Source organism: Acinetobacter colistiniresistens, from assembly GCF_000413935.1.
GTDB classification, from domain to species: Bacteria; Pseudomonadota; Gammaproteobacteria; order Pseudomonadales; family Moraxellaceae; genus Acinetobacter; species Acinetobacter colistiniresistens.
This window is the reverse complement of the sequence record NZ_KE340379.1, coordinates 264,158-379,500: the sequence shown is the minus strand read 5'-3', so window position 1 is coordinate 379,500 and position 115,343 is coordinate 264,158. Positions and strand designations below refer to the sequence as shown.

At 40.4% G+C, this 115,343-nt stretch carries 109 protein-coding genes, 3 tRNA genes, 3 other RNA genes and 3 pseudogenes (1 of these 118 cut by a window edge); 56 read left to right on the top strand and 62 right to left on the bottom strand.

The window, feature by feature from the left end; genetic code table 11:
• Positions 1–950: the 5' portion of a trypsin-like peptidase domain-containing protein gene (locus F907_RS11665; RefSeq protein ID WP_016651805.1), read on the bottom strand. It extends 232 nt beyond the left edge of the window; only the first 950 of its 1,182 coding nucleotides appear in the window; its start codon is at positions 948–950; the stop codon falls past the left edge of the window.
• Between the two features lie 187 nt (positions 951–1,137).
• Between F907_RS11665 and F907_RS11670 the strand changes: the two genes are divergently transcribed.
• The 3 genes from F907_RS11670 to F907_RS11680 all read left to right on the top strand — a co-directional run bounded on the left by F907_RS11670 (position 1,138) and on the right by F907_RS11680 (position 3,677).
• Positions 1,138–1,896, top strand: coding sequence for a Nif3-like dinuclear metal center hexameric protein (locus tag F907_RS11670; RefSeq protein WP_016651804.1), 759 nt, complete (start codon positions 1,138–1,140; stop codon positions 1,894–1,896).
• Between the two features lie 303 nt (positions 1,897–2,199).
• Entirely contained in the window at positions 2,200–2,823 is a 624-nt protein-coding gene (locus tag F907_RS11675) for a superoxide dismutase (RefSeq protein WP_016651803.1), read from the top strand.
• A gap of 227 nt (positions 2,824–3,050) precedes the next feature.
• Complete coding sequence (locus F907_RS11680; protein WP_005202479.1) at positions 3,051–3,677, top strand: superoxide dismutase; 627 nt, start codon at positions 3,051–3,053, stop codon at positions 3,675–3,677.
• Between the two features lie 289 nt (positions 3,678–3,966).
• Here the strand turns inward: F907_RS11680 and F907_RS11685 are convergent, their stop codons facing one another.
• Positions 3,967–5,571, bottom strand: coding sequence for an isocitrate lyase (locus F907_RS11685; RefSeq protein ID WP_016651802.1), 1,605 nt, complete (start codon positions 5,569–5,571; stop codon positions 3,967–3,969).
• A gap of 529 nt (positions 5,572–6,100) precedes the next feature.
• Between F907_RS11685 and F907_RS11690 the strand changes: the two genes are divergently transcribed.
• Both F907_RS11690 and F907_RS11695 read left to right on the top strand, forming a co-directional pair.
• On the top strand, positions 6,101–7,102 hold the full coding sequence (locus F907_RS11690; RefSeq protein ID WP_004652708.1) for a LysR family transcriptional regulator: 1,002 nt from the start codon (positions 6,101–6,103) through the stop codon (positions 7,100–7,102).
• A gap of 200 nt (positions 7,103–7,302) precedes the next feature.
• A complete protein-coding gene (locus tag F907_RS11695; RefSeq protein WP_016651801.1) occupies positions 7,303–8,631 on the top strand; it encodes a polyamine export protein PaeA in 1,329 nt (442 codons plus the stop codon).
• A gap of 40 nt (positions 8,632–8,671) precedes the next feature.
• Here F907_RS11695 and F907_RS11700 read toward each other — a convergent pair whose 3' ends face one another.
• Positions 8,672–8,935, bottom strand: coding sequence for a hypothetical protein (locus F907_RS11700; RefSeq protein ID WP_016651800.1), 264 nt, complete (start codon positions 8,933–8,935; stop codon positions 8,672–8,674).
• A 63-nt stretch (positions 8,936–8,998) separates the two neighbouring features.
• Positions 8,999–9,514, bottom strand: a complete 516-nt coding sequence (locus tag F907_RS11705) for a hypothetical protein (protein ID WP_005243200.1) — start codon at positions 9,512–9,514, stop codon at positions 8,999–9,001.
• 213 nt (positions 9,515–9,727) lie between these two features.
• Between F907_RS11705 and F907_RS11710 the strand changes: the two genes are divergently transcribed.
• Together F907_RS11710 and F907_RS11715 are read left to right on the top strand one after the other, a co-directional pair.
• Complete coding sequence (locus F907_RS11710) at positions 9,728–10,285, top strand: DUF2239 family protein (protein ID WP_162616962.1); 558 nt, start codon at positions 9,728–9,730, stop codon at positions 10,283–10,285.
• Positions 10,286–10,438: 153 nt separating this feature from the next.
• Complete coding sequence (locus F907_RS11715; protein ID WP_016651798.1) at positions 10,439–11,338, top strand: DMT family transporter; 900 nt, start codon at positions 10,439–10,441, stop codon at positions 11,336–11,338.
• A 71-nt stretch (positions 11,339–11,409) separates the two neighbouring features.
• Here F907_RS11715 and F907_RS11720 read toward each other — a convergent pair whose 3' ends face one another.
• The 6 genes from F907_RS11720 to F907_RS11745 form a co-directional block, all read right to left on the bottom strand.
• Positions 11,410–11,757 (bottom strand): hypothetical protein, encoded by a 348-nt coding sequence (locus F907_RS11720; protein WP_016651797.1) that lies wholly within the window; start codon positions 11,755–11,757, stop codon positions 11,410–11,412.
• 91 nt (positions 11,758–11,848) lie between these two features.
• Complete coding sequence (gene cysN, locus F907_RS11725) at positions 11,849–13,462, bottom strand: sulfate adenylyltransferase subunit CysN (protein WP_016651796.1); 1,614 nt, start codon at positions 13,460–13,462, stop codon at positions 11,849–11,851.
• An 83-nt stretch (positions 13,463–13,545) separates the two neighbouring features.
• Positions 13,546–14,454 (bottom strand): sulfate adenylyltransferase subunit CysD, encoded by a 909-nt coding sequence (cysD, locus tag F907_RS11730; RefSeq protein WP_005243206.1) that lies wholly within the window; start codon positions 14,452–14,454, stop codon positions 13,546–13,548.
• 325 nt (positions 14,455–14,779) lie between these two features.
• On the bottom strand, positions 14,780–16,237 hold the full coding sequence (locus F907_RS11735; protein ID WP_016651795.1) for a capsule assembly Wzi family protein: 1,458 nt from the start codon (positions 16,235–16,237) through the stop codon (positions 14,780–14,782).
• 144 nt (positions 16,238–16,381) lie between these two features.
• Positions 16,382–17,908, bottom strand: a complete 1,527-nt coding sequence (gene lysS, locus F907_RS11740; RefSeq protein ID WP_016651794.1) for a lysine--tRNA ligase — start codon at positions 17,906–17,908, stop codon at positions 16,382–16,384.
• Between the two features lie 159 nt (positions 17,909–18,067).
• Positions 18,068–18,505, bottom strand: coding sequence for an SRPBCC family protein (locus tag F907_RS11745; protein WP_016651793.1), 438 nt, complete (start codon positions 18,503–18,505; stop codon positions 18,068–18,070).
• Positions 18,506–18,853: 348 nt separating this feature from the next.
• Between F907_RS11745 and rubA the strand changes: the two genes are divergently transcribed.
• The 4 genes from rubA (at position 18,854) to oxyR (ending at position 22,218) form a co-directional block, all read left to right on the top strand.
• Positions 18,854–19,018: a rubredoxin RubA gene (gene rubA, locus F907_RS11750; RefSeq protein WP_004678010.1), complete on the top strand. Its 165-nt coding sequence runs from the start codon at positions 18,854–18,856 to the stop codon at positions 19,016–19,018.
• A gap of 83 nt (positions 19,019–19,101) precedes the next feature.
• The gene (gene rubB, locus F907_RS11755; RefSeq protein WP_016651792.1) at positions 19,102–20,283 is read left to right on the top strand and encodes a rubredoxin reductase RubB; all 1,182 of its coding nucleotides are present in this window, start codon (positions 19,102–19,104) and stop codon (positions 20,281–20,283) included.
• A 78-nt stretch (positions 20,284–20,361) separates the two neighbouring features.
• The gene (estB, locus tag F907_RS11760; RefSeq protein WP_016651791.1) at positions 20,362–21,306 is read left to right on the top strand and encodes an esterase EstB; all 945 of its coding nucleotides are present in this window, start codon (positions 20,362–20,364) and stop codon (positions 21,304–21,306) included.
• A gap of 6 nt (positions 21,307–21,312) precedes the next feature.
• Positions 21,313–22,218: a LysR family transcriptional regulator OxyR gene (gene oxyR, locus F907_RS11765; RefSeq protein ID WP_005272178.1), complete on the top strand. Its 906-nt coding sequence runs from the start codon at positions 21,313–21,315 to the stop codon at positions 22,216–22,218.
• A gap of 54 nt (positions 22,219–22,272) precedes the next feature.
• On the opposite strand, the gene dusB is transcribed toward oxyR, so the two are convergent.
• Positions 22,273–23,298, bottom strand: a complete 1,026-nt coding sequence (dusB, locus tag F907_RS11770; protein WP_016651790.1) for a tRNA dihydrouridine synthase DusB — start codon at positions 23,296–23,298, stop codon at positions 22,273–22,275.
• Between the two features lie 81 nt (positions 23,299–23,379).
• Between dusB and F907_RS11775 the strand changes: the two genes are divergently transcribed.
• On the top strand, positions 23,380–24,588 hold the full coding sequence (locus tag F907_RS11775; protein WP_005272187.1) for a DUF1615 family protein: 1,209 nt from the start codon (positions 23,380–23,382) through the stop codon (positions 24,586–24,588).
• Complete coding sequence (locus F907_RS11780) at positions 24,555–25,229, top strand: HAD-IB family hydrolase (protein ID WP_005272190.1); 675 nt, start codon at positions 24,555–24,557, stop codon at positions 25,227–25,229. Before F907_RS11775 ends, F907_RS11780 begins: the two co-directional genes overlap by 34 nt.
• 25 nt (positions 25,230–25,254) lie before the next feature.
• On the opposite strand, the gene proB is transcribed toward F907_RS11780, so the two are convergent.
• Together proB and cgtA are read right to left on the bottom strand one after the other, a co-directional pair.
• Positions 25,255–26,388, bottom strand: coding sequence for a glutamate 5-kinase (proB, locus tag F907_RS11785; RefSeq protein ID WP_016651788.1), 1,134 nt, complete (start codon positions 26,386–26,388; stop codon positions 25,255–25,257).
• A gap of 15 nt (positions 26,389–26,403) precedes the next feature.
• Positions 26,404–27,621, bottom strand: coding sequence for an Obg family GTPase CgtA (gene cgtA, locus F907_RS11790; protein ID WP_005272192.1), 1,218 nt, complete (start codon positions 27,619–27,621; stop codon positions 26,404–26,406).
• Positions 27,622–27,804: 183 nt separating this feature from the next.
• Between cgtA and F907_RS11795 the strand changes: the two genes are divergently transcribed.
• Positions 27,805–28,896: a hypothetical protein gene (locus F907_RS11795; RefSeq protein WP_016651787.1), complete on the top strand. Its 1,092-nt coding sequence runs from the start codon at positions 27,805–27,807 to the stop codon at positions 28,894–28,896.
• Between the two features lie 42 nt (positions 28,897–28,938).
• Here the strand turns inward: F907_RS11795 and F907_RS11800 are convergent, their stop codons facing one another.
• From F907_RS11800 to F907_RS11810, 3 genes are all read right to left on the bottom strand, one after another.
• The gene (locus F907_RS11800; protein WP_016651786.1) at positions 28,939–29,619 is read right to left on the bottom strand and encodes a hypothetical protein; all 681 of its coding nucleotides are present in this window, start codon (positions 29,617–29,619) and stop codon (positions 28,939–28,941) included.
• Positions 29,619–30,362 carry a hypothetical protein gene (locus tag F907_RS11805; protein WP_016651785.1) on the bottom strand — a complete coding sequence of 248 codons (744 nt, stop codon included), beginning with the start codon at positions 30,360–30,362 and terminating at the stop codon, positions 29,619–29,621. The genes F907_RS11800 and F907_RS11805 overlap by 1 nt, the downstream gene beginning before the upstream one ends.
• A gap of 138 nt (positions 30,363–30,500) precedes the next feature.
• A complete protein-coding gene (locus F907_RS11810) occupies positions 30,501–31,958 on the bottom strand; it encodes a glyceraldehyde-3-phosphate dehydrogenase (protein WP_005272197.1) in 1,458 nt (485 codons plus the stop codon).
• 388 nt (positions 31,959–32,346) lie between these two features.
• On the opposite strand from F907_RS11810, the gene F907_RS0117955 reads away from it, so the two are divergent.
• Complete coding sequence (locus tag F907_RS0117955; protein ID WP_010590098.1) at positions 32,347–32,592, top strand: hypothetical protein; 246 nt, start codon at positions 32,347–32,349, stop codon at positions 32,590–32,592.
• A 24-nt stretch (positions 32,593–32,616) separates the two neighbouring features.
• On the opposite strand, the gene rarD is transcribed toward F907_RS0117955, so the two are convergent.
• From rarD to uvrB, 3 genes are all read right to left on the bottom strand, one after another.
• Entirely contained in the window at positions 32,617–33,555 is a 939-nt protein-coding gene (gene rarD / locus F907_RS11815) for an EamA family transporter RarD (protein ID WP_016651784.1), read from the bottom strand.
• 103 nt (positions 33,556–33,658) lie between these two features.
• Positions 33,659–34,243, bottom strand: coding sequence for a lipocalin family protein (locus F907_RS11820; RefSeq protein WP_005243233.1), 585 nt, complete (start codon positions 34,241–34,243; stop codon positions 33,659–33,661).
• 120 nt (positions 34,244–34,363) lie between these two features.
• Positions 34,364–36,388, bottom strand: coding sequence for an excinuclease ABC subunit UvrB (uvrB, locus tag F907_RS11825; protein ID WP_016651783.1), 2,025 nt, complete (start codon positions 36,386–36,388; stop codon positions 34,364–34,366).
• Between the two features lie 524 nt (positions 36,389–36,912).
• Here uvrB and F907_RS11830 point away from each other — a divergent pair.
• On the top strand, positions 36,913–38,094 hold the full coding sequence (locus tag F907_RS11830) for an acyltransferase family protein (protein ID WP_265596785.1): 1,182 nt from the start codon (positions 36,913–36,915) through the stop codon (positions 38,092–38,094).
• Between the two features lie 72 nt (positions 38,095–38,166).
• Complete coding sequence (locus F907_RS11835; RefSeq protein WP_016651781.1) at positions 38,167–38,964, top strand: A1S_2505 family phage non-structural protein; 798 nt, start codon at positions 38,167–38,169, stop codon at positions 38,962–38,964.
• Between the two features lie 34 nt (positions 38,965–38,998).
• On the opposite strand, the gene F907_RS11840 is transcribed toward F907_RS11835, so the two are convergent.
• Positions 38,999–39,178 carry a hypothetical protein gene (locus F907_RS11840; protein WP_005272213.1) on the bottom strand — a complete coding sequence of 60 codons (180 nt, stop codon included), beginning with the start codon at positions 39,176–39,178 and terminating at the stop codon, positions 38,999–39,001.
• Between the two features lie 214 nt (positions 39,179–39,392).
• On the opposite strand from F907_RS11840, the gene F907_RS11845 reads away from it, so the two are divergent.
• Positions 39,393–40,628 (top strand): pyridoxal phosphate-dependent aminotransferase, encoded by a 1,236-nt coding sequence (locus F907_RS11845; protein WP_016651780.1) that lies wholly within the window; start codon positions 39,393–39,395, stop codon positions 40,626–40,628.
• A 70-nt stretch (positions 40,629–40,698) separates the two neighbouring features.
• Here the strand turns inward: F907_RS11845 and F907_RS11850 are convergent, their stop codons facing one another.
• Complete coding sequence (locus tag F907_RS11850) at positions 40,699–41,118, bottom strand: GFA family protein (RefSeq protein WP_016651779.1); 420 nt, start codon at positions 41,116–41,118, stop codon at positions 40,699–40,701.
• Positions 41,119–41,300: 182 nt separating this feature from the next.
• On the opposite strand from F907_RS11850, the gene F907_RS11855 reads away from it, so the two are divergent.
• Positions 41,301–41,738 (top strand): PaaI family thioesterase, encoded by a 438-nt coding sequence (locus tag F907_RS11855; RefSeq protein WP_016651778.1) that lies wholly within the window; start codon positions 41,301–41,303, stop codon positions 41,736–41,738.
• 40 nt (positions 41,739–41,778) lie between these two features.
• Here F907_RS11855 and F907_RS11860 read toward each other — a convergent pair whose 3' ends face one another.
• The gene (locus F907_RS11860; RefSeq protein WP_016651777.1) at positions 41,779–42,210 is read right to left on the bottom strand and encodes a hypothetical protein; all 432 of its coding nucleotides are present in this window, start codon (positions 42,208–42,210) and stop codon (positions 41,779–41,781) included.
• A 236-nt stretch (positions 42,211–42,446) separates the two neighbouring features.
• Between F907_RS11860 and F907_RS11865 the strand changes: the two genes are divergently transcribed.
• From F907_RS11865 to F907_RS0117950, 4 genes are all read left to right on the top strand, one after another.
• Positions 42,447–42,522 (top strand) — tRNA-Asn (locus F907_RS11865).
• Between the two features lie 180 nt (positions 42,523–42,702).
• Positions 42,703–43,011 carry a DUF8200 family protein gene (locus F907_RS11870; RefSeq protein WP_016651776.1) on the top strand — a complete coding sequence of 103 codons (309 nt, stop codon included), beginning with the start codon at positions 42,703–42,705 and terminating at the stop codon, positions 43,009–43,011.
• A gap of 85 nt (positions 43,012–43,096) precedes the next feature.
• Positions 43,097–43,172, top strand: a tRNA-Asn gene (locus tag F907_RS11875).
• Between the two features lie 58 nt (positions 43,173–43,230).
• Entirely contained in the window at positions 43,231–43,671 is a 441-nt protein-coding gene (locus F907_RS0117950) for a DUF2726 domain-containing protein (RefSeq protein ID WP_032861994.1), read from the top strand.
• Between the two features lie 19 nt (positions 43,672–43,690).
• Here F907_RS0117950 and F907_RS11880 read toward each other — a convergent pair whose 3' ends face one another.
• The 5 genes from F907_RS11880 to glnA form a co-directional block, all read right to left on the bottom strand.
• Positions 43,691–43,897, bottom strand: a complete 207-nt coding sequence (locus F907_RS11880) for a hypothetical protein (protein WP_016651774.1) — start codon at positions 43,895–43,897, stop codon at positions 43,691–43,693.
• 104 nt (positions 43,898–44,001) lie between these two features.
• Entirely contained in the window at positions 44,002–45,309 is a 1,308-nt protein-coding gene (locus F907_RS11885; protein ID WP_016651773.1) for an alpha/beta hydrolase, read from the bottom strand.
• Positions 45,310–45,418: 109 nt separating this feature from the next.
• Entirely contained in the window at positions 45,419–46,300 is an 882-nt protein-coding gene (ubiA, locus tag F907_RS11890; RefSeq protein ID WP_016651772.1) for a 4-hydroxybenzoate octaprenyltransferase, read from the bottom strand.
• Between the two features lie 15 nt (positions 46,301–46,315).
• Positions 46,316–46,807: a chorismate--pyruvate lyase family protein gene (locus F907_RS11895; RefSeq protein ID WP_032861993.1), complete on the bottom strand. Its 492-nt coding sequence runs from the start codon at positions 46,805–46,807 to the stop codon at positions 46,316–46,318.
• Positions 46,808–47,212: 405 nt separating this feature from the next.
• Positions 47,213–48,628, bottom strand: coding sequence for a type I glutamate--ammonia ligase (gene glnA, locus F907_RS11900; RefSeq protein WP_171068369.1), 1,416 nt, complete (start codon positions 48,626–48,628; stop codon positions 47,213–47,215).
• Between the two features lie 622 nt (positions 48,629–49,250).
• Here glnA and F907_RS11905 point away from each other — a divergent pair.
• Together F907_RS11905 and F907_RS11910 are read left to right on the top strand one after the other, a co-directional pair.
• Positions 49,251–49,835, top strand: a complete 585-nt coding sequence (locus F907_RS11905) for an anthranilate synthase component II (RefSeq protein WP_005272379.1) — start codon at positions 49,251–49,253, stop codon at positions 49,833–49,835.
• A 355-nt stretch (positions 49,836–50,190) separates the two neighbouring features.
• Positions 50,191–51,555, top strand: coding sequence for an L-cystine transporter (locus tag F907_RS11910; protein WP_005272381.1), 1,365 nt, complete (start codon positions 50,191–50,193; stop codon positions 51,553–51,555).
• Between the two features lie 59 nt (positions 51,556–51,614).
• Here the strand turns inward: F907_RS11910 and F907_RS11915 are convergent, their stop codons facing one another.
• Both F907_RS11915 and F907_RS0117945 read right to left on the bottom strand, forming a co-directional pair.
• On the bottom strand, positions 51,615–54,386 hold the full coding sequence (locus F907_RS11915; protein ID WP_111804947.1) for a M1 family metallopeptidase: 2,772 nt from the start codon (positions 54,384–54,386) through the stop codon (positions 51,615–51,617).
• 7 nt (positions 54,387–54,393) lie between these two features.
• Positions 54,394–57,120: pseudogene (locus F907_RS0117945) on the bottom strand (TonB-dependent receptor plug domain-containing protein).
• A 366-nt stretch (positions 57,121–57,486) separates the two neighbouring features.
• Here F907_RS0117945 and trpD point away from each other — a divergent pair.
• From trpD to F907_RS11945, 6 genes are all read left to right on the top strand, one after another.
• Complete coding sequence (gene trpD / locus F907_RS11920) at positions 57,487–58,536, top strand: anthranilate phosphoribosyltransferase (protein ID WP_032861992.1); 1,050 nt, start codon at positions 57,487–57,489, stop codon at positions 58,534–58,536.
• Between the two features lie 9 nt (positions 58,537–58,545).
• Positions 58,546–59,352, top strand: coding sequence for an indole-3-glycerol phosphate synthase TrpC (gene trpC / locus F907_RS11925; protein WP_016651765.1), 807 nt, complete (start codon positions 58,546–58,548; stop codon positions 59,350–59,352).
• Between the two features lie 132 nt (positions 59,353–59,484).
• On the top strand, positions 59,485–59,913 hold the full coding sequence (locus tag F907_RS11930; RefSeq protein WP_016651764.1) for a hypothetical protein: 429 nt from the start codon (positions 59,485–59,487) through the stop codon (positions 59,911–59,913).
• 176 nt (positions 59,914–60,089) lie between these two features.
• Positions 60,090–60,779 carry a Smr/MutS family protein gene (locus tag F907_RS11935; protein ID WP_032861917.1) on the top strand — a complete coding sequence of 230 codons (690 nt, stop codon included), beginning with the start codon at positions 60,090–60,092 and terminating at the stop codon, positions 60,777–60,779.
• 91 nt (positions 60,780–60,870) lie between these two features.
• Positions 60,871–61,419 carry a GTP cyclohydrolase I FolE gene (gene folE, locus F907_RS11940; RefSeq protein WP_171057872.1) on the top strand — a complete coding sequence of 183 codons (549 nt, stop codon included), beginning with the start codon at positions 60,871–60,873 and terminating at the stop codon, positions 61,417–61,419.
• A gap of 14 nt (positions 61,420–61,433) precedes the next feature.
• Complete coding sequence (locus F907_RS11945; RefSeq protein ID WP_016651762.1) at positions 61,434–61,796, top strand: cupin domain-containing protein; 363 nt, start codon at positions 61,434–61,436, stop codon at positions 61,794–61,796.
• 36 nt (positions 61,797–61,832) lie between these two features.
• Here F907_RS11945 and F907_RS11950 read toward each other — a convergent pair whose 3' ends face one another.
• The 5 genes from F907_RS11950 to hemE form a co-directional block, all read right to left on the bottom strand.
• Complete coding sequence (locus F907_RS11950; protein WP_016651761.1) at positions 61,833–63,713, bottom strand: Lnb N-terminal periplasmic domain-containing protein; 1,881 nt, start codon at positions 63,711–63,713, stop codon at positions 61,833–61,835.
• A gap of 77 nt (positions 63,714–63,790) precedes the next feature.
• Positions 63,791–64,261, bottom strand: coding sequence for a DUF3015 family protein (locus tag F907_RS11955; RefSeq protein ID WP_004808553.1), 471 nt, complete (start codon positions 64,259–64,261; stop codon positions 63,791–63,793).
• 295 nt (positions 64,262–64,556) lie between these two features.
• A complete protein-coding gene (locus tag F907_RS11960) occupies positions 64,557–65,039 on the bottom strand; it encodes a hypothetical protein (RefSeq protein WP_032861914.1) in 483 nt (160 codons plus the stop codon).
• A 247-nt stretch (positions 65,040–65,286) separates the two neighbouring features.
• Complete coding sequence (locus tag F907_RS11965) at positions 65,287–66,081, bottom strand: DUF817 family protein (protein WP_016651759.1); 795 nt, start codon at positions 66,079–66,081, stop codon at positions 65,287–65,289.
• A 43-nt stretch (positions 66,082–66,124) separates the two neighbouring features.
• On the bottom strand, positions 66,125–67,198 hold the full coding sequence (gene hemE / locus F907_RS11970) for a uroporphyrinogen decarboxylase (protein WP_016651758.1): 1,074 nt from the start codon (positions 67,196–67,198) through the stop codon (positions 66,125–66,127).
• Positions 67,199–67,396: 198 nt separating this feature from the next.
• Between hemE and F907_RS11975 the strand changes: the two genes are divergently transcribed.
• Positions 67,397–68,593 carry a L,D-transpeptidase family protein gene (locus tag F907_RS11975; protein ID WP_016651757.1) on the top strand — a complete coding sequence of 399 codons (1,197 nt, stop codon included), beginning with the start codon at positions 67,397–67,399 and terminating at the stop codon, positions 68,591–68,593.
• A 66-nt stretch (positions 68,594–68,659) separates the two neighbouring features.
• On the opposite strand, the gene F907_RS11980 is transcribed toward F907_RS11975, so the two are convergent.
• Positions 68,660–69,922 carry a GGDEF domain-containing protein gene (locus tag F907_RS11980; RefSeq protein ID WP_016651756.1) on the bottom strand — a complete coding sequence of 421 codons (1,263 nt, stop codon included), beginning with the start codon at positions 69,920–69,922 and terminating at the stop codon, positions 68,660–68,662.
• A gap of 163 nt (positions 69,923–70,085) precedes the next feature.
• Here F907_RS11980 and pyrC point away from each other — a divergent pair, with 163 nt between their 5' ends.
• From pyrC to F907_RS11995, 3 genes are all read left to right on the top strand, one after another.
• The gene (gene pyrC, locus F907_RS11985; RefSeq protein WP_005272410.1) at positions 70,086–71,120 is read left to right on the top strand and encodes a dihydroorotase; all 1,035 of its coding nucleotides are present in this window, start codon (positions 70,086–70,088) and stop codon (positions 71,118–71,120) included.
• The gene (gene rnt / locus F907_RS11990; protein WP_005243269.1) at positions 71,105–71,770 is read left to right on the top strand and encodes a ribonuclease T; all 666 of its coding nucleotides are present in this window, start codon (positions 71,105–71,107) and stop codon (positions 71,768–71,770) included. The genes pyrC and rnt overlap by 16 nt, the downstream gene beginning before the upstream one ends.
• Positions 71,771–71,789: 19 nt before the next feature.
• Positions 71,790–71,865, top strand: a tRNA-Glu gene (locus F907_RS11995).
• 81 nt (positions 71,866–71,946) lie between these two features.
• Here F907_RS11995 and F907_RS12000 read toward each other — a convergent pair.
• From F907_RS12000 to F907_RS12025, 6 genes are all read right to left on the bottom strand, one after another.
• On the bottom strand, positions 71,947–73,191 hold the full coding sequence (locus tag F907_RS12000) for an NADH:flavin oxidoreductase/NADH oxidase family protein (protein WP_016651755.1): 1,245 nt from the start codon (positions 73,189–73,191) through the stop codon (positions 71,947–71,949).
• Positions 73,192–73,290: 99 nt separating this feature from the next.
• Positions 73,291–74,895, bottom strand: a complete 1,605-nt coding sequence (locus F907_RS12005) for an ABC transporter ATP-binding protein (RefSeq protein WP_016651754.1) — start codon at positions 74,893–74,895, stop codon at positions 73,291–73,293.
• Positions 74,873–75,883, bottom strand: a complete 1,011-nt coding sequence (locus F907_RS12010) for an ABC transporter permease (RefSeq protein ID WP_032861991.1) — start codon at positions 75,881–75,883, stop codon at positions 74,873–74,875. The genes F907_RS12005 and F907_RS12010 overlap by 23 nt, the downstream gene beginning before the upstream one ends.
• Positions 75,883–76,953 carry a microcin C ABC transporter permease YejB gene (locus F907_RS12015; protein WP_016651752.1) on the bottom strand — a complete coding sequence of 357 codons (1,071 nt, stop codon included), beginning with the start codon at positions 76,951–76,953 and terminating at the stop codon, positions 75,883–75,885. The genes F907_RS12010 and F907_RS12015 overlap by 1 nt, the downstream gene beginning before the upstream one ends.
• A gap of 16 nt (positions 76,954–76,969) precedes the next feature.
• Positions 76,970–78,820 carry an extracellular solute-binding protein gene (locus F907_RS12020; protein WP_016651751.1) on the bottom strand — a complete coding sequence of 617 codons (1,851 nt, stop codon included), beginning with the start codon at positions 78,818–78,820 and terminating at the stop codon, positions 76,970–76,972.
• A 6-nt stretch (positions 78,821–78,826) separates the two neighbouring features.
• Positions 78,827–82,066 carry a LysM peptidoglycan-binding domain-containing protein gene (locus tag F907_RS12025; protein WP_016651750.1) on the bottom strand — a complete coding sequence of 1,080 codons (3,240 nt, stop codon included), beginning with the start codon at positions 82,064–82,066 and terminating at the stop codon, positions 78,827–78,829.
• A gap of 306 nt (positions 82,067–82,372) precedes the next feature.
• On the opposite strand from F907_RS12025, the gene dnaQ reads away from it, so the two are divergent.
• The 3 genes from dnaQ to nudC all read left to right on the top strand — a co-directional run bounded on the left by dnaQ (position 82,373) and on the right by nudC (position 86,258).
• Positions 82,373–83,731, top strand: coding sequence for a DNA polymerase III subunit epsilon (gene dnaQ / locus F907_RS12030; RefSeq protein WP_016651749.1), 1,359 nt, complete (start codon positions 82,373–82,375; stop codon positions 83,729–83,731).
• A 128-nt stretch (positions 83,732–83,859) separates the two neighbouring features.
• A complete protein-coding gene (locus F907_RS12035) occupies positions 83,860–85,506 on the top strand; it encodes a hypothetical protein (RefSeq protein WP_016651748.1) in 1,647 nt (548 codons plus the stop codon).
• Positions 85,506–86,258, top strand: coding sequence for an NAD(+) diphosphatase (nudC, locus tag F907_RS12040; RefSeq protein ID WP_005243281.1), 753 nt, complete (start codon positions 85,506–85,508; stop codon positions 86,256–86,258). Before F907_RS12035 ends, nudC begins: the two co-directional genes overlap by 1 nt.
• 18 nt (positions 86,259–86,276) lie before the next feature.
• Here nudC and F907_RS12045 read toward each other — a convergent pair whose 3' ends face one another.
• From F907_RS12045 to F907_RS12060, 4 genes are all read right to left on the bottom strand, one after another.
• Positions 86,277–87,149, bottom strand: a complete 873-nt coding sequence (locus tag F907_RS12045) for an alpha/beta hydrolase (protein WP_016651747.1) — start codon at positions 87,147–87,149, stop codon at positions 86,277–86,279.
• Between the two features lie 3 nt (positions 87,150–87,152).
• The gene (locus F907_RS12050; protein ID WP_016651746.1) at positions 87,153–87,863 is read right to left on the bottom strand and encodes a BON domain-containing protein; all 711 of its coding nucleotides are present in this window, start codon (positions 87,861–87,863) and stop codon (positions 87,153–87,155) included.
• 71 nt (positions 87,864–87,934) lie between these two features.
• Positions 87,935–88,339, bottom strand: a complete 405-nt coding sequence (locus tag F907_RS12055; RefSeq protein WP_005243285.1) for a YraN family protein — start codon at positions 88,337–88,339, stop codon at positions 87,935–87,937.
• A 12-nt stretch (positions 88,340–88,351) separates the two neighbouring features.
• Complete coding sequence (locus tag F907_RS12060) at positions 88,352–89,284, bottom strand: penicillin-binding protein activator (protein ID WP_016651745.1); 933 nt, start codon at positions 89,282–89,284, stop codon at positions 88,352–88,354.
• Between the two features lie 16 nt (positions 89,285–89,300).
• On the opposite strand from F907_RS12060, the gene rsmI reads away from it, so the two are divergent.
• The gene (gene rsmI / locus F907_RS12065; RefSeq protein WP_016651744.1) at positions 89,301–90,143 is read left to right on the top strand and encodes a 16S rRNA (cytidine(1402)-2'-O)-methyltransferase; all 843 of its coding nucleotides are present in this window, start codon (positions 89,301–89,303) and stop codon (positions 90,141–90,143) included.
• A gap of 66 nt (positions 90,144–90,209) precedes the next feature.
• Here rsmI and F907_RS12070 read toward each other — a convergent pair whose 3' ends face one another.
• On the bottom strand, positions 90,210–90,851 hold the full coding sequence (locus F907_RS12070; RefSeq protein WP_005243288.1) for a cation efflux transmembrane domain-containing protein: 642 nt from the start codon (positions 90,849–90,851) through the stop codon (positions 90,210–90,212).
• A 61-nt stretch (positions 90,852–90,912) separates the two neighbouring features.
• Here F907_RS12070 and F907_RS12075 point away from each other — a divergent pair, with 61 nt between their 5' ends.
• The gene (locus F907_RS12075) at positions 90,913–91,362 is read left to right on the top strand and encodes a MerR family transcriptional regulator (protein ID WP_016651743.1); all 450 of its coding nucleotides are present in this window, start codon (positions 90,913–90,915) and stop codon (positions 91,360–91,362) included.
• A 21-nt stretch (positions 91,363–91,383) separates the two neighbouring features.
• Here F907_RS12075 and F907_RS12080 read toward each other — a convergent pair whose 3' ends face one another.
• From F907_RS12080 to F907_RS12100, 5 genes are all read right to left on the bottom strand, one after another.
• Positions 91,384–91,632 carry a hypothetical protein gene (locus tag F907_RS12080; protein ID WP_005243290.1) on the bottom strand — a complete coding sequence of 83 codons (249 nt, stop codon included), beginning with the start codon at positions 91,630–91,632 and terminating at the stop codon, positions 91,384–91,386.
• Between the two features lie 173 nt (positions 91,633–91,805).
• Positions 91,806–93,038 carry an FAD-dependent monooxygenase gene (locus F907_RS12085; protein WP_016651742.1) on the bottom strand — a complete coding sequence of 411 codons (1,233 nt, stop codon included), beginning with the start codon at positions 93,036–93,038 and terminating at the stop codon, positions 91,806–91,808.
• Entirely contained in the window at positions 93,035–94,246 is a 1,212-nt protein-coding gene (gene ubiH / locus F907_RS12090; RefSeq protein ID WP_005243293.1) for a 2-octaprenyl-6-methoxyphenyl hydroxylase, read from the bottom strand. Before ubiH ends, F907_RS12085 begins: the two co-directional genes overlap by 4 nt.
• 184 nt (positions 94,247–94,430) lie before the next feature.
• Entirely contained in the window at positions 94,431–95,750 is a 1,320-nt protein-coding gene (pepP, locus tag F907_RS12095) for a Xaa-Pro aminopeptidase (RefSeq protein ID WP_016651741.1), read from the bottom strand.
• Positions 95,751–95,819: 69 nt separating this feature from the next.
• Positions 95,820–96,455: a UPF0149 family protein gene (locus tag F907_RS12100; protein ID WP_016651740.1), complete on the bottom strand. Its 636-nt coding sequence runs from the start codon at positions 96,453–96,455 to the stop codon at positions 95,820–95,822.
• A 66-nt stretch (positions 96,456–96,521) separates the two neighbouring features.
• Here F907_RS12100 and F907_RS12105 point away from each other — a divergent pair, with 66 nt between their 5' ends.
• The 6 genes from F907_RS12105 (at position 96,522) to F907_RS12115 (ending at position 100,015) form a co-directional block, all read left to right on the top strand.
• Positions 96,522–97,076: a hypothetical protein gene (locus F907_RS12105; protein WP_005243297.1), complete on the top strand. Its 555-nt coding sequence runs from the start codon at positions 96,522–96,524 to the stop codon at positions 97,074–97,076.
• 2 nt (positions 97,077–97,078) lie between these two features.
• Positions 97,079–97,363 carry a cell division protein ZapA gene (locus tag F907_RS12110; RefSeq protein ID WP_005243298.1) on the top strand — a complete coding sequence of 95 codons (285 nt, stop codon included), beginning with the start codon at positions 97,079–97,081 and terminating at the stop codon, positions 97,361–97,363.
• Positions 97,364–97,676: 313 nt separating this feature from the next.
• Positions 97,677–97,865: non-coding RNA, 6S RNA (gene ssrS / locus F907_RS18410), on the top strand.
• A gap of 139 nt (positions 97,866–98,004) precedes the next feature.
• Positions 98,005–98,193: non-coding RNA, 6S RNA (gene ssrS, locus F907_RS18405), on the top strand.
• 134 nt (positions 98,194–98,327) lie between these two features.
• Positions 98,328–98,509: non-coding RNA, 6S RNA (ssrS, locus tag F907_RS18400), on the top strand.
• A gap of 147 nt (positions 98,510–98,656) precedes the next feature.
• Positions 98,657–100,015, top strand: a complete 1,359-nt coding sequence (locus F907_RS12115) for a tyrosine-type recombinase/integrase (protein WP_016651739.1) — start codon at positions 98,657–98,659, stop codon at positions 100,013–100,015.
• 61 nt (positions 100,016–100,076) lie between these two features.
• On the opposite strand, the gene F907_RS12120 is transcribed toward F907_RS12115, so the two are convergent.
• Entirely contained in the window at positions 100,077–100,409 is a 333-nt protein-coding gene (locus F907_RS12120) for a hypothetical protein (RefSeq protein WP_016651738.1), read from the bottom strand.
• A gap of 221 nt (positions 100,410–100,630) precedes the next feature.
• Between F907_RS12120 and F907_RS12125 the strand changes: the two genes are divergently transcribed.
• The 5 genes from F907_RS12125 to F907_RS12145 all read left to right on the top strand — a co-directional run bounded on the left by F907_RS12125 (position 100,631) and on the right by F907_RS12145 (position 104,175).
• Positions 100,631–101,275 (top strand): SOS response-associated peptidase, encoded by a 645-nt coding sequence (locus tag F907_RS12125; protein WP_016651737.1) that lies wholly within the window; start codon positions 100,631–100,633, stop codon positions 101,273–101,275.
• A 122-nt stretch (positions 101,276–101,397) separates the two neighbouring features.
• The gene (locus F907_RS12130; protein WP_016651736.1) at positions 101,398–102,024 is read left to right on the top strand and encodes a LexA family protein; all 627 of its coding nucleotides are present in this window, start codon (positions 101,398–101,400) and stop codon (positions 102,022–102,024) included.
• 14 nt (positions 102,025–102,038) lie between these two features.
• Positions 102,039–103,334: a Y-family DNA polymerase gene (locus F907_RS12135; protein ID WP_032861908.1), complete on the top strand. Its 1,296-nt coding sequence runs from the start codon at positions 102,039–102,041 to the stop codon at positions 103,332–103,334.
• Positions 103,335–103,339: 5 nt separating this feature from the next.
• The gene (locus F907_RS12140; RefSeq protein ID WP_016651734.1) at positions 103,340–103,561 is read left to right on the top strand and encodes a hypothetical protein; all 222 of its coding nucleotides are present in this window, start codon (positions 103,340–103,342) and stop codon (positions 103,559–103,561) included.
• Positions 103,561–104,175 carry a hypothetical protein gene (locus tag F907_RS12145; RefSeq protein WP_016651733.1) on the top strand — a complete coding sequence of 205 codons (615 nt, stop codon included), beginning with the start codon at positions 103,561–103,563 and terminating at the stop codon, positions 104,173–104,175. The genes F907_RS12140 and F907_RS12145 overlap by 1 nt, the downstream gene beginning before the upstream one ends.
• Before the next feature lie 136 nt (positions 104,176–104,311).
• Here the strand turns inward: F907_RS12145 and F907_RS12150 are convergent, their stop codons facing one another.
• The 5 genes and pseudogenes from F907_RS12150 to F907_RS12170 form a co-directional block, all read right to left on the bottom strand.
• Positions 104,312–104,866, bottom strand: a complete 555-nt coding sequence (locus F907_RS12150; RefSeq protein WP_016651732.1) for a lysozyme — start codon at positions 104,864–104,866, stop codon at positions 104,312–104,314.
• 58 nt (positions 104,867–104,924) lie between these two features.
• Positions 104,925–105,308, bottom strand: coding sequence for a hypothetical protein (locus tag F907_RS12155; RefSeq protein ID WP_016651731.1), 384 nt, complete (start codon positions 105,306–105,308; stop codon positions 104,925–104,927).
• A 59-nt stretch (positions 105,309–105,367) separates the two neighbouring features.
• Entirely contained in the window at positions 105,368–105,598 is a 231-nt protein-coding gene (locus F907_RS12160; RefSeq protein ID WP_016651730.1) for a hypothetical protein, read from the bottom strand.
• Positions 105,591–106,172: pseudogene (locus F907_RS12165) on the bottom strand (hypothetical protein); the annotation flags it as partial. The gene F907_RS12160 and the pseudogene F907_RS12165, both read right to left, overlap by 8 nt.
• A gap of 79 nt (positions 106,173–106,251) precedes the next feature.
• Positions 106,252–106,872: pseudogene (locus tag F907_RS12170) on the bottom strand (tape measure protein); the annotation flags it as partial.
• 13 nt (positions 106,873–106,885) lie between these two features.
• On the opposite strand from F907_RS12170, the gene F907_RS0117935 reads away from it, so the two are divergent.
• From F907_RS0117935 to F907_RS12185, 5 genes are read left to right on the top strand one after another with little or no spacing between them, the layout of a single operon-like run.
• Positions 106,886–107,206, top strand: a complete 321-nt coding sequence (locus tag F907_RS0117935; RefSeq protein WP_032861904.1) for a hypothetical protein — start codon at positions 106,886–106,888, stop codon at positions 107,204–107,206.
• 9 nt (positions 107,207–107,215) lie between these two features.
• Positions 107,216–107,710 (top strand): DUF551 domain-containing protein, encoded by a 495-nt coding sequence (locus F907_RS18255; RefSeq protein WP_016651726.1) that lies wholly within the window; start codon positions 107,216–107,218, stop codon positions 107,708–107,710.
• Positions 107,711–107,986: a hypothetical protein gene (locus tag F907_RS12175; protein WP_016651725.1), complete on the top strand. Its 276-nt coding sequence runs from the start codon at positions 107,711–107,713 to the stop codon at positions 107,984–107,986.
• Complete coding sequence (locus F907_RS12180; protein ID WP_016651724.1) at positions 107,987–108,241, top strand: hypothetical protein; 255 nt, start codon at positions 107,987–107,989, stop codon at positions 108,239–108,241.
• On the top strand, positions 108,242–108,490 hold the full coding sequence (locus F907_RS12185) for a helix-turn-helix domain-containing protein (RefSeq protein ID WP_016651723.1): 249 nt from the start codon (positions 108,242–108,244) through the stop codon (positions 108,488–108,490). It abuts the gene before it with no gap.
• 365 nt (positions 108,491–108,855) lie between these two features.
• Here the strand turns inward: F907_RS12185 and F907_RS0117925 are convergent, their stop codons facing one another.
• From F907_RS0117925 to F907_RS12205, 5 genes are all read right to left on the bottom strand, one after another.
• On the bottom strand, positions 108,856–109,251 hold the full coding sequence (locus F907_RS0117925) for an SMI1/KNR4 family protein (RefSeq protein ID WP_228129553.1): 396 nt from the start codon (positions 109,249–109,251) through the stop codon (positions 108,856–108,858).
• Between the two features lie 218 nt (positions 109,252–109,469).
• Entirely contained in the window at positions 109,470–110,708 is a 1,239-nt protein-coding gene (locus F907_RS12190) for a putative solute-binding protein (protein WP_016651721.1), read from the bottom strand.
• Between the two features lie 238 nt (positions 110,709–110,946).
• A complete protein-coding gene (locus tag F907_RS12195) occupies positions 110,947–111,147 on the bottom strand; it encodes a hypothetical protein (RefSeq protein WP_016651720.1) in 201 nt (66 codons plus the stop codon).
• 450 nt (positions 111,148–111,597) lie between these two features.
• Positions 111,598–112,392: a trimeric autotransporter adhesin/peptidogylcan-associated protein TpgA gene (gene tpgA, locus F907_RS12200; protein ID WP_016651719.1), complete on the bottom strand. Its 795-nt coding sequence runs from the start codon at positions 112,390–112,392 to the stop codon at positions 111,598–111,600.
• 65 nt (positions 112,393–112,457) lie between these two features.
• Positions 112,458–115,343 carry a YadA-like family protein gene (locus F907_RS12205; RefSeq protein ID WP_016651718.1) on the bottom strand — a complete coding sequence of 962 codons (2,886 nt, stop codon included), beginning with the start codon at positions 115,341–115,343 and terminating at the stop codon, positions 112,458–112,460.

Here is a 115,343-nt window from a genome sequence, read left to right as displayed (position 1 = left end):
GGACCTTCGCGTAGTACATCCGCAACAGTAACGCCAACTGGTTTAGCAGCCAGTACATCTTCATCCAAGTTATTTGGAATCAAACTAATTCCTAACCAGCCACGCACGACACGACCATCTTTCAGAATAGAGTTCAGCACTTGCTGGCAGACTTTGGCAGGAATCGAAAAACCAATCCCTAATGAGCCACCAGATTGAGAGAAGATCGCGGTGTTAACACCAATCAAATTACCCGCAACATCAATCAATGCACCACCCGAGTTACCCGGATTAATTGCAGCATCGGTTTGAATAAAGTCTTCATAGGTATTAATCCCCAAATCAGAGCGTCCAGTTGCCGAGATAATTCCCTGAGTCACGGTTTGTCCCACACCAAATGGGTTACCAATTGCAAGTACAACATCACCCACTTCATTACCACTCAATTTGAATGGAAGAACAGGTAACTTGTCTAACTCAATCTTAATCACAGCCAAATCTGTATCAGGATCAGTACCAATCACTTTCGCTTCAGCACGACGACCGTCATAAAGTGCAACTACAATGTGCTCAGCTTGGGCAATCACATGATTATTGGTCAGAATATACCCATCTGCACGTACAATCACACCTGAACCTAAACTGTTTTCATTTTGAGGCTGTTGCGGTACCTGGTTGCCAAAAAACTCACGAAATACAGGATCATTCAATAATGGATGATTCATCTGCTTTACTTTCTGGGTCGTGAAAATATTGACCACGGCTGGTGCCGCCACTTTAACCGCAGCACTATAAGACACCACCCCACCCGTACGCGAGGTATCGATCAGCGGCTCAACCTTCTCGGCTGGCATTTTTACACCATCAGCAGCCACGGTTGGCTTCGGCTGATGCGATTTCTGCCAAGCCAGAAAACTAAATATAACAAGAATGAGTAATACCCAAGGTAACCATGTAAATGCACGGCGCACGTTTATTATCCTCTACGCGAAATTATGTTATGAACGTAATTTATTGAAGAACTGGAACTTTCCACTATTGTAAAGTAAATTGCTTAAAATCAATGCAAAAGTTAAAAAAGTTTTGTCTAGCTTTAGTTACATTTAAAAATATGTTCTTATTGATCTTTAGAAAAGATGTAAACAATTGAGGAATCGCATGGCAAATTTGCATGAAATTGTGCAATGGTGTAATCAGACCTTAAAAGCAAATGAGTTTAAAGACTACGCACCAAACGGCTTACAAATAGAAGGCAAGCTTGAAGTCAACAAAATTGTCTGTGCTGTAACCGCATCAGAAGATGCGATTGATGCCGCCATTGCCCAGCAAGCTGATGCGTTACTTGTTCATCATGGCTATTTCTGGAAAGGCGAACCCTACCCAATTACAGGAATGCGAGGCAATCGTATTAAGAAACTGATTCAAAATAATATTTCCCTGATTGCCTACCATTTACCTTTAGATGCCCACCCAAGCTTGGGCAATAATATTGCTATTGCCGATTTGATCGGTCTAAACAACCTTCAAGCTTTAGATCCAAGTGAAAGGCACCCGATCGGCAATGTTGCTTATTTAGACCATGCGCTTAGTCCTGAACAATTTAAAGCAAAGTTACAGGCTATTTTTGATTTTAATGTGATTCATTTACCAAGTAATAAAACTGCTATTAAAAAAGTAGGATTCTGTACAGGCGGTGCACAAGACTTCATTGCGAAAGCAGCTCAGGAAGATTGTGATGCTTATATTTCTGGTGAAGTGAGTGAACGCACCTTTTATGAAGCAAAAGAGCTTGGCGTACATTATTTCGCATGCGGCCATCATGCCACAGAACGTTACGGTGTGCAGCGCTTGGCACAAGCCATTGCCAATCAATTTTCAATCGAAACTGCGTATTTTGAACTCAATAACCCAATCTAAGCTGATTCAATGATGAACGGAGTGAAATCAGTTTCACTCCCCCTATCATGGAAATAATCAGATACTCCCAATCCCGATTACCTTCACCCATTTAAAATACCCGAACAGCCGAATTGCACGTTCGTGTTACTCACTCAATATGCTGCCAAATAAGATAAATGATAAATAAAATTTATTTTTTACCTCATTTTACATAGATAAAAGCAAATTAAAAGATATTGATTCTCATTTGCTTTTAAATGAATAATGAAGACGCTTTAATTTATGCCAATAAAATCATTTTGATTAAAAGGAATCAAACACATGGCTTATTCTTTACCAGCGCTTCCTTATGCTTACGATGCACTTGAACCCAATATTGATACCAAAACAATGGAAATTCACCACAGCAAACATCATCAGACCTACATCAATAATATTAATGGTGCAATTGAAGGTACAGAATGGGAAAAACTCCCCGTAGAAGAGTTGGTTGCCAAAGTGAATGATATCCCTACCAACCTTAAAAATATGGTCATTAACAATGCTGGAGGTCATGCCAATCACTCACTGTTTTGGACAGTCATGAGTCCACAAGGAGGAGGAAATCCAACGGGCTCTGTTGCAGAAGCCATTGATCAACAACTGGGTGGCTTTGATGCTTTTAAGGAGGCTTTCACCAAGGCTGCAATCAGTCGTTTTGGGAGTGGCTGGGCATGGCTAAGCGTCACGCCTGAACATAAACTCATTGTGGAAAGTAGTGCCAATCAAGACTCACCACTGATGCATGGCAATACACCTATTCTAGGTCTGGATGTATGGGAACATGCCTACTACTTAAAATATCAAAACCGTCGCCCTGAATATATTGCAGCGTTTTATAATGTCGTGGATTGGGATGAGGTGAATCGTCGTTACCATGCTGCATTACAAGCTAAAGCGCAGTAATTTTAGCAGTAGCCGAACTTAGATCGACATCTTTATATAAAACGGGTTAGAGTTTTTTATAACGTTCACTAAACGAGCTAAAAACTCTAATCATTGTTGTATGGTATATGTCTCATAAAGAAATTTTTTGCATATTTTGTGTATTAAAAGACTGCCCTATTGTCTATAGAATCATTTACAATAAAGGCACTTAATGTAAAACCCAGCAAATTTGCAAGGAATGAAACATGACAACCATTACTTTACCTGCACTGCCATATGGCTATGATGATTTAGCGCCACACATCACTCGCGAAACTTTAGAATACCATCACGACAAACACCACAATACTTATGTTGTTAACTTAAACAACTTAATCAAAGGTACTGACCTTGAAGGTAAGTCTTTAGAAGAAATCATCAAAGCATCTGCTGGTGATGCCTCTAAAGCAGGTATCTTTAACAATGCTGCACAAGTATGGAACCACACGTTCTACTGGAACAGCATGAAGCCAAATGGTGGCGGTAAACCGACTGGCGCGATTGCAGCTAAAATCGAAGAAGCTTTTGGTAGCTACGAAAAATTTGCTGAAGAATTCACTGCTGCTGCAACAACTCAATTCGGTTCAGGTTGGGCTTGGTTAGTGGCTGATGAAGTAAACGGTAAATTATCTATTACTAAAACTGCCAATGCAGATACGCCACTTGCACACGGCCAAGTTGCAGTATTAACAATCGATGTATGGGAACATGCTTACTACATCGACTTCCGTAACTTACGTCCAAAATACATCGCGACTTTCTTAGAAAGCCTAGTAAACTGGGACTATGCAAATGCAAAACTTGCAGGTCAACCAGCAGGTGTTGAGAAATAATTGATTATTTCTTGAATAAAAAACTGCTCTTGATGAGCAGTTTTTTTTGCGATGCGATTTATAGCATCCATCAGAGCAGCTCAAGACAATGAATGAAAGACTTAAGTTTAATTGATATTCACGCCATTCAATTGTTTTAAAAGCCACCCTCTCATCTCAGCTCGCAAAAGCCCCTCCCTATAAAACTTAAATTCAGCCCCATTAGCTCTAAATCACCACAACACATCAAAATTTTAAGCAATAAAAAAAACCCTGCTTTCGCAGGGTTTTTTTTGAATCAGTTCAGTGCTTAATGAGCAGCAAATTGGTTCATTGTGTTTTTAGCATCATCGTGTGCTTTAAGCGCATTGTCACCAGAGAAGATTTCTTTGTGATCATCACCGATGTCAGAACCCGCCATTGCTTGGTGTTTAACACAAGCGATACCACCACGGATTTCTTTACGTTGTACGCCAGCAACATAAGCCAACATGCCTTCAGAACCGAAGTAACCTTGTGCAAGTTCATGAGTAGAAAGCGCAGCAGTGTGGTAAGTCGGAAGTGTAATCAAGTGATGGAACACACCCGCTTCACGAGCAGCATCTGCCTGGAATGTACGGATCTTAGCGTCTGCATCAGCAGCTAATTCAGTCGCATCATACTCAGCGCTCATTAATTTAGCACGGTCGTAAGCAGAAACGTCTTTACCTTCAGCAACCCAACGGTCGTAAGCTTGTTGACGGAAGTTTAACGTCCAGTTGAATGATGGGCTGTTGTTATAAACAAGCTTCGCATTTGGAACTGTTTCACGTACACGGTTAACCATGTGAGCGATTTCTTCTACGTTTGGAGTCGCAGTTTCGATCCAAAGAAGGTCAGCACCATTTTGAAGGCTAGATACACAGTCAAGTACAACACGGTCAATTTGAGTGTCAGGACGGAACTGATATAAGCCAGAAGCTAAACGCTTAGGACGGTGTAATTTACCATCACGCTTGATCAGGATTTCATCTTCTTGAGCATCAGCGATGTCAATTTCAGTTGTGTCTAAGTAGCTGATGTATTGAGAAGCGATGTCGCCTGGCTCTTTAACCACTGGGATTTTTTGAGTCAAGTCAGCGCCTTCAGAGTCAGTACGCGCAACGATGATACCGTCATCAAGACCCATTTCTAAGAATGCATAACGTAATGCATGGATTTTAGCGATGAAGTCTTCGTGTGGAACAGTTACTTTACCAGCTTGGTGACCACATTGTTTTGCGTCAGATACTTGGTTTTCGATTTGAAGTGCACATGCACCAGCTTCGATCATTTTCTTAGCAAGTAAGTAAGTCGCTTCTTCGTTACCGAAACCAGCGTCGATGTCAGCAATAATTGGCACAACGTGAGTTTCAAAGTTGTCGATTTGAGCAGTGATTTCAGCTGCTTTAGCTGTATCACCCGCTTCGTTTGCTTTTTTAAGTGCGCGGAATAAATCGTTTAATTCTTTCGCATCAGCTTGACGTAAGAATGTGTAGATTTCTTCGATCAATGCTGGAACAGATGTTTTTTCGTGCATAGATTGGTCAGGAAGTGGACCAAATTCTGAACGAAGTGCAGCAACCATCCAACCAGAAAGGTAGATATAACGACGTTCAGTTGTACCAAAGTATTTTTTATTCGCGATCATTTTTTGTTGCGCGATAAAACCGTGCCAGCAACCCAATGATTGAGTATATTTGCTAGAATCAGCATCATAAGCAGCCATATCACGACGCATAATCGCAGCTGTATATTTAGCAATGTCTAAACCAGTTTTGAAACGGTTTTGCAATTGCATACGAGCAGCATCTTCAGGACTAATATCTGCCCAAGTGTTGCCAAATTTTGCTTTTAATTCGCGGATTGCATCAATCGCTGTTTGATATGTAGTCATGATCTATTCCTTTGAGGATTGGCATCGAATGTGGGCTAAAAATCCTGATTTTATTTAGTCTAGATTTCAAGCGCCTCATCAACATGTCTCAAAGCTTAGTCTTTGGCAAGCGATTTATCCAATATTCTGGCTTAATCTTCAGTATTTTCTAAAAAAATATATGTATAAGCATTTTTCAAAAATGCAAAAAATATACCACAAACACATGTTTTTATTTAATTTTTAAAATACACCACCAAACATAATTATTCATTTTTCGAATCATTTATTAGACTCATCAGTTCAGAAAAAGCTAAAATTTGATCCTTAAGAATACTCAAAATGACAATTTTCGGCTGTGTTTTTCCACAAATGACATCGAAGAAATAATCACCTAAAAACCTCCCAAATTAAATAAGTCAACAGAATGTGCCAAGTTGCATTACACATCTTGCTACTGTCGCTTTTATGTAGGATTAAGTTACACAAATTGCTTTAGATATGTCATAATTCAACACAATTTAAGGATTTTATTTTCGGTATTTTTTTTATGAATCTGGAGCGGGTCGATCTCAATTTATTAATTTATCTTGACGTACTTCTTCGTGAAAAAAATGTCACCCGTGCAGCGGAGCAACTGGGTGTTACCCAACCTGCAATGAGTAATATTTTACGTCGATTACGCAATCTGTTTAATGATCCCCTACTCATTCGCTCTTCTGAAGGCATGACCCCTACTGAACGTGCATTGGAATTACAACCACGTATTCGAGATGCATTGTCAGACCTTTCAATGATTCTTGAACCACGTACCGAATTCCGTCCTTATACCAGTAATCGTGTGTTCCGGATTATGACCTCCGATTATGCTGAAGCAACTTTAGTTCCTCGCCTAGTCAAAGCATTACGTTCAGAAGCACCCAATGTGGTTTTAGACTTCCTGACGCCTAGTGACGTGTCTTATCGTGATATGGAGCAGGGCAAAGTTGATCTAGCGATTAACCGCTTCAATGAGATCCCGCAAAGCTTCCATCAAGTCTTGGTTTGGCGTGATAGTTTTAGCTGTATTCTGAATGACAAACACCCTGCAGTAACCCACCTCAATTTAAAAAGCTATTTAGATGCACAACACATTTGGGTATCTAAAACAGGCATGGGCGTTGGTTTCGGTGTAAACCCGGAAAAACAGGCAGGCTTAGGCTGGATTGATCAAGCTTTGGAACGTATTGGCCAGCGTCGCAAGATTTCTGTCTTTACCCGTCACTATCAAATGCCCGCACTGTTGGCTCAAAATGTAGATTTGATTGCCACCTTACCCACCCGTATGGCACGTCTACAGACCCAGAATCCTAGACTGGTTATAAAGGATCCTCCGTTTTATATTCCGGAGTTTGAATTGAAAATGGCTTGGTGTCCGTTATTGCACCATCATCCTGCGCATCGCTGGCTCAGACAACTGATTTTGTTTGTGGCACGCCAAATGATCGAGGAAGAAAACCGTGAGTATTTATTAAATAATGGCAACTCACAATTACCACATAGCTTTTTTTAATTGGCCAAATTAACTAGATGAAATTTCAGCCATATCTCAAGTGTGGCTGATTGTTTTAATAAGAATATCAATAAAAACTTATTTCTTTTACTTATTGATACATTATATTCTATTACAGAATAAGCGAGTGAAATAATGCCTAACCAACCATTATTTGCATAAGCGAACTATAGGCTGCGGCCTACCAACATAGGTGATGTATGGATATTTTTCAAAGCATGATGATTCTAGTTATTCTAGTCGCATGTTCATTCTTTTTATCCTTATCTGAAATCGCGATTGCTGGATCACGAAAAATCAAACTAAAACTTCTGGCTGAAAGTGGCGAGGAACGCGCGAATAAAGTCATTGAGTTGCAAGAAAACTCAGCAGACTTTTTTGCATCAACTCAAGTCGGCGTTAATGCTGTCGCGATCTTAGGCGGTATTGTTGGTGAATCATCATTACGCCCCTATTTCTACAATTTAGCAACCGAACTTTATCCCGGCCCATGGGCAGAAACAATTGGTTTTAGTTTATCCTTTTTAACCGTCACATCTCTTTTTATCTTATTTGCCGACTTGATGCCAAAACGTTTGGCGATGATTTTTCCTGAGAAATTAGCCATCAAAGTCATCAATCCCATTACCATCTTTATCAAAATTTGTAGGCCTTTAGCTTGGGCAATTAACATCATTGCCAATTCAATTTTCAGAGTTTTTAAAATTGATACCAAGCGTGATGACAGCATGACCTTTGATGATATTTCTGCCATCATGAATGCAGGGGCGCAAGCCGGTGTCTTACAAAAACAAGAACATCATTTCATTGAAAATGTATTTGAACTTGAAGAGCGTACTGTTCCATCAAGTATGACTGCACGGGAAAACATCGTTTATTTCACCTTGAATGAAGCTGAACACAGCATTCGTCAAAAACTGGCTGACCACCCTTATTCAAAATTTTTAGTCTGTAATGAACATATCGATCAAGTGATAGGTTATGTAGATGCCAAAGATATTCTGGTTCGTATTTTAAATAATCAATCTTTCACGCAACTAAATGAATCGATTATCCGCAATGTGCTGATTATCCCAGACAGCCTCACGCTATCAGAACTTCTTGACCGCTTTCGCTCAACCAAAGAAAAGTTTGCAGTTGTGATCAATGAGTATGCTTTAGTGGTCGGTGTCATTACCTTGAGCGATATCATGATCACCGTCATGGGTGACTGGGTGACCCCGATGGATGAAGAGCAACAGATTATCAAACGAGATAATCATTCTTGGTTGATTGATGGCAGTACCCCGATTGAAGATGTAAAACATGCGCTGGCAATTGAAGAATTCCCAGAAAATGAAAACTACGAAACAATCGCTGGCTTTATCATGTATCGTCTACGCAAAATTCCACGTCCTGCGGATGCGGTCGAATATGCCGGTTTTAAATTTGAAGTAGTCGATATCGACCACTATAAAATTGACCAATTGCTGGTGACTCAAATTACACCAAACCTAGAAAATGATTCCCCTATCACCCAAGATGATTAAGCCGAGCCATCCATAAAAAAGCCCCTATACGGGGCTTTTTTTATTTCAGGACAAACCAGACTACGGCAGCCAAAATCAAGAAGATCAAAATCAAGACTTTCATTCCACCACGACTACGCTGTACCAATTGCTCTTGGATCTGTGCCTGTTCTTGTGGATGATCTTGCAGATACTGATCAATTAAGTCTTTAGATTCCTTGAGACCTAAACCTGTTTTTTCCCGTGTGATCTTAATGGCATCAATCAATTGCCCTGCCCTGAGCACATTAAGCGCTTCTGGCGGAATCTTCGGTGCTAAGGTCATAAAATTAACAATCCTTGTTATTTTCTATTGGAAACCGCATCAGAGCAGGATGTTTAGAATCCCTTAGTTTCCACCATATAATGAAATGAGCTCATCAAGTACGGCTTGATAATGAATGCTGATATCTTCTGCTAGGATTTTATAAGCATTGTCAAACTGAACCATCGGCCAACCTTCTTTCCAGAATGGGAAAATATTATGCAAATCGTGTGTGACTGTCGCATCTTCACGACCAATAGCTTGTGCAACCTGCGCCAACACTTGAGCTGTTTCCGCACCATCAATTGCCAGATAGTCAATACCACGCACTTTTAAAATACGAATACGGTCTTTTTTATAACGGATCTTTTTCGCCTGACCTGCATTCAAACCCAATGCCAGTGTCACTGCTTCGACAAACTTTTCTTCAAAGCTTGTACTCAGTGCAACTAGAGCCTGTTTATGTGCTTCTTGACGCCCAGCTTTCCCCCCATTACGAATCATCTCGTTTGCTTCCGTATCCAGCTTATCTTTTTTCATAGACTGTAAAATGTCTAAAATTTCGATATCGCTTAAAGATTCAGGAGATTGCTCAATCATGGGAGTCCTAATACACAAAAATAAAAAAGCATTGTCTCATAAAAGCAATATTAAAGCAGAATAAAAATTTAAAATGGTTAGCCATCTTTGCTATTGTTGTAATGCGTACTCTAAAGGTCCCGTTTGTAAAATCAGATCTTTTTCGATTTTTTGATTATTTATTTGCCAAATTAATTTTACCCTGATAATATTATTTTACCCAGATAAAAATATGTGATTAAAATGAATATTCAAACCACCTACACTGCATTCTCAGGCAGTACACTGATTGCAAGCGGCCAGCCGACTGATCTCGTGTTGAAGATTAAGCTTATTCCTGAAACAACCGAAAGCATTTTGATTTTTAATGATCAAACAGGGCAACAAATTGATCTCGATCTTTCCGGTTCTGAACAAGAGCTTCAACAACGCTATGCCGAACCAGAGGAAATTAAAAAAGTTGGACGACCTAAGCTCGGGGTTATCTCTCGTGAGATCACTTTACAGAAAAAACATTGGGATTGGTTAGATCAACAAAGTGCAAGCGCATCAGCAGTGATCCGCAAGTTGATTGATAAAGAGCTGAATGATCCTAATTCTGAAAGCAATATCATGCTTGCCAAACAAGCGACTGATCGTTTCATGTCTGCGATGTTAGGCAATATGCCAAATTATGAAGAAGCAACCCGTGCTTTATATCAAGGTGATCGAGAAGTCTTTTTAAAGATGATTCAAGATTATCCTAAAGATATAAAAGAATATTTAGTTTTCAAAACACGTCATATTTTCTAAATGCATTCTTTTTATCATCTGTTAAAATAACTTGCTCTACTCATTTCAAATGGTAGAGCATTTTACAACCATTTAATGACAATCATCATTTAGTCATCATATAAAAATGCTATTCAAAGATCTAAAAATAGAGATATAAAAAGGACAAGTTCAATGGCCAAACTTAAGAATGAAAATTTCCTTTATATTGGTCTATTTGTTTTGCTCTGGGGAAGTGCTGCTATTTTTACTAAATGGGGACTTCATCATGGTGCAGCAATCCCCTTCCTGTTTTTCCGCTTTTTAATTGCTACAGCGTTAATTTTATTCTTTTGTGCAATTTCAAAACAGCCTTTTTATCCACAAAATACCTCTTTTAAATATGTCATCCTTACCGGTTGCTTTTTAATTACAGGTTATACCCTGTTTTATTTTTTATCGCTTGAATTTGGAATTTCCCCAGGCCTCCTTTCAACCATCCTTGCATTACAGCCTATTTTGACCTTTTTTATAACTGAGAAAAGTTTTTCCAAAGTTAAGCTTACAGGGCTACTGCTTAGTTTTTTTGGAATCATTTGTTTAGTTTATAACAATATGTTTATCAATAAATTATCTTTATGGGCAACGCTTGCTTCAATTATGTGCCTGGCATGTATTACGACAGGTGTGATTCTACAAAGAAAAATTTCTGAAAAACCATGGCATGTTTTACCACTACAATATGCCATTTCTTTGATTTTCATTATTTTTATCATTCCTTTTCAATCATTTAATTTTGAGATGAATTGGGGCTTTTGGATTCCTGTTTTATATCAAGGCATCATTGTTTCTGTTATTGCTCAACTCATTTTTTATAAATTATTACAATCAGGCAATCTGGTGAATACAACCAGCTTATTCTATCTTGTACCGCTTGTGACCTTAGTACTCGACTTTATTATTTTTAGCACTCAACTCTCTAGGTTTGACTACATTGGAATTACAGCGATCTTGAGTGGGGTTTATTTAGTGTATAGAAAAGCCACAAAAATAAATCGCTCTCAGACCTTGGACCATACGAAAGATAGCTTATAGAGCTGATCGAGAAGAAATCATTTCTTACCTTTTACTAAAATGAAAAACAATAAAGCATGATCTACAAAATTCTATTCATCATTTATTGAAGATGTCATCTTCATATCAATATTTTTATAATCAATGACCTTCAAACATCTTAGACATTTCTCTTTCAATTCATTAATCATTTGCTGTTGCCTTACCTCTCCACCATCAAAGCTAGATAAAGCATCAATCTCATCAAAACATGCTATTACGTATTTCAGATCGTCAGAAATTATGGTGGATTTTAAGACTTCATTAGAAAAGCTCGGCCTTGCTAAAGACCATATTCCAGCTTCAGGAGAAATAACACCCTGCTGCATTCCCTCTAAAACTCCCAGAGCTAGTGAAGCGATATAGAATTCAGCATTTTTATTAAGGGTTTCAAGTTTCATTTATTAGAAATGTAGTTATATAAAAATATTGAGTATACACGATACAACAAAAAACCCGCTTACGCGGGTTTTTCAAAATCAATTCAGTCGATTAAAGACGAACCAATTCCACCACTTTTTCAGCGGCCTCTTCAACTGTTTCAGCAGCAATCTCGGTATCAGCACCTTCAACGGTCGTTGTGATAATGACAACACCAGTTTCACGTAACAAGGCAATCTGCTCAACCGTTAAATTTGCTTTTGCAATCGCAACTACACCTTGTTGAATCAATAAGCTTTCTAATGCTTGAGCTTTCTCGATCAACGATGCAGACACACCAATTACCGCAGGTTTTTGACCTAAACGTGCCGCACGATCTTCTGCAGTCACAGGATTGCTATGCGCCGTCCATTCAACTGCAGCTTCAACCATACCTGCACCAACAGTCACGTTGCTGAGACGGTCAATAAAGATAAATGAACCGGTGTAACGACTGTCTTGGTATTGGTCAAACACGACTGGTGCATCAAACTCAACCACTACATCCGCAATTGCATTCAACTCAAGTTCTTCAACTTGCGTATGTTCCAACGTATTCACATTAACACGGAAGTTAATTGCAGTGACTTTCGCTGGAACAGTTTGTGTGCCAATTTTGACGTTGTATAGCTTGCCTTTCACCAATGGATGTTCATTCATCCACACCACTGAAGCACGTACACTACGTGAAATCAAAGGTTGTTCGCCTGCACGGACCAAAACGTTACCACGAGAAATATCAATTTCATCGTTTAAAGTTAACGTCACGGCTTGACCAGCAACAGCTTGTTCAAGGTTACCATCAAAGGTGACGATTTCTTTCACCGTTGATTTTTTGCCAGATGGCAAAGCAACAATTTCGTCACCAACGTTGATTTCGCCCAAGGCAATGGTCCCCGCGAAACCGCGGAAATCGAGGTTTGGACGATTCACATATTGAACCGGGAAACGGAATTCATGTTTATTTGATTCGCGTTTAATTTCCACTGATTCAAGAATGCTCATCAAGGTTTGACCCTTGTACCACGGCGTACTTGCTGATGGATTCACCACGTTATCGCCATTCAGTGCCGAAATCGGTACGAACACAATATTTTCAGGACGACGATCACCAAGTTGACTGACGAAAGCATCATATTCAACTTGAATTTCATTGAAACGTGCTTCTGAGAATTCCACCAAGTCCATTTTGTTAATCGCAACCACGATATTTTTAATACCGAGCAAGCTTGCGATAAATGAGTGACGACGGGTTTGAGTTTGCACCCCATAACGCGCATCAATCAAGATAATCGCAAGATCAGCTGTTGATGCACCGGTTGCCATGTTACGTGTGTATTGTTCATGTCCTGGTGTATCTGCAATGATGAACTTACGCTTTTCTGTAGAGAAATAACGATAAGCGACATCAATGGTAATGCCCTGCTCACGCTCAGCCTGTAAACCATCAACCAATAAGGCAAGGTCAGGCGCATCACCTGTGGTACCCACTTTCTTACTGTCACGGGTCACCGCTTGTAATTGATCTTCATAAATCAATTTTGAATCGTAAAGTAAACGACCGATTAAGGTACTTTTACCATCATCGACGTTACCGCACGTCAAAAAGCGTAGTAAATCTTTTTGTTCATGCTGTTTTAAATATCCCAAGATGTCTTGGCTAATAAGATCTGATTGATGAGACATTGCTCAAAACTCCACATATTCTTTAGAAATCGCTTTTAATCTCCCTAAATCCCTCTTTAAAAAGAGGGGCTTGCTTAAGGAAATTAGAAATAACCTTCTTGCTTTTTCTTTTCCATTGAGCCCGCCTCATCATGGTCAATCATACGACCCTGACGCTCTGAGCTGGTCGCTAAAAGCATTTCTTGGATAATTTCAGGCAAGGTATCTGCTTCAGACTCAACTGCACCCGTGAGTGGATAACAGCCAAGCGTACGGAAACGTACCGATTTCATTTGTGGAACTTCTCCCTCTTTTAAACGCATACGCTCATCATCCACCATGATCAACGTACCGCTACGCTCGACCACTGGACGAACCGCAGAGAAATAAAGAGGAACGATTTGAATATTTTCCAGATAGATATACTGCCAAATGTCTAATTCAGTCCAGTTCGACAATGGGAAGACACGAATACTTTCGCCTTTGTTCACTTTACCGTTATACAGATTCCAAAGTTCTGGACGTTGGTTTTTAGGATCCCAACGATGTTTATTATCACGGAATGAATAAACACGTTCTTTGGCACGTGATTTTTCTTCATCACGGCGTGCGCCACCAAACGCAGCATCAAACTGATACTTATCCAAGGCTTGTTTTAAACCTTGCGTTTTCATGATGTCAGTATATTTTGAACTGCCGTGATCGAACGGGTTAATCCCAGCCTCACGACCTTCGACATTTTGATGCACGATCAAATCAAAACCATGCGTTTTCGCCATATTGTCACGGAAAGCGATCATGTCTTTAAACTTCCAACCGGTATCTACATGTAGTAGTGGAAATGGAAGTTTCGCTGGATAGAACGCTTTCAATGCGAGGTGCAACATCACCGCTGAATCTTTACCAATCGAGTAAAGCATCACAGGGTTTTCAAATTCAGCTGCTACTTCGCGAATAATATGAATACTTTCTGCCTCAAGTTGTTTGAGGTGCGTTAATCTATTTTCAGTCATGTACAATTTCCTCCTTATCCATGCTATCCATAAAATCTATAAGTGGAATTACACCACCACTTTGAAGACTGTGTGGAGGAACGAGTGCCATAACAACTCCAATTTTTCATGATATCGATATTCTTACTTGTAGTAGAATCTACTACTGAGTAAAGGTTATTCATTATAATAATTTAGATTCAGTTCTTTAGCTTGTTTTTTCATATCAATATGCAAAATTATGATATGAAAATAAGATTTGAGAATAACAATAGGCCCAATTTCACGTGAATTAATTAAAAAAAAGAAGCCCTTAACGGACTTCTCATTGATCGATTAATATCGGTTAGAAACGGAACATCTTAGTTTCCAATGGAATTTCAACGCCAACTGAAACACCACCATCACGACCATTTAAATCAGAGTCACTCACCCAACCATTAATTTTTAATGGAAGTGTTGGTTTGATATAGTGTGTCCAGGTTAAATCCACACCCTTCACTGTATCTTCTTTTGGAAATTCGGCATTAATTGCCAAACTTGATTGATTGACCTTTGCATAAAGCGCACGCGCACTGAGACGGTTCATCACATCAAAACGAATATCACCACCCAACGAATACATTTGACTATCACCGCCAATCGAATGACCTAACGGGAAACCATGTTGATAGTAACCATCTGTATATTGGTGATGGCTATAAGAAATTCCTCTCACCTCACCATTAGTTCGGGTATCCGCCCACTCAGCATAAAGCTGATAAGGCATATTTTTATAACTCGATGAGAAGTCAGCACCTGCTAAATAGAGGTATTTTGCCGGCAATCCACCCGCCTCATCTTCACCAACAAATTGAGTATATAAACTTACTGGCACATTGAGTAAAGGTTGAAGTAATAAACGTCCATCGAAACCAGCAATTTGGTTTGAAGCGTTGTTATCACCAACACATGTACTATCATCACAACCATTGTCATTACCAATCATTGCATTCCAATATGCTTTAAAGCTATTTGGTTGACCTTTACCACCAATTTGAATTGCTCGGGAAGCGCCTAATTCAAGATAAGGCAATGGTTGAGCGGTAAAACGCAAGCCTATCAGCTTGGTATTTGGCACAGCTTTATAATCATCCAACTGCCCTGCGAATGCTTGATATTGCCAAGGGCCAATCCAAGAAAGCCACTTAGTTTCAAAAGCATTTTGCACTGCACGTTGTACCGTCACCCCATAGACTGGGCGGCTTGCATCACCACGAATCAAACTACCGTCATGCCCTGGCCCCCAATACGTTGGGATTTGACCCGCAATCACCCATTGATTCCAAAGTTTCCCCGCAATATATGAGCCTTCAACATTCGCATCATGGCCATTATCAATCAAAGGGTCTTTTTCACCATTAACCCGCAACTTTGCATCCCAGTTCTCACCGCCCGCATTAAACTCGACAGCAGCTTGGTATTGAGATTTCTGGTTATCACCAAAGGTTTGTGGAATTTGCTTGAGATCAGTACCTGCATGTAAGCCAATTTTCACTGTTTCATTATCAGCTTGCAACGCACTCATGACAGAATTGACAACTTTCTGCTGTGCATTATTACTGACTTTTGCTTGGGATAAAGCACGCTTAACCTCATCGCCACTTAACGGCCAAGTCGATGTACTGATTTGAATCACCCCTTGTTGATTCAGCCAGTTTAGGTCCGTACGTAAATTGGCATCATTTAAGACGAGGCCCTGTGCAAAAGTAGTCGCAGAAAAAGACGTAAATAATGCGAGATAAAGCGATTTTTTTAGCAGCATGTCCGAACTGTTCTCAAATTTATTTATGTGCACATGATCGTTTTTTTACACTCGCATTTCAATCATCAAACGAAACAATTACATTTTTTAACGTTGAAATAAAAAGACCACCTTAAATCGGTGGCCTTTTTACAAGCAAAAAGATTAATCTTTACGGCGCATATGAGGGAATAAAAGTACATCACGGATACTTGGCGCATTCGCAAATAACATGACTAAGCGGTCAATCCCAATCCCCTGACCTGCTGTCGGTGGTAAACCGTATTCCAACGCCTCAATAAAGTCTGCATCGTAATGCATAGCTTCATCATCACCTGCATCTTTTTCAGCAACCTGTGCCTGAAAACGCTCGGCCTGATCAATCGGGTCATTTAACTCAGAGAAACCATTTGCCAATTCACGACCGCCAATAAAGAATTCAAAACGATCTGTAATATGTGGATTATCATCATTACGACGTGCAAGCGGTGAGGTTTCTGCCGGATATTCCGTAATGAATGTCGGCTGACGTAATTGAGTTTCTACTGTTTCTTCAAATACGATGGTTTGCAACTTACCTAAACCAAATCCTGGTTTTACTTTTTCTTTCAACACATCTTGGGTGAACTTCGCCAAGAACTCACGATCATTGACATTTTCAGGTGTAAACGTTGGATTATGCTCAAGAATCGCATCAAACATTGAGATTTTCTTGAATGGGCCTTTGAAGCTATAGACTTCTTCACCATAAGGCACATCAGTAGAACCCAAGATATCAACTGCCAGTTTTTCAAGCATGTTTTCAGTCAGTACCATCAAGTCTTTATAGTCAGCATACGCTTGATAGAACTCGATCATGGTGAATTCTGGGTTATGACGTGTTGAAACCCCTTCGTTACGGAAGTTACGGTTAATTTCAAATACACGTTCAAAACCACCGACCACCAGACGCTTTAAATATAACTCTGGTGCAATACGTAAATACAGCTCCATATCCAATGCATTGTGATGCGTTACAAATGGTTTTGCAGATGCGCCACCCGGAATCACATGCATCATCGGCGTTTCAACTTCCATGAAACGTTCATTGGTCAAAAAGGCGCGAATACCCGCAACGACTTTGGCACGAATTTCAAAGGTCTTACGTGTCTCTTCGTTGACGATCAAATCTAGATAGCGTTTACGATATTTCGCTTCAGTATCCGTTAGACCATGGAATTTGTCTGGAAGTGGACGCAGTGATTTGGTTAATAATTCAAAACCTTCAAGGTGAACATATAAGTCACCTTTACCCGAACGTCCAATATAACCTTCGGCAGCAATAATATCGCCGAGGTCCAAGCTTTTAATGGTTTCTAAAATGTCTGCTGGCAAACCTTTACGGTCTACATAAAGCTGGATACGACCTGTCATGTCTTGGATCACAATAAATGATCCACGGTTCAACATCACACGGCCTGCAACTTTGACATAAACTTTTTCAGCACCTTCAATTTGTGCTTTGTCTTGATCTTTAAATTGTTCTTGCAGATCGCCAGTATAGTGTTCACGCTTAAATGTGTTCGGCCACGGGCTCTTACCCGTTTGTTTTGCAGTCTCTTGGATTTGCTTTAATTTGGCATGACGCTGTGCGATTAAATCGTTTTCGGAAAGTGTTTGTTCAGAAGTCGATTGAGCGTTTTGTTGCGTCATCTCTGCCTCGATTAAGTAAAAAAAGAAGTGACATAGGATAGCAGATCACAATCCATTTTCGTATTGTTTCAACCAGACAATTCAAAAAAATCAAGATTTATCAACTTTTGAATCGAGATAACGCAGCAATTAGCCATCCGAAAAACACACATTGACCCCTTATTTCTCAGCTAGATGTTTGACTATAGCAAGCCCTTGATCAAAACCTTGATCAATGAATTCTACATGTTCAGGTTGAATATCGACTTCGACATGTAGTTGGGTCTCACCATTAAAATCAAACAGCATATACTTCTCTAAAGCGCCTGCCCAAGATTTCACCGCCTCACTATCCAGATCCTCCTTGCCATCTTGAATCATCCCAAGATGTTTAAAAACAACCTCTTTAGGTTCATCTATGCTTTCGATTGTTGATACCATGCCATTCCCTTTCCCGTCACCAAAAAAGGTCTTACCACCCACTTTCCAATCGGTTTTCATGGTTGAATCGCAAGCAAAGAATTTTGTCCATGCCTGATAACTTTCAGGTGCCCACAAAACCTCCCAAACTTTCTCTGGGGTTGCATAAATTTTTATATTATATGACAGCGTTTCCATGTACTTTTCTCCATTATCATTGTTGTGATTTATCATAACCTGTTCTCGAATGTTTATTTTTTATACACACTATATTCATACGATTATTCATTTTTAATTACATAAGCATTTATATTGCTGTAAAAAATTAGAGCAATTGCTCAAATAACAAGACTTTCAGATAGAATAGCCATATCGCTATTTGAATAAATGATTAAACTCTTGCATTTACTTTACTTAAATGGCGTTCTGCGTAAAAATCTAACTCCCGATCAACACAAGTTAGTTCTATTGCAGCGATCGTAGCGACATTATGGAATAGTTTTACTGAAAGGCAATTTGAGCATACCTATCAGTTTGGAGAGTCACATGAAAAAATATCAATGTATCGTTTGTGGTTGGATTTACGACGAAGCAGAAGGTTGGCCACAAGACGGCATTGCAGCAGGTACCAAATGGGAAGATATTCCTGATGATTGGACTTGCCCAGATTGCGGCGTTTCAAAAGCTGATTTTGAAATGGTTGAAATCTAAATAGATCGAGAAGGCCATGACAATGATCATGGTCTTTTTTTTGCTATCGTTTGTTTTTAAATAAAAAAATATTGGAGATTAGAATGCATCCTATCGTTATCATCGGATCAGGTATGGCGGGTTATACCGTTGCTCGAGAGTTTCGTAAACTGAGTCCTGAACAAGAGCTCGTTATGATCTGCGCAGATGATGCGGTAAATTATGCAAAACCAACATTATCCAATGCCTTTGCAGGCAATAAAGCACCTGAACAAATTGCTTTAGGCGATGCCAACAAAATGGCTACCCAACTGAATATGCGCATTGAAGCAGAAACCTGGGTGAAAGAAATCAATGCAGCCAACCATGAAATCACATTAGAAAAAAATGGTGAAACGCTGACTCAACCTTATTCAAAACTAGTACTTGCGGTCGGTGCAAATCCAATTCGCTTAGCAATCGCAGGCGATGGCAGTGAAGATATTCATGTGGTGAACTCACTCATCGACTATCGCAACTTCCGTGAAAATCTGGCTAAACGTAAAGATAAGCGTGTGGTGATTCTTGGTGCGGGCCTCATTGGCTGTGAATTTGCCAATGACTTGTTACATAGCAATTATGATGTGACCGTGATCGATCTTGCAGCACAACCTCTGGGTCGCCTACTGCCGAATCATGTCGCTGAAGCATTCCAGACCAATCTAGAACAAGCAGGCATTAAGTTTGCCCTTTCAACAACAGTTGAAAAAGTATCCAAAATTAATGACGGCGAAGACTATGCCGTCACTTTAGCCAATGGTCAGACTTTAGTTGCGGATATCGTACTGTCCGCTATTGGATTACAGCCAAATATTGCCTTAGCGAAAGCCGCAGACATCCAAACCAGTCGCGGCATCATTACCAATACTTTATTGGAAACCAATCAAACTGATGTTTATGCCGTAGGTGACTGTGCTGAGGTAAACGGTACATTGCTGCCATATGTCATGCCAATCATGCAACAAGCACGTGCTTTAGCAAAAACCCTGAGTGGTCAGAGTACTGCGGTACACTACCCTGCCATGCCAGTTGCAGTCAAAACGCCTGCTGCACCATTAACTGTTTTACCAGCTCCCCTAAACGTTGACGTGAACTGGGAAACAGAGGAGTTCGAGGATGGCATGTTGGCCAAAGCAGCTGATGGCGAAGGTACATTAAGAGGTTTTGTGCTTCTCGGTGCAACTGCAGCAAAACAACGTTTAAGCTTAACCAAGTTGGTTCCAGACTTGATTCCAGCACAAGTTTAAAGTTTAAATACGGGAGTTGCAGAGAAAAGTTCTGCACCTCCCAAACGCATAAGAAGAATTCAACTCGGAACGGATATCATGAACAGTGCTCTTCAATTTAATGTGTCACCCTATGCTTCATTTATGCAAGAGACCAAAGTCACTTTAGGTAATGGCATTGAATTGCATGTTGAAATTGGAGGAAATCCTGAACACCCAACCATCCTGTTAATTATGGGCTTGGGTGCACAAATGCTATTTTGGCCTGATTTCTTTTGTAAGGCTCTCATTGACCAAGGTTTCCGTGTCATTCGTTTCGATAATCGGGATATCGGTTTATCTTCTAAAATCCGCAATCAGGGAAAACGGCTCAACACCATGAAACTCATGAGTCGCTTCATGTTTGGCCTTGGCAATGAAGGTGCACCTTATACCCTGTATGATATGGCCGATGATGTTGCCATGTTAATTGATCAGCTAGGTCTTGAAAAAGTTTACCTGCTTGGTGCATCCATGGGCGGTATGATTTCACAGATTGTGGCCGCAAAATATCCAGAAAAAATAGAAAAAGTGGCTTTACTCTTCACCAGCAACAATCAACCTTTTTTACCACCGCCTTATCCCAAGCAATTGTTTAGCCTAATTGGCAAGCCAGCTGCACATGATGAAGAAACAATTATTAATCATAGTTTAAACGTGTTCCGAATTATTGGTTCACCCGGTTATGTCAATCCAGTCGAGTCAATTCAAACCATTCGCAAATTATATCGTCGTAGTTTTTACCCAGCGGGTGTACTTCAACAGTTTTTAGCAATATTATGTACGGGTTCTTTGTTATCATTGAACAAAACGATGACTCAGCCGACGCTGGTTGTACATGGATCAAAAGATCGACTGTTACCGCCAAGTCATGGGAAAGCTGTTGCAAAAGCAATTTCTGGTGCTAAGTTTGAATTAATCCAAGGAATGGGGCATGATATTCCTGCACATTTCATTCCACAACTTAGTGGTTTGTTTGCTCACCACTTTAGATCATCACACTAGGACACTATGGCTGCATTACCCTCATTAAGACAGCTATCATATTTAGTTACGTTGTCAGAAACTTTACATTTTACTGAAGCAGCGCGTCGTTCCTTTGTCACCCAGTCAACATTGTCGGGTGGCATCATGGAATTAGAGCGTTTATTAGGTGGCGTCTTAGTTGAGCGTGATCGTCAAAACGTCCGTCTAACGCCTTTAGGTGAACAAGTTGTGGCTCGAGCACGAGTATTGCTTGCAGATGCCCAGGACTTAATGCGCTTAAGCCGAGAAATGAGTGAGCCTTTAACAGGTGATTTACATCTTGGTATTATTCCAACTATTGCACCGTTTATTCTGACGCAACTGCTTGAAGAAGTGCATCAGCAATTGCCAAAAATTCAACTGCATCTACATGAAGCACAAAGCGAGAAAATTGTAGAAAAGTTAGAACATGGCAATCTGGACATGATTGTACTTGCGCTCCCTTTTGACACACGCAGTTTAAAAGTCGCTGAAATTGCCAAAGAGCATCTATTTCTTGTATATAACAAGAAAGATAGCAATGCCGCCAATGCAAATTCCTTAGATGACTTAGATCTCTCGCGTTTGATGTTACTTGAAGAAGGCCATTGTTTACGTGACCATGCGCTCAGTGCCTGTCCTGTGGGTGAGCGTAAAAATGATCACCGCTTAAAAGCAAGCTCATTACCAACGCTTGTTGAAATGGTTTCTTCAGATCTCGGCTTTACCTTATTGCCAGAGATTGCATTAAAAAACAGTATGATCCACTTCAATGAAGATATTGCAGTGAAATCAATTGAAGCTGCACCAAGCCGCACCTTGGCTTTAGTTACACGTAAAAGCACTCCATTACAAAGTGAGTTTGATGTGATCTTGCAAATTCTGCAAAAAATCACAGCGCATTTAGAGTAATGCAATAAAAAAGCCTGTAATGTCATTACAGGCTTTTTTGATCTATAACAATGATTACTTGATATCTAATAAATTAACCAGTTCGACTTGCACATCACTCATCCGCTGTCCTTGATCCAGTAGCTGATCAAAATAAGCCTCGACGACCTTGGCTTGGTCTGCCGTATTTTCAACTTTATACATGCTCTGACGAAACTCATTGCTTGAGCGTAAACCTTTGGTATACCAAGCAATATGTTTACGGGCAATACGACAACCTGAGTATTCACCATAGAACTGATACAGTTCCGCCAAATGCCCAAGTAATACTGTTTTAACTTCGGCAATATCAGGCGCAGCAAGATGCTCCCCTGTTTTTAGGTAATGCGCAATTTCTCTAAAAATCCATGGTCGGCCTTGAGCAGCTCGCCCAATCATAATGGCATCTGCGCCAGTATAGTCCAGCACATATTTAGCTTTTTCCGGACTATCAATATCGCCATTGGCAATCAATGGAATATCGATCAGTTCCTTAACCTGTTTAATCAGCTCGTATCGTGCCGTATTCAAATACATGTCTTCACGGGTACGGCCATGCAAGGCCAATGCTGCAATTCCAGACTCTTCAGCTCGCTTGGCAACACGCATAATATTTTCATGGCCATTTAAAAAGCCTAAACGGGTTTTTAAAGTCACAGGAACATCCACAGCTGCCACTACAGCATCAAGAATACGTGCAACCAAATCTTCGTCTTGTAGCAATGCAGAGCCTGCAAGTTTATTACAGACCTTTTTCGCAGGACACCCCATATTGATATCAACGATTTGCGCACCATTTGCGACTTGATAACGTGCAGCTTCAGCCAGCTGCTCAGGGTCAGAACCTGCAATTTGTGATGAAATTGGCGCGAGTTCACCATCAAAATTGGCTCGATATAAGCTCTTTTTACTCATGCGCAATGTCTTGTCAGCAGTCATCATTTCACTGACCGCATGTCCTGCACCAAAGTATTTACATAGCGTCCGAAAGGGCCGATCTGTAACGCCTGCCATCGGAGCAACAATCAAATTATTTGACAGTTGATATGAACCAATATACATATATTTTCTTACAATTTCTGATCAACATAGTATACTTCATTCGCCCGTTCGGCTCATCTTTTTGTGCGGTGTTGTTTCATTATGAACCAAGCGTTTTCGACTCGTCCTCTATTCAAGACATTTAGCCTCTTGGCAATCAGCATAAGTTTAGCGGCTTGTGGGGATAATGCATGGTGGTCAAATGCTAAAGAGCCTGAAATGAAGGCAGAACAAATTACCAAAGTTCTTCCGCCTCGCGTCAATGACCGCCAATCATGGTCGAAAGATATCTTCGATATCATGCAACAACTCAATATTCCGAAAACCAAACAGAATGTCTGTAGTATTGTCGCGGTGGTCGATCAGGAGTCGAACTTTGTTGCCGACCCAGCTGTACCGGGCCTAGGTGAAAAAGCAGTCAAGGAAATCAATACTCGACTGAATGAAAAGTTTGAAGCAAAACTGGGTGAAACCATTGGCGGTACCGTTGCTGGTTATTTTGAAGACGTATTAAAAAACCAGCCATCGCCTGAAAATAACTATATGAGCCAAATGCGTAAAGTGAAAACCGAGCGTGAACTTGATTTACTTTATCGTGAAATTTTTGATTATATGTCAAAGCACTATCATGTCAGTGCTTTAACTGGTGCAGCCAAGTTGGTCGGGCAAGACATCGGTGAGAAAATGAACCCGATTACCACATTGGGTTCAATGCAAGTACACATTAATTATGCCAAAGAGCACAAGCGCCAAAGTGGCAATATCGCTGAACTACGGAATGATCTCTACACCCAATACGGCGGTTTATATTATGGAATCCATCGTTTGATGGAATATTCTGCCGATTACGATAAAGCCATTTATCGCTTTGCTGATTACAACTCAGGTATGTATTCCAGCCGTAATGCTGCTTTTCAAAAGATGGTTGAGGTAATTCAAAATAAAGACCTCGATTTGGATGGTGATTTATTACTTTATAATAAAGATGGTAGCCCGCAATCGACCCTCAGCCAATCTGAAAAAGAGATTATCGCAGCCTTTACCAATAACAAGGTTTTAGTGACACCACGCCAAATTCGCGCGGATTTAAAGAAAGAGAAAGAGAAAAAATTCGAGGATACACAAACCTATTTAGCCATTCAAAAGCTGTATCAAAGTAAAACCAATAAAGAACCAATTTATGCAATGATGCCTGAAGTCATCATTTCAGGCCCTAAACTCAGTCGTGACTATAATACCAATTGGTTCGCCAGTCGCGTAAATGGACGATATGAAACATGCATGCAAAGAGCGAAACACATCAAACTCTAAATTTAGCTTTATTTGATTTTGATGGGACACTTTACCCAAGAGATAGTTTTACTGGGTTTATTTTTTTTGTGCTTTCCAAACGCCATATTGTCAAAAAAGGCTTGAAGATTCTCCCTTGGATTCAAGCCTATTATTTACGCCTTTACCCTGCGCATGCGATGCGACCCCGCCTGTTCGAAACCATGTTCAAAGATATTCCAATCGATTTTGTTGAAAAATTGGCTCAGGAATATGCACAAAAACTGATTAAAAACCTAGATCCAGATTTACTGCAACAACTTCAACAACATCAGCAGCGAGGTGATCATATTGTTTTGGTTTCCGCATCTATTGATCTGTACCTAGATTCAATCTGTAAACTACTGAATATCGACTTAATTTGCACCCAGACAGAGATCAAGAATGGCGTTTTAACAGGCCGTTATCGTTCAGAAGATTGCAGCTGTGAACAAAAGAAATTACGTATTTTGCAGAAATACAATTTAGCGAATTACCAAAGTATCTATGCGTATGGTAATAGTGAAGAAGATTTAGAGATGCTTTCTCTAGCAGACCATGCTTATATGGTGGGCACAAAGCAAGCCCTGCCCTCATTAAAGGGCACACAATTAGAACTCGCAGACATGAAAAAGCCCGCTTAAAGCAGGCTTTTTCATTGAAAACAATTTAATAAATTGCCATATGATCCCGATGAATCATTTCTAGCGAACGTGCTTCACCTAGAACCTGATACACCTTTTCCGACGATAAACCCTTGATCATTTCTGCTGAACGCGAACTAAAATTCACACGCCCAACAGCAATACGAGCACCGTTTTTATCGACGCATTCCACCACATCACCACGATCAAAATGCCCTTCAATCGCTTTAACGCCCACAGGCAATAAACTACGATGCTTGAGCTTAATCGCTTCAACCGCACCATCATCAATCACCAGACGCCCAGCAGTTTGCAAATGCGCAGCCAACCATTGCTGATGTGCAGTGACACGGTCATTGTCTGTGGTAAATAAAGTTCCCAACATCTCGCCCGCTATTAAACGTGCTAATACGTTGTCACTTTCACCACTGGCAATCAAGGTTGGACAACCTGATCGTGCTGCTAGACGCGCTGCACGGACTTTGGTGACCATACCACCACGCCCCAGTACACCACCTCCGCCTGCCATTTCAAACAGACCATCATCCAATGCACGAACAGCCGAGAACAGCTTCGCATTCGGATTACTACGCGGATCAGAATCAAACATACCTTGCTGATCTGTCAGAATAATCAACAATTCCGCTTGTACTTGTCCTGCAACCATTGCAGCCAAGGTATCATTATCACCAAAGCGAATTTCATCAGTTGATACGGTGTCATTTTCATTGATGACAGGAATCACATGCCAATCAATCAAGTTTTGCAAAGCATCACAAGAGTTAAGATAACGACGACGATCGGCTAGATCATCATGAGTGAGTAGCACTTGTGCTGTTTGAATGCCATGTTGATCCAATACACTTGACCACGTATGGATCAAGCCCATTTGACCAATCGCAGCGCAAGCTTGCAAACTGGGTAGATCGGTGGGTCGACTCGCAAGTTTCATGCGTACCATCCCTTCTGCTACTGCACCTGATGAGACCAAAATAATCTCATGTCCAGCATTGTGTAGATCTGCAATTTGTTTCGCCCAATGCGAAATTGCATTTAAATCTAAACCTTGCCCGTTTGCAGTGAGTAAAGATGATCCGATTTTAACAACGATTCGTTTACACGCATTGAGCTGACGTTGCCCATCGACCACTTCTATCATTTTTCCCTCGGTTTACTAGTCACGAATGTAGATGCTTTCTACATCGCCTTCATCCTCATCATCATCAAAGTCTTCATCATCGTCCAAACCAGCTTCACGCTGAGCTTTACGCATGGCACGATATGCTTCTTTTGCTGCGATGGTTTGTTCACGTGTTTCAGCTTCAAGCTGCTCACGGAATGCTTTCACTTCTGCTGCGTACTCAGGATCTTCAACTTCACGCTCACGTTGTTGCTCGATCTGGTCCATTAAGTAATACACAACGTCTTTAGTCCCTTCCGACATCAAACCAGAAGTTTTAAATACTGGACCTTTCCACTGCAATTCATCAAGAATGTGCTGACACCACTCTTCTCTTGACTCTTCAGGAAGCTGATCAAGCTTGTTCAACACCAATACCACTGGAAGTTTTGCCAGCGTTGGAGAGAACTTCTCTAATTCACCTAAAATTGCGCGTGCATTGTGTGCAGGATCAGAACCGTCAATTGGTTGAACATCCACAATATGTAACAGGATACGGGTACGCGCCAAATGCTTCAGGAAGCGAATTCCCAGACCTGCACCTTCTGCCGCACCTTCGATCAGTCCTGGAATATCCGCCATGACAAATGAACGATGACGATCCGCATCGACTACACCCAAATTTGGAACCATAGTCGTGAACGGATAATCGGCAACTTTAGGTTTTGCTGCGCTGACTGCACGAATAAAGGTTGATTTACCCGCATTCGGCATACCAAGCAAACCAACATCTGCCAATACTTTCAACTCTAGACGAACTTCACGATATTCGCCTTTGATGCCATGTGTACACTTACGTGGCGAACGGTTGGTTGATGATTTAAAGTGAGTATTACCCAAACCACCATCACCACCATGCGCAACTTTTACACGCTGACCATCAGCGACCAAGTCACCAATGATGTCACCAGATTCAGTATCCACAATGGTTGTACCCACAGGCACTTTTAAAATCACGTCTTCACCGCCACGGCCGGAACAATTCGCACCCGAACCATTTTTACCGCGTTCTGCACGATAACGACGTGTATAACGGTAATCTACAAGTGTGCTGGTATCATCATCTGCTTGGATGTAAATACTTCCGCCACGTCCCCCATCTCCGCCATCTGGACCACCAAAAGGGACAAATTTTTCACGGCGAAAACTGGCTACGCCATTGCCACCGTCGCCAGCCTCTACGATAATGACTGCTTCATCAACAAAGCGCATGTGCCAATCCTCAAATTCTTAAAAGCGGACTATTTTGCCACATTTTAATAAAATTCTCGAATAGAAAATTGAATGTAACAACAGTTTTTATTTCAATCTTGACCGCATTAAGCAAAATTTTTAGTATTCCATTAATTTTATCAGTATAATTAATCACTTAAAAAAATTACAGGATAAAAATAAGTGTCATCATTATTTTATATTTGGGATGCGAAACAACATCATCCTGAAGTCACAATTGACTCATTGGCACAAGCAGAATATTACGCAACCAATTCTCAATGTACAGGATTCACAGAAAAGTTTAAAAATTGGCTGCTCAATGTAGAGAATATCATCACCAATCCTGAGCTTGCCGCAAATTTCGATGAAGAAATTATTGGCTCTTTTAGCAATGTAACACGCTATTTAGATGCTGCTGACAATGTCTTTAAGATTGAACAAGGCTTATTGGTTAAAAGTAAATATCTCTATAAAATCTTGATTGAGACTTTACGCCAACATGACCTAGTTGCCTTTGATGCAAGGTCTTATCTCTTTTTTAGTCAGGAACAAATATTCCCAGACCAACACAATATTGAAAGAATGCTGGATGCTGTGCGTCCTGTAACTCAAGAGCAACTAGAACAGTTCAAAGCCATACCAGAGAATGCAGATAAATTAATAAAACTTACTGAAGATTGGTTCGAAAGTAATAAAAAATATTTAAAGTTTAAAAATATTAATAAAAATAACCAGTATCATCAAGGAGATAGGCTGTATCGAGATTTAGGTGAGAAAACGTATGAAGCTATATTAGTAATTACCTCGAATAATCCTCTTAGATATAGTGATATTTCATTGTCAAGTTTTATACAAGTCTCTAATGAAAAAGCGATTCGTATACTACGCCAACATTCAATAGATGGTTATGTTTTACAATATTTACCAACTGTTCATGGAATAATAGGTAAACCAAACCACCTTAATGATCCAAAACAATTAAAATTTATTTTACAGCAAGTTTATGATTTTCTTATTTATGATGCAGAAAAGCATCAAGACATAGATACTTTAAATCAGTGGCTTAATCATGGTGATGAAAAAGAGTATATCTTGGGCTTAGGTGCAATATCACGATTGGTATTGGCGAAGTATGTGAATGATCCTTTATTTGATCAATTGGTAGCAGAGGCCTTACCGTATATACATAGAGACAGATTCTTCAAAAATATGACCGTAGAAAAATTCCATGAGAGACTGGAGCAGGAAATAGAAAATATTCTAGAAAACTAAACCATCTCCCCCTTCCTCTTTATCATTCGACCTTGACCTATCTCAAGGTCTTACATTCTTCAACGGCAACTCCATTTGCATATCTAAATTCGCTTTAGTCTGCTGAACTGAGTTATACATGATCGCATCGAAAGAAGAGATATTGCTCATATTAATCGCATCATTCATATAAAAGCTTGGCTTAAATTGATGCTTCACAGCTAAATCAACTGACTCATCAAAATCAAAATAAACCGGCCCATCAAAAACAATTTTTACAGGAACGGTATAGGTTCGTTTCAGTTGAAATGGAATATCCAACTTCACTGGAATATTCAAACTCAAAGGAAATTTTGGTAATAATTTATTTTGATAGATTAAATCCGTATTTGTTTCAATTGGCACCACTTCATCCACTTTCAACATGGTTTCATAGTTGATATCGACCGTAATCGGTGTTTCCACCTCAAAACTTAGATCCGCCAAATACTTGCCTTTTAGTGGCAAATGCAGGGTTCGATCAATATCCAATACTGTATTCAACTGCCCCTCAGACTTGACCCTTAAATGGTCTCCCACCTGAATTTTTGTTCCCAACGACTCAGGCAAACGAATATCTGCCTGCTGAGCAGAAACAATCAAGGACGCTTGAATATTCAAATAGAACCAAAATAAAATCGCCACCAAAGTGGTCACGATCACAAAACTGATCAATAAGCTTTTAAGCGATTTGGTGATATCCATTACTCACCTGCTTTTAAATCATGTTGAGCAGCTGGCACTTCGACAGGCTGAGCTTTGACACGATCCAGATACATGGTGGATAACGGAATTTTTAACTCACCCTGCGCAATTTTAACCGGCAAGGTATTTTTAACATCGACAGTAGCATTGAGCTCAGAGGTAATCGGTACATTTAAATTACCTTGAATTGGAATATTGGCATTTAATTGCGCTTTCAACGGAATGTTCAAGTTTTCTTTCAGTTCTGTACGAACAGGCGCATCGAATTTTAAATGGACTTTTTGCTGTAAGGGAACTTGGATATCAATCGGTACATCCAGTTGCAATGGAATTGAGCCTTTCAATGGCAACGTTACATCCCGACCTAGAATTTTAACCTGAACCTTGGTATCAATCGGCAGGCTTTGATTCACTTTAATGGTTTCTTTAACGGGGATCGTGGTACTGATGGGCACCAAATTATCGAAATAGACCCGCGGTGTCAGTGTTTGAGTGAGTGGAACATTCAGTTGCTCATTAATTGGAATCTTGGCATTGACACGCCCATTCACATCCACATTGAGCGCATCTTTGACTTTGACCCGAACCTGTAAAGGTTCTTGCAAGTCAATTGCAACGTCTTGATTCTTCAATGGAATATAAATATTAAAATGCTTAAATACCCACATTGCGATATACACACCGCACAAGTTGGCCACCACAATTAAAGCAAATACCACGAACAAACGTCTGAACTGCAACAATGCACGATTCCTTAATTAATTATTTCCCTTTTCCCCTATTCTTATCGATTTTTATGTTTAATTCAGCATATATTCTGTACAGTCAATAAAAAAGCCCAGTTAAAAACTGGGCTTTTTTATTATCGCTTTGCGAACAAATTATGCATTTGTTTCAGCAGGAACTTTTGCATAGCTTACGCCACACATTTGTTCAGCAATGCGCAATACTTGGCAGCTGTAACCAACTTCGTTATCGTACCAAACATAAGCTGTTAAGCGTGTACCAGATGCGATAGTTGCTTGTGCATCAAACACACCCGCAGTACGTGAACCGATAAAGTCGCTTGATACCACTTCAGTTGAGTTGGTATAACCGATTTGACCTTGTAATTTCGAGTTGATCGAGATTTGACGAATGTATTCGTTCACTTCTTCGCGATCAATTTCTTTCTCTAAGTTCAAGTTCAAGATTGCAAGTGAAACGTTTGGAGTCGGTACACGGACCGAGTTACCTGTTAATTTACCTTTAAGACCTGGCAATGCTTTTGCAACTGCTTTCGCAGCACCAGTTTCAGTAATTACCATGTTCAATGTTGCAGCACGACCACGACGGTCTGCCTTATGGTAGTTATCAATCAAGTTTTGGTCGTTTGTGAACGAGTGAACTGTTTCAACATGACCATTTAATACTTTGTATTTGTCATCTAAAACTTTTAATACAGGTGTAATTGCGTTGGTTGTGCAGCTTGCAGCAGAGATGATCTTGTCTTCATCCAAGATATCGCCGTTGTTCACACCAAATACAACGTTTTTCATTTCGCCTTTACTTGGTGCAGTCAATACGACACGTGCAACGCCTGCACATTTCAAGTGTTGGCTTAAGCCTTCAGCATCACGCCACTTACCGGTGTTGTCGATCAGCAATGCATTATCAATACCGTAAGCCGTGTAATCCACTTCGCTTGGGCTTGATGCATAAATCACTTTAATGAATTGACCATTGGCAATGATTGCTTCATTTTCTTCATCAACAGAAATCGTCCCGTCGAAAGTACCGTGAATCGAGTCGCGACGTAATAAAGAAGCACGTTTCGCCAAGTCACCGTCAGAAGATTTACGTACAACAATTGCTTTCAAGCTTAAACCACGGCCCAAACCTGATTGGCTGATGATTAAACGTGCCAAGATACGACCGATACGACCAAAACCGTAAAGGACAACATCTTTAGGTGCAGCAGTTGCAGCATTACCTTTGATTGAAGCAACCGCTTGTGCAACAAAAGCGTCTACATCGCCACCTTGGTTCTTATATTCAACAGCAAGTTTACCGATATCAACTTCAGCAGAACCGATGTTGTCAACTTTCATTAACGCTTCCAAAATCGGGAAGGTATTTACCACAGAAAGTTCAACATCAAGCATACGTGTACGACGATGTGTCTTCAGAATTTGAATTACTGAACGGTTAATTAAAGAACGACCGTAAACAGAAACAACAATATTTTTCTCACGGTATAATTGACCGATCAGGGTAATCATACGTTCCGCGATTTCTTCACGGTTTTTCCAACGACCTTGGTGTTCTGCATGTAGGGCAACGATTGTTTCTTTGCTCACAGTTACGTCCTCTAATTTATATATACTGGGCGTGAATTTTTAAAACGCCATTATTGTAATAGAATTATCATCAAGATTGAATCAAAAGCCGCTAAACGAGCTAAGATTTTGTCCTAATTGACTATAAATTCATAAAATACCTATAATTATTTTTGTGAATTTTGGTAAAAAGTGACTTTAATCATCAAAATAGCTGAAACTTCTTCTATGCATTCAGTGATTTTACTAATAAAAAAATTTAACATTCAACGGAGTATGATCTAAATCACCCTCTAAGTTTAAAATGCCCACCGAATCTGATTAAAAGCCGGAATTGCTACACAAGCTATTGAAATAAAAATAGCGTATCAACTTGGTCTTGCCTAGTATTCAAGAACATGAAGAGCAAATGAATTTTAAAACATGGTTATTACTTATTAGCATTCCCCTTGCCTGTGAAATCTCTATGGGCCTTATTGGAATGATCGGGCTTGGGCTGACAAATATCGTTTATTTTCCTATTTCTTGGATTGGTGAACCCTTTTTCAACTGCAATGGTGAGATAGGCTGTCTTCCCCGAGAATATGGGCGTATTTTAATGTTTCTGACCATCAACCTGAGCTATTATTTATATGCAAAGATTAAAGGGATTTAATTAAAAAACTAGATTCACCTCAATCTAATCCTCATCGCTCAAACGTTGCGGGTACTGTTTCAAATTCAATTGCAAATGTTGCTTGCGGCGTCTTTGTTGATATAGATGTGTCGCACCCTCAATCACGAGCAGCAAAACGGCCAACCAAATTGGGATATACGTCAACCATTCATCAGTGCCAATTTTCTCTTCAAGCAATAACGAAACCAAGGCTAACAATACGGGTTCCAAATAGCCAAGTAAGCCAAAAATAATTAAAGGTAAGTAGCGACTGGCAAGAATATAGCTTCCCAACCCAATCGCGCTTAACAAACCTAATCCGATCACGACAAAAACCAAACTCGGTTGATCCAAGAATTTGAAATATGACATCTCACCGGACTGAGTAAAGAAAATCGCAATCGGTAAAATCAACATAAGATCCCACCAAAAACCACCTAAGTGATCGGTTTGGATCTTCTTACGCAAAATAAAGTAAGCAGCATAACCCAATGCAACAAATACCGTTTCCCAAGCAATACTGCCTAAACGCCATATTTCATGCCCAACCCCTAACACAGCTAGCAATACTGCGACATACTGGAATCTGGAGAGCTTCTCCCCGTATAAAAAACTCCCTGCCAACACCAAAACCAAGGGTAAAAGAAAATAACCCAAGGAAACTTGCAGTCCTCTCCCATGCATGGGGGCCCATAGAAATAGCCAGAGCTGAGCTGAAGTGAGTACTGAAGTGGTCAATAAAAGTAATAATAAGCGAGGATTGGCAAGAATCCGTTTAAACACAGTTTTGATCAGAGACAGATCACCACTCAACCACATAAATAGGGTCAGAAATGGAATTGTGGCAATAATCCGCCAGCCAAAAGTCTGCTCACTATCCAAAGAACCGAGGAACTGACTATAAAAATAGAGAACGCCAAAAGTGACAGAAGCCAAAATTGAATAAGCAATTCCTTTTATCATTTTCAGCCTCTGCTTGAAGAATATTTTAAAAAGTACGTGATTTATCCACTATATAAAATAAAAAAAACCATGCATGCATGGTTTTTCAACAAGTATAACTGATTTAATGATGTTCAGGATAAATAACATCCGCAATATCATAACCCAATGATTGAGCATAATTTAAATACTCATGAATCACTTCTTTTTTGGGATTAGGTATGCGTGAAAGTACCCATAAATATTTACGACGCGGTTCTCCTACCAGAACCGTTTGATAGTCATTATCGAGTTTTAAAATCCAGTAGTCACCACGAATTACAGGCACCCAACGCACGACTTCAGGCAAGAAGCTCACACGTAATTTAGTATTAAAGGGAGCATTATCAACAAAAGCCTCTCCGAGACTTTGCTGTAAATTACCTTCACTGTCATAACATTTGTTATCAACAACAATATTGCCATTTTCATTTAAGGTGTATGTAGCAGTGACGTTATAAGCACACTTCCGCTCAAAAAACATCGGTTTTCGCGCCACTTCATACCAAACACCCAAATATTTATCGAGTTCTACTTTGTCAACTGTTGGCAAGGGCTTTGCCTGTGCATAAGCAATCGTTCCAACAGCCAGCCCAGTTAAAACAGCCCCGCCAATCGCAATCTTTGCAAGGCGCCAACTCGCTTTCGGGAAATTTTTAATAAAAGGCATGAGACATCCTCAAAACAGTAATTTGTTATCAATAGTCATATAGTTAGCAATTTAAAATAGCTTACTTTGTGAACAAAAACTGTTGCGATATGTATCCCTTTTCAAGATTCCCGACCTAGATCAAGACTGCAACATATGCGCTTTGAGACGAACAATCTCATCACGCAATCTTGCAGCTTGCTCAAACTGTAACTCTTTCGAGGCTTTCAGCATTTCCTTTTCCAGTTTGCTGATGTGTTTTGCAAACAGTTTTGGATCAGATAAAAGATGCTGTTCATCTGCACTGATAGTTTGTGCTTGCTCAAGAACTTTTTCATCAATTTCATCATCAGTGAGTACCTCACCCGTATCGATTTCCTTGATGGCTTGGCGCACTGCACTGCGTGGCGTAATACCATGTAATTCATTAAATTCAATTTGTTTATTACGACGACGATCTGTTTCATCTATCGCCTTACGCATTGAGTCGGTAATACGATCGGCATATAAGATCGCTTTACCTTTGACATTACGTGCGGCACGACCAATAGTCTGAATCAATGAGCGTTCTGAACGCAAGAAACCTTCTTTATCCGCATCCAGAATGGCAACTAGAGAAACCTCTGGCATATCCAACCCTTCACGCAGCAAGTTAATCCCGACCAGCACATCATGTACGCCTGTCCGTAATTCGTGAATAATCTTCACGCGCTCAACGGTATCAATATCCGAATGCAGATAAGCGACTTTAATGCCATATTCTTTCAGGTATGAAGTTAAGTCCTCGGCCATACGTTTGGTCAATGTGGTGACCAGCACACGTTCATTCAGCTGTTTACGAATATTGATTTCAGAGAGCACATCATCGACTTGGGTTAGCACCGGACGTACTTCAATTTCAGGATCAATCAAGCCCGTTGGACGTACCACCTGCTCAACAATTTGCTCTGACTTTTCCAGTTCATAATGGGCGGGTGTCGCACTGACAAAAACAGTAGTCGGAACAATCCGCTCCCATTCTTCAAATTTCATTGGGCGGTTATCCAAAGCACTCGGCAAGCGGAAACCATAATTGACCAAATTTTCTTTACGTGAACGGTCACCCTTATACATCGCTCCAATTTGTGGAACGGTCACATGCGATTCATCAATGATCAACAACGCATCTTCAGGAATATAATCAAATAAGGTTGGCGGCGCTTCACCTGCCCCCCGACCTGAAAGGTGACGCGAGTAGTTTTCAATCCCATTGGTATAGCCCAATTGTTGCATCATCTCTAAATCATAACGCGTACGCTGTTCAATCCGTTGCGCTTCCAATAATTTGTCATGCTCTTTAAAAAATTTAAGCTGATCTTTCAACTCATCTTTAATGGTATCAATCGCACGGGTCAAATGATCTTTTGGCGTCACATAATGACTTTTGGGATAGATGGTTACGCGTGGCACTTTACGCACCAACTTTCCTGTTAGCGGATCAAACCAACGAATCGAATCGACTTCGTCATCAAACAATTCCACCCGAATCGCATCTTTATCCGATTCAGCAGGGAAAATATCAATGATTTCACCACGAATACGATAGGTACCGCGCAAGAACTCCAGTTCATTGCGGGTATATTGCATCTCCACCAAACGACGAATGATCTCATCACGACTGACGCGATCGCCTTGTACAATATGTAAAAGCATTTGCATATAGGCATTGGGATCACCCAAACCATAAATTGCCGAAACCGATGCCACAATAATGGCATCGCGACGTTCTAATAAAGCACGTGTTGCCGAAAGACGCATTTGATCGATGTGATCGTTGATCGCAGAATCTTTTTCAATAAAGGTATCTGAAGATGGAACGTATGCCTCAGGCTGATAGTAATCGTAATAACTGACGAAATACTCCACCGCATTATTCGGGAAAAAGGCTTTAAACTCTCCATAGAGTTGCGCTGCAAGTGTTTTGTTATGGGCCATAATAATGGTTGGCCGTTGCGTTTGGGCAATCACATTGGCCATGGTATAGGTCTTACCAGAACCCGTTACCCCGAGCAGCAATTGATTACGAAAACCTTGGTTAATACCACTAACCAATTTCTCAATCGCCTGAGGCTGATCTCCCGCCGGTTGGTAATTGGTGACTAACTCAAAAGGTTGGTTTTCGCTCACACGTATGCTCGTAAAAAAAGATATAGGCAAAGTATACAAAATAATTACTTTTTTGTTGAGAGAAATCTCCCTCTTTATTAAGAGAAATCTCTTTCAAAAATGACTTATTAATACGAAAAAAATCCATCTATTGCACAAAATCAAAGAACCAAAAAATAATAAGAACACAAAATAAAAGTAAATAAAAATCATTATCAACTTAAGCAAATCAGAGTCTAATCAAAACATCAAATGCATAAATAAATATCAAATTAGGACAATTTTAAACCAAGAAAAAATAAATACAATCAATAAAAAAAATTGTTGGTAAAAATATATATTTGTATTTTATTTAAAAATAAAATTTTTCAAATAAAAAATTAAATAATCACCCAAATCTAAAAAGCAGCTATTTTTGATAAAAAAACTTAAATATGATATATTTCAAAAATGTTACATTCCAAGCAAACACAGCCAATTTAATCGCCATGTTTCAGAAAAAACTGATCGGACTAGATTTATTAAGATTCATAACAGCAATTATTATGGTGATGTATCATATTCAACCATTACTAACTGAATCTTTCATTAAAAATCTAGAATACAATGGATTTTATGGAACAAGTTTATTTTTTATACTTTCCGGCTTTATCTTAACCCACGTATATAAGACTAAAATTACTCAAAATAGATTTTCAAATACAGATTTTTTAATTAAACGTCTATCTGCATTATATCCCATACATATATTTACACTACTCATTGCTTTATTTTTCACTTTAATAATAATTTTTTCACAATCAAAAAATAGCTCGAATTTTATGGAATTCGGGATACAAACCTTACCAGGAATTATTTCAGATGAAAAAATAAATCTTAGCGTAAGAGACTTTAGCACATATATAATAGAAAGTATTTTTCTCATTCAGGCATGGGATTTTAGATTTTTAGCACTAAATGGAGCAGCATGGTCTATTTCAGCTCTATTCTTCTTTTATTTATTTTTTAAGATTTCAGTAAAAAAAATATCAATATATAAAAACTATTTTTTAATCCTAATTTGCACCTGGATCATCTATTTAACCATTCCTATCCTTTTTACTTTCAGCCAGCATTTTTCTTCAGATACAATCGGTTTTATTCATAGAAATCCTCTTCTTAGGTTACCAGAGTTTATCTCAGGAATAATACTGTATTTCATATACTTAGATAAAAATAATTTAATAAAAAAATATAGATACATTTTGGGTGCAATTGGCTTATCTGGCTTTATAGTTATGGCCATTTTAGTTAAATCTTCTCCAGAAAAATGGTTCTTAGTTTCCCATAATGGTTTGTTTTTATTTACACAACTAGCACTGATATGCTTTTTTATTAATACATCCATATCAAACTTTCAGTTAGCCTCTTTATTTCAGCGATTAGGGAAAGCATCTCTCTCCATTTATATGTTACATCTGCCGCTATTAAATATATACTTTATTATACACAAAATGTTTATTGGTTTCATAAACGCAGATACCATATCAGAAATAATCCCCCTAGCAAAAGAAGTTAAAAATTTAAATTCTTTCTCAGCAATTTTATTTTTATTTATTCTGATTCCTGTAAGTCTATTTATTCAAAATAAATTATTTACCCCCTTACAATCAAAAATTTCTCAAAAATTAATTTCAGCAAGGCACAATTACAAAAATCGAAACCTCAATATGTCGAGTAAAGAATAATGTCTTTCTCTACTTGACCTAATTGTATTTCCACTGCAACATGAACTTATACTCTATTGCAATGATAACAATATGGCTTACCAATACCATGATGAAACAATAATAACCGAACTTCCTGAGGACACTGTTTTTGTTTTTGGCAGTAACTTAGCAGGTATCCATGACAGTGGCGCAGCACGCGTCGCAGCCCAACATTTTGCAGCAGTGAAAGGTGTTGGCCGTGGTTGGGCTGGGCAAACATTCGCGATCCCAACCCTAAATGAACATCTACAACAAATGCCCCTATCCCAAATCGAGCACTACATAGACGATTTTAAGATCTACGCCAAAAGTCATCCAAAAACGAAATACTTCTTAACAGCTCTAGGATGTGGGATTGCAGGTTATAAAGTGTCTGAAATTGCCCCTTTATTCAAAGGGATTCATTCCAATGTGATTTTCCCCGAATCATTTCGCCCTTATATCGAAGAGGATGCGGTTTCCCAATTTCCAGACTTAACTGCTGATGCAGTTCATGCCTTTATTTCGGATGAGGTGATTTTCTATTTTGATCATGGCTATGAGTCTTTCGAAGAAGCACTGGATCAGACCAATCTAAACCCAGCGGAAAAAGCCATTGCGCTGGTGGTATTGAATGAAGAACTCTATCCACGTGATCGTTATGGCCGCGGTCGTGAACATGAAATTAATGATATTTTAGGCAAGCTCAATGGCAAGATTTTTAATTTCCATAACAATGAAGAAGGTGCCATGACCTTTGTTAGTGTAATCATTGCCTTAATGGAATTGTATGACATTGATGAATATGATTTTCTCAAGCTTTGGCGCGGCGAGTTACAGATACAGCATCCTTTAAACCGCCAGCATTGAGCAGAAAAAAGCCAATCAACAGATTGGCTTTTTTTTAACGCTTACCCATCGAACGACGTGTACCGCGTGGCGGCATCCACGTGCGATCGGCATATTGCTCAGGTTTTGGGCGAACCTGATTATGGGTGGCATCCTCAGAGTCATCCTGAGCAGATGGCATAGGAAATGGCAATTTCACCAAAGCCTTTTTGGCTTTAGGTTGTTGGGTAGTCATTGAAATTCTCTCGAAATCTAGATTTCTAACCGCATATTGTAATAGATTTTTGTGCTTTTGATAAAAATAAAATATGTAAAAAAACAGAATGATTTTAAAGCTTAAAATTTAGTAACTTTTTATGCGATTCAGGCAAGTTTCAGCCACAAAGAAGGCTATTTAAGCTAAGATAAGCTGCTTTTTATTTTTTAATCCCATAAGAAGGAATAATGCCGTGGACGTACGTCTCTCTGATCGTGTCAATGCTATCAAACCGTCCCCTACACTTGCAGTCACCAACAAAGCTGCTGAGCTTAAAGCTGCGGGTAAAAACGTAATTGGTTTAGGTGCAGGCGAACCAGACTTCGATACCCCTCAACACATCAAAGATGCTGCAATTGAAGCAATTAATAAGGGCTTTACCAAATATACAGCGGTAGACGGCACTCCAAGCTTAAAAAAAGCAATTATTGCGAAACTCAAACGCGATAATAATTTAGATTATCAAGCCAACCAAATTTTGGTGTCTTGCGGTGGTAAACAAAGCTTCTTTAACTTAGCGCTTGCTTTGTTAAACAAAGGTGATGAAGTGATCATCCCTGCGCCATTCTGGGTAAGTTATCCAGATATGGTGATCATCGCTGAAGGTACACCAGTCATCGTGAAATGTGGCGAAGAACAACGCTTCAAAATTACACCTGAACAATTAGAAGCGGCAATTACCCCAAACACACGTTTAGTGGTATTGAACAGCCCGTCTAACCCAACAGGTATGATTTATACCAAAGCTGAATTAGAAGCTTTGGCTGAAGTGTTACGTCGTCACCCGCAAGTTTTTGTTGCATCAGATGACATGTATGAACCAATCCGTTGGGAAGATGAGTTCTACAACATCGCGACAGTTGCACCAGACTTATATGACCGTACTATCGTGTTAAATGGTGTTTCTAAAGCCTATGCCATGACAGGCTGGCGTATTGGTTACGCAGCAGGCCCTGCAAAAATCATTGGCGCCATGAAAAAAATCCAGTCTCAATCCACTTCAAACCCAACTTCAATTTCACAAGTTGCGGCTGAAGCGGCATTGAATGGTCCACAAGACGTTTTACAACCAATGATTGAAGCGTTCAAACGCCGTCATGATCTAGTTGTGAATGGCTTAAATGACATCAAAGGTATCTCTTGCTTACCTGCTGATGGGGCGTTCTATGCTTATGCAAACATTCGCCCGTTAATTCGTGCCAAAGGTTTAAAATCTTGCACAGAATTCTCTGAATGGTTACTGGAAGAAACTGGTGTTGCTGTTGTTCCGGGTGATGCGTTTGGTTTAGGTGGATTTATGCGTATCTCTTATGCAACTGCTGACGAAGTTTTAGTTGATGCTTTAGCACGTATCAAAAAAGCAGCTGATTCAATTGAAGGCGTTGATGCCGCCATTGCGTCGATTGCAGCAGAAAAAGCTGCAAAATAATTTTTGCCGCAATAAAAAAAGAAGCTTCTCTATGAAGCTTCTTTTTTATGTCTAATATAAAGTCGGAATCTTACTCAGCAGATTCACCACTAAAGAGCGCGACCACTTCAGCTTCAGTCATTTTCTTGGTCGAATTTTGAAAAGCATAAAACTCAGGTTTGCAGTCAATATAGATTTCCAGATCAAGATTCAAATCTTGCGGTGAATCATTCAATGCAAAGGCGTTGATATTGCAATAATTCTGATCTTTAGTCCGCCAAAATAAATTGGTGCCACAAGCATTACAGAAACCTCGCTCCCCCCAAGCCGATGAATTATAAACAGAAAGATGGTTTTGTTTTAAAAAATTTAAACTGCCCTGTTTCACATCAATGGTCATAATCACACCACTGGTCTGTCGACGACAGATTGAGCAGTGGCAAGCATGTACATCATGATTGCTTAATTCAACTTCAAATGTGGTTTCGCCACAAACACACTGTCCTTTCATTATAAATCTACCTGTTATTCAAAATTGTTATTGATGAATTATCGTTAGCATAAAACAAAGCAAACATGGCGCAATCAATAATTTGTAAAACTTACTCTTCAGCGATGAACTGTATTGACAGACTTGAGTGGAAAGACTACGTTATTCATAAGTTCCTTTTTAGAACTATTTAGGAAAAAAAGATGAAACACCCAAAAGAAATGAACGGACTAGAATTTCTAACCGCAATGTGTGCAGGGCAAATTCCACCGGCCAGTATTAGTGAAACGATTCCTATGCAACCTGTTGAAGTTGCTGAGGGTTATATCAAATTTGAGGTACAAGCAGATCAACGTCACCTCAACCCTCTCGGGGGGGTACATGGCGGTTTTGCTGCAACAGTACTCGACTCAGTAACAGGTTGTGCAGTTCATACACTTTTAGAAGCAGGCGTTGGTTATGGGACCATCGACCTGAATATTAAAATGTGCCGACCTATCCCTAAAAATCAAAAGTTAATTGCAACAGGCAACATCATTAATATCAGTAAAAATTTAGGCATCTCTGAAGGCAAGATTGTCGATGCAGATGGCAAGCTTTATGCCCATGCAACCGCAACCTGCATGATCATTCGCCCATAAATAGGTCTAAAGGGTAAATATGGGCTATTTCACCATAGCCCTATGCAATTGCTTTATTCACATGAAACTTTTTTGGTCGAATACATAAATGGCTAAATACTGCATATTGCCAAATGCTTTTTACTTGTACTGAGACAATCTTCTGTTCTGCCACAGACCAAGCAAGCGCAGTATTCGCGCCTAGAAAAAGCTCTCCACCTAACTGAAACAAATACAAAGGTGTTTGTTCATCAATATTAGCAGCACTCTTTTGTATCAAGAGGTCTTTAGCTGTTTGAATTTTCCATTTATTGCCAAACCATAATTGCAACAAATCGCCCAAATACAAGGCCTGCTGTTTAAATGGAAAGGTATTGAGCAAAGCATGTTCAACAAGCGTGTAATACTGCACAGGATCTTGAATAATTTCGAGATAGTGTTGTTGATAAAAAGCAAAATTTGAAAAAATAGACTGAATATTTAGAATAGTCATTTCGACCTCCAGTTTAGCCATTTTAGTGCTGGCAAGTAGGGTTAAATCCACACTGTTTAGATGAATATCTAAACGTTCTTTCTAATTCGAATCTAGCAATAGCCTGTTCAAAGTTCAAGTTATTTTTCCTACTTTATCGTAATTGTGCAAATAAAAAGCATACGATGCAAAAATGAAGGAAACATGACATTTTTATCTTGACCAATTTTAAAAGCTGCCTATAATGGCACTCAGATTCTCCCATAGCTCAGTCGGTAGAGCGACGGACTGTTAATCCGCAGGTCCCTGGTTCGAGCCCAGGTGGGAGAGCCAAGATTCTAAAAAGCCTAGATCATTGATCTAGGCTTTTTTATTTGAACCGCATAAAATATGTTTATAACAACAATTACGATTATTCTGTTCGTTTCATGTTGAGTATCGTTTAAATTTCAACCTCCCCTCTTATTTTAACTATAAAATAAAACTTAACGATAATGTTAAGGAAAACACATAATGAAAAAGCTTCTATTCTGTTTAATATTCCTATGCAGTCCAGCAATGGCCGCCCAAACCACTTGGTATGCAGGTTCCTCTTATAAAGGTACCGTGACGGTGCCCATTGAAAATGGACCCAATGTCGTCTGGAAATGTAATGGTAGTGTATGTAGCATGTCTGGTCCTTGGGGCAACTCCCTCTCCCTAGACTCCTGTCAAAGCCTAGTATTACGTATCGGTAAGATTAGTTATTATAAAAACTCGGCAGGTGCAAGCTGGAATGCCCAATCGCCTGAATTGGCGCAATGTAACCAAGTTGCACGTTAATACCTAATATTTTAGTTAAGCGATTATTATTTATACTCATTTTACTTGACGGACTTTCATTTACCCCCTAAAATTCGCTCCAGATTCTCCCATAGCTCAGTCGGTAGAGCGACGGACTGTTAATCCGCAGGTCCCTGGTTCGAGCCCAGGTGGGAGAGCCAAGATTCTAAAAACCCACTCTTATTGAGTGGGTTTTTTTATTCGCCCTTTGATAAGCATATGTTTCAATCAAACCATCTTCTCTTTCTTACCATAGGCTTCATTAGTACAGCTTTACTGCTGTTTAGCTGCCTACGCCCTTTTTTTCCAAAACAAAAGTTCTTTGCCCGTCCTGTCATTACTTCATTCGAATCCCGAATGTTTATCCGGTTACAACAAGCCTTTCCACAGCACTATGTACTTGCACAAGTTGCCTTTAGTGCGTTGATTACCAGTGATCATTATAAGATCCGTAGTAAATTTAATCGTAAAGTAACTGACTTTGTGGTTTTGGATCAGGAAATGAATGTGCTGGCGATTATTGAGTTAGATGACCCAAGCCATATCGGAAAGGAGTTAGAAGATAAAAAACGCGATCAGATGCTGCAAGAAGCAGGCTATTTGGTACAGCGCTATACACAAATTCCATCTGTAAAACAGTTACAGATGGATATTCGATAATAAATCGCCCTCAGAGGAATTATTCAGCCTGAGTGGTTGGTTCAGTTTGTTTTTGTTGTTCAAACTTTTTTGCGATTTCAGCATGTTGCTGATCATATTTTTTCTTGGTTTGTGCATCACTTCTTGCCGCAAGAAAAGCCATCCCCACAATAAAAATTGGAATCAATAATCCCAACCCCATCAATAACCAAGGAACAGATCTTTTTTCAACAGGTTGCTGGCTCATAGCTGTTTCCAACTCAAACGACATCAATTTCAAGATGCGTAACAATATAACAAAAAAGAGCCTCTATAAAGAGGCTCTTTTTAAGAGATCAAAACCATGCAGACCTATAAGCCAACACCCGTACAATGCGGGCTCTTACTTGCATCTTTCTGAGCATCAGTCAGTACAATTCCTGTACCTGCCGACATATTGGTTTGGATGAAGTCTACAGCATTCGCATTTTTACACACAATGGCCTGAGTATGGCTTGCTCCCACTACTGGCAAGAAAGTTACTTTGGTACCTAAAGCCGTTAATCCTTTTTGCAATGAATCCGTCACTGGATAAGGCACTGCCATATCTAATGTACCTTGAATAATCATTACTGGACTGTTTATTTTCTTGGTGGCCGGTTGATTGTCTGTTAGGAATTTTTTCACAGTTGGATTTTCTTGGAAGTTACCCGCTAAACCAGGATAATCCAAAACAGTTTTCGTGGTGTCCTTACTGATAAAGTCACGAATATCAGCTGCGAACTTATTATGTAAATCGTCTAAACATACACCATTTTCACCCGTCGTACCTTCCGCAAACTCAGCAATTGAGCGAGAACGTTCTTGGAAAATTTCCCGATAATTGAATTTAGGATCATACGCGGTAATACCCACCGTGGTATAAGCCGCATAAGCAAGTAGCTCAGCATAGACTTCAACAGCAGTACCTACTGGTGCAAGGCCTGCTTGTTCCTGTTGAAGGATATTTGCAATCGCCTGAGGAGCAACAACAGAAATGATATAGCCAAGACTAGAAGCAGGTGCACCAGCAACAGCCCCTTTATAATTTGCATCATTATTTGCAAATTCGGCTGTACCTAGTGAAGCATGGCCACCTTGAGATTGACCAATTGACATCCATTGCCCGTTTAACTTTGCGCCATAGTAATCCTTTGCTGCTTTGACCGCCGCAATCGCAGACTTCGCTTCACTGCCTAAATTGAGATAAGGATGAATTCCAGGTGTACCTAAGCCCTCATAATCTGGTGCAATCACCACATAACCCGCTGCTAATAGGGTATCAGCAAGGATTTTAAAACGCGGGTTCACAGTATTATTACTTGGTGCACAACTATCCCCTACACCAACTGTACCGTGCTCCCAAACAACAACTCGGTAACCATCCGTCGGCTGGGCAATTTTAGGGAACATCACCAAGGCAGTGGCTTTGGCAGTACGACCTTGAACATTCACCATGTTATAAGTCATGATCTTGATCGATGCAGCATTATCGACCTTATCCTTGGAATAAGTTGTTTCAGACAGATAAGTTTTATCCGAATCTACCCCAGTATAATTATCATCATTGTCATTACATGCTGTTAAAAATAAAGCCGAAATAGAGAATGTTATTGCTAATGCAATTTTAGACCGTTTCATAAAATATCCTTTTAGTCCTTGTTTTATTTAATGCATGAAACTACATGCCACATTATTAATGCACAAAAAAAGTGCCCTGCATAGGACACTTTTCAACTATTCAGTCAATTTAAAATATGAGTTCTAAAAAAATTCCAATAAAAATAATCAGCCCGACCCAACGATTATGCCGAAATGCCCAAAAACAGAGTTGTGGATCCCGATCTTTGGTTTTAAAAGCTTGATAGGCAAAGTCTGCCGCAACCATCAACAATGCGACCAATCCAAATGGAAGTAATAAATTTTCCCGATACAAAGCACCACCAATAAGCAGTAAGCTTAGAATCTGTAGTAAACCAATAATCTGGATATCATAACGACCAAACAGAATCGCTGTTGATTTCACCCCAATCTTCAAATCATATTCACGATCGGTAATTGCATACTGGGTATCATAAGCCACTGTCCATGCCAAATTGCCGAAATATAAAAGCCAACAGGTTAAATCCAGAGGTTTCCCCATTGCCGTAAATGACATTGGAATTCCCCATGAAAATGCCATACCCAGAACCACTTGTGGCAAGTGAGTATAGCGTTTCATAAAGGGATAAATAAACGCCAGTACCAACCCCGCTAAAGCGCAATAAAAGGTCGCAATAGGGAGAAAAAACAAGGTACAGGCACTAGCAGCAACCAAACCCAAAAAAACATAAACCGCTTCGCGTGGACGAATCACGCCTGTCGCTAATGGACGTGTTTTAGTTCGTTCCACATGCGCATCTACTTTACGATCGGCAAAGTCATTAATCGCGCAACCTGCCGCGCGCATAAAAATAGTACCTAAGACCATGGCGATTAAAATCTGCAACGGCGGTAAACCACCCGCAGCAATCCATAACGCCCACATGGTTGGCCAAAAAACCAGTTCTGTACCAATCGGTTTATCAAAGCGGCATAAATAATAATATGCTTCTAAACGTTGCCGCCATGTTGTGTGTTGCACTGTTTCCATGATGAATCCTGAGAGTCAATGCTGTCGAATAAACTGTTCAAATGCGGGAAGAAAGGTTTCTTGCACAATAAATTTGCACCCATGCCAAGTATAACAACTTTGTCTGGTCCAACCTTCTTCTAAATAAATCACCCGTCGTTCACAGGCAGGAATAGTTCGTTGAAATAAAAACCAGCCAATAGGCTTATTGCGGATATGTCTAAATATCCGTGCTTTCTTATGTAAGCTTAAAATTGGAAAGATACTTTTTGCCTTAACCCAAGCTTCTGTTTCACTGCCATATAAATTGGTTTCACGTACCCAGGCAATATGATGTGTCGGCATCTGCATCCACTGGCTGTCATTAAAAGTGAGTCGCTGGAAATGCTCTTTAAGGCGTTCGACATGAAACTCCCCTTCACCCAAATCAGTTAACTGTTGAGTGAGAGAACCTGATGCATACAACCATTTTTTTAATTCAGCTGGGATCTCTCGCCCCTTAATTCTGTTTGGTCGTAAATTTCGCATGCTTGGCTCACTAAAAACATCATTAGGGTCTGCTGATACTTCAGCCATGCATTGCGTTATAGGCTAAAACCACACAAACAAGGCATGGAACGTAGACAATGGCGATACCCTTGTCAAGTTTCATAACGAAGTTTGGGGAAGTTTTAGACATAACCCTTCGGGACAGGGTCATTTTTTGATGTTACTACGTTAGCCCGTATTCATTTAGAAGCACTAAATTTCATACGACCCGCCTTGTAACATCTAAAAAATGTCCTCTGTCGCAATGAGAGCTGTAACTCGCAAGGTGAAGTGCCAGCAGACCCTATGAGTGTACATGAATTTCTTAAGAAAAACGTATGACTTTCAATTGAATCAAAAACATAAAAAAAGCTCGCCGAAGCGAGCTTTTTGGAATTGGATATATTACAGGCTGTAATACATATCAAATTCAACTGGGTGAGTTGTCGTGTTAAGGCGACGTACATCTTCAGTTTTAAGTTCGATATATGCATCAAGCATTTCTTTAGTGAATACACCACCTTTCAACAGGAACTCATGATCCGCTTCAAGTGCAGCAATCGCCATTTCCAAGTTGTGCGCAACTGTTGGGATTTTTGCTTCTTCTTCAGGAGGAAGATCATACAAGTTCTTGTCAGCAGCTTCACCTGGGTGGATCTTGTTTTGGATACCATCAAGACCAGCCATCAACAATGCCGCAAAACCTAAGTACGGGTTCATTAATGGATCAGGGAAACGTGCTTCGATACGTTTACCTTTAGGGCTAGAAACGTAAGGAATACGGATAGAAGCAGAACGGTTACGCGCTGAGTAAGCAAGCATAATTGGTGCTTCGTAGTGTGGAACCAAACGCTTATAAGAGTTTGTACCTGGGTTGGTAATCGCATTCAACGCACGCGCATGCTTGATTACACCACCGATGAAGAATAATGCCATTTCTGATAAACCAGCATATTCATCACCAGCAAACAAGTTCTTGCCATCTTTAGAAATTGACATGTGAACGTGCATACCAGAACCGTTATCACCCACCATTGGCTTAGGCATGAATGTTGCTGTTTTGCCATATTGGTGAGCAACGTTCCAAACTGCATATTTGAACTGCTGAACTTCGTCCGCTTTACGAACTAAAGTATTGAAGCTCACACCAATTTCTAATTGGCAAGATGCAACTTCGTGGTGATGTACTTCTACACGACCAGGGCCCATGATGTCTTCGATACGTGCACACATTTCAGCACGCATGTCTTGATGAGAGTCAACTGGAGGAACTGGGAAGTAACCACCTTTAACACGTGGACGGTGACCTGAGTTACCTGCTTCGTAGTCTTTACCTGTAGACCAAGCAGCTTCTTCAGCGATCAATGTGTGGCGCGCGCCAGACATGTCGATGTCCCATTTTACTTCGTCAAAAACAAAGAATTCTGGTTCTGGACCAAAGAATGCTGTATCACCGATACCTGTAGATTTTAAATATTCTTCAGCACGACGAGCAATCGAACGTGGGTCACGCTCGTAACCTTGACCAGTTGAAGGCTCGATGACGTCACAAGTCACAACAACTGTAGGCTCAGCAAAGAACGGGTCAAGAAAACCTGTTTCAGCATCTGGACGTAAGATCATGTCAGAAGCTTCAATGCCTTTCCAACCAGCAATTGAAGAACCATCAAACATTTTACCGTCTTCAAATGTATCTTCATCAGTGGTATCAGCTGGGTAAGTTACGTGCTGCTCTTTACCCTTAGTATCAGTAAAGCGAAAATCGACCCATTTTGCGCCACTTTCTTTGATGAGTTGAAGGACCTTGTTCGCCATGCTCATTTGCTCCAATGAAGTTTTTATGCACTTGTTAAGTGCGTGTTAGTTGTTGATGTATAATTAGCAATTATCATACCAACAATTTAAAAGCATACCTAAAACATTGAAATTCTTTGCAGAAAAAATGCTTTAGGTTCCCTGTCCTATGCCTACTATAATGTCTGCATTTAAAAATGCACCATATTTAAACATTCCTATTTCGGCGCGTCCCCAAAAAAGACATAATGAACCAAAATAGTGCAATACATATAACAAAGAACCAATGTAGTGCCAATTACGCTTTTATTATTCGCGTAAATTGGCTTTTTATATCATTCTTTTCAACATCATTCCAATCAATTCATTTAGACTTTCGATTCACTTTCAGTTTTATTTCTCAAGCCTTTCAATTACAAAAATTTATTATCGATTAGCAGCTCATTTCTACAAACAAAATTGGCCCTTCATTCTGCTTTCAATCCTTTGAAAATTTCCCACATGAATGATCCGTTTTGTTATGATGATTTCCCGTTATCGCTAGAATAATCTTTTCTCTATTCAAGATAGATGAAAAAATACAGCGTTCAAATCGGTTTATCGAACTCAATAGCACACTTAAGTGCCTATCTTTCAAAAGGTTATAATCATGCTTCTAATGATTGACAATTATGACTCATTTACTTACAACATCGTTCAATACTTTGGCGAGTTGAATCAAGAAGTAAAAGTTGTTCGTAATGATCAAGTGACATTAGAGGATATTGAGCGATGGCAGCCGAAATATCTGGTGATTGGCCCCGGCCCATGCTCTCCAAGTGAAGCTGGTATTTCAATTCCAGCCATCAATCACTTTGCTGGCAAGATTCCTTTGCTTGGCGTTTGCTTAGGTCATCAAGCCATTGGTCAGGCTTTTGGCGGTCATATTATTCGTGCCAAAACAGTGATGCATGGCCGTCTTTCTGATATGCACCACAGTGACAAAGGAATTTTCAGCAATCTACCTTCTCCTTTTGCTGCTACACGTTATCATTCATTGGTGATTGAGCAAGAAACCTTACCAGAATGCCTAGAACTCACCTGCTGGACCAATCAAGCAGATGGCACGATTGAAGAAATTATGGGGGTTAAACATAAAACACTGCCTGTTGAAGGTGTGCAGTTCCACCCTGAATCAATTTTAAGCCAACATGGTCATCAAATTTTCAAAAACTTCTTGGATATTTACGCTTAGATTCAAGTTCTGATTTTAATTTAAGTCCACAGCAGCCCTTTTTAACGTAATGGGCTGCTTTTATTTTGAACATATAAAAACAATATATAACTCATACATACGGGTTAAATTTCCAGCATTAAAATAAAGCAATAAGGTTTTATTTAAAAACAAATCATTCTTTTTCAATAATTAATCCACTTTTCACATGTTATAAAAAGTGACCTAAATGCCCTATTTCTAGATAAAAGGGTTTCTTTTTAATTTTTTAGATTAACTATAGTCATAGGAATGATTAAGTTTCAGGGCTGCTGAATGGTAGAATTCCCCCCATTGTTTTGGCACCTCCCTGAAATATCGATCAGGATAACCTATTGTGAATACCTTGGTTTTATTGAATATTATAGTTTTTGTCCTGCTACTGGCAGGTTTGTTTTTCACCTATCGAAAAGATTGGAGTCTCTCTAAAAAGGTACTCATCGGTATGGTGGTGGGTATCTTCTTTGGTTTAGGATTGAAAACGGTCTATGGTGATAGTCCTGTAATCGAACATTCAATCGCATGGATTAACCTTGTCGGTAATGGTTATGTTCAACTATTACAAATGGTGATCATGCCACTGATCTTCGTTTCGATATTAAGTGCAGTGGTGAAACTACACCAAACCACGTCCCTCGGAAAAATCAGTGTATTAGTCATTGGTATTCTGTTAATCACGACAGCGATTGCCGCACTGGTCGGTGCAGGCGTGACCAATTTATTTGGTTTATCTGCCGAAGGACTGGTACAGGGCACAAAAGAAGCCGCACGTTTAGCGACTATTCAAAGCCAATACATTGGGCAAGTCACGGATTTAGATGTCCCGAAACTCCTGCTCTCGCTATTTCCGCAGAACCCATTTGCTGATTTGACTGGCGTTCGTCCTACCGCGATTATCAGTGTTGTCATCTTCTCTGCGTTTTTGGGCGTTGCTGCACTCAAACTCATGGATAAAGACACTGTCAACGGCGAAAGAATCCGACATGGTATTGAAGCATTACAAGCCTTGGTGATCAGTCTGGTTCGTTTAGTGATGCAATTTACGCCTTATGGTGTATTAGCACTGATGACTAAAATGGTCGCTACAGCGAATCTGGCTGACATCGTAAAATTAGGTGAGTTCCTGATTGCTTCTTACCTTGGACTTGCGATTATGTTCCTTGTCCATGCATTGCTTTTGTTATTTGTACGTGTCAATCCAATCGACTTTTTCAAGAAAGTATTCCCTGTATTGACCTTTGCATTTACCAGTCGTTCAAGTGCTGCCAGTATTCCACTCAATATTGAAGCGCAAACCAAGCAACTCGGCGTACCAGAAGGAATTGCCAGCTTTTCTGCTTCCTTCGGTGCAACAATTGGTCAAAATGGATGTGCGGGCTTATACCCTGCCATGTTGGCGGTGATGGTTGCGCCTACTGTTGGCATCAATCCACTTGACCCCTTATGGATTGCTCAATTGGTTGTCGTCGTGACCCTCAGTTCAATCGGTGTCGCAGGTGTAGGTGGCGGTGCAACTTTTGCTGCTTTAATCGTCCTTCCTGCAATGGGCTTGCCGATTACCTTAGTAGCATTACTGATCTCAATCGAGCCTTTGATTGATATGGGACGTACTGCTTTGAACGTGAATGGTTCGATGGCCGCAGGTACAGCAACCAGTCAATTACTGGGTGTCAGAAATCCTCAACCAGACAATGATGCTTAAGTTATCCTGAAAATAAAAAAGCCAACGGATTAACGTTGGCTTTTTTGTGACTGAATCAATTACAACTTTAACTGTTGTATGAGTGAACCATCTTGCTTCGCCACCAAAGACTCACACAACTGGATTCGTTCCTTGGTCTGATTTAAACCTCGTTCAACGCCCACCAACTCTTTGGTACGCGGTGCAAAGAAAGTGTTTAACTGCGTCACTTCTTGTTGTGAACATGCTGCCCCACTAAACAATGCAGGGAAACGCCCAGCAGAAGACTTACCCAAACGATCAAACACAGCCTCGTGATTGGCTTTAAACCATGTCCACAATCCACCTTGCTCGCCCCCGTAATTATTAATTGAATTAATCACGGTACGGACTTCCCCAACTTTAACGCGTGAATCCAAGACCAGCTGACGTGCCAATGGGCGTGTTTCTGTTTGGTTGGCTGCGCCTAAAGCCGTGAGAATCGCAAGGCGTTGTGTCGGTTGTGTAATCTGCTTTAATTCAGCCAATAGTCGATCAAATGCAGGCTTGCCTTTGTCTTGCACACGGACTGCCAGAATGGTTGGTAATAATTCTGGTGTGAGCTGTGCAAAATTCAATTGCTTCTGAGCAAACAGTGCATCAGATTGTTTTAACAATTGCTCACGGACTTCAGGCACTTGAATTTCTAATGCAAGGAATTGAGCCAATTCACTTCGCCACAAGCTATCTTCAGCTGATTCACCTGCTTTACTGACATAACCCAATTGGTTTAGCTTTGGCAGATATAAATTTGCTAAGACTTTTCTAAAATGCTCGCGTTCAGCTGCGGTTTTTAAGATATGGCGCTGGATCGTACTCAACTGCTGGAATAATGCAGTACTAATTTGACGACTGTCAGAAGAAGCGAATTTTTTTGCCACATCAATAACAGCCAACACGTTAATATCGCCATGGTTGAATGCTGCTGAAACGGCATAAGCATAGGCCAACTGTTCAGTGTTGGACAGTTTCCCCGTTGCCGCCGTCAAGCGTGCCAACTCTTTTTCTGGCAAACTAAACTGGTAATAACCTGCGGCATCGGCATTTGGAATATACCAACTGTCTGGAGTCGCCCCTTTTAATTCAATCTTGGCTTCCGCTTGGTCGATCAGTTCACACTGAACTTTACTTGGCGCATTTGGTACTTCATAGCGTACGCATAATGGGACGCCCCAAAGACTGTTGGCATCCCCTTTAGAGCCTACAGGTAGATAGCGCTTTTGCTTTACATTTAAAAAAACTTTGTTGCCTTGCTGCTCTAATGAAGTACTCACTAAAGGTACACCGGGTTGGTCAATAAAGCTTTTCACCGCTTTAGCAAACCGCTCGCCCTGACCTGACTGTTCTGCCAATGCGCTAATTAAATCATTGGCGGTAGCACTGCCATATTGATGCTTTTTAATATAGTTGCGCACCCCTTGCTTAAATTTTTCCTCGCCCAAATAGCTTTCAAACATATTTAAAACAGCTGCCCCTTTTTGATAAGTAATCCCATCAAAAGCAGTTTGAATATCAGCATTGCTTAAAATCGGCTGGCGGATACGACGTACACTAACCAGACTATCACTTTTCATCGCCCCTGCCGTATCGGCGACACGTTCCAGATCGGCATTAAATTCAGGATGTAGTTGTTGGGTGATTTTGCTTTGCATCCATGTAGCAAAAGATTCATTCAGCCACAAGTCATCCCACCACGGCATGGTCACCACATCCCCAAACCACTGGTGTGCTAATTCATGTGCATTGACGTTAAATGAACTCTGCACAAAAGACACCGGAGAGTCTTTATCCAGCAGCATCAAATAATCTCTAAATGTGATCAGTCCAGGATTTTCCATTGCACCAGCAGCAAAGTCAGGCGCTGCAAGCAAATCTAGCTTGTCAAATGGATAACCAAAAGCAAAATAATCTTCTAGGGTTTTTAAAATGGCAGGCGTTTCAGATAAGGCATGCTGCATTTTTTCAGCCTTACCATCGGGTGCGATCCCTCGCAGTTTGATTGCCTCTTTACGCCACGCAGTCGCACCAATATCAGGGCCTGTCTGTACTTGCCAAGGGCCAACTGCCAGTGCCAATAAATAAGTCGGCAGTGGCTTGGTCGGTGCAAAACTTAAAGTTTTCCAACCTGATTTTTCAGCCTGTTCCGAGACTGGGTTGGTATTGGCAAAACCTGAATATTTACTTGGAATGGTTAAACGTATCGTAAAAGGCGTTTTAAACCGTGGCTCATCGAAGGATGGGAATGACTGACGTGCACTGATCGCCTCCATCTGGGTCATGACATAAGGCTTACCTTCAAATTCGATCTTATAAATACCATCCAGTTGCTGATCATAAGCAGCATTAAAATCCAGTACTAAACTGTACTGACCTGCTGCCAGCGTTTTGCCAAACTTGATCACGCTGACCCCGTCCACCTCTGAGGCCTGTTCATATTGAGCCTTGCTTTGAGTACCATCTGCTGCGGTAATGCTGACTGCTTTCACCGATAAGGATTTACCGTGAATCCAAATATGATCTGTTGCTTGGGTCAGTTTTAAACGGATCGTGGTTTTCCCTGTATAGCCCTTTTGCGCTGGATCAATCTTAAAATCTAAATCATAGGATTCAGGTAATACCCATTCAGGTAATTTACCAATCGGAATCTGTTCCTTGGTATTGGATGCAAAAATTTGCGTTGTAGATAAAGAGAGTAATGTTGTAAGTAATAATGTTTTTTTTAATGAAGGTTTGACCAACATAGGAGATCTGTCCTCTGTAGTTTTTAAAATAAAAGACGCAGCAAATGGTGTGCCATTCCGCTGCATCCACACATCATTTTTAGAATTTATAGTTAAACTCTAACCAAGCTTGGCGGCCATAGAGAGGATAACCTGTTGCATAATAGGCCCATCCACCTGTGTAATCCAACTTATCCTTATCAAATAAATTATTCACAATAATTGAAGCCGATGCCTGAGATGAAATTTGATAAGTTCCACTCCAATTGACAACATACATCGGGTTCAACCAACCAGACTCATCGGCTTTCGGTAATTTTCCATAACGACTCAATAATACGGTGGACTCAAATGGACCGCGCCTCCAGCTCAGGCTGCTATTAAAGCGATCACGCCAATCAAGATTGCTTTTATCCCAAAGTAAATCATCAGCTGGATCTTCTTTGGATTGCTGATATTTATTCTTCAGTGTGCGGCTAAAATTGACGCTCCAGAGGAAATTGCCCCAATGATCAGTTGTCCAGCGCAATTTACTGGTCAAATCGATACCACTAGAACTGACTGAAGCGGCATTGATTGGAACAATATTAATATTGCGAATCACATTCGGGTTAACCACCGCATCCGTAGGATTACGTTCAATCCGTGCAAGTGCATCTACACATTGCGTATCATTAATATTTCTACGTCCAGCACGACAATCAGCCTCAGTTTTAAGCAACTTGTCTGCACTGATGTTCGTCACTTGATCATCAATCTGAATATTCCAGTAATCGACCGATAAATCAAAAGTTTTAGCAGGCGACCAGACAAAACCAAAACCATAAGATTTGCCGTTTTCAGGTTTTAAATCTTTGTTTCCGACTTTGATATAATCTGCGCCAGGAGAATACAATCTAAATTCACAATTACTTAATGGCTGTCCTGTTTGCTCACAGCGTAAATAATCCGTCGTACTCGAGTAATATCCTTTTTGTTTATTTAAGAATAAATAATTCATGTCAGGGGCACGAAAGCTTGTTTGGTAATTACTGCGAAGTAGTAAGGTTGGGTCTGGACGAAACTCCAGCCCTGACCCAAAAGTAAATTTATCAATACTATTATCCGAAAGCGCGTAGCGATCATAACGTCCAGACAAAGTTAAATTTAATGGTTTTGCTAAAGGAAGGAACAACTCGGTTCCCAAAGCTTGACGCGAACGCGTCCCACCATATTCACCCTAACTGGTTGTATTGAATTTACCCTGCTCAAAAGCTTTATCTGGTCTATTTTTAAAACCTTGCCGCCCAACTTCAGCAATTGCTGCCAATTTCGCCGTTCCCGCAGGTAACTCAAACACATCACCATTGGCAGCCAAACTCAGACTTTGCACCCAAGAGCGATCTTTTTGCTCACTGCTCCCCCAAACTCTTCTGATCTCGTCTGGACTGAGAGGCTGATTTAAACGTTTTAAATCCGGTGCGTAAATTGGAACACCATCTTTGTCTACTCCCAAACGAGAACCTAAGAAATATTCATCTATACCAGCAAGCTGATTGATCGGGTTGCGTAAATTACTGGTATAAATCGAACCGTTGTATGCCGCTTCATAATTCCAGCTACTGTCAGCAATATCCCCTCGAATACCAAAATTTAAATTTGATGAAAACTCCTGCCACTTCTTATTAACTTTATTCAGTCCACCAAATTCCTCTGGTGCAAAAGCACGATTCCAGATTTCATAATTGCCTGAGTTCTGATTGAAAAAGTAGCCATTCGTTCCCAAGGACGTCCATGTCGGTGAACGAGTATTATTCTGGATCTGATTGGCGCCAATGAGGACATCAGCAAATAATTGCGTTTTATCATTCAAGCTATAATCCAACCCCAAGTACCCATTCTGGCTACGATTTTGGGTCTGTACAGACCAATAAGTTGAGCGTACACGATCACTGGTACAACGATCGCCATTTTTAGCAAAGTTATGTACGGAACTCTTAAAAAGCTGCTCATATGCTTGGCAGCCATCCCCACCAATTGGCAAATATTGTCCTGTCTCCGCATTCCGGCGCCCAACAATTGTTGTCGGCGCTTCACCTTTCTTTGTACTGGTAGACATGAAGTGACGATCTGTTGCGAAAATCGGCTCACGCGCACTCAGCTCTAAGCCATAAACAAGATTCAGCTTATCTAGATTATTACTGCCACTGAGTTGTAAGCGTAGGTTTTCTCCACCTTCTTTCGTAGTACCTGCTTTGAGATTGACCTGTGTCCCATCCGTTTTCTTTTTCAGAATGATATTCACCACACCTGCAATTGCATCTGAACCATAAATTGCGGAAGCACCTCCATTTAAAATCTCAATCCGATCAATAATTGCAGTAGGAATATTGGCCAAATTGACAAAATTAACATTGCCCTCATACGCGACAGGATAATCCGCGACGCGATGGCCATTGATTAAGGTCAATGTATAATTTGGCCCTAAGCCACGTAGACTGATGGCATTTGCCGCAGGCGTTCTGATATTCCCAAAATCAGCGCCTTGTACAAACCCCGTATTTTGAGCCAGATTATTTAAAGCATCAAAAGCATTGGTATAGCCTTGTTTTTCAATATCGGCAGCGGTAATCACAGTCACACCGGTTGGACCATCTTTTTGTGCTTTTGAGATACGTGAACCCGTTACTGCAACACGTACCACCTTATCCGCTGCGACATTTTGCTGTGACGTCTCTGTATTTGTCTCCGCATAGCTTTGCAAGGGATGAAAAAGTGCGACAAATACAAACACAAAGCGATGCTTATTTTTCACGACCCCAAGATATTTCAAGTAATTTGAATACATATTAATTTATAGATAACATTAAGACCGCCTTAATATATCCACTTTTATTTGATTGATTTATACACATTTTTTATAGAGATATGTGTGAATTAGATATACCAAATGGTTGATTATTTATCATAAAAATTCAATTAAATACGCCACAAAATAAAACCTTTTTCCAGCAATCACCTCCAATCACAAACATCCCCATCTCCTCAAATAAGTTAAATTTTAAAAACTCTCTAGCAACATCCTAAATCTTGGGTTATTTTCTGCTAACATAACCCGTTAGCGAGTGGGACACACCACAAAAAGCCTAACTCTCCTTCATCCACCACCACTTTCATCCAAATTTTTAATCATTAAATGCTGTAACTCATGACTATGAATATCCAACAGGCACTCAATAACATTACCAAGAACATTCATCTGACCCAGCCACAAATGGAAGATGTCATGCGCAGTATCATGCAAGGTGAAGCAACTGATGCTCAAATCGGCGCACTAATGATGGGCTTGCGCATGAAGGGTGAAAGTATTGATGAAATTACAGCTGCCGCACGTATCATGCGTGAGTTTGCAATTAAAATTGATGTCAGTGATATCCCTCATCTGGTTGATATCGTGGGGACTGGCGGTGATGGTCAAAACTTATTTAATGTTTCAACCGCTTCAAGTTTCGTGATTGCAGCTGCGGGTGCAACGATTGCCAAACATGGTAACCGTGGCGTATCAAGCAAATCAGGCTCTTCGGATGTACTTGAGAAAATAGGCATTCAACTTGATTTAGATATGCAACAAACTGAACGCTGCATCCGTGAAATGGGCGTCGGTTTCCTGTTTGCGCCGAATCATCATAAAGCAATGAAATACGCAGTAGCGCCACGTCGTGAATTAGGCATTCGCAGCATCTTCAACTTACTGGGTCCTTTGACCAATCCAGCGGGCGTGAATCGTTTTGTGATTGGCGTATTTTCAGATGAATTATGCCGTCCAATTGCTGAAGTATTAAAACAACTCGGTGCAGTACATGTACTGGTGGTACATTCTAAAGATGGCCTAGATGAAATCAGCCTTGCGGCGCCAACCGCGGTGGCGGAACTCAAAGATGGCGAAATTACCGAATGGACCTTAAACCCAGAAGATGTCGGTATCGCCTCTCAAACCCTAACAGGCTTAGTGGTCAATAGTTCAGAAGAAAGCTTAAAGCTGATCAAAGATGCTTTAAGTCGAGATAAATCAGACGTTGGTGAGAAAGCTGCGAATATGATTGCGCTGAATGCTGGCGCAGGTATTTACGTCGCAGGCATTACCAAGACCTATAAACAAGCCGTTGAGCTGGCTCAAGATATTCTTTATGGCGGACAGGCCTTAGAAAAAATGAGTATCTTGGCTGAATTTACCAAGACATTGAAACAATATCAGGCAGACTAAGGACTTCTCATGATCGATATTCAAAATACCATTTTAGGTAAAATTGTTGACCGCAAACATGAGGAGCTTGCAGCACGTTTAAAACAACGTAGCTTGCATGATGTTGAACAGTGGGCTAAACAGGCCACCCCTGTTCGTGGTTTTGCCAATGCCTTACAACACAAACGTCCAGCCGTGATTGCTGAAATTAAAAAGGCTTCCCCATCTAAAGGCATCATTCGTGCAGATTTTAATCCTGCGGAGATTGCACAACAATATGAACAGGCAGGGGCTGCTTGTTTATCGGTATTAACCGATGTGGATTTCTTCCAAGGCGCAGATGAAAATATTGCGATCGCACGTCAGCATTGTGCCCTCCCTACTTTGCGTAAGGATTTCTTAATTGATCCTTACAATGTAGTTGAAGCTCGTGCGCTGCAAGCGGATTGTATTTTATTGATCGTGGCTTGTTTATCTGACCAACAACTCGAAGAAATGTCGAAAACCGCATTTGAACAGCAGCTTGATGTGTTGGTTGAAGTGCATGATGAATATGAGTTAGGGCGTGCTTTAAAGCTGTCAGAGCAATGTATTTTAGGGGTAAATAACCGTAATCTTAAAACCTTTGATGTCGATTTAAATACCTCATTGCGTTTAAAGAAATTACTACCAGCCTCTCGTGTTTTAGTCACTGAAAGTGGTATTGCCACGCCTGCTGACGTTGAAATGATGCAAGCTAATGATATTCATACCTTTCTTGTCGGGGAAAGCTTTATGAAGCAACCTCACCCTGATCAGGCATTTAATGCATTGTTTGGGCAACCTGAACAGATCTAAGCAAATTAAGGTTCAAGGTACGATTCCGCCTTGAACCTTTAAAATAATGCTAGAACTCAATATAAACTACTAATAAAGAATAAAAAAATCAGAGTTTGAAAATACTCAAAGATTAAATATTGATGGAACAAGATGAGTAGTTTCTTATTAATTCTAGGACTGATCTTTTTAGTTGGCTTTCCCATTTATAGTCATCTATTTTTCTACGCAAAAATTCAGAGATTTAAAGATCCAAGAGTCTTTTATTACTTTACGATCATTCCTGGCTGCATGCTGATTGGCATTGCCATATATTTATCTCCCGCAAAGACCCACATCAAAACTGAAGCGTGTGGCATCGTAGAACAATACAAAAAATTTCCAAAACGAGGAGGAGGCCACTTCGAGCGACTGGCGATTAATATGGATCAATCAGGTTATATTCGCTATTTTGACTTCGACAAAACTTTACCCCGTGTTCAAGTAAATAAACATATTTGTTTTGAACTATATGATCGTTTTAAAAATAAAGGCTTAGATCAATCACGAATTATAAATATTCTAACACCCTTAGAGATTTAGCTATCGTAGATGGCAATTAAAATAAAGAATCAAAATGAATTTATCCTCCTCTAGTTTGACCATTTTTAATGATTTTAAAATCCATATTTCCCCATGAATGCAATATAGTTCAAATCATCACAGATTCAGACTATAATTTTAAACCTCTCTCGTATCTTGCCTATTTTTCTAAAATTATGAGTAAACATGATTCATCGCTTTCTAAAGATCAGTTTAACTTACTGAAAGCCTTTAAAAAGCAAATTTCCAATCCGCAAGCGAGTGCGATTGCCAAACAAGCGGAGTCACAAAAGACTCAAGCTGTTGCTGAAGAGTTGGAAGATACCGAGCTTTTTAAAAAAGCCCTTTTAGGGGTAAAGCCCATCGACAATCAAAATATTGCCGATACTCGAGTTGCGCGCAGCAAAAAAGTCGACGCCCAAACCTTGGCTAAACGTGCCGCGGCTGAAGGTGGTGCAGAGCAAGAACTTACCGAGATTTCAGATACTCAAGCGATCTTAAATCCTGTTGCAAGTCAGGCCGCCTTAAGCTATCGCATTGCGACCTTACAGCACAAAGTTTTTGAAGACTTAAAAGCAGGCAAAATTCGCTGGTTTGAAGCAGTCGACTTACATGGTTGTACGGTTGAGCAAGCCCGTGCAGCAGTTCTGCAAATCATTCAAATAGCAAAAGATGAAAACCAGAACGTCATTAAAATTGTACATGGCAAAGGTCCAGAAGCCATTTTAAAAACCTATGTCAACGGTTGGCTCAGACAACACCGTGATGTACTTGCTTTCGTCAGTGCGCCTGAAAGTCAAGGCGGTACAGGTGCTGTTTTAGTACTCCTGAAACGTGCCGAAAAGAACCCTAAATACAAGCAATAATCTGCATTTATATCAAAATTAAGATTTTTAATCGTTTTCTGATACAATTGCCGTTTTTGTTCAACCCACCTAAGTGAACATTGTTATGTCTATGCAGCAATCGTACGCAAATATCTTAACTGCCGTTGGTGAAGACCTAAATCGCCCGGGCTTACAAGATACACCGATGCGTGCGGCGAAAGCGTTTTCTTTTTTGACTTCAGGTTATAGTAAAACCCTTGAAGAAGTTACAAATAGCGCACTCTTCCCTTCCGATAACCATGAAATGGTTTTGGTCAAAAATATCGAATTTTATTCACTCTGTGAACATCATTTACTGCCATTTTATGGTCGGGTACATATAGCCTATTTACCTGAAGGTCAGGTACTTGGTTTATCTAAATTTGCACGTATTACGGAAATGTTCGCACGACGTCTGCAAGTTCAAGAAAATTTAACCCAGCAAATTGCTGAAGCAGTAGCAAAAGTCACGCAAGCACGTGGTGTTGCTGTTGTGATTGACTCAGCGCATATGTGTATGATGATGCGTGGTGTTGGCAAGCAAGAATCAACCACACGTACCGTTTCTTTTGTTGGTGACTTTAAAACTGACAAAGATGTACGTCGTGAGTTCTTAAGCGCTGTGCCTGAAAACTATTAAGTTGAGCATCAAAGATGTCGACCATTCAGTTAGCAGGTTTTGGCGATTTAATCGCAAATGAAGCAAGTATTGATTACCCTCGTCCCGATCGTCTGGTTCGAGGTAATCCTGAACGTTTAACCTATAGTTTATATGAACATCCACATATGGACTGCGGCATCTGGCAATGTGAAATTGGCGCTTGGAATATTCAATTTGCAGATAATAAACAAGAGTTTTTTCAAATCATTGAAGGCACTGTCCGTATCCATGATGCGAAAAGCAATTCATTTATTGAAGTGAGTGCTGGCAATGCTGGAATTATCCCACCGGCATTTGTGGGTACATTTGAAGTCATTGAAAAAGTTAAAAAATACTATGTGATTGTTGAGGTTTGATCCTTGTAAATTCAAGTGATCAAGCCTAGTTTAGACTTAAAAAAAACGGACATAACCCAATCCCACTTTGTTCCAGTCTTTATGATCTTGCTGTTCAAAATCCCACTTTAAGCGCAAGGCATGGTTGCTACTTAAGCTATATTGAAGCTGTGTACCCACTCTTAGATTCCATTGACTTAGGTCTTGCCAATACGGCAGTTCAACTTGTACCACGCTATTGATATTGTCTGACCACTGATTCATACATCCTAAAGTTGGTCCTGCCCCAACACGCCAGCCCTTATCCAAAGCCTTTCCGCCTTGAATATGGCTTTGTAGCTGCGCATAACACAAATGTCGACGATCATAATCGGCCATGCTATAGCCCACTTGCATGTTCAGATTCATCACCCCATGTTGGGCATCTTCACTAAACTGCCCCTTCTCAATCGCTTCTTGTTTCCAACCTAAATTAAAACCCCACGTTAATGGTGATTTAAACGGTTGAATGGGGTTATAGGAGTTGACCGATAAAAGATCTAAATGTTCGAGCTTGAGTCTGTCATCACGGTATTGCAGATTGCCGTCTAAAAATAATAATTGTGCACCTGTACGATAGCCACCTTGTGGATCAATCAAGTCGTGATAGGCTTGACGATGCCCAAGTTCAATAAACTTTTGTCCTTGTACTTCACCCACATTCACCGAAAGATTCCGCGCACGATGACCTTCTACAGGTTGTTTTTTCGGACGTATCGGTTCTTGACGCTGCTTATCAATATCAATTTGACTGCGCTGTGCAAGTAACTGCCGTAATTGCGGCTGGGCAAAATCAGCATCAATCTGTTGACTGATATATTGCAGATATAAATCATCATAGGCCATTTCTAAAATCTTGGCCTGATCTTGTGGCTGATAGGTGTTTAAAATGGGTTGAACTTTATCCATTTCGGTAAAAGCGACTTGATGAGCAACTTTAGCTAAAGCAGTACCATGTTGTTTGGCTTGTGCAAGCAATTGTGTTTCAAGTGCAGGGCGATAAACCACTTCCTCGACCAAATTCTGTTGATCAACCACTTTCAGGGTTTCAATCGGAATCGCAGCATAATTGAACTGCTGTTTTAGGTTTAAATTAGGACGAACCAAGTCAATCAATCCCAATAAACGATAAGCACAGTTATCACTGACAAAATAATAAGGGAAACTCACATGTTGCATTTCCCAAATATGTTCAACCAGAAAGCGAGTTTCTTCTGGTGTTAAATTGAGTTCATATTCCCATAAATCACGGCTTTCAAAATCACCATATTCTTTTACTTTGCGATAATACGGCATCAGGGAGTATTCACCAGGATACTGCCCTGTCAAACCTTTCCACGCATAAGACCAGTTGTCCTCGCCTCTGACTGTGGCCGCATAATTGACCGCATAGGACACCAAGTTTAATTGCTTCTGATCTTTAGGGTCCAAACGCAATAAAGTATGCCCAAACATCGAACTTGGATTACCCATAAAATCTGTGGCATAGATCAAAGTGGCTTTATGCGGCTTGATTTGATTGATCCAGTCCTCAAATTCATTGCAGTTAGCTTTGGGAAGTTGTTGAGCCTCGATATTAAGCTGTTGCATCAGCCAACGGCTACGGGCTGGAAATTTACAACGAATGGATTGATTATCTGCAGCCTCAACAAATAAGGCACGAATATCAGCGTGTAATTCCTGCTTTAAATTGGTTCTACCATCTTTTGCATAAAAATAGCCGCTGTAAGCAACTTCACTGTTTTGCTTGTTGTCGGCATACATCAAACGTAGCCAAGTGGTCTGTTGATCTAATTGTTTTCGATTGGCAAGGTCCAAATAAGTCTGAACATCAGATTCAACCGCTGCATGGACAAAGTGAGACAACAAAGATGCAAACGCAAAAGTAGCTAATTTCATTCAATCGCAATTTTTAAAATAATCAGAATCATTATAAGAAAACCCTGCCATCAAGACAGGGTTTTATCGTGCAACAATTAAACGTATGCTTTAAGCACAGCGTCTTTCGCCATCACACCTTGTAAAGCATCTAAAACTTGTAGTGAGTTGGTATTTTTGCTTGAATAAATTTCAGCAAAGTTTGCTTTAGACACAGCAAAGAAACGTGCTTTGTCATTGGCTTTAATTTGCATTAATTCAGCAAGAACATTTAAGCTTTCACCTTGCCCCACCGCCATATCACGTGCTAAAGATTCAGCATTTTCATTGGTGAATGTCACCACTTGAGCGGTGACTGTACCGCCTTGACGGCATCCTAAAGTACCAAATGTAATACCTAGTAATTGATTGGTAAAGATACCATTGGTTGTTGCAGCTAGAATTTTTGGTGCAACGCCTTTTTTACCAGCCCAAATTTGGGTACCAGCACCACAACCGACATCATTATCAGCCATTGCAACAGTTGAACCAGCAGCTAACAAAGCAGCTAATGCAATTTTTTTTAACATAGGAACGATCTCCAGCAAGAATTATATTTCGCTATTTTTATCACTATTGTGTTGTGCAATTCTTCTTACACAGAAGTTAAAATAACGAGCTTAGCTAGTTTTAGCAAATAAATTTTGAAATATATCTGAAATATTTATAATAAGAGAAGTCAATAAAGCCTAAATTTAAATATTATTTAATAATAACTTAACTATCAAAACCACGATTAAATTGAATAATTTGTTGATGAAGTCAAAAAATCACGGCGATTTGCCGTGATCTAGAACATCATCAAAGCCATACTATAGGAAATAATTATAGACCAAGCATATAGCTCTCGATAGCACCTTTAGCATTAAAACTGATTACTAGAGAAGCGGCTTTATCACTTTGCCCTGTCGTCATTGCCGCGTTGACTGCATCATGTTTAGCTGAATTAACCATTGCTCCAACCTCTCCGAGCCCACCGCCTGGAATTGCAGCCATTAGACGATTTTTAATAATTCCTAAACCAGTATTGACTGTCGATGAAGATGAGCTCAATGATTCAATAGCTGAATTCGATTTTGAAGACCGATAGACCCAAGTTTCCCGTCCACTAGCATGAACACTCTTACTCACAGGCTCACCATATTTAGCCACAATATCAGCTTTGGTCGTTTTACCTTTAATCAAATTCTGTTGTAGATAACTCTGTTGAAATTTTTCAGCAGATGCTCCTCCACCAAATGGCATGGAAGTACAAGCTGTCAGACCCAACATTGTCGTGATTAAGAATATATTGACTATTTTTTCCATAAGATACTTCAGCGTAACTTAACTATTCGAGCTCACCTTATAAACCATGTTCCATATAAAAAAAACAAATGTCCTTTAATGTAAAAAAAAATGGTCAAACACGTATTCATTACAAGAAACAGCCTCATTTTTCACACTTATTCAATCAAATTTCTTAACACTTATATCTATTATATTTTTATAAATACAAAATAAAAACTAAAGAAGACTAAATTTAAATTGTTCACAAAATGGTCTACTATCTTCGTTAGTTTAACCGCCAAGAGCCATTTTTATCTCTCGTACCCAAGATTTTTAATACCAAAACCAGACTGAGTAATAATAACAGATACCATGACCCTAACTTGCCCCAGCCTACCATATGCCATGCATCCACTTGGCTTGGATACAACCAAATTTTATAAAACGTACTAATATTTTCAGCAATCCAGATCAGAAAAGCGAGCAAAAGTAAAACGGGTAACATCGGAACTTTAAAATGACGTTGCTCAAGTTGAAAAGACAGCTTGGTTTTCCAAAAAATCAAAACACTCCAAATAAATAACCCAACACGAATATCTGGAATAAAAAATTTGGTCATAAAGTTAAGATACGACAATACAGCCAAGCCTAGCATATTACCGAAACTGGGAAGTTTTTCGAAAGCGACATGATAAAGTCGTAAAGAACGGGCAAAAAAACTACCAACCGCTGAATACATAAAACCTGCAAACAAAGGCACAGTAAGTATTTTAAAAACAGCTGGCTGAGGATATTGCCACGATGCGATAGCAGGATGCGTCAAAAAGATTTCCATCCCCATTGCCATGATATGGAATAATGCAATCACCTTCGCCTCTGCCCATGACTCCAGTTTTAAGTAAATCAGACAGGCCTGAATAATCAGAGCATAAAACAGTAAATAGTCATAACGAAATAAACCATAATATTCATGGCTTCCCATCGGCGCAGTGATTGCAAATGCAATCAAAAGCAACAATCCAAATAAGGCAGCCGAAGCTGCCTTAGTGATAAAATTGAGTGGTAAAACAATCAATTGCACAAAACTGACCCTAACATGTAGACCTTGAAATATGGTTTAAATATCAACCTAAATATTTGGCACTGTATTCGTGTACAGTATCAACAAAAATCTTTGGCTGCGCAGGATCAACCCATTGGGTAATACCATGGCCCAGATTTGCGATATAACCCGTTTTTTCCCCGTTGGCATAAGCATCATCCAACATCGCTTTCACTGATTTTTCAATTGAAGCAGCTGAGCCATAAAGCACGGCAGGATCTAAATTACCTTGTAAGGCCGCGCGACCAGCAATCACATCACGTGCAGTATAAAGTGGTGTCGTCCAATCCAAACCAAATGCATCTGCACCTGTCGTCAGCATGGTCTCTAACCATTGTCCACCGCCTTTGGTGAAAACAATAATTGGAATACGACGGCCATCTTTCTCGCGTTGGAGACCTGCAATAATCTTGGTCATATAATTCAATGAGAATTCAACATATTCTCTATGCGCCAATGCACCACCCCAACTGTCAAAGATCTGGATCGCTTGTGCACCCGCATCAATTTGTGCATTCAGATAATCAATCACTGAATCCGCTAAATGATCCAGTAAAGCATGTAATACTTCTGGCTGTGCATACATCATATTTTTAGTAAAACGGAATTCTTTGCTTGAACCACCTTCAATCATATAGGTTGCTAAAGTCCACGGGCTTCCCGAAAAACCAATTAATGGCACTTGTCCATGTAACGCAGAACGAATGGTCGAGACCGCATTCATCACATAAGCTAAATCGGACTTGGCATTGAGCTTTGGTAAATTCGCCACATCCTGTTCAGTACGCACTGTTTTATGAAATTTTGGCCCTTCACCTGTTTCAAAATATAGGCCTAAACCCAATGCATCGGGTACAGTCAAAATATCTGAAAATAAAATCGCAGCATCCAGTTCATAACGGCGCAATGGTTGCAATGTCACTTCACACGCAAATTCGGTATTCTTACATAAAGATAGAAAGTCTCCTGCCTGCGCACGAGTTTCACGATATTCTGGTAAATAACGTCCTGCTTGACGCATCATCCATACAGGTGTGGTGTCTACAGGTTCACGTAATAAAGCTCGTAAAAAACGATCATTTTTCAACGTTGTCATTACCAATCTCTAAATTCTTTCATGTAGAGCGCATCATAACAAAGTTATCTAGGAATTTATAACCGCAATGCCATACAAAAGCCCTCCCTTCAAATAAATTTCGCTTTTACACAAAACTGCTACTGCAAGCCGTATTATTTTCTGTAATACTTGCAACATCTTATATCTCAATATGAATAATTCTTAAGGTTGAATTACATGTTTGTTCGCTCATTACTCGCTATGAGTTTAAGTTGTATTCTTACTAATGTTGCTTTTGCTGCGCCAACAACTGAGCAACCATTAAATCCCAAAAAAGTCGCAGGTTCAGTACAAGATCCAATTGATCCCTTAGCAATTGATCGTACCACTTCTGGTGTTGCTGCTGATCCAGCCTCTAGCGTTGCTGCGCCAGCAACATCTGATCCTCAAGTGAATACAGGTGCTGCATCCGTCGTCTCTCAAAAATTAGAAAATACACCAGATACTGCAACGGCTGCACCTACTGCTAAAATTTCATGGACATTGGATAGTATCAATAATGCTGAATGGCCTGAAACCTTACCCAGAGGACAGCTTCCAGCCTATGCACGCGCTCATGTGATGCTGAATAACGCGCATGCTTCACCAGGTGCAATTGATGGCGCAAATGGTAAAAATACATTAAAAGCCATTGCATCATTCCAGCAAATGAATGGTTTAACGCCAACAGGTCAACTGACTAAAGAAACATGGGATGCATTGGTTGCTAAGCAAACCAAACCGGCTTATGTTGAATACACACTCACCGATGCTGACTTTAAAGGCCCGTATGCGGATTCAATCCCGTCAGACTACGCCTTACAAGCAAAAATGAAAGGTTTGTATTACACCCGCGTAACAGAAATGTTAGGTGAAAAATTCCATATGGATGAAAATTTCTTAAAGAAACTGAATCCAACGGCAACCTTTAAAAAACCTGGCGAGAAAATCATTGTTGCCAATGTCCGCAATGATTTACCAGAAGATATTCATTTGATCGTTGCGCACAAAGGTGCAAGACAGCTGTATTTATTCAACAGCCGTAACCAAATGATTGCTTCATTTCCTGCAACAATTGGTAGTTCTGACACGCCTTCTCCAACGGGTACCTATAAAGTAGTCGGTGTTGCTCGCAACCCGTACTATAGCTACTCACCATCGAACTTTGTACAAGGTAAGAACCTTAAACCACTCACTTTACCACCTGGTCCTAACGCGCCAGTGGGGAATATCTGGATTGGTTTAAGCAAGAAATCATTTGGTATTCATGGTACACCAAACCCATCGTTGATCTCTAAAACTGCATCACATGGTTGTATCCGTTTAACCAACTGGGATGCGAATGATTTAGGTAATAAAGTACGCTCAGGTGTAACTGTAAAATTCTTGGAATAATGTAAAAGTTATTTGATAAAAACCGAAGACCAACATTGATCTTCGGTTTTTTTTCGCTTAAATATTTTATTCTACGTTGGGGAGTGGCTGATAATAAATCTGATTGCGACCTAATTGCTTCGCACGATATAAGGCTTTATCTGCCGTATCAATCAAAAGCTCCTGACTAATTTTTGGATTGCCATTAAAAACAGTTATCCCCAAGCTAATGGTCACATGATTTGCGACTAAGGATTTTTCATGAGGAATCATTAAGCGGTCAATTGCTCGATAAATATTGGTTGCTACAGCATAAGCTCCTTGAGCTGAAGTCTCTGGCAACAAGACCACAAATTCCTCTCCACCATATCGTGCAATAAAATCCATATGCCGAATTGAACTTTTGATGCTTTTCGCGATAGCCGAGATCACTTGGTCACCCATTTGATGCCCATAAAAATCATTGTAATTTTTGAAAAAATCAATATCGATAAAAAGTACAGACAATGATTTTCGCTCTCTACAAGATAAATCATAATAATAACGGCACATTTCTTCAAAAGTACGTCGATTTGATACATCGGTCAGTTCGTCATGCTGACTCAAATGTAACAACTCAGAGGCCTGTATCCGCAAAATCTGTTCATCAATTTCTGAGATTTTCGACTTTATAAATATTTTTCTTTCTTTGGACGTCAACATCACACTAATCGAAAAACCGAGCAGTAAACTTCCAATCAGCGTCCGCCCAATCATTAAAAAGTCACTTGTATGATTGAGTAAATATAAAATAAACAAGATAGAAATTGCAGCAAATGAGCCAATCCACAACATATGTAATGGTCGGATGCCACTCAGAATAAATCCCAACATATATAGAAAGGCAATCAATACCATCGCCTGATTCTGCAATACCAGATTGGAAACACTCATCATCAACACGGAGGTCAATACAATGGTCAAGAAAACAATGAGACAGGCTGTCGGATAAAATAAATTGCTCAGCGTTTTAAATCTTGAGAAGACCCAGAATAAGAAAAGTGCAATACCAACGACCATTAAACTCAGAATACTGTAGATAAAGTCGAGCACAAAATGCTCACTTGCACGTATGACAATAAAGTTAGAAGGTAAAATCAACAGAACAAAAACAGTATAGGTAATCACCCCCTGACCAAAGAACTGAATCGCATTGAGGCGGGTGCGATCAACATTAAAGGTCCAAAATTCATTTTCTAGTTGTTGAGGTAAAGTTTGATGGGAACTCTTTGACTTAGAATGTTGGGCAACAAGCTGCTCTAGGTCTTCTTTTGACCTCTGCAACTGATCAAGATCATAGCCATTGTCCATCCCATACACTCTTTTTATACTGCACTATTTTTGTGCCGCATAAAAAATAACATAAATTCTCATTTTGTCATGTGCTTTGCTTAACCACTTATCCGTAATTGTAGTTACCATTTTCACACTTTATGCATTATTATTTGTATTATTTTTAAGTTTGAAGTAGACCTTGAATACTCTTACACTTTTGCAACCAGATGATTGGCACGCACACCTGCGTGATGGTTTAGCTTTAAAACGTACTGTCCCTGATTTAGCCAAACAATTTGCACGCGCAATTTGTATGCCCAATCTTGTTCCACCCGTCAAAACTGTAGATGAAGCTTTAGCCTATCGCGAGCGTATTCTTGCCCATGTCCCAGAAGGGCTTCATTTTGATCCGCGTATGGTGCTTTATTTTACCGATCACACTTCTCCGGATGAAGTGCGTAAAATTAAAGAGTCTGAATTTGTCAATGCCATCAAGCTTTATCCTGCGGGTGCAACCACTAACTCAGATAATGGCGTTAGTGATATTCGTAAAGTGTACGCTGTGATCGAACAACTGGAAGAACATCAAGTTCCTCTGTTGCTTCATGGTGAAGTCACGCATAATCATGTTGACATTTTTGATCGTGAAAAAAGATTCCTAGATGAAGTACTGTCACCGTTACTGAAGCAGTTCCCACAATTAAAAGTCGTACTAGAACACATTACAACAAGTGATGCGGCAAATTTTGTACTGGAACAAGATCGTAATGTTGCAGCAACCATTACGCCTCAACATTTATTATTCAACCGCAATGATATGTTAGTGGGTGGCGTCAAACCACATTTCTATTGCTTACCAATTTTAAAACGTCAAACGCATCAAACCACCTTGCTGGAAGTAGCAACCAGCGGCAATCCAAAATTCTTCTTAGGTACAGATAGTGCTCCACATGCACAAAATGCCAAAGAGAATGCCTGTGGTTGTGCAGGCTGCTATAGCGCACCTAATGCCATTGAGCTTTATGCACAGGCATTTGACCAAGTCGGTAAACTAGAACGTCTGGAAGGTTTTGCCAGCATGTTTGGTGCTGACTTCTATGGTTTACCACGTAATACTTCAACCATTACGCTCGTCAAAGAAGACATTACCGTCGCTGAATCTTTTGATTACCTTGAAGATCAGAAAATTATTCCACTTCATGCAGGTAAAACACTGCAATGGAGAAAAGTGTGACCCAAGAAGAAAATAAAGCGCCTGTCATTGGACAGCGTTTTCGTGGATTTTTACCTGTTGTTGTCGATGTCGAAACAGCAGGTTTTAACTCACAAACCGATGCCCTACTTGAAATTGCCTGTATTCCAATTGTTTATGATGAACAAGGTCAATTTGTACCAGGTCCATCATTCCAAGCGCATATCAACCCATTCGAAGGTGCCAATCTGGATCGACGCTCGCTCGATTTTATTGGGATTGACCCATTCAACCCAATGCGTGTTGCGATGGCTGAGGATGAACGAAGTGCTTTACGTCGCATTTTCAAATCATTGAATGAAGTACGCAAAGCCCAGCACTGTACCCACGCGGTATTGGTCGGTCATAACGCACATTTCGACTTGGGTTTTTTACAAGCAGCAATTGCACGTTCTGGAACCAAAAACCAGAATCCTTTTCACAGCTTTTCGGTGTTTGATACGGTGACCTTAAGTGCGGTCATGTTTGGGCAAACCGTGTTGGCACGTGCCTGTATTCAGGCCGGAATCGAGTTTGATGGTAAGGAAGCACACTCTGCTTTGTACGATACGCAGAAGACCGCTGAACTGTTTTGCTATATTTTGAACAAACTGTCTCCTCACCTTCTTGACAGTTTGGTGACAGAACCCTAATATACACCCACCTCAAGAAGTCCCTATCGTCTAGAGGCCTAGGACATCGCCCTTTCACGGCGGTAACCGGGGTTCGAATCCCCGTAGGGACGCCAAATTTGAAAAAGCCACTGCATCTTAAGACAGTGGCTTTTTTATTTGTCAAAATAAAGGGTTCCGTAGAACCCTAAATCAGATCAAGCAGATTTACGCGAATTGACACGACCTTTCACCACCGCTTTGATATTCCCTTTCGCATAGTTCAAGAATACCAACAATGGGGATAATTTTGGATTTGGCTTCTTGCCCTGCCCAATCGCTTTGAACTGTGCGGCATACCAGATGATTTCCATGATCGCCATCTTATCGACAAAGGGAATCCCTGTTTTAATTGGTTTTACAGCATAACGAACATCATGCCCTGCAATTAAACGGTCTGTCAGATCCGTTTCAACTGCCAATGGGCGTGCAATTCCAATAAAATCACATGCACCACTTTCAAGTGCAGCATTCATTCCTTCTACGGTACGAAAGCCCCCCGTCACCATCAACTTACAAGAGACATGTTGGCGGATCTTCTCGGCAAACTCTAAGAAATATGCCTCACGTGCAACGGTACTGGCTTTACGGGATTCGGCTTTTACTCCTGCCATTGCTGGCGCCTCATAAGTCCCTCCCGAGATTTCAATAATATCGATCCCCGCTGCATCAATTGCCTTAAATACAGTAATGACATCATCTTCAGTAATACCACCGCGCTGAAAATCCGCCGAATTTAGTTTGACCGAAATGATGAAATTTTCAGAGGTCGCCTCACGGACTGCCTTATAAATTTCCAGCAAGAATCGCATACGGTTCTCAATCGAACCACCCCATTGATCGGTACGCTTGTTGGTCAGAGGTGATAAAAACTGGCTGATGAGATAACCATGTGCACCATGAAACTGCACCCCCTCAAACCTAGCCTTTTCGCATACCGCTGCGGCCGTTGCAAAACGCTGAATAATATCTAAAATTTCTTCATGTTTGAGCTCACGTGGTGTGCCAAACATTGCAGCAAGCATGGGACTAAATGGCACCGCTGATGGCGCGACAGTCTCTTTATTGAGCCCCTTAGGACATTGCCGACCAGGATGTGACAACTGAATCAATTGCACCATGCCGTATTTTTTGCCAATCGCAGCCCATTGCTGTAATTTTTCCAAATCCCGTTCTGTTTCAATTGCAACCACACCAGGCTCATTCTTGGCACCAATATTCACCATCACATTACCGGTGACGGCACAACCGAGTCCACCTTTTGCCCAAGCCTCATATAAACCAATTAACACATCATTCGGCTGTCCAGCATCATTTGCCAGCGCTTCACTCATGGCCCCTTTAATAATACGGTTTTTAAATGTGGTGTTCCGAATCTGGATACTATCTGCAATCTGACTCATGGCCATCCTCTGCTACTATTAGAGCTTTTACTCTAATTTAATCTGATTATTTTGACTGTCAAGCTCTCTTCCGACAAACTGACAATAGCATATGTCAATTTAATTACAATGAGAATATGTGCTGGCAGAAATGAGTTGACGCGTGTATTCCGTCTGAGGCTGGCTAAATAAAAGTGCTGTTGCTTGATATTCCAAGACTTTGGCGTGATGCATGACCATGACTTTCTGACAAAGCGCTTGAATGACTTGTAAGTCATGACTGATAAACACATAACTGATTTTTTCTTGTTGCTGCAAACGACGCAGTAACTGAATGATGGCCAGTTGGGTGGTGCGATCTAAAGCAGACGTCGGTTCATCCAGAATCAGTAGCTTGGGATTCAAGACCAATGCACGAGCAAGCGCTACACGTTGCCGCTGACCGCCAGAGAGCTGATGAGGATACTTAGTTCTTTCTGTTGTAGACAATTCGACTTTTGCAAGCACAGCGTCAATTTGCTCATGACACTGTTGCTTGGAAATACGTTGCAGCTGAAGCCCCTCTGCAATAATTTGTTCAACAGACATTCGTGGATTTAAGCTACTGAAAGGGTCTTGGAAGACAATCTGGAAATCTTGGCGAAGTGGCCGAAGCTGTTTTCGGGTCAATTGGTTTAAATTATTCTTCTGGAAAAGGATTTCACCTTCACTTTTGATCAACCGCGTGATAGCCAACGCCAACGAAGACTTCCCTGAACCACTTTCCCCAACAATACCCAAAGCCTCGCCTTGCGATAAGCTAAAACTCACAGCTTCAGCGGCAACTTTATAGGATTGAATCCGATTAAATAGCCCACCTCTGATAGGATATTTTACCGTAACATTTTTTAATTCCAGTAATCTCTGGCTGGGTTGTAGCTGCAAAGCCTGCCCAAAATCATGATTCAGTAGATTCTGCGTATATACCGTCTTGGGATGTGTAAAAATTTCATTGACCTCACCCTGCTCTTCAACTCGCCCTTGATTGAGTACCACAACCTGATCTGCATAATGCCGAATTAAATTCAGATCATGGCTAATCAAAATAAGTGCCATCTTTCGCTGCTGTTGTAACCGTTTTAACAACGCTAAAATTTGGGCTTGTAGCACCACATCTAAAGCTGTCGTTGGCTCATCTGCGATCAAAATTTCAGGCTCTAAAGCCAAGGCCATCGCCAACATCACCCGTTGTCGTTGCCCTCCTGATAATTCATGTGGATAGCATTTCAGAATTTGCTCTGCCTCAACAAGCCCAACCTCTTGTAATAAAGAAAGCGTCTGCTGTCGAATATCTGCCTTACTAAACCCAGATAAAATCAGGCTTTCAGCAATTATTTTTTCTACACAGTGCAAAGGATTCAATGCTGTCATTGGTTCTTGAAAAACCATGGCAATTCGTTTGCCGCGAAGCTGCTGCAATTGAGCTTGGTGAGCAGACAAAAACGCTTGGCCAGCAAATTCAACTCGCCCTTGCACCGCCAAGTTCTCGGGTAACAACCCCAATAGGGCAAGCGCACTGATTGATTTCCCAGAACCACTTTCACCGACAATCGCCACCGTTTGGGCAGAGTAAACATCGAAGCTCAAATGCTCGACCAAACAGTGTCCTATTTCGTTTTGGATCTTGAGTTGCTGAACACTTAATAAAGGCTGTAAAACAGTCTTAGCGTCTTGGGTCGAATGCATCACGCGCTGCCTCCCCAATATAAATCAATAAAGACAGTACAATCGCCAAAGTAAAGGATCCTGAAAGCACCAGCCAAGGTGCATCGAGATTATTTTTACCTTGTAATAATAACTCTCCGAGCGAAGCCGCGTCAGGAGGTAGACCATAACCTAAAAAATCCAATGCAGTTAAAGCAATGATATTCGCGGTCAACATAAACGGAATCTGTGACAGACTAGAGCTTATAGCATTAGGCAAGATGTGCTTAAAGATAATTTGATCATCACTTACCCCCAACGCTTGCGCTGCCCGAACATAATCAAGATTGCGCGCGCGCAAGAATTCTGCCCGTACCAATCCAACCAACTCCGTCCAGCCAAATAGCAACATGATCAGAAATAGCCAATATACACTGGGGCTAAACATACTGACCAGAATCATGACAATGAACAGCATTGGCAAACCGCCCCACACCTCTAGCACCCGTTGTCCAATCAGATCAATCCAGCCACCGTAATACCCCTGTATTGCCCCCACAATAATGCCAACAACAGCAGAACACAGTGTCAGGGCAAATCCAAATAAGAGGGAAATGCGAAGACCATAGAGAATTCGGGCAAATACATCGCGACCTTGATCATCCGTTCCAAGCCAGTTCTGTGGACTTGGTTTTGATGGCACAGGCACCGCAAGTGATAAATTGGGAGATTGATAGGAAAAAGACACCGGTGGGGAAATCATCCAGCCCTGCTTTTCAATTAATTGCTTCACCACAGGATCTTGATAATCTGCAGTGGTTTCAAAAACACCGCCAAAGGTCGTTTCTGGATAATCCCGAATGATCGGGAAATAAAAAGACTGCTGATAATGAACCAACAGCGGTTTATCATTAGCAATGAATTCGGCAAATAGCGACAAAACAAAAATAATTATAAATAGAATAAAACAACGAAAACCAAGCTGATTATGCTGAAAGCGAGAAAATCGTGCGCGCATTAAAGGTGACATCATTGCCCACCTCTTGATTCAAAATCAATACGCGGATCAATCACGTGATAGAGTAAATCACCGATTAACCGCAAAATCATTCCAAATAGAGTAAATAAAAAAAGAGTTCCAAAAATGACAGGATAATCACGCTGGGTAATTGCCTCAAAACCTAATAAGCCAATGCCATCCAGATTAAAGATAATCTCGATAAATAAGTTACCTACAAAGAAAATCCCGACCAGTGTTTCCGGTAAAGCTGCCACCACCACCAAGATTGCATTACGAAAAACATGCCCATAAAGGATCTGATTTTCGTTTAGGCCTTTTGATCGTGCAGTCAGCACATAGGGCTTTTTCAGCTCTTCTACAAATGAATATTTAATCAGATAGGTGCGTGCAGCAAAACTCCCCAATACCATGCTCAGAATCGGCAAACTCATATGCCATAGATAATCTTTTATTTTTGCCAATAGACTCAGCTGGGCAAAGTTTTCCGATACCAAACCTTGCAACGGAAACCATTGTAAATAACTACCTCCTGCAAAAAAAACAATCAGCAAAATGGCAAAAACAAAAGATGGGATCGCATAACTTACTGCAAGCAACAATGAACTGGATTGATCAAACAGCAAACCATTATTTTTGGCTTTTTTAATGCCCAGAGGAATCGCAATCAGGTAAATCAGAAAAGTGCTCCAAATCCCCAAAGACAGCGTGACTGGCAATTTTTCATAGAGTAGCTGCGTTACAGGCTTATCTTTAAAAAAACTGCTGCCGAAATCCAGCGTCAAATACCCTTTGAGCATTAATCCAAAGCGCTCATAGGCCGGTCGATCAAAACCATACTGTGCTTTGATTTTTTCAATCATCTCCGGGCTTAAGCCACGTGCACCCTGATACTGTGCCAGTGTACCGAGTGTAGATTGTGAATGACTACCTGCCCCTAAACCCTGTGCATTCTGGATTTGTTGAACCGCTTGTTCGACAGGCCCGCCGGGTGCAATTTGCACAATAATAAAATTAATCAATAAAATGAAAAATAAGGTTGGGATCATCAATAACATTCTTTTCAGAATATAGTGAAGCATTTAGTAAGATCCTTGATTATTTTAATCCAGATTTTTGCACAGGCTGATCAAGTTTTTTAGCTTTCGCAGCATCAACCCACCAGTATTCCCACCCCACAGAAAGCTTTGGTTTAATTTGTGGTTGCTGATATATATCCCAATAGGCGAACCATCGTTCGGGTTTCCCATAAGTCAGGATCTGATAATAACCTGCTCGCAGCAAACGATCGAGTACGCGCGTATACAACACCACTTCTTCACGTGTTTTTGCCGCCACAATCTTCCTAATCATCTGATCAATTGCAGGGTTCTTTATTCCTGAATAGTTGTAATTCCCTGCTTCATCCGCGGCAGCACTCCCCCAAAACTGGGCTTGCTCTTTGCCTGGCGTCAAGGTCTGTGGCAATTTCAGTACCATCATATCAAAATCTTGATGCCGAATCCGTTCCATATATTGGGGAACATCGACTTGTCTGAGATTGACCTGAATCCCTAAACGCCCCAGATTACGCACAAAAGGCATCAATTCACGTTGTGGGTTCTCTTGCTGCATCAATAACTCAATGCGAATCGCGTTTCCCTGACGATCATACAATCGACCTTGGCGAATAACATAGCCCGCATCTTTTAAAACCTTTTGCGCTGCCAATAAATTCTGTCGATTGAAACCACTCGCATCGGAAACAGGATAATGCCAATCCGCCAGCACTCCTTGACGCATGACTGGATCTAACTGAGCCAAGAACGGATTCAAGATTTTTAGCTCGGCGGTACTCGGTCGGCCCGTTGCTGCCAAATCGGTATTGTCAAAATAGCTTTGTAAGCGCTGATTCTGATTAAAAAATAAAGCTTTATTTTGCCATTCAAAGTCATAAGCATAGGTTAATGCCTGACGAAGATGGATATCATTCAAGGGGGCACGGCGGATATTAAACACCAAACTTTGAATATCCAACGGCGTTCCCAAACGCGCTTTATAAGTCTTGATCAAGCCCGACCTAACTGCTGGAAAATGATAGGCAGTCACCCAATTACGGATATTTTTTTCTTCATATAAATTGAACTGCCGAGCTTTAAAGCCCTCGAAACTGACCTCTAAATTTCGATAATACACATACTTAAGTCGATCAAAGTTATAACGACCTTTATTCACAGGCAAATCTTTGGCCCAATAGTTTGGGCTGCGTTTATAGCTAATACTCCGGCCTGCATCAATCCGGTCAATCACATAGGGGCCAGACCCGACAATCGGTTGTAATGTCACCCGCGTAAAGTCTTTGTTGTTCCAGTCTAGTTTTGAATAGATCGGAAGGCTTGCCACAATCAGCGGCATTTCCACATTATTCTTCGATTTAAACGTAAATTTAATCTGGTATCTGGACAATACTTCTGTTTTAGCCAAATCAGACAAATACATCTGAAAACCTAAATTGGCTTTAGTTTGATACATCTCAAAGGTAAATTTGACATCTTCTGCGGTGACAGGCTGACCATTATTAAATCGCGCATGTGGATTCAAATGGAAAGTCACTGATTGTAGATGCTCTGGATCGTAACTGACCTTTTCCGCCAATAATGGATACATGACCCGTGGTTCATCCAATGAACGATCCATTAAACTATCGAATAGATAATTGACCCCTTCAGTCGAACTGCCCTTGCCATTCATGCTATTTAAATTATCAAATGTTCCCAAACTGGATTGACTCAGGACTCCTCCCTTAGGTGCATTTGGATTGGCATAAGGCATCGCTTTGAGCTGTGCATATTTCGGCTGCACATGCATGGCCAAATAAGGTGTGGTTTGTATTGCCGCAAAGGCAATCGGAGTAAAAAGGCTTAGTCCATAACATAGACTAAGCCTTTTTGTGAAAAGCGAAAAGCTCATCTGTAATTACAAGCTAGGCACTTTAATGACATCACCAATACGTAATTGAGTACTTGGGGTCAGATCATTCATTTCAGCCAAGGCGCTGGTCTCCAAACCATAACGGCTTGCTAAACCAATTAAGGTATCGCCACGCTTTACTTTGTATTCAGTTACTGTTTTAGGAACTGAGATACTTTGACCACGCTGTAAACTTGCATTGGCTTTGAGATCATTTAAATCAGCCAATTCACGACCCGACATCCCGAAACGACTGGCAATGCTGTTCAGTGACTCACCCGCTTTAACACTATATTTTTCAGTATTTCGACTTGACGCCGCAGCCTTAGGAGCTGTTTTAGTGTTGTCGGCTTTTGCCGCTTCAGCTTTTGGAAGATCACCTGTCAACTTCAGTTTCTGACCGAGACGAACATTACTGGTCCGAGTTAAACCATTTAAACCCGCAACATAATCCAACTGCAAATTATGGCGACTCGCGATATTGCCTAAGGTATCACCCGACTTGACAGTATAGACATCTGGGGTACTTTCATCTCTCGCTTTAGCCGTATTGCTGGTCGTCGTTTTTGCAGGTACATCACCGCTTAACTTTAAACGCTGACCAACACGTACTCCTGCTGTTCGCTCCAAGCCATTCAAATCGGCAACATAGCTGAGTTGTAGATTGTACTTGGCTGCAATCGCATTCAAGCTATCGCCAGACTGAACTACATATTGGTCAGGTACAGTTGAACCCGCTGGAATCTTTAAGCTTTGCCCCAAACGTACGCCACTATTTGACTTCAAGTTATTCAAATCAGCTAATTCACTGAGCGAAATTTTCGACTTGGTCGCAATACTTGATAACGTATCGCCACGTTGTACTGTATAACTTTCCGTTTTATAACTGGTCGATGCACTTACATTGCCCTTTGTTGGCTCAGGCTCATCTTGGGTCTGAGAAACTTCGTGCAATGGCACATTAATTTTTTGTCCAGCAAACAAACTGCTGCTCGACGTTAAGCCCGATGTTAGATCAGCCAATTCTTGGTTCGATAAGGCATAACGATCAGCGATCAACTTTAAATATTCACCACGTTTCACGGTATACGATTTGGTTGCAACTTTTGCAGCCGTTGCAGCTTTACTTTCTGTAGCACGTGTCGTTTGATGTGCTGTGCGAGTATTCGTTTTCGGCTCAATCAAAGTGAGTTTTTGCCCTACGAACAAACCATCCGTTACAGACAGGTTATTATAATCAGCCAATTGTTTCAGCGTTAAATCAAAACGTGAGGCCAGATTGGTCAAACTATCACCTGACTGCACCACATAACTCTCTGGCTTCTCAGCGGCTTTAACAGGCTCAGCTTGAGGTTTGGCATCATAAAGATACAAACTGGTACCAACAAATAATGTGCCGTTTGGATCAATCTGGTTCCACTGCGCAATGTCACGCCAATTCACACCATTTTTCTGCGCAATGATTGCAAGCGTATCACCGGGCTGTACGACATAGGTACTACGCTTGCCTTTTGGTGCAACCACCACCACATCGGTATCCGTTTTGATATAAGGTTTACCCTGATTGCGCTTCGCATCATCGCTATTTGCAGTCGCAGTGTCTTCAACCAAATTCTTCGGATAAGCAAAGCCCTTACTCACTTCTTGACCTTTTTCATCAGCAACGGACTGGCTGGTCTGAATGGCAGTCAACTTAATCTTGCCATCAAATGGATCGACAATTTCTGTACCTTTCGGTGCAATGGCCTTGATTTCCGCAACCACCTGATCTCGTTCAGCTTGGGTTGCTTGTGGCTCTAAAGCTTGCGCAACAGTTTCCTTCTTACCTTCTTCCTTGATTGCTGCACTAATTTGCTCACGCTCTTTCAAAGAAATGGGTGGCTCGGTTTTGACTGGTTTGATATTCGCAGCGGGGGTAATCGCAACTGGAATACGTGGCGCACTCGGTACATCTGCAGCTGCTGCAAATGATGCTAAAGCATCTGAACCGCGTGGCGTATTCAGTTTACTGGTCGATGATGTCGTTGGGCGCGTTGTATTACTTGCGGTTAAATTCGGGGGTGTTACCGTTGCCGCACTGGTGCTAGAGCCAGTGCTTGTCGTGGTACGAATCGTCGTTGAGGTATTCGATGAACTGTTATTCATTGCTGGTGGTGTTTTATTGCTTGCCCAGAAACCACCCGAACTTGGTTTGCCTGAACGAAGTTTTGCATCAATTGATGGGCTTAAATCCGCAGGAATCAGAATTCGCATTGGACTCATTGGATCCACCATTTCACCACGATAACCCGGGTTCAATGCATAGAGCTCAGCACGACTTAAACCTGTAATCGAAGCAATCTGATTTAACTCGAGTGGTGCAGCCAAACTCACTTCACGGAAGTGAGGACGGTTGGCAATTGGTGGCAAACTTACCCCATAAGCACCCGGATTTTTAATAATCTGCGCAACAGCCAAGAAACGCGGCACATAGTTCATGGTTTCTTGAGGAAGTTTTAATGACCAATAATCAGTTGGCAAACCTGCCGCACGGTTACGGTTAATCGCCTGTTGAATACGCCCTGGTCCAGCATTATAAGCCGCCAATGCAAGTTCCCAAGAGCCAAACTGGTTATATAAGCTACCAAAAAATTCATACGCTGCACGCGTCGACTCGACAACGTCACGACGACCGTCATACAGGCTGGTTTGCTGTAAACCATAAATACGGCCCGTACTCGGAATAAACTGCCATAAACCTGCTGCCGCAGCACTACTGGTTGCAGCAGGGTCATAAGAACTTTCAATAATCGGCAGTAGCGCCAATTCAGTTGGCATACCACGGCGTTCCGCTTCTTTTACAGTGTGGTATAAATAACGGCTGGCACGTGCACTTAAACGATCCAAATAAGGTTGGCGTGAAATAAACCAGCTACGTTGTGCCTCAATACGTGAATCCCAATGGTTCAGATCCATCTTGAAACCTACCGTCATCCGCTTCCACACATCACCATGTTTCAGCACCAATAGACGGTCACCTTCTACAGCACGCATATCCGTTGCAGAAAGTAAATCCTCTAAAGAATCTAGGCTACTTGCATCCAGATAACCTGAACCCACATGTTTAGAAGATGAGGTTTTGCCAGACGAAGGTGTTGAAGAACAACCTGCAGTAATTCCCAACGCAGCTAGAGCAGAAGTGAGTACAGTGATTTTGAATAATGATGTTGCAGATTTTTGCAACATCAAAGTGCTCGATTTATACATAAAAACTTCCAGTCAACTCACGCTAGTTTATTTCTTCGATTTGCCATTGTAGTAAAGCATGGCACTTAGACAAGGCAATAATTTAACGTGATTTGCATGGAAATGTTACAAGAAATTAAAAAAGATGAGTTTTGTAACGTTCAGAATCGGAATTTAGCTTTACAATACAAGAGATAGCTCAAGAATGCTAAAATTCTGGGCACCCCAATCCAGTTTGGATGGGTTCAAATCACACTTGAATATTGCTCCCGCTTTTCGGATTGCAAATACTCAATTTTTTATTCTGCTTATTGTTCAGGTTCAGATATGTCACAAACAATCACTCTTTATGTTGATGGCGCATGCAAAGGAAACCCGGGTCTTGGGGGTTGGGGTGCTTATGTCATTACCGAACAAGGTGAACATAAACTGTTTGGCGGCGAACCAGAGACGACCAATAACCGTATGGAACTACAAGCCGCGATTGAAGGCGTTGCATTCTGTCCAACTGATGCACGCTTAATCATCTGGACCGATTCCAACTATGTCAAACAAGGCATTACCGAATGGATTCATGGCTGGAAAAAGAAAAACTGGAAAGATGTTAAAAATCCTGATTTATGGCAAAAACTGGATGCGATCTGCGCCAATCGAGATATCGAATGGAACTGGATTAAAGGCCATGCTGGACATGCAGGTAATGAAATGGCAGACCAACTGGCAAATCTTGGTGCCGAACAAACAGCTCAACAATTGAAATCTGCAACACAGGCTAACGCTGATACAAAAAAGCCTGAAGCGGACTGGCTGTTAACAGACCCCTTCGGCCTAGATGTAGAGGTAGAGGCAGACGATATGATTGAAGAAGAGCCACAAGACAATATGCTACAAGCTGAACAGACTGATAACAATCAAGTTGACCAGAACATAGAAATACCGAACTTGAATCAACACCCACACATTGTCATTACAGAGGCCAAAGTTCATCTTCAAGGCCCCCGTCAGCTCATTCTTGATACAGAGACGACAGGTTTTTATTATCAAGATGGAGACCGTATCATCGAAGTCGGTGCGATTGAAATGGTCAATCGTAAACTGACAGGTAGCTCGATTCATATCTATATCAATCCTGAAAAAGCTGTTGGCGATTCTGAAAATGTCCATGGTATCAGCGATGATTTTTTAAAAGACAAACCGAAATATGCAGAAATTGCCGATACACTCTTTGCCTATTTAAAAGGTGCCGAGATTATCGCGCATAACGCCACCTTCGATATGAACTTTCTGGATATGGAGTTCAAGCGTACTGGACTCCCTCCGCTTTCAGAGGTCTGCGAAGTTACCGATACCTTGGCAATGGCCAAAAATAAACATCCTGGGCAAAAGAACTCTTTGGATGCCTTGGTCCGCCGTTACGAAATTCCAGCACGCGATCGTACCTTCCACGGCGCCTTGCTGGATGCTGAAATTTTGGCTGATGTCTATCTGGCCATGACTGGCGGGCAAGTTTCATTTGATATGGATGCCCTTTCTCAAACTGAACAAAACCAAGGCAAAACTACCCGTCAACGTGTGCAAGTGGACTTACCTGTGATTGAACCTTCAGAGCAGGAACTGAATGAACATGAGACTTGGGTCAAACAATTTGAGCAAAAACATGGAGAGCCTTGCCTTTTCGCAAAATAAATTTTCTGCTCAATGTAAGTTTTTGTATTTCAAGCCTCTAAAGTTAAGTTATATTAACCCTAAAGATTTAGACCTCCTAAAAAAAATGAGGTCAATGGATATAACAACTTAGGAAAGGTGTAGGTCATATGTCTTACCAAACCTCGATTCATTTCGACCCAACGGCATTATTAATAATAAAAAATGAGATCGACAATTCGATTAAATTGGTAGAAACAGCGGTCAATACCCTTGCTGAAGAACAAGCTTTACCATTTGGAATTGATGATGCACTGAACCAATTTGAACAATGCACGCAAGTGCTTGCCTTAATTGACATGCCACATTTATCACAAATTACGCAATACTCTGCGGAGTTGATGCGTAAAATTATGGCGCAACCACAGCAAATTCAAACCAGTGATGTGGTGGCCCTAAGTGAAGGCACTACAATGTTGAAACGTTATATTGAATTCATCTGCTTACGTGAAGTAAAAGTGCCACAGTTCCTGCTCGACACACTCAATCGTTTAGAAAAAGCACTAGGTAAACCACTGACCAAAGAAGGTCAAACCGTACAGCCACTGCTTGAGTTCATTACGCCAACGTTTAATTTACCGCAAGCGCCAAGCCTAGAACAATCACAATATATTCATCAGCTCTATAAGCTGTGTTTAAACAAATTGATCAAGCAAGCAGAAACACCACTTGATCTGCAAGGGATTAAATTAGTCGGTGTTTATCTGGCTGGTTTAGCGGTTGGTCAGCCAAGTCAGCAATACTGGCAACTGGTCAATGTGGGCTTAAGCCATATTGACGTGCTTTCAATTACCGAAGCACGTCTACGCACTTTAATTCAAATTGAAACCAATATTGCTAAATTCCTGTTAGAACCGGCTAGCTTTAAAAATACCATCGCCGATCTTGCCGACATCTTATGTATTTGCATTAGCCAAGAAGATAATGTGTCACACCACATTCGAGAGCAACTAAATATTGGTGATGAACTACTGAGTGACACTCAACTTCAAGTGTTAAGCCGTCATTTATATGGCCCTGACTATGAAACCGTACATACTATCAGCCAGTTAATGACTGAGGAAATGGCTCAAATCCGTAATGAGATTGAGTATAACCATCAAAATATGTCCGCTGAAAAGACTCAAGAAATTCAGCAAAAATTGCATCAGCTTTCCAATGTCTTCAAAGTACTGAATTTGAATGAGGCAGCCCAAGAGCTGACTCAACAGGCAGCCAAATTAAGTCAACCCAATACATTAACTGATGCAACTTCAATACAGCAGTTAATGAACAGTATTCTGGCTTCAATGAACTCGATTGGCATCTTGGAGCGTAATTACACATCAAGCCGTTTACAACTTCGTGTCAACAATATGCAAATCTCGCTTGACCGCTTAGATGAAGCACATAAAGCCTTACTCACTGAAACAAAAACACTGATTGAAACCTTGACACAAACCCTCAGTCTTTATGTTCAAGATCCAAGCGCGCATAGTCTGGAAGCACTGCCAGATTATTTAAAAGAGCTTTCTGGTGCCGCACTGTTCTTGGGCAGTTCTGCACAACAAACCGCCTTATTAGGCGCTGCTCATTTTGCTCAACATCGTTTAGCGCAAAATCAAGCTTTCGATACTGAACAGATCCATTGCATTTTAAATGTCGTTGCTGGCTTAGATTTACTGATTGATAACCTGAAGAATAAGCAGCCTGTATTGCAATCTATGTTTGATGTGGCATTATCAAACAGTCAACAATTACAAACCATAGCCGCATAATGACTCAACTATCACTTGCTTACATTTTTCAACACCAAAAACTGTTAGTCGACCAAAATCTCCAACTTCCACAAGTTGAAAAATTGGCAAGTGACCTCCCCATCCATCATAATGATCACGTCATTGCACGTGATCTGCTTGAAAATGAATCCATTCCCGAGGGTTATCAACTTGTTCCTATTCGGGAGTTGATTCAATCTTGGTCCAGCAGTGATTTCTTGCAAGCCAGCCGAGCCGTTCAGTTATTGGAATGGCGGCGCAACCACAAGTTTTGTAGCCATTGCGGGCATGCGACAGAGATTCATCCGAAAGAATATGCAATGGTCTGTCCTGCTTGTGGCTATCATCAATATCCTCGCGTACAACCTTGCATCATTACCATTATTACCAAAGGTGATGACGAAGTCCTATTAGCCAAATCAGCCCATAATAAAAGTAATATGTATGGATTGATTGCAGGATTTGTTGAAGTTGGAGAAACCCTAGAAGAAGCGGTGCAAAGAGAAGCGTTTGAAGAAGTTGGACTGAAACTGAAAAATATTCGTTATATGTCGAGCCAACCCTGGCCTTTTCCAAGCAATCTGATGATTGCCTTTCATGCTGAATATGAATCAGGCGATATTCAATTACAGCTTGAAGAAATTAGCGCTGCACAATTCTTCAAGTTCGATCAACTGCCTGAGATTCCCTTCAAAGGCAGTATTGCACATAGCATGATCATGCAAATGATCAACAATAAAAAAGCATCTTAAACGATGCTTTTTTATTGTTTAGGGCTCTAGCGCTTCATCTAAAAAATGCAAGATGGTACGTTTGGTTTTAAAATAATGACTCATCAGACTTGCCAATGTCGCAACAATGCTAATATGCCCCGTCTTCGGAATCACAGCAATATGGCTGTGATTACCTTTTTCTCTTAACGCCTTATCTAGATCAAAACTATTTTCTTGACTAACCAGCTGATCTTGTTCAGCCATCAATAAATAATGCTTAATCTGATTCGGTTCGATAAAATAATATGGCATCACTTGTTGATACGACACTTTCTGATCAAAGGCATGTTCAGCCAATGGGTCATTCTTATAATCAAAATGATAAGGCCCCGCCATACCGACAATGGCACGAATCTTATCTTTATATTTAAAATTTTGTGAATAGGCTGAATACACCACTGACATCACATTAAAAGCACCCGCAGAATGCCCCATCAAAATGATATTGTCGGTAGAAATGTTCAGCTTGGTTTGATTCTGACTTAAGTAATGAATCGCTTGTGCGAGATCATCAATAAAGGTCGGAAAGATATGCTCAGGTGCTAGATGGTAGTTAATGACTGCAACATCATAGCCTTCCCGTGCGAAACTTTCTCCAACAAATAAATAATCGCGTTTATTACCATGTTGCCAAGAACCACCATGCACAAACACGATCAGGGGTCTTTGCTGCTTCGGACTTTTGGTTCGATACAAATCCAGACGCTGTCTGGCTTTCAGCCCATAAGCCAGATGTTCTTCCTTCTCAAAAGTATCTTTTGGGGTTAGGTAATTAATCGAATAACTAGCAAAATCATAAAGGCGAAACTCCTGATAAAATGTTTTCGCCTTGATTACATTTTCTTGTACTTGTTGGATAAGTTGCTTCATAAATTAAGGATTAGTTGGGGTAATAGTCGCAGGTTCCGCCTGATCAGGATCAATTGCAACTGGCGTCTCAACCAGAGGCTGTGTCGTTGCAGTTCCGACCATCGGTGATGCCGCGGTTGAACTGGCTACCGTACCAGAAGGTTGATCCACATTGTCAATGAGCGTGACAATTTTACTCACATTACCCACTTTTTGTAAGACATCATCTAAATCTCTTGATTCAGCAGTATTTAAACGCCCCATGACATACAACACACCATTTTCTGTATGCACCAACACTTTGCTGTCAGAGACAACAGGTGCTTTCATTAACAGGCCACGAGTATTCGCCGTCACCGTTGCATCTTGCATGATAGTGTTATAGCCAACTTTATCGCCTACTGTTATATAGTTGTGCACAGCTTTGACATCTGACATTGAACGTAAATTGTCTTCCGCCAACTGTTTTAAATATGGATCAGGCACTTGTCCTGTTAATAAGACATTACTATGGAAACTTTCAATATTGATACGTGACTGCTTGAAACGATGATCTAGCTTGTACAAATTGATATTTGCGGTACGTTTGATTGAAGAATCAATAAAAATCTGCCCCAGACTACGTTCACCACTATTCGTTCCAACGGGTGAAGTGCCTGTACCGCCAGAAATAAAACTTGCACAACCCGATAAACTTGCAGCGCAAAGCAACGTAATCGATAAACGTTTTAACACTTGGCAAGACTCCCTATCTACAAACAAATTTGTTCAATTTTCAATATTTAGCATTATATTAGACTCATGAATCAATCTAAGGTAAATGCATGTTCAATCCATTGCTGATCATACTGCAATTTTGAAAAATCTGGTTGTACTGTTTTTGCAATTTTCTGTGGAAAATCAAAACAAATCACATCAAAACGACAATCAAAGTCATCATAATGTGGAGATTTATGTAAAAACCACTGCGCCGTCTTAATGATTTTACGCTGCTGAGCCTGCGAAATCACTTCACAAGCTCCTGCATAACTCCCCACTGATCTCGCTTTAACTTCGACAAAAACCAGCTGCTTCTCCCGTTTTACAATCAAATCAATTTCACCATAACGTGAATGATAATTTCGTGCTATGCACTCATATTGCTGCGTTTGTAAAAGAACAAGTGCTGCCTGCTCAGCCCATTGGCCTAAGTCCTGCCTGTGTGTTGACATACCTGCTCAATCTTATTTTAAAACCTGGATACCCTTTTTCTGCTGTTGATAGCAATAAGGCTGACGATAAACCTTGCCGTCTTTTACATCAATCGCGCCAGTTCGGCCTTCAAAAGAAAAATGACGATCGGAACTAGTTAAAAATTGCTGACTAATACTCCACGCATCTCCACCAAATGCCAATAAACGCTGAAACGCCATATTTTCAGGTTGTTGTTGATAAGCCACGATTAAATCCGCCCACTGACTATTATATAAGGCCGGCGTATCACAAAAACTTAAGCCGATTGGAATAGGTTTATCCTGCTCAATACTTAATGCTGTAGCGTAGATATTTTTTTCAGGCAAAGTTCCAAGCTGTTCTAACCATGGCTGATCACCGAGTAGCAGCAGACCTTCTTTGCGGGCCAGTTTTTTCGGCAGTTCATTAACCACATGAATATTTGAGCCGAATTCAGACATCAGCGCCATCATAAACAGTTCTGTTGCAGATTCAGTTCCAGCTTGGCGCAATACCAATAAGCTTTTAATCTTGTCTTTCTTAAGTAATTGATTGAGTGCAACTGCATCATGTTGCTTGGCCAAGCTAAATTGCCATACGTTGCTGGTCTGGCTATTTACATCATTTAAAGCAAGGACAGGAATTGCTGGGTTCAGTTGCATGACCGTTTCAATATCAGGTCTGGCCAATGGTCCAACAATCAATCTGGTCTTGTTATTCACTCTTTTTTTAAAAATCGTATCCACGCTATTTTTGGCTGAATCTACAAAAATGATTTTTTCTTTGCTGCCAGATGCTGTATAAGCGCTCAAGAAACCACGTTTGATGCTCTGACCAGCTCGCGCCATCGTACCAGATTCAGGTAGAATCACCAGTACGTCCGCATAAACTGGACTCACACATGCTGCCAAACATAATAGCAGCCAATATTCTTTGTAATACATTAGGGAGTTACCTTTTATGAGTGCTCAATTATTTGTTGTAGCAACCCCGATTGGGCACTTAGATGACATGACCTTTCGTGCAATTGATATTTTAAAATCCGTATCGGTAGTTGCCGCAGAAGACACTCGTCAATCTGCTCAATTATTCAAGCACTATAATATCTCAACTCCACTCACAGCGTGTCATGATCACAATGAAAGTAACAAAATTGATCAACTTCTGCAAAAAATGCTCAATGGCGAAAGTATTGCACTGATTAGTGATGCAGGTACTCCCCTGATTAGTGATCCTGGTTTTAAACTCGTTCGTGCAGCACAAGAACATGGCATTCGTGTGATTCCTGTTCCTGGTGCATGCGCGGCGATTGCGGCCTTGAGTGCGGTGGGATTGCCAAGCGACCGTTTTAGTTTTGAAGGCTTTTTACCCTCTAAAGCCTCTCAGCGCATCAGTCAGCTAGAAAAGTTAAAAGATGAAACCCAAACCCTGATTTTTTATGAAGCACCGCATCGTATTCTGGCCTGTATCAAAGATATGGCGCAGGTTTTTGGTGAAGATCGTCCTGTCGGCTTTGCCCGTGAAATCACCAAGACCTTTGAAACCATCAAGAAAATGACCTTAAAAGAACTGGTCACTTTTATTGAAAATGATCATAACCAGGAAAAAGGTGAGATTGTGGTGGTCGTGGGTGGTGCAACTGCAGAAAAAGACATGGAACAAGATAAACTGGATGAATTGTTAAAACGTTTATTACAGGATTTATCGGTCAAAGCAGCATCACAACTGGCTGCCGATTTGACTGGTATTAAAAAGAAAGTCGCTTATCAACGGGCCTTGGAACTCACCCAACAAAATCAATAAAACAAAAGGAGGAGATTTTTAACATATCTCCTCCTACTATTCAGTGTCGCATCACAAGAATAACCATCAGGCCTTGGTCATTATATTGCCCTGATCTACTTTTCTTTCCACTCTCGCCTGCTTAATCACACTTAGACCAGAAGAAACACCCAAATACGCGATAATAAAGGCTACAAATAAATCAGGGAACATGGTGCCTGTTCCAAACACACCTACTGCGGCGATGATAATGGCAATATTGGCAATCGCATCATTACGGCTGCATAACCATACCGAACGCATGTTGGCATCCCCATCACGAAATGCATAAAGCATTAGTGCGCAGATCACATTCACAGTCAAAGCAAGTACACCAATTGCCCCCATTAACATCGGCTCAGGGGTTAGTCCTAACCACCATGACCAAACCACTTTCATGATCACAAAAATACCGAATGCAGCCATGGTCACACCTTTTAACAAGGCCGCGGTTGCACGCCAATACAAGGTCATGGACAGCACGGCCAAAGAAATGGCATAGTTGGCGGCATCACCTGCGAAATCCAAGGCATCAGCCCACAATGAGACTGAGCGTGCCTGTGAACCCCCAATAATCTCAACAAAAAACATCAATGCATTTAGAACTAAAGCAACCCACAAAGCCTTTCTAAACTTTGGACTAATTTTTTGTGTTGGCGAACACGTTGTATTGCAACCACATCCTGCCATGACTTTTCTCGCTAAATCTTTTATAGTGATTTAAAACCCTAGAGTAACTCCAGAGTCAAGCATGATCAGTTTTAGTATTGGACAATTGGCCAAAAAGTCAGGAGTTTCAGTCGATACCATTCGCTATTATGAAAAAATTGGGCTGCTGGATAAACCCAAACGAACGGCGGGAAATTATCGTCATTATTCTGAACAGATGCTTTCGGAACTTTTATTTTTAAAGCATTGTCGTGAATTGGGGATTACCTTGCAGGATATTCAAAAACTCAAGGATTTATCGACCAATCCCAATCAGACCTGTACACAGGTTGACCAGCTGATTGATCAATATCTTGCTGAGGTATCACAAAAAATTAGAAATCTAGAACATCTACACCAAGACCTGCTCCATTTAAAACAGCAATGCTCTCAACATCGTACGATTGAACAATGTGGCATTCTAAAAGAACTGCATCAACCACTAGAATGTGAACATGCAGCACATCAACATAAAAAAGCACCACAATCGTGATGCTTTTTAAATCTTCTCAGTTTATTCGTGAGTCTCGCCAGGTGGGACTTCTGTAATTTGTCCACCACGTGCAAGAAAGGCCGCAACTTCATCTTCCAAAGCCTGACGCTGTTTCTGTTTGGCTGTCACAGTTAAGGTCTCAGCTTCGGCAAGATCAGCATCATTGGCGCTCGACTCTTCGCTATCTGCACCACTTTCTGCCGCTTTCGCCTCTTCGTCGTCTACAGCAGAATCTTCTGTGTTTTCGTCGTAATCATTCATATCTGTCATATTATCTCCCCACAATGACTACACTTTCATCATCGCTATTTGGTCATCAGAAACTTGATGAAATTTAGCAAGCTCTTTTCATTTCGCAAAGTACAATATTGATTAAATCGTATTTTTTGCGACCAAATTCACTCTGATTTATAAATGATTGTTTAAAAAATATCTACTATTTTTTAGCACGCATATTGTGTGTCTTTCAATGCACCCAATCCATTGGCCTGTTGCATAAAGCGATCTTTGAACCAGTCGAATTGTTCAACCTGTTTTAGACCAAAGTTTCGCGCCCAGACAAATGGAAACAGTTCTGCACTTTCAAGCCAACCAATCGCTGACATACTGTGCATCATGGCATCATTTTGCCCTTTGCGCCGATGCTCATAACGCAATAAGCTCTGCTCATTGGCCCAGACCCCACGTTTTAAATCATGCAGCAATACATCACATAACACAGCTGCATCCAGACAACCAATGTTCACACCCTGTCCAGCTAAAGGATGAATCACATGTGCAGCATCACCGATCAATGCTAAGCCTGACTTGATATAACGCTGTGCAGCACGTGCTTTTAGTGGGAACTGTGCTCTGGAACGCACATCAACCACTTCCCCCAACATTTGCAGGCTTTCCTGAGTCAACAAACGCATAAAGTCCTGATCATTTAATGCCGAGTATTCATCGGCATAATCATCAGGTAAAGTCCAGACAATCGACTGCCAATAACCGTTCTCCTGCGCATTCAGACTGGCCATTGGTAAATACGCCAATGGACCTGTCGGCAAGAAAATTTGGCGTGCTACATATTGATTGGGCTGTGTGGTTTTAATTGCACAACTAATTGCAGCCTGCTGATAATCCAATACATCCAACTCAATGTACGCCTGCTCGCGTACAAAAGAATTCGCACCATCTGCACCAATTAACAACTTCGTTTTTAATGTTGTGCCATCCGCCAACTCAATTGACCAGCCTTGCGGAATTTGCTCAATCCTAACCACTTTTACTTGGGTACGATAGTCTTTGAGTAGCTGCAACATTTTTTGTTGAATTGCTACATTCAAAACACTGGGTTCAACCATTGAACCTAAAGCCTGATCTGATTGAGGTTGCTGTTCAGATGCATGGCCAAAATTAATTTCGCCATAGCCATTTTTATTCCAGACTTGCATACCTGAATAAGGCATCTGACGCGCTAAATCATTCCAGACCTCAACTGTTTTGAGTAAGTGAATCGTCGCCTGACTCAGTGCCAATACCCGAGGATTCATTACAGCCAGTGTTTTCTCTTGATCAAGCACAGGCGCAGCATCCAATACCGTCGCTTGTACCCCACCTTGTGCCAACAATAAAGCCGTTAATCCACCGACTAAGCCACCGCCAACAATCACAACATCTAACAGCTCGCTCATGCTTTTAGCCCCATCGCATAATTGGCAACCAGAGGCTTAACCCCCGGAATCACATCAAATGCAATCAATCCTGTATTGCGTAATAATTTGAGGATTGGATTTTGATTACTGAAACCACGCACCACTGAATCACAGAACTTAATCACACGTTGCTGATCCTTTAAACGAGATTGTTCATAAGCCAATAAATTTTCAGGCGCGCCAATATCATCTGACTTCGCCAATTGTTCCATCAAGAAACGAACCAGCACATCTGCATCACGCAAACATAAGTTAAAACCTTGGCCTGCCACTGGATGAATGGTATGTGCCGCATTGCCCATCAGCACCACACGACCAACCGCCTGCTTATGTGCCAAAACCTGAGCCAATGGATAGCTAAAGCGCTTGCCTGTTTTTTCAAATTTTCCAGCACGGTCACCATAGGTTTCCTGTAAGGCATCAAGAAAATGTTGATCATTTTCCTCACCTAACCACTCCGCCTCAGTGCCTTTTTTCACAGGCCATACCACTGAACGACGGTATTCCCCTGGTAAAGGTAACAGTGCCAATGGTCCTAATGCGCTAAACCGTTCAAAACCAACGTGCTGGTGTGGTTTAGAAGTTTGTACGGTGGTTACAATCGCGACTTGGTCATAGTCATGTTCGTCCACACCGACGCCAATGGCTTGTCGGCAAAACGAGTCGCGACCATCCGCAGCAATCACCAACTTGGATTTTAAGGAGTGGATATATTCACCATTACGCATGGCTTCAATTTGGACTTGGTCTACATCTTGAGTTAATGAAGTGACCTCAACACCATCAATCAACTCAATCAATGGCTGTTGACGTACTTGGGTCAGCAATACACGACCCAACCAGGCGTTCTCAATTACTTGACCAAAACTTTCTACTTTTTCTTGTTCGGCGACTAAGCGTGCCTTACCAAAACTGCCCTGCTCAGTAATGTGTACTTGCAGAATTGGGGTAGCATGTTGTTGTAAGGCCTCCCACAAACCTAACTTTTGGTAAATCTGTACACTACGACGTGACAAGGCGGTATTACGCGCATCAAAACTGGAATGATAAGGAGCAACATTTTCGTCATCGTAATTCGGATATTTCACAGCTTCTAATAGCTTTACTGCGATATTAGATTTTGCCAACATTAAAGCAAGGCTGAGTCCAACCATACCTCCACCGACAATGATGACCTGTTGCTGCATAATATTATTCCTTATCAGTTTTTCATGACTTGATGTTTCGGGACCTATCTTACTCTAACTCAAATCAGGAAGGGAATTTGTACTTTGTTTGGTCTATGTTTTTAAAATATATTCAAAAGTTGTTTTGGGCATCAAAGTCAATAAAAAGGCCTATCTATTGATAAGCCTTTTTCTCAACTTCAACTTAATGATTTGCCATCAAGCTTTCAATCTCTTCAACGGTTTTGACCACATTCTTGGTTAGAACCAATGGGCCATTTTCAGTGACCACAATGTCATCTTCGATACGAATGCCGATACCACGCCATTTTGCATCAACCGTTTCATCATCTGGCGCAACATATAGACCTGGTTCAACGGTCACGACCATACCTGCTTCATAAGCACGCCAGTCTTCGCCAGTTTTATAGGCACCCACGTCATGTACATCCATGCCAAGCCAATGGCCAGTACCATGCATAAAGAATTGGCGGAATGCTTCACTTTCAACCAGTTCATCCACATTGCCAATCAGCAAGCCAAGATCAACCAGCCCCTGAGTTAAAATCTTTACAGCCACTTCATGCGGATATTTATAGTGATTGCCAATACGCGTTGCATCAATCGCAGCAAGCTGTGCTTCTAAAACCACATTATAAAGTGCTTTTTGCTCAGGACTGAATTTACCATTCACAGGGAACGTACGAGTAATATCCGACGCATACAACTCATATTCACATGCGGCATCAATCAAAACTAAATCACCATCTTTTAACGGTTTGTTATTTTCAACATAGTGCAAAATACAGGCATTTTCACCACCGCCAACAATACTGTTATACGATGGTACACAGCCATTTTTACCAAAGATATAATTGAGTTCCGCCTCCAGTGCATACTCCATCATCTCAGGTTTAACCGTTTGCATGGCACGCGTATGCGCTTCTGCACTGATATTGGATGCGATCTGCATCAGCTCAATTTCCTGAGCTGATTTTTTCAAACGCATCTCATCGACAATACGATCAAGCTGAATGACTTCTGCTGGCGCAGCACCACCACGACGCTGCTGTGCATCTGCCTTTTGAATCCATTGACTGACACGTGCATCAAACTCAGCATTTTGACCAATACGGTAGTAAAGACACTGTTTATTTAACAGCTTGTCGATAATTTCTTCATCGAGCAGATCAATTGCATAAGCTTCATCTGCATCATAGATTTCAATCGCACCATCAATACCCGCACGATAACCATTCCAGATTTCCATTTCACGATTACGTTCGCGGCAGAACAAGCTATAGCTATATTCCTCACCTTCTTCAAAGGTTTCGATCACGGCAACGGCTTCAGGCTCGGCAAATCCAGTCAGATAATAAAAACTACTGTCTGCACGATATTTATAATCCGCATCGCGGTTACGATACATTTCTGCTCGAGTCGCAATAATTGCAATGCTATTGCTGCCTATTTGTTTAGCGAGAAGATCACGACGTTGTTTAAAATCAGCTTGACTTAATTTCATATTGTCCTTCTGATGAAGATGAATGATTGTAAGTATCTTTATTTATAAAAGCTTAAGGCACCGCCCGAGTTAACTCGGACGATGTGGGGTAAACATTTCTACAACCGTTTGCGCATCTGCTGCTTGATTGTCTTGATTTCTGCTTTTGGCATGAAAATTTTGCAATAAAGAACTTTCAGCAACAGGAATCTTTTTACGACCAATCGACAAGCTCACAGGGATCAAGCGTACAAACTCATACAATTCCTGATAGCTTTCTTCGCCTTCTTCATCATTATCCGAGTCTTCAAACTCAACGGCTGCAACATCTTGTAAATGTTCAATCAGCTCTTGTTCTTCGCCACGAATATGACCTGAAGCCAAACCAAAACCGAGGACTACGCCTGCACACCAATCCGCCAAAGCTTGCACACGATCTGCAAGCAAATGGCTATCATCAGGAAGCATAGGCAAATAATCTAATTCATCATCAGATAAAGCATGAGCAACATCTTCTGCTTCATCGGTTAAACTCTCCAGTGCCTCTGGTTGTAAAGCAGGCACATTCAGGGTGTTTAAAATTTGTGACCATTCATCTGAGGTCGGCGCTTGTGTCACACAAACGATACCTGTTAGTAAACCGTGTAACTCACTTGGACTTGAAATTTCTTCAATCCCATCAAAATGGGCTTTCCATTCTGTCCAACCTGAAATATCGTCTTGCATTCGTTTATCCAATCTCTATACTGCTGTATATATTACCTTTGATTGCAACTCTGTGCGACCTTCGTTATGTTAGAACAATTACAGCGTCTACAAGCGCATATTGGTGTTTTAAAAACACGCTTACATCACTTGGAGCGAGAAAACTCATCGCTCACCGAAGCTAAGCAATTAGCTGAAACTGACCATCATGCACAAGTTGTGCAGAAAAATAGCATCATCACGCAAAAGCAGGAAGAAGTTGATAACTTAACTGAACAACTGACTCAGTTACAAGATCAATTTAAACAACTGAATCAAGATGCAACAACTCTAGCAGAACGTTATAGCCGCTTAGAGAAAAGTACAACTGATTTGAAAAACCGCTTCCAAGAAATTTTGGCTGAGCGCAATGACTTACGTGTGAATAAAGAAAAATTACAAGCACAGCAACGTCATAACCAGCAAGAGATTCAGGATTTACAACAAGATCGTGATCGTCTGTTGCAGAAAAATGAGCTGGCTAAATCTAAGGTTGAAGCGATTATTCAGCGCCTTTCAATTTTAGGAACTGCACAAGATCAACATGCGCAAGAAATTCAGCAACTTGCACATCCGAATGCAGAAACTCAAGAGGAGACCTGATCATGAGTGAACCTATTGTTGTTGAGCTTCGCTTAATTGAACAGACCTTTCGTCTTAACACGACTGAAGATAAGCGTGAAGAGCTTGAACGCGCGGCAGAATTACTTAATCAAAAGTTTCACGACATGCGTCGTAGTGCACCACGTGTTGAGCATAATAAACTGGTGATTATGGTGGCATTGCAAATGGCTCAAGAGGTATTTAGCTTAAACAAATCTTTACAGCAGTACGCCCATTGTGAAAGGCTGCTGGAAACCATGCTTGAAGATGTTGAACAAAGCATCTAATCTTTATGGGAAGCCTGAAACTACAAATTTCAGGCTTTTTTATTGAATCGACTTTTATACAAAAATTAATTTCTTCCTTCTCTCATGCACTGATTGTAATTTTTATCGCTTCCTTATCTTTTGACCTGAATCGAAGTATCAGCATCAGGTCAATTCATATATTTATTTTTTAATTATTATTTCCCAAAAGTAGAATACCCCTGCTATTTCATGCATGCAGGGCTTAAACGTAAACTTACATATTGTTAAGTTATACTTACAAATAACTTTAGTGTAGTCCTTGCATCATTGCCAGAGTTGACTATAATGCAATCCATCTCTGGAGTACTCGCCAGCCGGTCTGATTCCCCTGAGCCGTGATATCCTTCTTAATCGGAAAGCGTTTCTGAATATTTAGCGTGTATGCCTGCCTAGAGTAGGAAACCCAGACAATATACAGCGCTTCCACCTTGAACCTTAGTGTTCAAGGGTAAAGACATGCAGCGGTACTTCTGGAGATTATTTTCTTTATCGAAAAATCATTTTTTTATTATATTTTTCAACTCAATCCCCTCTATTTAACATCTTAACTGTAAACTTAAACTTACAAATCTCTCTATTTTCTCCCCTTGCGACACCCCTTAATTTCACTATAATTAAAAACATCTCTGAAGTGTTCGCCAGCCGGTCTGATTCCCCTGAGCCGTGATATCCTTCTAAATCGGAAAGCGTTTCTGAATATTTAGCGTGTATGCCTACCCCGAGTAGGAAACCCAGATAATATACAGCGCTCTCCACCTTGAACCTTAGTGTTCAAGGGTAAAGACATGCAGCGGCATTTTGGAGACCCATTATTTTTCGAATATGCATTGATTCTGTTTTAGATTTTATAATCTTATTAAACTTAATTTTCTAATTGTTAGTAAAACATACAAATCTCAATATTCCCCTCTTGTGGTCATTGTTGATTTAACTATAATAGGAAACATCTCTAGGGTGTTCGCCAGTACGTCTATTCCCCTGCCGATACTTAAATTTATGGATGTGTTCTGTGTATTTTGAGTGTATGCCTACCCCGAGTAGGAAACCCAGTAAGTATGCGTCACCTCCACCTTGAACTCATCGGGTTCAGGGTAACGACCATGCAGCGGCACCTCTGGAGCATTATTTTTAATATAAAAACAATAACTTATAAACATAAATGCATTTTAAAACCTTTCTGCACCAACTTAATTTCATCAAAAATAGGCTTATAGTAGGCTTCAAAAATATTGTGCTATATTGCCGTGTATCGTTTCGTCCTTTTTAATCATCATGAGCCAAAGATATAAACTTACTAAAACATTTATCGACAGCATCCCTCTTGAAGAATCTGGAAGCAAATTTTATCGTGACTCTGTAACAATCGGCTTTGGTTTAATTGCAACCAAATCTAAAACCTATTTTGTTGAAACGAGAATGCCAGATGGGCGCAATAAACGTAAGTCTATTGGTAAACACGGCGTGTACACTCTAGAACAGGCCCGTACTGAAGCGAAAAAAATATTGTTAATGATGCATCAGGGTATTGATCCAGTTGCCCAGAAACGACAATTAAAGGCAGATTTTAAAACTGAAAAAGAATCTAATGATTTGATCCCAACACTAGAAAAAGCTTATGAAATCTATAAGAGTAAAAAAAACCTAAGCGCTAATACAATTGATGCTTACGATCGATGCGCGAATGATTATTTCAAAGACTGGAAAGATATTAAAATAACTGAAATTTCTCAGAAAATGACTTTAAACAAACACATGGATTTATCTGTGCGAAGCTTAGCGCAGGCAAATCTAGCAATGAAGTTTTTATCAGCAGTCTACAACTTTAATGCATCAATTCTTTATAACGATAATGACGAAAAAATTATTACTGAGAAAAGCCCTGTAGGGGTTATTTACAAAGAGAAGAAATGGAACAAGATTAAACGCCGTAAGGGCTATATCCGTTCAGATCAGATACATGATTGGTCTCTAGCTGTATGTACCACCTGGTGGGCTGGCAACCAAAATGCAAATCATAGAGGCTATACAAATCAGGATTTCTTACTTCTTTTGATTTTAACCGGATTTCGTAGAGAAGAAGGCGAAACACTGGAATGGCCAAATGTTGATTTGAAGTATGGAACTATAAAGATTCAAGATCCTAAAAACCATGAAGATCTACTTCTTCCAATGGGTGATATGCTCTGGTACATCATGAAGGAAAGGAAGAAGTTTGCAGGCAATAATAAATATGTTTTTGCTGGGGATACACCTGATTCACATATTGTTGATAAACGTGAAGCTAGATATACAATAACCGAAACTACGGGTATTCAATTTACATTTCACGACTTGCGGAGAACCTTCGGAACAATCGCAAATAGCTTGGCAATTGGCAGTTATACAATTAAGAAACTTATCAACCATACCACCGAAGATGATGATAATGACGTAACAGATGGATACGTTCAGGTAACTTTTGATGATCTTCGCAGAGCCATGAATTTAATTGAAAATGTTGTGCTATCCGATACTGCCAAAGCTTTAATTAAAAATAGAATTTACTTTGAACAAAATAAATCAGTGCGAAATATTCAGGATAAATGGACTGAGCATAATAATAGTACTTTAAAAGACACAATGAATAAATGAAGATTAATAATAAAATCTTAAAAGTCATTTTATTAATAAAATGACTTTTAAGTCTTAGCTATTATTGTTTAAAACTAAATGCCTCACCTGCATTGCTAAGCAACATGGCGTAATTTACAGCCACATCTTTTGTTGTTGCTTCACAATCTCGATAGGCTTGTTCCATAACACGCTTTACTTCTTTAGCAGCACTCTCCCATTTCTCTTTATTTGTCACACCAGTAACATCAATTGTTCCAGCAAAAGTAGTTTCTACGTTAACTGCTTTTTTCCAATCACCAATTTCGATATCAGCGATTTTATCTCGAACTTTGTCGGCTAACTTTTTCTTTGTATCTGATGTGGTTTCAGTAGGAGATACTGAATATGTAAGTAAAAACTTGTGGCTAGTCATAATTAAAACCCCTTCAAAATGCTTTTAAACTATTTAAAAGCTCAATATTAATTTGGAGCTAATTCTATTAATTCAAGTCAAATAAAAATAATTTTTATTATTTCAATCATTTATACTGTTAGTATAAAAGTTTTCTAAAACCAATATTTAAATAAACTTTACAAATTTTTATTATAAATTGATGGATAATAAAAAATAAAATTATTAAATATGGAAATAAAATGTGCGCAAACTACGAACCAATTGCCCGAAGTCGAGCACAACTCCTTAATCTGCTCGAACCCACTTTCGACTACAAAGAGGGTATATATCCTGGGTATGACGGCCCTATCCTTATTTCAACTGAGCATGGTATCGAGTGGCGAGCTGCCCGCTTTGGTCTGGTACCAAACTGGGCTGACGACATCAAGAAAGTACGTAACACATATAACGCCAGATCTGAAACAGTTGCATCTAAGCCCAGCTTTCGCCATGCGTGGTCTAAAAATCAATTTTGCTTAATACCAGTTGAAACAATTTTTGAGCCGAAATACATAGACGGTAAGTCTCATTGGTACGGGATTTATCGTCAGGATGATATGCCCTTCACTGTTGCGGGAATTTATGAATATGCAGTTGTAAACGGCGAACCAGTGGTATCGATGAGCATGTTAACGATCAATGCTGACATGCATCCATTTATGAAACAGTTTCATGCTCCTGACGATGAAAAACGCTCTATTGTCGTTATTCCGAAAGGTCGAAGAAAAGACTGGCTCACCTGCAATCATGATCAAGCACGGGATTTTTTAGTTGATATGCCACCAGATGAGTACACTGCAGCGCCGAAAAATGAAATGCATAAATTCCGACCAAATACACACTAAGTAGCGTCAATCTATGACATCTTCATGTTTATCCACAGCTTTTTAAATTTGAAATTTTAATGATAAAAAATATATCCTAAAAGGGTAAATCCAAACACGCCACGTAGCGTAGGAGAAACCAAATGTCTAAGAAGTTGCCAATATACTTCTCTGATGATGCATGGACGAGTCTACAGACTCTCATGGGTCATGACGGGAAACCTAGCCCCACTATCAACACTCTACTTGAGCAGATCTCATTTCAAACAGATTTGATTGATAAACTCGGCCTTACCCCTATCCTTCCAAAATCAAAAGCATCGATCCCGATGGCTTTAGAGCGCATACCCGCTGGTCCAGCTTTCGCCACAAAAGACGATATGTCTACAACCGTGGATCTCAATGAATATTTGATTCATAACCCGATATCGTCATTCATTGCACGTGTGGATAGTGAATCGATGCTCGGTGCCGGGCTTGAAATTGATGATCCAATAATCATCGATCGCAGCATAGAAGCTGCACATCAAGATATTGTGGTTGCCTTAATCGATAATAAAGACTCAACGATTAAGCGGCTTATGATCACAGCGAAAATGTCAAAGAGTGAGATTAAAGAGATTTTTGGTGATGAAGATTATCCATTGCCTAAACTTTGGTTAAAGGCTGAAAATCCCGCTTATGAACACATTATCCCTGCCGAGAATCAAACTGTAATCGTTTGGGGTGTTGTGACATTCAACTTAAAGCGTATGTGTTACCGCTCATAATAAGAAGAACAGTCATGAAAAGTAATACCAGGATATTCGCGCTTGTGGATGTCAATAACATGTACGCGTCTTGCGAACGTGTTTTTAATCCTGCGCTTAATGATCGCCCAGTAATAGTACTCTCGAACAATGACGGGTGCGCCGTAGCACGTAGTCAAGAATCAAAAGATATCGGCATCAAAATGGGGGTTCCTCTTTTTCAGATCGAGGACATCGTTAAAAAGCATAACGTTCAAGTGCTATCAAGCAATTACGCACTATACGCTGAAATGTCACGGCGATTCATGATGCTTCTAGGTCAATATGTCGCACCAGGCGAACAGGAAATTTATAGCATTGATGAGTGCTTTTTAGAGCTCACCTCATTTGAGAAAAACTTTGATCTAACCTCTTATGCTCAAGAAATGAGATTGAAGGCTCAACAATGGCTTGGCTTGCCTTGTTGCATTGGAATTGGCCGCTCTAAAACTGAGGCAAAAATAGCAAACCATATTGCCAAGAAAAATCGGTTTTTCGATGGTGTATGTAATTTAGCTGAAATGGACCCGTGTTCTGCTGAGCAATTGCTTGCACAGGTAGATGTTGGCGAAGTCTGGGGCGTTGGCCGTCAAAACTGTAAGAAACTAAACTTAATGAACATTAAGTCTGTGCTGGATTTGATTGAGTCAAATCCGAAGGAAATTAAAAAATCATTTTCTATCGTAATGGAAAAAACCGTCCGTGAACTGCAAGGTGTTTCATGCATCGATATAGAAAACGAGAACCCATCAAAGCAGCAAATTATAAGCAGCCGGTCTTATGGCCAGCCAGTCTATGAAAAAGATGATATTAAGTCATCGGTTCGTCTGTTTGTGACTAGAGGTGTTGAGCGCATGCGACACGATGGCTCTATTTGCAAGATGATTGGCGTGTTTATTCAGACTGGCCGCTTTAATAAAGATGAACGTTATTCGCCGTATATCATCGTACAAATGCCTGAACATACAGACGATCTGTTAGAAATTACTAAGGCAGCAATGAAAGGCATTGATCAGATCTACAAGAAAGGATTCAAGTATAAAAAGGCTGGCATTGTTCTACTCGAATTAATGCCCAAGTCTAAATTTGTTCCGGATCTATTTACTGACTACACACATCGAAATGAGCGCGAAAAACTATCTCAAACGATGGAAGCAATCAAAGAGAAATACGGAAAAGATCATGTCTCACTTGGCCTTTGCAATGACACAAAAGCAATTTGGCAGATGAATCAAAACCGCCGTTCTCCCTCATATTTAACGAACTGGAACGAACTTTTTAGAATCGGGTAATCACTATGCATATTTTTAATTTAACAAACGAACAACTTGCACAGATCCTTATTCCTAAGCGTTTTGTGCCAGAAAGACCACCTGAATTGGAAGGAAAGAACGTTGAATATGTTTTTGATAGTGAAGATAAATTCGAATTAACTTATGATGAGCTTCTTGAAATAATCGGAAAAGCTAGATTGGCTGGACCGCAGCTTATACCTGTAATTGGTACGGTGGGGGAATAATGAAAAGAAGAAGTGAATTCTTTTTAAAGGTTATATTATGGACAGTAGTTTCTTATACAATAAGTTTACTAATTTATTGGACAATGAAGAACATTATTGGCTTTAATACTGATTCTATATCAGCATTTGGATCCATTTTAGGAGCAATTGCTACTTTTTTTGCCGCATTAATAGCTATCTATATTTTTAATGGGTGGAAGAATCAACACAATAAATCAGTTATTGCAAATGAAGCAAAATTGAGTTTCAACAAAATACATTTAGAGCGTAATAAAATTCATGAAATGAAATTTATGTTATTAGAAATTCAAGATTTGAATCCCAGAGAGTTGCCAGTATTTAAGGGGCAAATTCTAAAAAAAATTGAGGAATTAGAACTTATTCATAACTCTAATAATCAACCTACAGATGAGTTTATAAACTTGATTGAGGATTCAAAGCTCCATGATCTTATTTGCAAATACAGTGATCACCTTGGAACTTTTCTAAATATTAAAGTTTCTGAAATGGACCATAATATTGAAGTTTATGCTGAAATAACAGATATTGTTATAAAAGCAGAAAATTATAATCAAGAGGTATTACAAGAGCTTAAAACATATATATTTGCCTAAAGCCCTCATTAGAGGGCCTTTATACATATTCCGACATGTACATTGTTATTGATCGTATGTGCAGTACAACCAGGTAAAAGAAAAAGAATGCAGGCGCTAAAGATCAATGAAATCACTGAGCGCCTGCAGTGAAAAATTACTTTTTTAAAAACAACTCTCGCTCAGCTGCACGGCGGCGAACAAGACCTTTCATGACTTTACCATCGCCCTTATTCCACACTAAAAACTGATCTGCTGCAGCTGTAAATTTATTGGCATTCAGCAGTTCAACCAGCGTTGAAGTCTTAAAAGCTTTCTCACCAATATTATAAGCCAAAGAAACAAGAGCATCGAATTGATTTTGATTCATCACAACAGTTAAAGCACTATTTACCGCAGTTTCAAAACGATTCAAATCATGTGCAAAGTAAGCTTTCGCTTGATCAAGCGTACACACATCACCTTTTTTGACTTTTACGCCGTCTGGGTAAACCGTGGTACCGTATCCAATCGTCCAGACACCCACGCTGTCATCATAAGCATTTAGGCGCAGATCTTCAAAACTGGTAATTAAGTTGATACCAACCGTACTTGCTTTCATACCATTCCCCTGATATTCATCAAGAAGTTCATTAAATTTATTTACTTGAGCTTGTGAAATTCGCCCACCTAATAACTCACGTGCTGCATCAAAAAAAGCTTTTCTGTCCATTTCGTTTTCCTCTATGCAATAAAAACCGCCCTAAGGCGGCATCTAATTTCTGGATCTATTAAAAATTGTCTTTGAAGTCTTTAATTTCTTTACCCACCTCTAAAATGTTTTTTCCTTCTCGGTCATTCACGTATTTAAAAAACCACCGTGCAATCGCCCAGAATGGCAATCCAGAAGCAAAGAAAATCCCCCCAATCGCGCACATCCCTGCCCATGTAGTCGCATAATCATGCATTGCAAAATGATGAATGATGAACCCACCACCACCCACACTCCCCACCACCGTTGTAATTAAACTCACCACCCATTCGCTACGTGAGCGCGGCATACGAGTCATCACTACAACCAAATACCCCAATAAAATTACAACAGCGATAAGCACACCAAGACCATACATTTTGATTGCTACCGCCCCTGCGCTACTACTAACTGGCTCTGCCATTTTTACATTGCTCCAAATAAAAAACCGCCGTAATTGGCGGTCTAAGTTATGTTTTAAAGTTAAACTTCGATTTGATATACAACGCCCGTGGGCGCACTTCTCTTTATTTCATTTCCACTGATATAAACCCGATCCCCAACGTTGAATGAAGATGCACTGGTACAAAGCACAAGCCCGGTACCATCCACCACCAGCACTTTATAATTAGGATGATCAGCACTCTGCACTGTTGCGATAAATTCGGGTGTCTTTGGCAGTAAGTCTAAAAGCCGTGATAATGCATTACTCATGATTTACGCGCTCCACTGCTACTGTTTGAGTGGCTTTCCCTTCAGAGAAAGATCCGCTAACACTATCTGCCACGCCCCACCATTCAGCATTAAATGCAATCAGGTCTGACGGCGTGCACAAGCCGATTTCATTCACGATAGGCATTAACAAGCTGTGATTTTCAACCATGCCTGCCTTTGCGAGCACAGAGCGCCCTTTCTCATGCATAGCGCTTATTGATGTAAACAGCGGATCGTTGATCGGCTCTAACTTCACATCACCTGCAGTGTCACGCCGTTTTACAGTTCCCGTTTCACCGGTTCGATCATTTGTTAAGAACACGCCGTTATAATTAGGGTAAAGTGCGTAATCTGTTGATAGATCTGTAACTACGGATTCAGGGATCAGCCGATCAAAATCAGACTGCTGAATAGCATCCCAATAAACTTTCTTATAGAGCGGCTTGATTGTCAGCGTATTGCTATTTGGCTCACTATAGACAAAACCACCTGCAGCATCGGCAATCAGCTTAATAGCGGCCATTGGCGTTAAATTGGAATAGCTGAGGCTGTTAGCTGGCAACACCCAACCGATGCGCCTTGTGCTTTAGCATGTGAAATCACAGCCTGATCACCCGATGCGGCTGCAGCTTGCATCACTCTCTCATAGGCTTGTTTGTACCAGTACCCTTATTAATCTCTCCAATAGTTATTTGCCATTGCGTTTGGATGCGTTGTAAGGCCTTTTCTACAGTTAGTGGTAGTTTTTTATATTCTTCATCAATAACTTGCGATTGATTTTGTAAAGAACGAATCACTACTTTTGACGTTAAATCGCCATTTTCGGCCATCTTACGCAATTCACCAGTTGTAACTCCTAAGCCTCTAGCTAAAGCCTCTGCAAGACCATAGCCATTTTCCATCATGCTATTGAATTCCTCACCACGAAGAACTCCGCCTTGCATCGCCTGAATGAACTGTGTAACAGCGGCTTCAGCTCCTTGAACAGAACTACCACCCAATTTAATTGCTTGAGTAACTGTTTTTGTCAGATCTAATGCCTGTTGTTGGGACATTCCAAGATCTTTAGAAACAGTATTTAACTTAGTAAATAGCTCAGCTGTTGTTTCTAGGCTTGAATTAGTTGATAAAGCAATTTGATGAACACCAGCAATAGCAGAATTAAAATCTCCACTATCTTTGGTTGTTTGTTGAATTCTTGCAGATAAATTGGCGTAACCGTCTGCCGCCGTTGCAAGTTCTTTTATGCCTAATCCAATGCCGACAGCGGCTAGATAAGGTGAACGCATGAATACTCAATTAGAAATTAATGACTATAAGATTTTTCAGAATGGCGATGATGCTGTATATGCGGCTAAATCTAAAGAAGCGGTTTATGCCTATTTTGTTGAAAATTACGGCTCGACTGAAGAACACCAAGATGAAACTAAGGAGCAATTTATTGCAAATTTAATGGAAATCGAACTCGATAGCGAAATTGCAAAGCGCGATCGCACATGGATTAGTGATGATACTGGTGAGACGTTTGATACATCGTATTATCAGGAATACAAAATTGCGGCTGAAAAAGATAAAGGCACCGCCGTTATCGCTTATTTAACTTGGTGAGGTGGCAGCGTGAATATTGGAAAAGAACGAGAGGCTTTTGAGGCTGTATGGTTAGTTCCACATGAATTAGGTTTTTTTGAATTTAAAGATAATCAGTATGTTTTGAAAGATAACTATGCAGACGACTCCGAATCACCAATTGCAAATGAAACGTATCACTCGCTTAATTCTGGATGGTCTATGTGGTTAAAAGCCAAAGCTGATGAAGCCAAAAAGCTTGAAGGCTGCGTGGTTGTGCCAGAATGGATTTCAACAAAGGAATTCTTACCAGCTGAAGGTGTTGAAGTGCTTGTGCACCGTTATGGTCAGGTAATTCAAGCTACGAAAGATAGTGGGTATGCAGGCGGATTTAAAGAGCGCAACTGCTATGGTTGGCAAGCAACTTTTGATGTCACCTACTGGATGCCTAAAAACTTCAAACTTCCAGAAAGTTACTCATTCTATTACAACGATGAGCATCCATACAAAGTAACAATGGTAGAAGCAGCAAGGGGTGGAAATTAAATGGCTAAACGTATGAAATTAACCCCACCTAACGGCTCTAAATTGATTCGTGATTGGAAGGGTAAGCGAGTAACTAATATCCGAGACTTTAATAGTTATTCACAAAACATGCCAGCTCATTCAAAAGGCACCGTGACAGATGCTGGTAGTGGGTGTGGTTTAACAATTACTTTTGATCAATGCCCGTGCTGCAATATTCAAGCAAAGTTCACTGGGGTGCATAGTAGCGATGTGCAGTTATTAGAAGAAGCAAAAGCGGATGTGGAGGGGTCATAAATGTCATTAATTAATTCTTTTATCTGGTGGGCTGCTGTTCATAACGGCGGTGCACATCCGCTAGCTGGGACAAAGAAATCTGCACTGATTCAGATGGAGAAGTTGCAGCATGCAGGTTTAATTCATCCTGAAGCCGAGCTTATGCTTATTCGCCTTGAGTCGCATACAGCAAGCAAAAATGAATTAGAAAGTCGAATTAAAGCCGAGGCGGTACTTGAAAAAGTCCAGTCTAAGCAGAATAACGAGGTAAACTGAATGAAAATTATTGATAAACAAGCAGAGATTAATAAATTCAATGCCGCTGATGACGATGAGGAATTTTCACCAGAATCACTAGAAGCAATACTAGGCGTTTCTAAATCATGGTTACAGAAAATGCGTTGCGTGGGCGGTGGCATCCCATTTGCTAAAGTGCATTACAGAAAAATAGTTTATAAAAAATCTGATGTTCGTGCTTATATTGAGCGGAAGCGCGTACAATCAACATCACAAATGGCGGTTTAACCGCCTTTTTATTGTAAAAATTTAGTAGGCAAACAATAGGCTAAAAACCTATAAAAATAGGCAAAAATAGAGAAATAGGCAGATAGTAGGCAAATAAAGTATATTGTCGTATTATGCTAGGTGTTTTAATATTGTTTCAGATATTATCATTCAAATACAAAAACTTAATTTACATTTTTGTGTGCTTATATGTGGCTTAATATCGTTTCATATAGCTTAAAATAATACTTTCCCCGAGAACTCATCGGGTTCAGGGTAACGACCATGCAGCGGCATCTCTGGAGTACTTTTTTACATATAATTAAAAATAATAATTTAGCTTCATTTAGACTTTTAAATGGCTCCATTAAGTTTTCTCAATATTTTTATAATAATTCATCACTATCCATTAAATATTGCTGCAAAAATGCTGTAAATGAATTTGCAATTTTTATTTTTTTCACCCCAGTCACCTGATATACAGCACCATCTGAACCAATCTGATCAAGTTGTACCGCATACCCCCAACACCACACTAGATAATCCGAAAATACAAAACAGTTCGGATATAAAAACTCGTCTCTATCATAATAGTTTGAAGTACTTTCTACTGATTGGAATTCTGCCAGCGACAAAAATGTAAAATAGTGATCATCCATTTCTCGGTCGACGATCCCATTGAGCTCTAAAAAGTAGGTGCTTAAAATTGCTGACAACTTCACTTGATACTTATATTCAAAAGCTAAAATCTGTTGCCAAGTTGCTGGTTTATTTAGCTTAATACCTTATTGTATTAATTTATTTTTAAGTTGAAAAATTATATTCATGATTGATCCTATAGCTCTTCATTTCTATAAAATAAACCATTTTTATGAGTCAAATGATCAGTTCTTTGGATATGATGTATCACCAGATTGATCAAAGTTGGAAATACCAAGCTTTTAACTTAATCCTAGTATTTCCATGATTTTCTTTTCTATGCTGCAATAGTGCCTAAAACTCATTCATCCTTTAAAGCACATTCATAATTGCTTGGGTCTTGAGAACAACGAACCTGTTTCAACAACCGCATCATATCTTTATCATAGAAGCCTTCTTTAGTCATTTGAATCCGTGCTTCACGCATCAAACGAACATAACCCGGTTTGTCACTTTCATTTAAGTTCATCCAGAATTTATCTGGAATCTTTGCTTCAATCTTGTCAACAAACTCAAAAGCTGGATTCAACTGTTTTGAAATCACTTCTCGTGCAATGGACCCCATGCCTGCTGGAAACTTATTGCGCTGCATAATCAATGTCCCTGTCACCTGTATTACAGGAAACTTGATAATCCCTCCAACTGCTTTCCCTGATTTATCGGTCATGCCTTTTTGTAATTCAAGTGGTTCAAACAAAATGGCTGGACCCGCCATGATATCGACCTCTTTATTATTAAATTTCCCCCCCACACTCACCAAATCCACCGAGACGGGTTGTGCTCCCACATTCTGTACTAATTTCTTTTGGGTTTCATCAAACTGGAACACTGCCACCTTCTTGCCTGCAGCCTTGGCCAAAGTATTGATATTACGGTCAGTGACCATAATATAAGCTGCCCCTAAAGGAACGATTCCAACCACTTCATAATCTTTATTTATCATCTTGTCATCAAATTTGGGGTTGGCCAAAACCTGAATCACAGAACTCAATTGTTTATAAGTCTGCACGGCACCAATGGCATCTACACTGCCGACAAATTTATTAAACTGTTTTGCACGTAAGTTGCTAATCCCTGCACCATCACAGCGCTTACTACGGAAATCCTCAGTCAACACCGCCTCATTGGTATACACTTTGAGGTTAACCACGGTCGATGCCTGTTTTTTTAGTTTGGGATAATCAAAATCTAATTTAAATTGTAAATGCGAAGGACGCGTCACGTTCATATTGACACCAAATTGTTTGGCGACACGGACGATACTTGGAATTTCGGTAATATAACTGGTCGCTTGCTCAAACGCTTCGCTATGTTCACCATTCGGAGAAAATACACAGAGCGTGACTTGTTTGGGAATCTGCTGCCAAGTTTTAGGATCATTTAATAATTGCTTAACTTTGTTTTGTGAATGAGGAGAAAGGCTCAAATCCAACTTTCCCTCAGATGCCGCATAACTGGTATTCATAACGCCTAATGATAAAGCCATGACAGCTGACAGCAGAATTGGTCTTAAAATCGGTGTGAATTTATTATTTTGCATTGTTTGGTCCATCCTTAGCGAGCTATTTCCCAATAGTCTTTATCCAATGTAAGAACAACGCATAAAAATAGAATTGACTGATTTTATTTGGATGGTGTCAATTAGGTCAAAGTTAGAAACATGACTCATTTTATAAAAAAGAATGCATCCTTAGGATGCAATCACATATAAGCATAGATATTTGAAAAGTTTATATTTTTTAAATTAACCATCATTATAAGTGCAGGTTATTCTTTGCCTAAATAAATGACCAAATCACGTTTTCATCTTGTCGCTTTAATAGAAAACTAGTTTGGTGATCATCTTCCACCACGATATGCTGATTCGAAATCATTTTTACTTTAAGCAAAGTATCATTTTCATAAACCAAATCATGTTTACCTTCTTTGGTTAAGACTAGCATCTGATCAAGCACAATCAATTTCTTTGATTCCAACATCGTTTTACCCTGTATGAAAAGTCTGCGAATGCTGAGTATTTTGATTAGTTCGATACGTTCATATCATATTGAATAGCAATCTTTAATACCTACTATTCATAAGCAAAAAATACTCATTTTAATTATTTAATACATGAAACCGACATCTGAAGATGTTAGATCATACCTTGCATTTTAGCCTGTTTTTTAAACGATTCTGTATTTTTTGTCAGACAGATCACATAAATGACCGTTTCCGAGAAATATTCTAAAAAAGTAATTTCTATAAATAAAATCAATAATATTAGCTAGTTAGAGATTTTTATATCCCAGCTCTTGCTTCCTCCCAAATTAGAAGTCTTGACCAGTTGTAAAAAAAATCATATGCAATTGAAAAATAATAGATTTTAATCATGTATGTCTATGTATAAAAATGGCTCCTTTAAAGGAGCCATTTAGAATGAATATGGATTACCAACTCACGTTAACACGTCGATTTGGGGCCAAGCATCCAACAAGTTGTCGATTTGCCTTATGACCAGCACATTGCTGATATAAATCAGTTTGGCTATTGGCTTGAATTTGAATACGATTTGCATCAATCCCTTCATTCACCAATAGCTTAGCCACAGTATTGGCTCGTTGTGCCGATAATTGATGGTTATATGCAAATTTACCTAAAGGGTCGGCAAAGCCAGCAACAATCACAGGACTATTCGATGGTGCTTGTTTAATACGTTGAGCAATTGCTGCAACTGATGCTGAACCCTGTTCAATTGCATTTGCATTTGATCGATCGAATGCAAAAAATACGCTGGATGAGCGTAAGCTATTTAAATTAGTGTCTGCAGGAACTTGATTATTAGCCCCCCAAGCCATTAAACCTTCACACGCTTCGCCTTTCCACGACAAACGTTCTGACAATGATTTTTTATCAAAATCTATACGCAACTGACAACGCAAATAGTCTTGGCTATTTGGTTGACGAATATCTAGTACATAATTCCAGGTTTTGACAAAAAATATGCCTTCGCTAAATTGTGGATTGCCCAAAATATGTCGAATTTGATCTTTGGTTAAACCAGTTCCCAAACGGGCAACATTATCATATTCATAACGATTTACTTGCTTCAGGTAGCTTTTTTCAACCGTTGGAAACTTAATTTCTTCTTGTTGAACCATCGCTTTGTCACTTGCTGCAAATACCATCATCGGCAAACTTGAAACGAGCCCAACAAGCAATGTTTTTATCATCATCTTTTTCATATTTTTAACTCTCTTTATCTATTGGAGATGAGGAGAGCCTAAAGGCTCTCCTGAATAATGAACCCTTAGTCAATTACGCCACTGATACCGATACGTACACTTGGATCACCTTGAGATGCAGCAGCTACACCCCCTGTGATTGACCAACGACCATTATCGGCAGTTTTACGTAAGGTGACGCCGACTGCATTTTCACCACCATGATAAGAAGCGCCTGCTGAGTAAGTATATTTACCCGCTACATATGGCGCTGCTTCCAGTGCCATTGCCGCAGCAATACCTGCATTGGCTTTTTTCTCTACATCATTAATACGTTGATTAGTCGAGTAGAAAGCTTGTTCGAGACGATTACTTACATTGTCAATTTTGCTATTCAATGCTTGATCTGCTTTATTCAATGCATCAACGGCTCCACCCACATTGTTATAATCCTTACCGCCTACGTTATAGGTTGGATTGGTAAAGCTATTGGTAATGTTGTCGTAACCAGCACCACCACCTAAGAACTCAACAACTTTTTGATTTGTAGCATTCAATTGAGAGCCATTGATTGCATCTTTCGATGTCGCATTAATCGCACCATCTTTCACCCCAGTGACAACGCGGTCACCTTGTGTGCCAGCAACATTAACTTTAGTGCCTCCGGTATCTTTACCAACGGTAATATCACCATTTGGTGTTTGTTGTTGCACTAGACCTGACTTACCATTGTTAATGTTATTGATATTGGTCTGGATATTCTCAATATCATTTGTGTTTTGGTTTACTTGTTGCTGAACATTCCACAATTGCCCGCCATTCACCGCATCTTTAGAACCTTGAGCAATATTACCATCTTTCACATTGGTAATTGTTGTTCCATTAGTCCCACCCAGTGTGATCTTGTCTTTTGATGCATCGTCATATTTCACTGCATTATTGGCAAGCTCATTCACATTGTTATTCACATTGCTAATTGCACTATCCAATTGTCCCTTGTTCACAGCATCTGTTGCATTGATACCCGCTGCAACATTGCTGATCTGTTTATTCCCAGCATTGATCCCTTGGGTCGTGACACTTGGGCCACCTGCGATGATTAAGCCAGTATTGTTCAACACAACCGCATTGTTACCGATGTTAATGCCGGCATTATTCAGAACCGTATTACCTGCTGTCACAGAATCAACGGTTAAGTCTTTTGCTGTAGCAACCTCATAGTTATCTGAACCATCTGCATTCTTGCTCTTATTCACAACAATATTCTGACCATTGGTCACCGTCGTTTTAGAAGTTGTCCCTACCGTGCTAATGGCTTTGTCGAGTGCCGTTAATGCATCACCAACATTGGTTTGTTTCCCTTGAGCAACATTATAAGTCGGTCCAGTAATGGTACCATCGGCATTCACCGTAGCATTGCCACCCAAGCTATTCACAAGGGTATTCTGTGTAGTTACAACTTGATTGCCTACCGCTTTCAATTGTGCAACGTTCACGGCATCTGCATCTGCATCTGCACTACCTGCCGCAACACCTGTGATCTGACGATAAATTCCATTTGCAGCATCACCAACCGCAACCGCACCTGTCGTTGATGTCGTCTTATCAATTGCTGCTTTGTCTGTACCAGTCACAGCCGATAATGCATAACCTGAAACGCCTGCACCAGTTGTTGCAGCAGAACCATTACCCAAGACAACTGAACCCGCCACTGTTTTGGTCACATTGTTACCAAGTACAAAAGTATCATCTGTCAGTACCTGATTGTTATTACCTACAGAATAACTGTTTGCACCATCCACAATCGTTGGGTCACCAATTGCACCTGAGTGATCACCTTTCACTTTGTTACCAGTACCAATACTGATAGATTGCAAGCCTGTTGCTTCGGCGCCTTTTCCAATTGCAATCGACTCTTTGCCTCCAGCTTTACTGTTATGACCTAAAGCCAATGCGCTGTCTGCACCCGTTGAGACAATTGCATTTACACCAATCGCTGTAGAATTGATACCAGCTGCACTTGAATCATTGGTTGCCCCTAAATCGCCTTTTGAGGTATCCGCATTGGTATGGAAGAACTTAATACCATCTGTATTCATCTTCTGAACCGTTTGCCCAATCGTCAGGCGATCAGTAGTTTCTTGACCTTGCTTATCGTAGGTTAAGAACAAGGAGTCTTGGTTTTTGTTGTCTGGCTTGGTATTTACAATTTGGTCAATAATATTGACTTTGTTGCCATTACCATCAACAACTTCAGTGATATTGTTACTAATAGCAACTTTCAATTGCTCTTCAGTTGCAGCTCTGCCTTTGGTTGCAAAATCACTGGCTGTAATGTCTTTATTGCTTAAACCGTTAATTGTATTGGTCGCTTTATCAACTACGACACTGCCTACAGTCACTTTATCGAAGTTCACTTCTTTTGCTGTAGAAACTTGATAGTTGCTTGAGCCATCCGTATTGGTGGTTGGTGTCACAACAACGTTATCACCCGCTGTAACGGTCGTTTTTGCTTTGGTTGCAGCATCTTTAACGCTGGTGATTGCACCATCAATGGTGTTCGAACCTGTGCCACCAATGTTACTGGTCGTGATCGCACCTGTAGTTGCATCAATCGTGGTTGAACCACCAATTGCATTCTTCACGCTATCCGCAACACCGTGTAACTGGCTACCATTGATCGCATCGGTTGATGTGGCATTGACCGCACCCGCTTTAACATTGGTCAAAGTCACTGGTGTGGTTGAACCTGCTCCACCTAAAGTCACTTTGTCTTTGGTCAATGGGTTGTCGTATTTAACTGCGGCATCGTCCAAATTACCTAACTTGCCATCAACTGCTGCCAATTGATCTTCAGTCGCTGCTTGGCCTGAGACTGCTGTACCGTTCCAGGTCTTGTTGCTTAAACCGTTAATTGTATTGGTCGCTTTATCAACTACGACACTGCCTACAGTCACTTTATCGAAGTTCAC

What these genes read in the sequence shown, in the direction of transcription:
- F907_RS11670 (WP_016651804.1), top strand. Translation starts at nt 1,138, where the DNA reads ATGGCAAATTTGCATGAAATTGTGCAATGGTGTAATCAGACCTTAAAA.
- F907_RS11675 (WP_016651803.1), top strand. Translation starts at nt 2,200, where the DNA reads ATGGCTTATTCTTTACCAGCGCTTCCTTATGCTTACGATGCACTTGAA.
- F907_RS11680 (WP_005202479.1), top strand. Translation starts at nt 3,051, where the DNA reads ATGACAACCATTACTTTACCTGCACTGCCATATGGCTATGATGATTTA.
- F907_RS11685 (WP_016651802.1), bottom strand. Translation starts at nt 5,571, where the DNA reads ATGACTACATATCAAACAGCGATTGATGCAATCCGCGAATTAAAAGCA.
- F907_RS11690 (WP_004652708.1), top strand. Translation starts at nt 6,101, where the DNA reads ATGAATCTGGAGCGGGTCGATCTCAATTTATTAATTTATCTTGACGTA.
- F907_RS11695 (WP_016651801.1), top strand. Translation starts at nt 7,303, where the DNA reads ATGGATATTTTTCAAAGCATGATGATTCTAGTTATTCTAGTCGCATGT.
- F907_RS11700 (WP_016651800.1), bottom strand. Translation starts at nt 8,935, where the DNA reads ATGACCTTAGCACCGAAGATTCCGCCAGAAGCGCTTAATGTGCTCAGG.
- F907_RS11705 (WP_005243200.1), bottom strand. Translation starts at nt 9,514, where the DNA reads ATGATTGAGCAATCTCCTGAATCTTTAAGCGATATCGAAATTTTAGAC.
- F907_RS11715 (WP_016651798.1), top strand. Translation starts at nt 10,439, where the DNA reads ATGGCCAAACTTAAGAATGAAAATTTCCTTTATATTGGTCTATTTGTT.
- F907_RS11720 (WP_016651797.1), bottom strand. Translation starts at nt 11,757, where the DNA reads ATGAAACTTGAAACCCTTAATAAAAATGCTGAATTCTATATCGCTTCA.
- cysN (WP_016651796.1), bottom strand. Translation starts at nt 13,462, where the DNA reads ATGTCTCATCAATCAGATCTTATTAGCCAAGACATCTTGGGATATTTA.
- cysD (WP_005243206.1), bottom strand. Translation starts at nt 14,454, where the DNA reads ATGACTGAAAATAGATTAACGCACCTCAAACAACTTGAGGCAGAAAGT.
- F907_RS11735 (WP_016651795.1), bottom strand. Translation starts at nt 16,237, where the DNA reads ATGCTGCTAAAAAAATCGCTTTATCTCGCATTATTTACGTCTTTTTCT.
- lysS (WP_016651794.1), bottom strand. Translation starts at nt 17,908, where the DNA reads ATGACGCAACAAAACGCTCAATCGACTTCTGAACAAACACTTTCCGAA.
- F907_RS11745 (WP_016651793.1), bottom strand. Translation starts at nt 18,505, where the DNA reads ATGGAAACGCTGTCATATAATATAAAAATTTATGCAACCCCAGAGAAA.
- rubA (WP_004678010.1), top strand. Translation starts at nt 18,854, where the DNA reads ATGAAAAAATATCAATGTATCGTTTGTGGTTGGATTTACGACGAAGCA.
- rubB (WP_016651792.1), top strand. Translation starts at nt 19,102, where the DNA reads ATGCATCCTATCGTTATCATCGGATCAGGTATGGCGGGTTATACCGTT.
- estB (WP_016651791.1), top strand. Translation starts at nt 20,362, where the DNA reads ATGAACAGTGCTCTTCAATTTAATGTGTCACCCTATGCTTCATTTATG.
- oxyR (WP_005272178.1), top strand. Translation starts at nt 21,313, where the DNA reads ATGGCTGCATTACCCTCATTAAGACAGCTATCATATTTAGTTACGTTG.
- dusB (WP_016651790.1), bottom strand. Translation starts at nt 23,298, where the DNA reads ATGTATATTGGTTCATATCAACTGTCAAATAATTTGATTGTTGCTCCG.
- F907_RS11775 (WP_005272187.1), top strand. Translation starts at nt 23,380, where the DNA reads ATGAACCAAGCGTTTTCGACTCGTCCTCTATTCAAGACATTTAGCCTC.
- F907_RS11780 (WP_005272190.1), top strand. Translation starts at nt 24,555, where the DNA reads ATGCATGCAAAGAGCGAAACACATCAAACTCTAAATTTAGCTTTATTT.
- proB (WP_016651788.1), bottom strand. Translation starts at nt 26,388, where the DNA reads ATGATAGAAGTGGTCGATGGGCAACGTCAGCTCAATGCGTGTAAACGA.
- cgtA (WP_005272192.1), bottom strand. Translation starts at nt 27,621, where the DNA reads ATGCGCTTTGTTGATGAAGCAGTCATTATCGTAGAGGCTGGCGACGGT.
- F907_RS11800 (WP_016651786.1), bottom strand. Translation starts at nt 29,619, where the DNA reads ATGGATATCACCAAATCGCTTAAAAGCTTATTGATCAGTTTTGTGATC.
- F907_RS0117955 (WP_010590098.1), top strand. Translation starts at nt 32,347, where the DNA reads ATGAATTTTAAAACATGGTTATTACTTATTAGCATTCCCCTTGCCTGT.
- rarD (WP_016651784.1), bottom strand. Translation starts at nt 33,555, where the DNA reads ATGATAAAAGGAATTGCTTATTCAATTTTGGCTTCTGTCACTTTTGGC.
- F907_RS11820 (WP_005243233.1), bottom strand. Translation starts at nt 34,243, where the DNA reads ATGCCTTTTATTAAAAATTTCCCGAAAGCGAGTTGGCGCCTTGCAAAG.
- F907_RS11830 (WP_265596785.1), top strand. Translation starts at nt 36,913, where the DNA reads ATGGTGATGTATCATATTCAACCATTACTAACTGAATCTTTCATTAAA.
- F907_RS11835 (WP_016651781.1), top strand. Translation starts at nt 38,167, where the DNA reads ATGGCTTACCAATACCATGATGAAACAATAATAACCGAACTTCCTGAG.
- F907_RS11840 (WP_005272213.1), bottom strand. Translation starts at nt 39,178, where the DNA reads ATGACTACCCAACAACCTAAAGCCAAAAAGGCTTTGGTGAAATTGCCA.
- F907_RS11850 (WP_016651779.1), bottom strand. Translation starts at nt 41,118, where the DNA reads ATGAAAGGACAGTGTGTTTGTGGCGAAACCACATTTGAAGTTGAATTA.
- F907_RS11855 (WP_016651778.1), top strand. Translation starts at nt 41,301, where the DNA reads ATGAAACACCCAAAAGAAATGAACGGACTAGAATTTCTAACCGCAATG.
- F907_RS11860 (WP_016651777.1), bottom strand. Translation starts at nt 42,210, where the DNA reads ATGACTATTCTAAATATTCAGTCTATTTTTTCAAATTTTGCTTTTTAT.
- F907_RS11870 (WP_016651776.1), top strand. Translation starts at nt 42,703, where the DNA reads ATGAAAAAGCTTCTATTCTGTTTAATATTCCTATGCAGTCCAGCAATG.
- F907_RS0117950 (WP_032861994.1), top strand. Translation starts at nt 43,231, where the DNA reads ATGTTTCAATCAAACCATCTTCTCTTTCTTACCATAGGCTTCATTAGT.
- F907_RS11880 (WP_016651774.1), bottom strand. Translation starts at nt 43,897, where the DNA reads ATGAGCCAGCAACCTGTTGAAAAAAGATCTGTTCCTTGGTTATTGATG.
- F907_RS11885 (WP_016651773.1), bottom strand. Translation starts at nt 45,309, where the DNA reads ATGAAACGGTCTAAAATTGCATTAGCAATAACATTCTCTATTTCGGCT.
- ubiA (WP_016651772.1), bottom strand. Translation starts at nt 46,300, where the DNA reads ATGGAAACAGTGCAACACACAACATGGCGGCAACGTTTAGAAGCATAT.
- F907_RS11895 (WP_032861993.1), bottom strand. Translation starts at nt 46,807, where the DNA reads ATGCGAAATTTACGACCAAACAGAATTAAGGGGCGAGAGATCCCAGCT.
- glnA (WP_171068369.1), bottom strand. Translation starts at nt 48,628, where the DNA reads ATGAGCATGGCGAACAAGGTCCTTCAACTCATCAAAGAAAGTGGCGCA.
- F907_RS11905 (WP_005272379.1), top strand. Translation starts at nt 49,251, where the DNA reads ATGCTTCTAATGATTGACAATTATGACTCATTTACTTACAACATCGTT.
- trpD (WP_032861992.1), top strand. Translation starts at nt 57,487, where the DNA reads ATGAATATCCAACAGGCACTCAATAACATTACCAAGAACATTCATCTG.
- trpC (WP_016651765.1), top strand. Translation starts at nt 58,546, where the DNA reads ATGATCGATATTCAAAATACCATTTTAGGTAAAATTGTTGACCGCAAA.
- F907_RS11930 (WP_016651764.1), top strand. Translation starts at nt 59,485, where the DNA reads ATGAGTAGTTTCTTATTAATTCTAGGACTGATCTTTTTAGTTGGCTTT.
- F907_RS11935 (WP_032861917.1), top strand. Translation starts at nt 60,090, where the DNA reads ATGAGTAAACATGATTCATCGCTTTCTAAAGATCAGTTTAACTTACTG.
- folE (WP_171057872.1), top strand. Translation starts at nt 60,871, where the DNA reads ATGCAGCAATCGTACGCAAATATCTTAACTGCCGTTGGTGAAGACCTA.
- F907_RS11945 (WP_016651762.1), top strand. Translation starts at nt 61,434, where the DNA reads ATGTCGACCATTCAGTTAGCAGGTTTTGGCGATTTAATCGCAAATGAA.
- F907_RS11950 (WP_016651761.1), bottom strand. Translation starts at nt 63,713, where the DNA reads ATGAAATTAGCTACTTTTGCGTTTGCATCTTTGTTGTCTCACTTTGTC.
- F907_RS11955 (WP_004808553.1), bottom strand. Translation starts at nt 64,261, where the DNA reads ATGTTAAAAAAAATTGCATTAGCTGCTTTGTTAGCTGCTGGTTCAACT.
- F907_RS11960 (WP_032861914.1), bottom strand. Translation starts at nt 65,039, where the DNA reads ATGGAAAAAATAGTCAATATATTCTTAATCACGACAATGTTGGGTCTG.
- hemE (WP_016651758.1), bottom strand. Translation starts at nt 67,198, where the DNA reads ATGACAACGTTGAAAAATGATCGTTTTTTACGAGCTTTATTACGTGAA.
- F907_RS11975 (WP_016651757.1), top strand. Translation starts at nt 67,397, where the DNA reads ATGTTTGTTCGCTCATTACTCGCTATGAGTTTAAGTTGTATTCTTACT.
- F907_RS11980 (WP_016651756.1), bottom strand. Translation starts at nt 69,922, where the DNA reads ATGGACAATGGCTATGATCTTGATCAGTTGCAGAGGTCAAAAGAAGAC.
- rnt (WP_005243269.1), top strand. Translation starts at nt 71,105, where the DNA reads ATGGAGAAAAGTGTGACCCAAGAAGAAAATAAAGCGCCTGTCATTGGA.
- F907_RS12000 (WP_016651755.1), bottom strand. Translation starts at nt 73,191, where the DNA reads ATGAGTCAGATTGCAGATAGTATCCAGATTCGGAACACCACATTTAAA.
- F907_RS12005 (WP_016651754.1), bottom strand. Translation starts at nt 74,895, where the DNA reads ATGCATTCGACCCAAGACGCTAAGACTGTTTTACAGCCTTTATTAAGT.
- F907_RS12010 (WP_032861991.1), bottom strand. Translation starts at nt 75,883, where the DNA reads ATGTCACCTTTAATGCGCGCACGATTTTCTCGCTTTCAGCATAATCAG.
- F907_RS12015 (WP_016651752.1), bottom strand. Translation starts at nt 76,953, where the DNA reads ATGCTTCACTATATTCTGAAAAGAATGTTATTGATGATCCCAACCTTA.
- F907_RS12020 (WP_016651751.1), bottom strand. Translation starts at nt 78,820, where the DNA reads ATGAGCTTTTCGCTTTTCACAAAAAGGCTTAGTCTATGTTATGGACTA.
- F907_RS12025 (WP_016651750.1), bottom strand. Translation starts at nt 82,066, where the DNA reads ATGTATAAATCGAGCACTTTGATGTTGCAAAAATCTGCAACATCATTA.
- dnaQ (WP_016651749.1), top strand. Translation starts at nt 82,373, where the DNA reads ATGTCACAAACAATCACTCTTTATGTTGATGGCGCATGCAAAGGAAAC.
- F907_RS12035 (WP_016651748.1), top strand. Translation starts at nt 83,860, where the DNA reads ATGTCTTACCAAACCTCGATTCATTTCGACCCAACGGCATTATTAATA.
- nudC (WP_005243281.1), top strand. Translation starts at nt 85,506, where the DNA reads ATGACTCAACTATCACTTGCTTACATTTTTCAACACCAAAAACTGTTA.
- F907_RS12045 (WP_016651747.1), bottom strand. Translation starts at nt 87,149, where the DNA reads ATGAAGCAACTTATCCAACAAGTACAAGAAAATGTAATCAAGGCGAAA.
- F907_RS12055 (WP_005243285.1), bottom strand. Translation starts at nt 88,339, where the DNA reads ATGTCAACACACAGGCAGGACTTAGGCCAATGGGCTGAGCAGGCAGCA.
- F907_RS12060 (WP_016651745.1), bottom strand. Translation starts at nt 89,284, where the DNA reads ATGTATTACAAAGAATATTGGCTGCTATTATGTTTGGCAGCATGTGTG.
- rsmI (WP_016651744.1), top strand. Translation starts at nt 89,301, where the DNA reads ATGAGTGCTCAATTATTTGTTGTAGCAACCCCGATTGGGCACTTAGAT.
- F907_RS12070 (WP_005243288.1), bottom strand. Translation starts at nt 90,851, where the DNA reads ATGGCAGGATGTGGTTGCAATACAACGTGTTCGCCAACACAAAAAATT.
- F907_RS12075 (WP_016651743.1), top strand. Translation starts at nt 90,913, where the DNA reads ATGATCAGTTTTAGTATTGGACAATTGGCCAAAAAGTCAGGAGTTTCA.
- F907_RS12080 (WP_005243290.1), bottom strand. Translation starts at nt 91,632, where the DNA reads ATGACAGATATGAATGATTACGACGAAAACACAGAAGATTCTGCTGTA.
- F907_RS12085 (WP_016651742.1), bottom strand. Translation starts at nt 93,038, where the DNA reads ATGAGCGAGCTGTTAGATGTTGTGATTGTTGGCGGTGGCTTAGTCGGT.
- ubiH (WP_005243293.1), bottom strand. Translation starts at nt 94,246, where the DNA reads ATGCAGCAACAGGTCATCATTGTCGGTGGAGGTATGGTTGGACTCAGC.
- pepP (WP_016651741.1), bottom strand. Translation starts at nt 95,750, where the DNA reads ATGAAATTAAGTCAAGCTGATTTTAAACAACGTCGTGATCTTCTCGCT.
- F907_RS12100 (WP_016651740.1), bottom strand. Translation starts at nt 96,455, where the DNA reads ATGCAAGACGATATTTCAGGTTGGACAGAATGGAAAGCCCATTTTGAT.
- F907_RS12105 (WP_005243297.1), top strand. Translation starts at nt 96,522, where the DNA reads ATGTTAGAACAATTACAGCGTCTACAAGCGCATATTGGTGTTTTAAAA.
- F907_RS12110 (WP_005243298.1), top strand. Translation starts at nt 97,079, where the DNA reads ATGAGTGAACCTATTGTTGTTGAGCTTCGCTTAATTGAACAGACCTTT.
- F907_RS12115 (WP_016651739.1), top strand. Translation starts at nt 98,657, where the DNA reads ATGAGCCAAAGATATAAACTTACTAAAACATTTATCGACAGCATCCCT.
- F907_RS12120 (WP_016651738.1), bottom strand. Translation starts at nt 100,409, where the DNA reads ATGACTAGCCACAAGTTTTTACTTACATATTCAGTATCTCCTACTGAA.
- F907_RS12125 (WP_016651737.1), top strand. Translation starts at nt 100,631, where the DNA reads ATGTGCGCAAACTACGAACCAATTGCCCGAAGTCGAGCACAACTCCTT.
- F907_RS12130 (WP_016651736.1), top strand. Translation starts at nt 101,398, where the DNA reads ATGTCTAAGAAGTTGCCAATATACTTCTCTGATGATGCATGGACGAGT.
- F907_RS12135 (WP_032861908.1), top strand. Translation starts at nt 102,039, where the DNA reads ATGAAAAGTAATACCAGGATATTCGCGCTTGTGGATGTCAATAACATG.
- F907_RS12140 (WP_016651734.1), top strand. Translation starts at nt 103,340, where the DNA reads ATGCATATTTTTAATTTAACAAACGAACAACTTGCACAGATCCTTATT.
- F907_RS12145 (WP_016651733.1), top strand. Translation starts at nt 103,561, where the DNA reads ATGAAAAGAAGAAGTGAATTCTTTTTAAAGGTTATATTATGGACAGTA.
- F907_RS12150 (WP_016651732.1), bottom strand. Translation starts at nt 104,866, where the DNA reads ATGGACAGAAAAGCTTTTTTTGATGCAGCACGTGAGTTATTAGGTGGG.
- F907_RS12155 (WP_016651731.1), bottom strand. Translation starts at nt 105,308, where the DNA reads ATGGCAGAGCCAGTTAGTAGTAGCGCAGGGGCGGTAGCAATCAAAATG.
- F907_RS12160 (WP_016651730.1), bottom strand. Translation starts at nt 105,598, where the DNA reads ATGAGTAATGCATTATCACGGCTTTTAGACTTACTGCCAAAGACACCC.
- F907_RS0117935 (WP_032861904.1), top strand. Translation starts at nt 106,886, where the DNA reads ATGAATACTCAATTAGAAATTAATGACTATAAGATTTTTCAGAATGGC.
- F907_RS12175 (WP_016651725.1), top strand. Translation starts at nt 107,711, where the DNA reads ATGGCTAAACGTATGAAATTAACCCCACCTAACGGCTCTAAATTGATT.
- F907_RS12180 (WP_016651724.1), top strand. Translation starts at nt 107,987, where the DNA reads ATGTCATTAATTAATTCTTTTATCTGGTGGGCTGCTGTTCATAACGGC.
- F907_RS12185 (WP_016651723.1), top strand. Translation starts at nt 108,242, where the DNA reads ATGAAAATTATTGATAAACAAGCAGAGATTAATAAATTCAATGCCGCT.
- F907_RS12190 (WP_016651721.1), bottom strand. Translation starts at nt 110,708, where the DNA reads ATGCAAAATAATAAATTCACACCGATTTTAAGACCAATTCTGCTGTCA.
- F907_RS12195 (WP_016651720.1), bottom strand. Translation starts at nt 111,147, where the DNA reads ATGTTGGAATCAAAGAAATTGATTGTGCTTGATCAGATGCTAGTCTTA.
- tpgA (WP_016651719.1), bottom strand. Translation starts at nt 112,392, where the DNA reads ATGAAAAAGATGATGATAAAAACATTGCTTGTTGGGCTCGTTTCAAGT.